Annotated in this window: 75 protein-coding genes; 58 read left to right on the top strand and 17 right to left on the bottom strand. The window is 67.7% G+C overall.

Going from position 1 to position 87,480, the window contains the following annotated elements; translation table 11 throughout:
- Positions 1-69 precede the first annotated feature (69 nt).
- Positions 70-909, bottom strand: a complete 840-nt coding sequence (locus QYS60_RS22970) for a crotonase/enoyl-CoA hydratase family protein (protein WP_289380712.1) — start codon at positions 907-909, stop codon at positions 70-72.
- 77 nt (positions 910-986) lie between these two features.
- Here QYS60_RS22970 and QYS60_RS22975 point away from each other — a divergent pair, with 77 nt between their 5' ends.
- Genes QYS60_RS22975 through QYS60_RS22985 form a run of 3 tightly spaced genes read left to right on the top strand, consistent with a single transcriptional unit; the run spans position 987 to position 4,970 of the window.
- Positions 987-2,642 (top strand): acyl-CoA synthetase, encoded by a 1,656-nt coding sequence (locus QYS60_RS22975; protein WP_371384348.1) that lies wholly within the window; start codon positions 987-989, stop codon positions 2,640-2,642.
- A gap of 11 nt (positions 2,643-2,653) precedes the next feature.
- On the top strand, positions 2,654-3,766 hold the full coding sequence (locus QYS60_RS22980; protein WP_289380714.1) for a nitronate monooxygenase family protein: 1,113 nt from the start codon (positions 2,654-2,656) through the stop codon (positions 3,764-3,766).
- Positions 3,767-3,776: 10 nt separating this feature from the next.
- Complete coding sequence (locus tag QYS60_RS22985; RefSeq protein ID WP_289380715.1) at positions 3,777-4,970, top strand: cytochrome P450; 1,194 nt, start codon at positions 3,777-3,779, stop codon at positions 4,968-4,970.
- Between the two features lie 11 nt (positions 4,971-4,981).
- On the opposite strand, the gene QYS60_RS22990 is transcribed toward QYS60_RS22985, so the two are convergent.
- From QYS60_RS22990 to QYS60_RS23000, 3 genes are read right to left on the bottom strand one after another with little or no spacing between them, the layout of a single operon-like run.
- Complete coding sequence (locus QYS60_RS22990; RefSeq protein WP_289380716.1) at positions 4,982-7,549, bottom strand: multicopper oxidase domain-containing protein; 2,568 nt, start codon at positions 7,547-7,549, stop codon at positions 4,982-4,984.
- Positions 7,546-8,637 carry a hypothetical protein gene (locus QYS60_RS22995; protein ID WP_289380717.1) on the bottom strand — a complete coding sequence of 364 codons (1,092 nt, stop codon included), beginning with the start codon at positions 8,635-8,637 and terminating at the stop codon, positions 7,546-7,548. The genes QYS60_RS22990 and QYS60_RS22995 overlap by 4 nt, the downstream gene beginning before the upstream one ends.
- The gene (locus QYS60_RS23000; RefSeq protein WP_371384349.1) at positions 8,634-9,350 is read right to left on the bottom strand and encodes a helix-turn-helix transcriptional regulator; all 717 of its coding nucleotides are present in this window, start codon (positions 9,348-9,350) and stop codon (positions 8,634-8,636) included. Before QYS60_RS23000 ends, QYS60_RS22995 begins: the two co-directional genes overlap by 4 nt.
- Before the next feature lie 78 nt (positions 9,351-9,428).
- Between QYS60_RS23000 and QYS60_RS23005 the strand changes: the two genes are divergently transcribed.
- The gene (locus QYS60_RS23005) at positions 9,429-9,980 is read left to right on the top strand and encodes a hemerythrin domain-containing protein (RefSeq protein ID WP_289380718.1); all 552 of its coding nucleotides are present in this window, start codon (positions 9,429-9,431) and stop codon (positions 9,978-9,980) included.
- Between the two features lie 30 nt (positions 9,981-10,010).
- On the opposite strand, the gene QYS60_RS23010 is transcribed toward QYS60_RS23005, so the two are convergent.
- From QYS60_RS23010 to QYS60_RS23020, 3 genes are read right to left on the bottom strand one after another with little or no spacing between them, the layout of a single operon-like run.
- A complete protein-coding gene (locus tag QYS60_RS23010) occupies positions 10,011-11,633 on the bottom strand; it encodes a long-chain-fatty-acid--CoA ligase (RefSeq protein ID WP_371384350.1) in 1,623 nt (540 codons plus the stop codon).
- Positions 11,634-11,692: 59 nt separating this feature from the next.
- Positions 11,693-12,808 carry an acyl-CoA dehydrogenase family protein gene (locus QYS60_RS23015; RefSeq protein WP_371384351.1) on the bottom strand — a complete coding sequence of 372 codons (1,116 nt, stop codon included), beginning with the start codon at positions 12,806-12,808 and terminating at the stop codon, positions 11,693-11,695.
- Between the two features lie 24 nt (positions 12,809-12,832).
- Complete coding sequence (locus QYS60_RS23020) at positions 12,833-14,011, bottom strand: acyl-CoA dehydrogenase family protein (protein ID WP_371384352.1); 1,179 nt, start codon at positions 14,009-14,011, stop codon at positions 12,833-12,835.
- Positions 14,012-14,190: 179 nt separating this feature from the next.
- Between QYS60_RS23020 and QYS60_RS23025 the strand changes: the two genes are divergently transcribed.
- The 12 genes from QYS60_RS23025 to QYS60_RS23080 all read left to right on the top strand — a co-directional run bounded on the left by QYS60_RS23025 (position 14,191) and on the right by QYS60_RS23080 (position 25,927).
- A complete protein-coding gene (locus tag QYS60_RS23025; RefSeq protein WP_054371605.1) occupies positions 14,191-14,376 on the top strand; it encodes a ferredoxin in 186 nt (61 codons plus the stop codon).
- A 118-nt stretch (positions 14,377-14,494) separates the two neighbouring features.
- Positions 14,495-15,439, top strand: coding sequence for a 3-oxoacyl-ACP reductase (locus QYS60_RS23030; RefSeq protein WP_371384353.1), 945 nt, complete (start codon positions 14,495-14,497; stop codon positions 15,437-15,439).
- A 465-nt stretch (positions 15,440-15,904) separates the two neighbouring features.
- Positions 15,905-16,669, top strand: coding sequence for an ABC transporter permease (locus QYS60_RS23035; RefSeq protein ID WP_003939591.1), 765 nt, complete (start codon positions 15,905-15,907; stop codon positions 16,667-16,669).
- 20 nt (positions 16,670-16,689) lie between these two features.
- On the top strand, positions 16,690-17,538 hold the full coding sequence (locus tag QYS60_RS23040) for an MlaE family ABC transporter permease (RefSeq protein WP_371384354.1): 849 nt from the start codon (positions 16,690-16,692) through the stop codon (positions 17,536-17,538).
- Positions 17,539-17,542: 4 nt separating this feature from the next.
- Entirely contained in the window at positions 17,543-18,721 is a 1,179-nt protein-coding gene (locus QYS60_RS23045) for an MCE family protein (RefSeq protein WP_371384355.1), read from the top strand.
- Positions 18,722-18,778: 57 nt separating this feature from the next.
- Positions 18,779-19,798 carry an MCE family protein gene (locus tag QYS60_RS23050; RefSeq protein WP_371384356.1) on the top strand — a complete coding sequence of 340 codons (1,020 nt, stop codon included), beginning with the start codon at positions 18,779-18,781 and terminating at the stop codon, positions 19,796-19,798.
- Positions 19,795-20,853: an MCE family protein gene (locus tag QYS60_RS23055; protein ID WP_289380726.1), complete on the top strand. Its 1,059-nt coding sequence runs from the start codon at positions 19,795-19,797 to the stop codon at positions 20,851-20,853. Before QYS60_RS23050 ends, QYS60_RS23055 begins: the two co-directional genes overlap by 4 nt.
- Entirely contained in the window at positions 20,850-22,178 is a 1,329-nt protein-coding gene (locus QYS60_RS23060) for an MCE family protein (protein ID WP_289380727.1), read from the top strand. The genes QYS60_RS23055 and QYS60_RS23060 overlap by 4 nt, the downstream gene beginning before the upstream one ends.
- On the top strand, positions 22,175-23,410 hold the full coding sequence (locus QYS60_RS23065; protein ID WP_371384357.1) for an MCE family protein: 1,236 nt from the start codon (positions 22,175-22,177) through the stop codon (positions 23,408-23,410). The genes QYS60_RS23060 and QYS60_RS23065 overlap by 4 nt, the downstream gene beginning before the upstream one ends.
- On the top strand, positions 23,407-24,822 hold the full coding sequence (locus tag QYS60_RS23070) for an MCE family protein (RefSeq protein WP_289378407.1): 1,416 nt from the start codon (positions 23,407-23,409) through the stop codon (positions 24,820-24,822). Before QYS60_RS23065 ends, QYS60_RS23070 begins: the two co-directional genes overlap by 4 nt.
- Entirely contained in the window at positions 24,822-25,352 is a 531-nt protein-coding gene (locus tag QYS60_RS23075) for a hypothetical protein (protein WP_371384358.1), read from the top strand. Before QYS60_RS23070 ends, QYS60_RS23075 begins: the two co-directional genes overlap by 1 nt.
- Positions 25,349-25,927, top strand: coding sequence for a twin-arginine translocation pathway signal (locus QYS60_RS23080; RefSeq protein ID WP_371384359.1), 579 nt, complete (start codon positions 25,349-25,351; stop codon positions 25,925-25,927). Before QYS60_RS23075 ends, QYS60_RS23080 begins: the two co-directional genes overlap by 4 nt.
- Positions 25,928-25,933: 6 nt before the next feature.
- On the opposite strand, the gene QYS60_RS23085 is transcribed toward QYS60_RS23080, so the two are convergent.
- The 3 genes from QYS60_RS23085 to QYS60_RS23095 are packed head-to-tail and all read right to left on the bottom strand — an operon-like array spanning position 25,934 to position 28,167.
- Positions 25,934-26,458 carry a response regulator gene (locus QYS60_RS23085; protein WP_289378411.1) on the bottom strand — a complete coding sequence of 175 codons (525 nt, stop codon included), beginning with the start codon at positions 26,456-26,458 and terminating at the stop codon, positions 25,934-25,936.
- Positions 26,455-27,945, bottom strand: a complete 1,491-nt coding sequence (locus tag QYS60_RS23090) for a trehalose-6-phosphate synthase (RefSeq protein ID WP_289378412.1) — start codon at positions 27,943-27,945, stop codon at positions 26,455-26,457. The genes QYS60_RS23085 and QYS60_RS23090 overlap by 4 nt, the downstream gene beginning before the upstream one ends.
- A 48-nt stretch (positions 27,946-27,993) precedes the next feature.
- Positions 27,994-28,167 (bottom strand): hypothetical protein, encoded by a 174-nt coding sequence (locus tag QYS60_RS23095; RefSeq protein ID WP_003939603.1) that lies wholly within the window; start codon positions 28,165-28,167, stop codon positions 27,994-27,996.
- A gap of 157 nt (positions 28,168-28,324) precedes the next feature.
- On the opposite strand from QYS60_RS23095, the gene QYS60_RS23100 reads away from it, so the two are divergent.
- The 3 genes from QYS60_RS23100 (at position 28,325) to QYS60_RS23110 (ending at position 32,725) form a co-directional block, all read left to right on the top strand.
- A complete protein-coding gene (locus QYS60_RS23100) occupies positions 28,325-30,052 on the top strand; it encodes an ABC transporter ATP-binding protein (protein WP_289378413.1) in 1,728 nt (575 codons plus the stop codon).
- Positions 30,049-31,815: an ABC transporter ATP-binding protein gene (locus tag QYS60_RS23105; protein ID WP_371384360.1), complete on the top strand. Its 1,767-nt coding sequence runs from the start codon at positions 30,049-30,051 to the stop codon at positions 31,813-31,815. Before QYS60_RS23100 ends, QYS60_RS23105 begins: the two co-directional genes overlap by 4 nt.
- Positions 31,816-31,924: 109 nt before the next feature.
- Positions 31,925-32,725 (top strand): alpha/beta fold hydrolase, encoded by an 801-nt coding sequence (locus QYS60_RS23110; RefSeq protein ID WP_040784653.1) that lies wholly within the window; start codon positions 31,925-31,927, stop codon positions 32,723-32,725.
- 183 nt (positions 32,726-32,908) lie between these two features.
- Here the strand turns inward: QYS60_RS23110 and QYS60_RS23115 are convergent, their stop codons facing one another.
- Positions 32,909-33,505, bottom strand: a complete 597-nt coding sequence (locus tag QYS60_RS23115; protein ID WP_003939607.1) for a TetR/AcrR family transcriptional regulator — start codon at positions 33,503-33,505, stop codon at positions 32,909-32,911.
- Positions 33,506-33,577: 72 nt separating this feature from the next.
- Here QYS60_RS23115 and QYS60_RS23120 point away from each other — a divergent pair, with 72 nt between their 5' ends.
- The 12 genes from QYS60_RS23120 to QYS60_RS23175 all read left to right on the top strand — a co-directional run bounded on the left by QYS60_RS23120 (position 33,578) and on the right by QYS60_RS23175 (position 50,384).
- On the top strand, positions 33,578-34,765 hold the full coding sequence (locus QYS60_RS23120) for an aromatic ring-hydroxylating dioxygenase subunit alpha (protein WP_371384361.1): 1,188 nt from the start codon (positions 33,578-33,580) through the stop codon (positions 34,763-34,765).
- On the top strand, positions 34,762-35,529 hold the full coding sequence (locus tag QYS60_RS23125; protein ID WP_371384362.1) for an enoyl-CoA hydratase/isomerase family protein: 768 nt from the start codon (positions 34,762-34,764) through the stop codon (positions 35,527-35,529). The genes QYS60_RS23120 and QYS60_RS23125 overlap by 4 nt, the downstream gene beginning before the upstream one ends.
- 9 nt (positions 35,530-35,538) lie before the next feature.
- A complete protein-coding gene (locus tag QYS60_RS23130) occupies positions 35,539-36,201 on the top strand; it encodes a PaaI family thioesterase (RefSeq protein WP_371384363.1) in 663 nt (220 codons plus the stop codon).
- Positions 36,198-37,427, top strand: a complete 1,230-nt coding sequence (locus tag QYS60_RS23135) for a CaiB/BaiF CoA transferase family protein (protein ID WP_371384364.1) — start codon at positions 36,198-36,200, stop codon at positions 37,425-37,427. The genes QYS60_RS23130 and QYS60_RS23135 overlap by 4 nt, the downstream gene beginning before the upstream one ends.
- A 276-nt stretch (positions 37,428-37,703) precedes the next feature.
- Positions 37,704-39,269, top strand: coding sequence for a class I adenylate-forming enzyme family protein (locus QYS60_RS23140; protein WP_371384365.1), 1,566 nt, complete (start codon positions 37,704-37,706; stop codon positions 39,267-39,269).
- A 31-nt stretch (positions 39,270-39,300) separates the two neighbouring features.
- Positions 39,301-40,680, top strand: coding sequence for an MFS transporter (locus tag QYS60_RS23145; protein WP_371384366.1), 1,380 nt, complete (start codon positions 39,301-39,303; stop codon positions 40,678-40,680).
- A 141-nt stretch (positions 40,681-40,821) separates the two neighbouring features.
- Positions 40,822-42,939 (top strand): molybdopterin-dependent oxidoreductase, encoded by a 2,118-nt coding sequence (locus QYS60_RS23150; protein ID WP_371384396.1) that lies wholly within the window; start codon positions 40,822-40,824, stop codon positions 42,937-42,939.
- On the top strand, positions 42,929-45,166 hold the full coding sequence (locus QYS60_RS23155; RefSeq protein ID WP_371384367.1) for a molybdopterin-dependent oxidoreductase: 2,238 nt from the start codon (positions 42,929-42,931) through the stop codon (positions 45,164-45,166). Before QYS60_RS23150 ends, QYS60_RS23155 begins: the two co-directional genes overlap by 11 nt.
- Positions 45,163-46,395, top strand: coding sequence for a 3-hydroxyacyl-CoA dehydrogenase family protein (locus tag QYS60_RS23160; RefSeq protein WP_371384368.1), 1,233 nt, complete (start codon positions 45,163-45,165; stop codon positions 46,393-46,395). Before QYS60_RS23155 ends, QYS60_RS23160 begins: the two co-directional genes overlap by 4 nt.
- Positions 46,392-48,026, top strand: coding sequence for a 4Fe-4S binding protein (locus QYS60_RS23165; protein WP_371384369.1), 1,635 nt, complete (start codon positions 46,392-46,394; stop codon positions 48,024-48,026). Before QYS60_RS23160 ends, QYS60_RS23165 begins: the two co-directional genes overlap by 4 nt.
- A gap of 86 nt (positions 48,027-48,112) precedes the next feature.
- Positions 48,113-49,636 carry a class I adenylate-forming enzyme family protein gene (locus QYS60_RS23170; protein WP_371384370.1) on the top strand — a complete coding sequence of 508 codons (1,524 nt, stop codon included), beginning with the start codon at positions 48,113-48,115 and terminating at the stop codon, positions 49,634-49,636.
- Positions 49,637-49,643: 7 nt separating this feature from the next.
- Positions 49,644-50,384, top strand: a complete 741-nt coding sequence (locus QYS60_RS23175) for an SDR family oxidoreductase (RefSeq protein ID WP_371384371.1) — start codon at positions 49,644-49,646, stop codon at positions 50,382-50,384.
- 119 nt (positions 50,385-50,503) lie between these two features.
- Here QYS60_RS23175 and QYS60_RS23180 read toward each other — a convergent pair whose 3' ends face one another.
- From QYS60_RS23180 to QYS60_RS23190, 3 genes are all read right to left on the bottom strand, one after another.
- Positions 50,504-51,865, bottom strand: a complete 1,362-nt coding sequence (locus QYS60_RS23180) for an MFS transporter (RefSeq protein ID WP_371384372.1) — start codon at positions 51,863-51,865, stop codon at positions 50,504-50,506.
- 86 nt (positions 51,866-51,951) lie between these two features.
- The gene (locus QYS60_RS23185; RefSeq protein ID WP_371384373.1) at positions 51,952-54,093 is read right to left on the bottom strand and encodes a molybdopterin-dependent oxidoreductase; all 2,142 of its coding nucleotides are present in this window, start codon (positions 54,091-54,093) and stop codon (positions 51,952-51,954) included.
- Between the two features lie 4 nt (positions 54,094-54,097).
- A complete protein-coding gene (locus QYS60_RS23190; RefSeq protein ID WP_289378429.1) occupies positions 54,098-54,940 on the bottom strand; it encodes a glucose 1-dehydrogenase in 843 nt (280 codons plus the stop codon).
- A gap of 96 nt (positions 54,941-55,036) precedes the next feature.
- On the opposite strand from QYS60_RS23190, the gene QYS60_RS23195 reads away from it, so the two are divergent.
- From QYS60_RS23195 to QYS60_RS23230, 8 genes are all read left to right on the top strand, one after another.
- Positions 55,037-55,852, top strand: coding sequence for an enoyl-CoA hydratase/isomerase family protein (locus QYS60_RS23195; protein ID WP_289378430.1), 816 nt, complete (start codon positions 55,037-55,039; stop codon positions 55,850-55,852).
- Between the two features lie 46 nt (positions 55,853-55,898).
- Positions 55,899-56,936, top strand: coding sequence for an LLM class F420-dependent oxidoreductase (locus QYS60_RS23200; RefSeq protein ID WP_371384374.1), 1,038 nt, complete (start codon positions 55,899-55,901; stop codon positions 56,934-56,936).
- Positions 56,933-58,420: an acetyl-CoA acetyltransferase gene (locus QYS60_RS23205; protein WP_371384375.1), complete on the top strand. Its 1,488-nt coding sequence runs from the start codon at positions 56,933-56,935 to the stop codon at positions 58,418-58,420. The genes QYS60_RS23200 and QYS60_RS23205 overlap by 4 nt, the downstream gene beginning before the upstream one ends.
- Before the next feature lie 77 nt (positions 58,421-58,497).
- Positions 58,498-58,815, top strand: a complete 318-nt coding sequence (locus QYS60_RS23210; RefSeq protein ID WP_289378434.1) for a hypothetical protein — start codon at positions 58,498-58,500, stop codon at positions 58,813-58,815.
- Positions 58,812-59,267, top strand: a complete 456-nt coding sequence (locus tag QYS60_RS23215; protein ID WP_371384376.1) for a Zn-ribbon domain-containing OB-fold protein — start codon at positions 58,812-58,814, stop codon at positions 59,265-59,267. The genes QYS60_RS23210 and QYS60_RS23215 overlap by 4 nt, the downstream gene beginning before the upstream one ends.
- Positions 59,264-60,457 (top strand): transporter, encoded by a 1,194-nt coding sequence (locus QYS60_RS23220; RefSeq protein WP_289378437.1) that lies wholly within the window; start codon positions 59,264-59,266, stop codon positions 60,455-60,457. The genes QYS60_RS23215 and QYS60_RS23220 overlap by 4 nt, the downstream gene beginning before the upstream one ends.
- Positions 60,458-60,480: 23 nt before the next feature.
- Positions 60,481-61,926 carry an aldehyde dehydrogenase gene (locus QYS60_RS23225; protein ID WP_371384377.1) on the top strand — a complete coding sequence of 482 codons (1,446 nt, stop codon included), beginning with the start codon at positions 60,481-60,483 and terminating at the stop codon, positions 61,924-61,926.
- A gap of 41 nt (positions 61,927-61,967) precedes the next feature.
- Complete coding sequence (locus QYS60_RS23230; RefSeq protein WP_371384378.1) at positions 61,968-64,394, top strand: CaiB/BaiF CoA transferase family protein; 2,427 nt, start codon at positions 61,968-61,970, stop codon at positions 64,392-64,394.
- A 76-nt stretch (positions 64,395-64,470) separates the two neighbouring features.
- On the opposite strand, the gene QYS60_RS23235 is transcribed toward QYS60_RS23230, so the two are convergent.
- A complete protein-coding gene (locus QYS60_RS23235) occupies positions 64,471-65,709 on the bottom strand; it encodes a cytochrome P450 (protein WP_371384379.1) in 1,239 nt (412 codons plus the stop codon).
- A 469-nt stretch (positions 65,710-66,178) separates the two neighbouring features.
- Here QYS60_RS23235 and QYS60_RS23240 point away from each other — a divergent pair, with 469 nt between their 5' ends.
- The 16 genes from QYS60_RS23240 (at position 66,179) to QYS60_RS23315 (ending at position 81,228) form a co-directional block, all read left to right on the top strand.
- Positions 66,179-66,610, top strand: a complete 432-nt coding sequence (locus QYS60_RS23240) for a cupin domain-containing protein (RefSeq protein WP_371384380.1) — start codon at positions 66,179-66,181, stop codon at positions 66,608-66,610.
- Between the two features lies 1 nt (position 66,611).
- Entirely contained in the window at positions 66,612-67,835 is a 1,224-nt protein-coding gene (locus QYS60_RS23245) for an LLM class flavin-dependent oxidoreductase (protein WP_371384381.1), read from the top strand.
- A 52-nt stretch (positions 67,836-67,887) separates the two neighbouring features.
- Positions 67,888-68,700, top strand: a complete 813-nt coding sequence (locus QYS60_RS23250) for a mycofactocin-coupled SDR family oxidoreductase (protein ID WP_371384382.1) — start codon at positions 67,888-67,890, stop codon at positions 68,698-68,700.
- Between the two features lie 75 nt (positions 68,701-68,775).
- Positions 68,776-69,258 carry a Zn-ribbon domain-containing OB-fold protein gene (locus QYS60_RS23255; protein WP_371384383.1) on the top strand — a complete coding sequence of 161 codons (483 nt, stop codon included), beginning with the start codon at positions 68,776-68,778 and terminating at the stop codon, positions 69,256-69,258.
- Positions 69,255-70,430: a transporter gene (locus tag QYS60_RS23260; RefSeq protein ID WP_371384384.1), complete on the top strand. Its 1,176-nt coding sequence runs from the start codon at positions 69,255-69,257 to the stop codon at positions 70,428-70,430. Before QYS60_RS23255 ends, QYS60_RS23260 begins: the two co-directional genes overlap by 4 nt.
- A gap of 18 nt (positions 70,431-70,448) precedes the next feature.
- Entirely contained in the window at positions 70,449-70,931 is a 483-nt protein-coding gene (locus QYS60_RS23265; RefSeq protein WP_371384385.1) for a lipocalin-like domain-containing protein, read from the top strand.
- 316 nt (positions 70,932-71,247) lie between these two features.
- Positions 71,248-71,784: a flavin reductase family protein gene (locus tag QYS60_RS23270; protein ID WP_371384386.1), complete on the top strand. Its 537-nt coding sequence runs from the start codon at positions 71,248-71,250 to the stop codon at positions 71,782-71,784.
- Positions 71,784-72,437, top strand: a complete 654-nt coding sequence (locus QYS60_RS23275) for a TetR/AcrR family transcriptional regulator (protein WP_371384387.1) — start codon at positions 71,784-71,786, stop codon at positions 72,435-72,437. Before QYS60_RS23270 ends, QYS60_RS23275 begins: the two co-directional genes overlap by 1 nt.
- A 94-nt stretch (positions 72,438-72,531) precedes the next feature.
- Positions 72,532-73,947 carry an aldehyde dehydrogenase family protein gene (locus tag QYS60_RS23280; protein ID WP_371384388.1) on the top strand — a complete coding sequence of 472 codons (1,416 nt, stop codon included), beginning with the start codon at positions 72,532-72,534 and terminating at the stop codon, positions 73,945-73,947.
- Positions 73,883-75,184, top strand: coding sequence for an SRPBCC family protein (locus tag QYS60_RS23285; RefSeq protein ID WP_371384389.1), 1,302 nt, complete (start codon positions 73,883-73,885; stop codon positions 75,182-75,184). Before QYS60_RS23280 ends, QYS60_RS23285 begins: the two co-directional genes overlap by 65 nt.
- Positions 75,185-75,416: 232 nt before the next feature.
- Positions 75,417-76,766 carry an MFS transporter gene (locus QYS60_RS23290; RefSeq protein ID WP_371384390.1) on the top strand — a complete coding sequence of 450 codons (1,350 nt, stop codon included), beginning with the start codon at positions 75,417-75,419 and terminating at the stop codon, positions 76,764-76,766.
- 310 nt (positions 76,767-77,076) lie between these two features.
- A complete protein-coding gene (locus tag QYS60_RS23295) occupies positions 77,077-77,229 on the top strand; it encodes a DUF1059 domain-containing protein (protein ID WP_081608820.1) in 153 nt (50 codons plus the stop codon).
- Positions 77,230-77,514: 285 nt separating this feature from the next.
- Positions 77,515-78,396: an SDR family NAD(P)-dependent oxidoreductase gene (locus QYS60_RS23300; protein WP_003939645.1), complete on the top strand. Its 882-nt coding sequence runs from the start codon at positions 77,515-77,517 to the stop codon at positions 78,394-78,396.
- A gap of 5 nt (positions 78,397-78,401) precedes the next feature.
- Positions 78,402-78,659 carry a ferredoxin gene (locus QYS60_RS23305; RefSeq protein ID WP_371384391.1) on the top strand — a complete coding sequence of 86 codons (258 nt, stop codon included), beginning with the start codon at positions 78,402-78,404 and terminating at the stop codon, positions 78,657-78,659.
- Positions 78,660-78,672: 13 nt separating this feature from the next.
- Positions 78,673-79,896 (top strand): cytochrome P450, encoded by a 1,224-nt coding sequence (locus QYS60_RS23310; protein WP_371384392.1) that lies wholly within the window; start codon positions 78,673-78,675, stop codon positions 79,894-79,896.
- 126 nt (positions 79,897-80,022) lie between these two features.
- Positions 80,023-81,228, top strand: coding sequence for a cytochrome P450 (locus tag QYS60_RS23315; protein ID WP_371384397.1), 1,206 nt, complete (start codon positions 80,023-80,025; stop codon positions 81,226-81,228).
- 52 nt (positions 81,229-81,280) lie between these two features.
- On the opposite strand, the gene QYS60_RS23320 is transcribed toward QYS60_RS23315, so the two are convergent.
- On the bottom strand, positions 81,281-82,432 hold the full coding sequence (locus tag QYS60_RS23320) for an acyl-CoA dehydrogenase family protein (RefSeq protein ID WP_003939649.1): 1,152 nt from the start codon (positions 82,430-82,432) through the stop codon (positions 81,281-81,283).
- A gap of 51 nt (positions 82,433-82,483) precedes the next feature.
- On the bottom strand, positions 82,484-83,653 hold the full coding sequence (locus tag QYS60_RS23325) for an aromatic ring-hydroxylating dioxygenase subunit alpha (RefSeq protein ID WP_371384393.1): 1,170 nt from the start codon (positions 83,651-83,653) through the stop codon (positions 82,484-82,486).
- 164 nt (positions 83,654-83,817) lie between these two features.
- Between QYS60_RS23325 and QYS60_RS23330 the strand changes: the two genes are divergently transcribed.
- The 3 genes from QYS60_RS23330 to QYS60_RS23340 all read left to right on the top strand — a co-directional run bounded on the left by QYS60_RS23330 (position 83,818) and on the right by QYS60_RS23340 (position 87,313).
- Positions 83,818-84,804 carry a GNAT family N-acetyltransferase gene (locus tag QYS60_RS23330; RefSeq protein ID WP_371384394.1) on the top strand — a complete coding sequence of 329 codons (987 nt, stop codon included), beginning with the start codon at positions 83,818-83,820 and terminating at the stop codon, positions 84,802-84,804.
- A 168-nt stretch (positions 84,805-84,972) separates the two neighbouring features.
- Complete coding sequence (locus tag QYS60_RS23335) at positions 84,973-85,797, top strand: mycofactocin-coupled SDR family oxidoreductase (RefSeq protein WP_371384395.1); 825 nt, start codon at positions 84,973-84,975, stop codon at positions 85,795-85,797.
- Positions 85,798-85,816: 19 nt separating this feature from the next.
- The gene (locus QYS60_RS23340; protein ID WP_003939653.1) at positions 85,817-87,313 is read left to right on the top strand and encodes an aldehyde dehydrogenase; all 1,497 of its coding nucleotides are present in this window, start codon (positions 85,817-85,819) and stop codon (positions 87,311-87,313) included.
- Positions 87,314-87,480 lie beyond the last annotated feature (167 nt).

Here is an 87,480-nt window from a genome sequence, read left to right on the forward strand (position 1 = left end):
TCCAGTATCAACCGGACCGTTTCATCCTCACAGTGACATTCGGTCGGCGGGGGTGCGTGGTGAGGGGTGTCAGGCGCCGGTGAACTTCGGGGCCCGCTTCTCGGTGAAGGCGCGCGGGCCCTCCTTGGCGTCGGCGCTCTTGAAGACCTCGGCGCCGAGTTTCGCGTCGATCCTGAACGCCTCTTCCTCGTGCATGCCCTCGGTGTCGCGGATGGTCTTCAGGATGGCCTGGACGGCGAGGGGGCCGTTGGCGGCGATGGTGCCGGCGATCTCGAGGGCCTTGTCGAGTGCCCGACCGTCCGGGACGACGTGGCCGATCAGGCCGATCTCCTTCGCCTCGGGGGCCGTGACGTGCCGGCCGGTAAGCAGGATATCGGCGGCGATCGTGTAGGGGATCTGACGGACGAGCCGCACCGCCGAGCCGCCGAGCGGGAACAAGCCCCATTTGGCTTCGGAGACACCGAATTTCGCGCTCTCTCCGGCGACCCTGATGTCGGTGCCCTGGAGGATCTCGGTGCCGCCGGCGATGGCCGGTCCCTCCACCGCGGCGATCAGCGGTTTGGTGAGGCGGCGGCCCTTGAGCAGGGCGGGCAGCCTGGACAGGTCCCATCCTCCGCCGCCCCGCTCATCCTGCTCGAACTTGTCGCCCGGGGCGGACCGGTTCATCGCCTTGAGGTCGGCGCCCGCGCAGAACGCGCCGCCGGCGCCGGTCAGGACGGCCACCCGGATCTCCGGATCGTTGTCGACGCGGTCCCACGCCTCGGCCATGATGGCCATCATCTCGCCGGAGAGCGCGTTGCGCGCTTTGGGGCGGTTCATAGTGACGATCAGGACCGGTCCGCGCTGTTCGACGAGGCAGTGCGGAGCGTCTGCCGAAATGCCGGAAACTTCCGATGCGGTGGTGGACACTGAGGACTCCTGCGGGGTTGTGAACTGGATCTCATTCGGGTCTTGTCAGAAACGGTAACACGTTCTACTTTTGTGTCGTGGCCCTTAACATCGCAGACCTCGTAGAGCACGCAATCGACCTCGTCCCCGACCGCGTCGCGCTCGCGTCGGACGGACGTGAGGTCACCTACGCGCAGCTGGAGGAGCGCGCCAACCGGCTCGCCCACTATCTGCAGGAACAGGGCGTGCAGCCCGGTGACAAGGTGGGTATCTACTCCCGCAACACCATCGAAGCCATCGAGGCGATGGTCGCGGTGTTCAAGATCCGTGCCGTGATGGTGAACGTCAACTACCGGTACGTCGAGAACGAGTTGCAGTACATCTTCGACAACTCGGACATGGTCGCGCTCGTCCACGAGCGTCGCTACTCGGACAAGGTCGCCGCAGTCCTGCCGCACTGTCCGCAGATCCGTACCGTCGTCGTGGTCGACGACGGCACCGATCTCGACTACTCGGGCTACGGTGGCGTCGACTACGAGTCCGCCCTGGCGCAGGGTTCACCCGAGCGTGACTTCGGCGAACGCAGCGCCGACGACCTCTACATCCTCTACACCGGCGGCACCACCGGCAGCCCCAAGGGCGTGATGTGGCGCCAGGAGGACGTGTGGCGCGTGCTCGGCGGCGGAATCAACTTCATGACGGGCGAATACGTCGCCGACGAATGGGAACTCGCCAAGACCGGTGCCGCGGGTGCGCCGCTGGTCCGCTTCCCGATTCCCCCGCTCATCCACGGCGGTGCCCAGTGGGCGGTGCTGCAGTCGCTGTTCAGCGGCGGCAAGGTGATCATGCATCCCGAATTCGACGGCCACGAGGTGTGGCGGGTCATCGAGGAACACAAGGTCAACGTCATCTTCATCACCGGTGACGCGATGGGCCGCCCGATGCTCGACGCCCTCGAGAGCGGCCGTCCGGGAACCGGTGAGAAGTACGACCTGTCGTCGCTTTTCGCGATGGCGTCCAGCGCCGCCCTGTTCTCCCCTGCGCTGAAGGAGCGCTTCCTGGACCTGATGCCCAATACTGTCGTCACCGACTCGATCGGTTCGTCCGAGACCGGCTTCGGCGGACTCGGCATCGTCGCCAAGGGCCAGGCCCACACGGGTGGCCCCACCGTCAAGATCGACGCCTCCACGGCCGTGATCGACGACGACGGGAATCCGGTCGAGCCGGGATCCGGTCGGGTGGGTGTGCTCGCCCGCAAGGGCCACATCCCGATCGGCTACTACAAGGACGAGGTCAAGACCAAGGCGACCTTCCGCGAGTACCACGGCATCCGCTACTCCATCCCGGGCGACCACGCGCGGGTCGAGGCCGACGGCACCGTCACCATGCTCGGCCGCGGCTCGGTCTGCATCAACACCGGCGGCGAGAAGGTGTTCCCCGAAGAGGTCGAGGGCGCTCTGAAGGCTCACCCCGATGTGTTCGACGTCCTCGTCGTCGGCGTGCCGGACGAGCGCTGGGGGCAGCGCGTGTCCGCCGTGATCGCTCCCCGGCCCGGCGCCCGGCCGGCGCTGGCCGACCTCGTCGAGGTGGCCCGGACCCAGATCGCCAGCTACAAGATCCCGCGCAGTGTCTGGTACGTCGATGCCATCAAGCGCTCCCCGGCCGGCAAGCCCGACTACCGGTGGGCCAAGGAACAGACCGAGCAGCGCACAGCGGACGACCACTACACCAACGGCTCCGCTGCGGCGAGCTAGAAGGGACCGGGATGCACACCGATCTCAGCAGGAAATTCGGAATCCAGTACCCGATCTTCGGGTTCACCCCGTCCGAGCACGTCGCCGCCGCCATCAGCCGGGCCGGTGGTCTCGGCGTCCTCGGCTGCGTCCGGTTCAACAACCCGGCCGAACTCGACGACGTCCTCACATGGATGGACGAGAACACCGACGGCAAGCCCTACGGGGTCGACATCGTGATGCCCGCGAAGGTCCCCACCGAGGGTTCCGCCGTCGACCTCGACAAGCTCATCCCCGCCGAGCACCGTGCCTTCGTCGAGCGCACCCTCGCCGAACTCGGCGTGCCGCCGCTCGACGAGTCCGCCGAACACGCAGCCGGTGTCCTCGGATGGCTGCATTCGGTTGCCCGCTCGCACGTCGACGTCGCGCTCGGGCACCGGCCGGCCCTCATCGCCAACGCGCTCGGCTCCCCGCCGAAGGACGTGATCGACCTCGCCCACGAGAAGGGGGTGCCCGTCGCGGCGCTCGCCGGGGCGGTCGAACATGCCCGGCGGCACGTCGAGAACGGCGTGGACATCGTCATCGCCCAGGGCTACGAGGCGGGCGGTCACACCGGCGAGGTGGCGTCGATGGTGCTCTGGCCCGAAATCGTCGACGCCCTAGGTGATTCCGCGGCGGTCCTTGCCGCCGGCGGAGTCGGGTCCGGCCGGCAGATCGCCGCCGCGCTCGCGCTCGGGGCATCCGGGGTGTGGATGGGCTCGTACTGGCTGACCACCTCCGAATACAAGCTCGGCGCCGCCGCGGCCGGCCCGTCGTCGGTCCAGCGAGCGCTGCTCGGCGCGTCGTCGTCCGACACGGTGCGCTCGCGGATCTACTCGGGCAAGCCCGCCCGCCTGCTCAAGACCAAGTGGACCGAGGCATGGTCGAAGCCCGACGCGCCGTCGCCACTGCCGATGCCGTTGCAGAACCTGCTCGTGAGCGAAGCCCACCAGCGGATCGCCGCCGCGGACGACCCCGAGGTCGTCGCGATGCCCGTGGGGCAGATCGTCGGCCGGATGAACGAGATCCGGCCGGTGGCGGAGATCATGGCCGAGCTCGTCGAGGGGTACGAGCAGGCCGTCGACCGGCTGAACGCGGCCCGGTGACGGACCGGTGGTGACCGCCTACGATCCCTTCGATCCGCAGTTCCTGGCCGACCCCTACCCGGCCTACCGGACGCTGCGGGACGAGGATCCGGTGCACCACCACGTCGGCGCCCGGAACGGCATCCCGCCGTTCTGGGCGCTGTCCCGTTTCGAGGACGTCTGGAACGCGGTGCGCGACACCGACACCTACTCGTCCGCGCAGGGATTGACCTTCGTGCCCGACGAGATCGGGAAGCTGGGTCTCGCCCCGACGATCGTCATGCTCGACCCGCCGCGGCACGGACAGCTGCGTGGACTCGTCGCGAAGGGCTTCACGCCCCGACGCGTCGCGGCGCTCGAGGACTCGGTGCGCGGATTCGTCCGGGCGCTGCTGGATTCGTTCGCGGACCGGCGCGAGGTGGATCTGCATCGTGAGTTCTCCTCGCCCGTACCGACGTTCGTGCTGGCCGAGTTGCTCGGGGTGCCGGCAGCCGACCGGACGCGATTCGATCCGTGGGTCGCCGCCCTCACGGCGCTGCAGGACTCCGGGTTCGACCTGAACGCCATGAGCGCCCCCGATGCCGTCGCCGAGATGTTCGAGTACTTCGCCGGGTTGATCACCGAGCGCCGTCGCGCACCCGGCGACGACCTGATCAGCGCGTTGACCGAAGTCGAGTCCGACGGCGAACTGCTCACCGACTGGGAGATCCTCGGCTTCTGCTTCGTCCTGGTCGCCGGAGGCAACGACACCACCGGCAATCTGATCTCGCACGCGGTGATGCTGCTCGACACCGACCACCGTCAGCGCGCCCTCGTCGTCGACGAGCCCGCCCGGATCCCGGGGGCAGTCGTCGAGACGCTTCGCCTCGAGGGATCGGTGCAGGGACTGGCGCGGACCACCACGCGCGACGTCGAACTGCACGGCGTCACGATTCCAGCAGGGGAGAAGGTGATGATGCTCTACGGCGCGGCGAATCGGGACGAACGCGAATTCGGGGACACCGCAGAGCAGTTCGACATCACCCGCTCGATTCCGCGGCACCTCGGTTTCTCCAGCGGCCCCCACTTCTGCATCGGCTCACACCTGGCGAAGTTGCAGTCCCGGGTCGCCCTCGAGGAGTTGCTGGCCCGTTGTCCGCACGTGTCGGTCGATCCGGCATCGGGGGTGCGCCTGCAGTCGTCGTTCACGCGCGGATGGGTGAGCCTGCCCGCGCTGCTCGGGTAGGACCCGGCTGTTCACGGGTGCACCTCGACGACCCCGCGCGCACCACGTTCGGCATCGACCATCGCGTGCGAGACGAACGGGTATCGGCCCGCCTCGGGGAACTCGAGTTCGACGAACCCGCCCTGAGCCGGCGCGAGTCCCAACGTCTGCGCCCCTCCGGCACCCGGACGCAGACGGTAATCGCCCTCGGTCCAGACGGTGTCGAACTGCCCGCCCACGACATGGAACGCCGTGCCTCGGTTGGGTCCGGCCGCCATCACCCAGATCCGTACCCGCTCGCCGACGCGGGCGGGCAGCGGCACGTGGTCGTACTGGTTCGCGTAGCCGTTGAACACCACCAGATCCGGTGCCTCGGCGCCGATCTTGGCCGCGTCCGCCTCACCCGCCCCCGGACCGAGATACATCTCCGACTGCACCAGTACGTATTCGCGGTCCACCGGCGGGAGGTCCGGGGGATCGATGACGACGGCGCCGAACATCCCGTTCGCGATGTGCACGGACATCGGCATCGTGGCGCAGTGGTACAGCCAGATGCCGGCCCGCGTCGCGGTGAACCGGTAGACCAGCGACTGACCGGGATCGATGGTGCGCATCGGCCCGTCGGGGGCGAGCGCCCCGGCGTGGAAGTCGATCGAGTGCCCGATCGACCCGTCGTTGACCAGCGTGATCTCGAAGACGTCGCCGACCTTGCCGTGCAGGGTCGGGCCCGGCGCGGTACCGCCGAACGTCCACAGTCGCTGGGTGATTCCGGGGGCGACGGGACGCTCCGATTCGGTCACCGCCAGGGTGATGCGGTGCTCCGGTGTCGGCGCGGGTAGCGCCGGGTCGTGCGGGACGAAGTCCGGTTCCGGTTCCGCACCGAGACTGCGAGTGACGTCGGCGGCGGCGAGCGACGTACCGGCCGTCGCCGCAGCATGATCGGCGTGCGCGTCCGGTGCGTGCGCGCCGGTCGCGCGGATCCGGAGCGTCATGCCCATCTGCCGGTGGCCGGCGACCGAGCACCACCCGTCGACGTCGCTGCCGATCACACCGGCGTCGAGGGTGGCGGAATCGCCGGGAGCGAGGCGCTCGGTTCGGCTTCCGTCAGCCAGAACGAGGTCGTGCCGATCCGAACCGGAATTGGTGAGGGTGACGACGAGGCGGTTTCCGGCGGGAACGTCGATCACATCCGGGACGAACCGCATCCCTTCGATGCGGACCTGCGCTTGCGTGGTGACGCCCGTGACCTCGACCGCCTCCGCACGCACGGTGGAGATGCCTGCCGCCGCCGGGTCCGCCGCGACGCCCGCGGCTGCGGCCACCACGACGACACCGAGGCCCGCGGCGGCCACACCGAGACGGCGCCGGGCGGGGATCGGCTCGGGCCTGCCGAGCCGCGACGGCGTGCCCTTGGCCCGGCGTCCGGCCACCACCGCGCGCCCCGCGAGCGGAAGAAACGCGGCAAGGGCGACGAGAACCAGCATCGACGCCAGGACGCGCACCAGGCTCGGCACCGGGAGCACACACAGCACCAGGCCCCCGTTGGCCACCGCGACGCGCCACGCCGCGCCGCGTTCGAGTTCCACCGTTGCGGCCTGCACAGCCGCCCGCCCCCCGATGACCACCGGGAGCAGGTACGTCAGCGCCCCGAGCAGCACCTGGACGAGGAAGCCGGCGAGCAGGGTTCCGGTGGCCGTGCCGATGCGCCCAGCGGCGGCCGTCCAGCCGGGTGCGGTGGCCAGCGCGACCGCCACGTAGGCGGCGCTCACCAGGAACCAGGTCACCCCGGCGAGGACGGACATCGTCGCGAAGTCGGTGGGTGTGCGGCGACGGATCTCGGCGAGGTGCGGTTCGAGCACGTACACCGCGGCGGCGAGGTAGGTGAGTGCGCCCGCCGCCGCGAGTACGGTGCTGCCCATGATCGTCCCGGCCACCCCGGCGGCGAGCCCGGCGGCGAGAACGGGCAGACCGTGCCGCGCCGCCGTCTCCACCCGCGGCGCCACCCGGGTGCGCAGCATCGTCGGCCACAGGGTGACGAGGGTGCCGAGCACGGTCAGTCCCATCCACCCGAACAGATTGATTCCGGCATGCGCGACGACGAACCGCTCGTGCAGCGTCCCCGGCAGTGCGTCGTTCGCCATCGCGGCGCCGAGACCTGCCCCCAGCGGCAGCAGGGCGGATGCCACGATGTAGAAGCGGACGGTCTCTCCGAAGCGTGACGGGAGCGCGGTCCGTAGGTGCCGGACCAGGATCACGGCGTGTATCACGGCGATCGCCGCCACCGTGACGCTGCCGGCGAGCACCAGCGGCCACCAGCGGCCGAGCATGCCCGCGACGACCGCAATCGCGCCGGCGTTGAACACGACCAGCCGCAGTGCTTCGGGGCGACGGCTCGTCGCCGGTGGGCGGCGCAGCAGGGCGTCCGCGAAGTGCCGGCTCCAGACGAGGACGGCGTTGCTCGCCGCACCGAGTCCGAGCAGATGTACCAGCAGCCACCCGGACATCGGCACGAACCGATGGCCGAGCGCGACGACGACGAGCGCGGCGAACCACGCGAACACGACCGTCCCCGCACGCAGATGCCAGCCGCCGCGGCTCATGCCGGCACCTCCGTCCGCACCGGTCGCAGTGCCGAGCACGCGGCCACCGCGAGGAAGGCGAGCACCGCGACGATGTTCAGCACTCCGCCGACGGTGACGGCCCATCCGACACCGCGGACGTCCCCGACCGCCACGCGGAGCAGCAGCGAGGCGTGCAGCAGCACCGCGGGACCGTACATGGCGGGCCGGTACGGCAGGGGCCGTCGCACCACGGCCGGGAGAACGATCGGGGCGTGGGCGAAGATCATCGACAGCACGAAGCCGAGCGTCACCGCATGCACGACCGCGTCGTACCCGCCGCCCGCCCGCACCGGGCCGACGAGCAACCACGTCAGTCCCGCCGCAGCCAGCCACCAGTACCCGGCGAGCAGGCACACCGCCGTGAACCGGATCTGTCCGGCCGCGCGGACCGTGCGGCGGGCCACGTCGAACCGGGCCAGCCAGGCGACGAGGGCCAGCAGCGCGGCGCCGAACAGGGGATACCCCACGGACGGCCACAACAGGGAGGTGAGCGTACCGGCTACGACAGCCCCTGCGCTCGCCACCAGGAGCTGCTCCGCGTGCGTGCCGATCATTGCGACCCGCGCGAGTTCGAGGCGTTCCCCCGCGATCGTGAGCACGAGGAAGCCGGCGAACCACGGCAGCAGGTCGGGGACGGACACGCCGCCGAGCCACAGCAGCGCGCCGCCCGTCGCGAGGACCGCGCCGGCGGCTTGTGCCACCACCGCGACGTCCTCGGTGCGTCGCCACAGCGGCACGTACACCGCGACGAGCAGGGCGCTGCCGGCCACGAGGAGGCCGTCGGCGAGCCCTCGGGGGGCCGGGGTGACGAGCAACAGACCGCCGGCGCCCAGGCAGGTCGGTGCGGAGTACCCCCAGCGGCGTCCCAGTGCGACAGCACGTTCGAGGGCGACCACCGTGCCGACGAAGCCGAGCACCAGCACGACGCCGTGGACCTCGGGGAGTCGGTCGCTGTCGAGGGGAGCGGGCACACCGAGCAGCAGCAGTGCGGCGTCGAGGCCGGCGAGAAGGGCCACTCCGCCCGGAAGGAGCAGCAGCGCGCGTTTCGGAACGGGACGTTCGTTCACGGCTGTCGCCCGGAGGATCGTGCCGGGGCGGCGGGCGCGGGCAGGAAGAGCCGGCACGCGCCGGGTTCGGCGAAGGGCAGCAGATCCAGCCCCGGCCCGGTGGGAGCGCCGAGTTCGGCGAGGACGCCCTCGACGATGCCGAGGTGGACCTGGCACACGACCCTGGGGAAACGGCGGGCGGCGGCGAGCAGCGGGCACCGGCGGAGCGCGACGCCTCGGAGCGGTCCGTCGTCGACCGGGTCGAAGCCGAGGTCGGTGAGCACGGTCAGCACCGTCCGGTCCGGGTCGTCGGAGCCGCGGTGTTCGCGCACGAGCTCGCGGCCCCAGTCGGTGCCGGCCGCGCGGGCGTCGGACTCGGGAGTGGCACTGGTGCGGGCGAGATGTCCGGCGAGGGCGGTGGCGAGCCCGGCGTAGTCGGACGCGGAGGGGTCGGCGGCGGGTGCGGGCCGGTACCACCGCGCCGGCCGGCCGCGTCCCCGCGCGGGCTGCGGGCCGACGCTGTCGTGGACGAGCAGACCGAGTTCTACGAGGGCTTCGAGATGCTCGCGCACCGTGTTGGTGTGCAGGGCGAGACGCCCGGCGACATCGCCGACGCGCACGGGTGCGTGGGCGCGTACGTCGCCGAGGACGGTCGCGCGCTGGGCCGACAGCGGCGTCGGCGGAGCCGTCGTTGCCGCAGGTGCGGGCCCGAGAACCGGAGCACTATTTTCCACGGAAATCACTGTAGTAAATTGGGGGAAGAACAGCCAGGTTCGCCGGCCGCTCCGCTGCCGGAGGAAGGACGAGACGTCATGTCGATCGAGGAAGTCGTGATGGTGACCACCGAAGCCGATTCCGCCGCCGTCGCCGCGATCCGCACCCATCACGCGCAACTCGCAGCACGCGTCGCAGAGCTGACGGATGCACTGGTCGCCGCCGTCGCCGAGAATTCCGACACTGCGGCGGCCCGCGCGGACGCGGCCCGATTCCTTCGGGACGAGCTGCTGCCGCACGCGAGGGCCGAGGAAGCCACGCTGTACCCCGCGGCGGCCCGGGACGACGCGGCCCGGCTCCTCGTCGAATCGATGCTGGCCGAGCATCACGTCATCGGTGACCTGGTCGACCGTATCGAGAACGATCCCTCGCCGTTCGCTGCGGCCGCGGCCGGGTACGCCCTGCGGGTGATGTTCGACGCGCATCTGGCCAACGAGAACGACCGGATTCTGCCGGTGGTTGCGGCGGACCCGACCGTCTCACTTGCCGCCGTCACCGAGGGCATGCACGAACTGCTCGGCGACCACGACCTTCGGTCCGCCCAGCCGGGCGGATGCAGCGGTCACCGATGCGCGTGCGGCGAGGCCTGACCGCCGCGGGCCGGTGTGCCCTTTGGGCGGTCAGGACCGCCCAAAGGACACACCGCTGACGAGGTCGGGTGTCAGCAGTGAGAATTCGCGCTCACCGCGCGACCGAACCCACACCGGGTCGGCGCAGTTCCACCGTTCGGCGCTGAGCGTGCGGGTGAGCACCTTGAAGGTGGCCGTGCGCGGGAAGTCGGAGCACACCCGGATCAGCGTGGGCAGCTGTTTGGGGCCGAGATCGGGCTGCGCGTCGAGGAAGTCCGCGAACGCGACCGGATCGAACTCGTCGGTCGCGGTGGGGATGACGGCGACCATCACCCGATCGCCCACGTCCGCATCCGGGACCGCGTAGACCGAGACCTGCGCGAAGCCCGGGTAGCGGAGCAGGGCCCGCTCGATCGGAGCGGCGGCGATGTTCTCACCGTCGACGCGCATCCATCCGGAACTGCGACCGGCGAAGTAGACGAAGCCCTCGGCGTCGACGTAACCGAGATCGCCGCTGTGGTACCGGCCGTCGCGCATTCGCTCGGCATCGGCTTCCGGGTTCTTGTAATAGCCTGCGAACAGCCCGGACCCGGTGACGTTGACGAGTTCGCCGGTCGCGACGTCGGCGTTGAGGACGCGGCCGGCGGCGTCGAACTCGGCCACCGGGCAGGGGGATCCGGTGTCTGGGTCGAGAATCTGTACGCCCTCGGGCAGTCGGCCCAGCGCTCCGGGCGGGGCGTCGGGCGCCGCGGAGATCGAGATGCCGCCCTCGGTGGAGCCGAACCCGTCGACGACCGTCGCGCCGAACCGTCGCCGGAACGCGGCGATCGCGGGGGCCGTGCCCTCGTTGCCGTACATGATGCGCAGCGGGTTGTCCGCCTCGTCGGGTTCCTCCGGAGTGGCGACGATGTAGGACAACGGCTTTCCCACGTAGTTGGCGTAGGTGACCCCGAAGCGGCGTACGTCCGGCAGGAAACCGGAGGCGGAGAACCTGCGCCGCAGGGCGATCCCGGACCCGGCCGCCAGCGCCACCGCCCAGCCGGCCATCATCGCGTTGGAGTGGAACATCGGCATCGACACGTACACGACGTCGTGGGCGCCGAGACCGAACCGCTCGGCGAGCATCACGCCCGGCCCGGTGATCTTCTCGTGGGTGCAGCACACGGCCTTCGGGTCGCCGCTGGTGCCGGAGGTGAAGATCAGCATGAACAGGTCGGTCGGATCGACCGGCGGCGGTTCGACGGTGGCACCGGTGTGCGGGGCGAGCAGCGCGGACCACTCGGCGGAGTCGACGTCGATGACCCGCACCCCGCCGAGGTCGAGTCCGTCGAGCAGTCGCGCGTTCGCAGTCTCGGTGAACACCACCTGGCAGTCCGCGAGCGCGATGTCGCGGGCCAGGGCCTGCCCGCGGCGGGTGGTGTTCAGCCCGACCACCACCGACCCGGACAGTGCCGCGGCGCCGAGCAGCAGCGAGAACTCCGGCACGTTGTCCATGAGGATCCCGAAGTGCCGGGGTCTGCGCGGGTCGAGCAGGTGGTGCAGCAGCGCGGCCCGGTCGCGGCCGGCCTGCACGTGCCGGCGCCACGTCAGCGACGTGTTCTCGAACTGCAGGCCCCGGTCGTCGACGGTGGCGAGCCGCTCGAGGAGGGCGGTCACCGTGAGTGCGTCGGTCATGGGGGCATCCTGGCGGCTCGGCGTGCCGGCCGAGGTGCCGGTTCCGCTGGTCGGGACTGTCACGCGGGTGTTTCCGCGAGGGACGCGCCCAGGGCCCGCAGCTGTGCGGTGGCCGAGCCGAGGTGGAATTCGTGGTGCTTGGCGGCCAGGAAGTAGCGGTGCACGGGATGGTCCTCGTCCAGGCCCACGCCGCCGTGGACGTGGACGAGCGTGTGTGCGACGCGGTGCCCGGCTTCGGCGGCCCAGAACGCGGCGGTACGCAGTTCCCCGGTGTCGGGCAGCCCGGCGTCGGCGCGGAAGGCTGCCTGCCACAGGGTGAGCCGGGCGCCCTTGACGTCGATGTAGGCGTCGGCGAGTCGCTGGGCCACCGCCTGGAAGCTGCCGATCGGCCGATCGAACTGCACCCGCTCGCGCGCGTACTCCGCGGTGAGCTCGAGCGCCCGGTCGAGCACCCCGTACTGGTATGCGGCCGAACCGAGAAGTCCGCGATCGCGCAGCCACGCCGTGATCGCGCGGCCGTCGGTGCCGAGCACGCGGTCGCCGGGGACGACGGCCGCGGCCAGGGTCAGCGTCCCGAGACAACCTCGGCCCGTGTCGTACTGACGGGTCACGCTCACCCCGGGATCGTCGGGGCGCACGAGGAGCACGGTGACGCCGTCCGAGGTCGCCACCGGGACGAGGAACAGGTCCGCGGCCGGGGCCGCATCGACGAGGATCTTGGTGCCGTCGACGGTCCAGCCCGCGTCGGTGCGACGTGCCGTCGTGGTCGGCGACGTGGGGTCGTCGTTCAGTTCCTCCTCGAGGGCTGCGGTGAGGATCTGCTCGCCCGTGGCGGCGGGTTCGCCCCAGTCGTGACGCTGTGCGTCGCTGCCGAACTCGGCGAGGGCGGCGGCGGACACGACGATCGAGGACAGGTAGGGGACGGCGGCGACACCGCGTCCGAGTTCGGCGAGGATGCTCGTCTGCTCGAGCGGACCGAAGCCGTCGCCGCCGACGGATTCGGGCAGTGCCGCGCCGAGGATGCCCGACGAGGCGAGCGCATCCCACAGGGTGTGGTCGATGCGGTCCTCGGCGGCGTCGAGCCGGCGCAGATGGTCGTTGGTGGCGATGTCGGTGACGATGCGGCGGGTGAGCCCGGCGAGGTCCTGCTGCGCCTCGGTGAGGGTGAAATCCACGGCCTTGGTCCTTCCGGGGGAGTGTCAGCGCTTGGCGGGCGGCAGGCCGAGGGCGGTCATCGCGATGATGTCGCGCTGGACCTCGTTGGTGCCGCCGCCGAAGGTGAGGATGAGGGAACTGCGATGCATCCGCTCGAGCCGGCCCCGCAACAGCACGCCCGGCGAGTTCTGCCGCAGCGTGGCCGACGGTCCGAGGATCTCCATCAGCAGCCGGTACGCCTCGGTTGCGAACTCGGTGCCGAACACCTTGTTCGCCGACGCCGGGGCGGGCCCGAGCGGCGCGGCGCCGGAGGCGATCTCCCAGTTCATCAGTTTCAGGTACTCGGCCTGGGCGTGGACGCGGGCCAGGTTGATCCGTACCCATTCCTGATCGAGGACGCGGCGGCCGTCGGGCAGGCGGGTGTGCTGCGCCCACTCGCGCACTTCCTGCAGCGCGGTGAGGATCGGGCCCGCGGACGTGAGTGCGACGCGTTCGTGGTTGAGCTGGTTGGTGATCAGCGCCCAACCGCCGTTCTCCTCGCCGACGAGTGCGGAGGCCGGGACGCGCACGTCCTGGTAGTAGGTGGCGCTGGTGTCGGGGCCGGCCATGGTGTGCACGGGGGTGTAGGAGAACCCCTCGGCAGTGGTGGGCACGATGAGGACGCTGATGCCCTTGTGCTTGCGCGCGGCCGGGTCGGTGCGGCACGCGAGCCACACGTAGTCGGCGTAGGCGATCAGGCTCGTCCACATCTTCTGGCCGTTGATCACCCACTCGTCGCCGTCGCGGACGGCGGTGGTGCGCAGCGACGCGAGATCCGTGCCCGCTTCGGGTTCGGAGTAGCCGATGGAGAGGTGCAGCTCGCCGGCGGAGATCTTCGGCAGGTAGAACTCCTTCTGCTCGGGTGTGCCGAAGTGCATGATCGTCGGCGCGACCGAGTTGATGGTGAGGAACGGGACGGGAGCGCCGGCGATGGCGGCCTCGTCGGTGAAGATGAGCTGGTCCATCGCCGAACGGTTCTGGCCGCCGTACTCCTCCGGCCAGCCGAGGGTGAGCCAGCCGTCCTTGCCCATCTGCTGGACGACCTCCCGGTACACGTTGCCGGCACCGTACTCGCCCGTCGTCGCGGCGAGCGCCTCCCGCCGTTCGGGTGTCATCAGGTCGGCGAAGTAGGCGCGCAACTGCGCGCGGAGTTCCTCTTGCTGCGGGGTGTACGCGATGTCCACGAACCGCTCCGTTCGTCGGGTAGGCAGCTGGTCGACGGCCGAGGACCGCGACCGGCTCGGCGATGTTCCCGAATCATTGCACAGAACTGAAACGCGTTCTAGCCTGGATTTCGAGCCGTCGCGTCAGCCCGCGCGACCGGCGCCGGATCGAGTGGGCGAGTGAGAAGCGAGGTCTGTTCATGGAGGTCAAGGTCGACTTCGATCGTTGCGAGGCGAACGGCGTGTGCGTAGGGATTGCGCCCGAGGTCTTCGACTTGAACGACGACGACGAACTGATCGTCACGCGTCCCATTGCGCCGGAGCAGGAGGAGAACGTGCGCACGGCGATCGCGCAGTGCCCCCGCGCGGCACTGAGCGAGGCCTGACGATCCCGCTTGTCAGAAACGAGAACACGTTCTACATTTCTGGTGGTCGCCGGAATCCGCGGCGGCCAGGAACGCGGCGGCCGGGCGGTCGCCCGATATCGCTAGGGAGAACGCGTCGATGAGTGCAACCGGCAACGGTCTCGGCCCCGCGGGAAACGGTGCGGCGGACAACGGCGGCGTGAGTCTCGAGGGCAGGGTTGCCGTCGTCACCGGAGCCGGCGCCGGACTCGGACGCGCGGAGGCCGTCGCGCTGGCCCGGGCCGGTGCTGCAGTGGTCGTCAACGATCTCGCGGCGACGGACGCCGTCGAGGACACCCTCGCCGAGATCCGCGACCTCGGCGCCGATGCGGCCTTCGTGGCCGGCAGCGTCGCCGAACGCGCCACGGCCGACGCCCTGCTCGCGACGGCCCGGGACCGCTTCGGCCGTCTCGACATCGTCGTCAACAATGCCGGCATCGTGCGGGACCGCATGCTGTTCAACATGTCCGACGAGGACTGGGACGCGGTGATCGCCGTCCATCTGCGCGGCCACTTCCTGCTGTGCCGCAACGCGGCGGCGTACTGGCGTGGCGAGTCCAAGAAGGCCGGCGGGCCCGTCTACGGCCGGATCGTCAACACGTCCTCCGAGGCCGGCCTGCTCGGTCCCGAGGGGCAGGCCAACTACGGCGCCGCCAAGGCCGGGATCACCGCGCTCACGCTCTCCGCCGCGCGGGGCCTGTCCCGGTACGGGGTGCGGGCCAATGCCATCTGCCCGCGGGCCCGGACCGCGATGACGGAGGGCGTCTTCGGTGCCGCGCCCGAGGGGGAGGTGGATCCGCTGGCGCCCGAGCACGTCTCGGCGCTGGTCGCCTACCTGGCCTCTCCCGCGGCGGACCGGGTCAACGGCCAGGTCTTCGTCGTCTACGGCCCGATGGTCGCGCTGATGGCCGCGCCCGTCGTCGAGGAGCGGTTCGACGCGGACGTCCGCTGGACCCCGGAGGCCCTCGCCGACCGCGTCGGAGGCTACTTCGACAACCGGGATCCCGCCCGCACCTTCTCGGCCGCGCAGGCGCTCGCCCTTTGAGATCCCGCTAGGTGATACCCGAAGTGACATGCAACGTCGTCCTTCGGTAATATCGCGCCGTCCGGGACCGATCCGGTTAGTGTCGGGCTCGACCCGGGGGGTGCCCCGCCCGGCGCCGTCGCCGGGCGTGCCGGCCGCGATCCGGGGCGCGTGAACAGCGATAGTACCTGTTCTAGTTTCCGGTCTTCGAAATCCTGCGTGAGGCGCCGCGACCCGCCGTGGCCGGATGCTGTGGACGGGTGTCGGGCGCGGGCGTCCCTGTCGGCATCTTCCCAGTTCCAGGCTGAATTTCGGGTTCGTCGTGAGTGCTGCGACGGGGTCGGTGCGGCACGGTTCCCGCCGCGTGGACGATGCCGTGTCGCGACGGTCTTTGACACATGAACACGTTCTAGTTAATATGACGCGGGTCACAAGCTGACCTCTCGTCGGCCGTGGCCGGCGACCGAACGAACGGAGGAGGAGACGGTGGTAGACCTCCTCGAGGTCCCGCTCCGCGCGGTAGGCGGATTCTTCGCGATGACCGGTGAGACCGCCCGGGCGGTGTTCTCCCGGCCCTTCCAGCGACGCGAGTTCGTCGATCAGGCCTGGTTCGTCGCACGGGTGTCCCTCGTCCCGACGGTCCTCGTCGCGGTGCCGTTCACCGTCCTGGTCAGCTTCACCCTCAACATCCTGCTGCGCGAGATCGGTGCCGCGGATCTCAGCGGCGCCGGCGCCGCGCTCGGTGCCGTCACCCAGGTGGGTCCGATGGTCACCGTGCTCATCGTCGCCGGTGCCGGGGCCACGGCCATCTGCGCGGACCTCGCCGCCCGCACCATCCGAGAGGAGATCGACGCGATGCGCGTGCTCGGCATCAACCCGATCCACCGCCTCGTCGTACCCCGGGTCCTCGCCTCCACCGTCGTCGCGCTGCTGCTCAACGGGCTGGTGTGCTCCATCGGCATCCTCGGCGGCTTCGCGTTCTCCGTCTTCCTCCAGGACGTGAACCCCGGTGCCTTCGTCAACGGCATCACCCTGCTCACCGGCTTCGGCGAGCTCATGATCTCCCAGGTCAAGGCCGGGCTGTTCGGCATGATCGCCGGTCTTGTCGCCGCCTATCTCGGCCTCAACGTCAAGGGCGGCGCCAAGAGTGTCGGCGACGCGGTCAACCAGACGGTCGTGTTCGCCTTCATGGCATTGTTCGTGGTCAACCTCCTCGTCACCGCCGTCGGCATCAAGCTGACGGGCGGGTGACCGGCACGGCGGTGATGTAGATGGCAGTGATCTCCTGGCGCTTCCCCCGCGCGCGGCGCCGCATCGCCCGGGCCTCCGACTCCGTGGACCGGCTCGGCGAACAGGCGCTCTTCTTCGGCAAGGCGCTCGGCTACACCCCGCGGGCGCTGCTGCACTACCCGAAGGAGACGGTCCGGCTGATCGCCGAGATCAGCATGGGCACCGGGGCGCTCGCCGTGATCGGCGGCACGGTCGTCATCGTCGGCTTCCTGACCCTGTTCACCGGCGGGATCATCGCCGTACAGGGCTTCAGCTCCCTCGGCAACATCGGCGTCGAAGCCCTCACGGGCTTCTTCGCCGCCTTCATCAACGTCCGCATCGCGGCACCCACCATCGCGGGCATCGGCCTGGCCGCCACCATCGGCGCCGGCTCGACCGCCCAGCTCGGCGCCATGCGGGTCTCGGAGGAGATCGACGCGCTCGAGGTGATGGCGATCCCGTCGATCCCGTATCTCGTGAGCACCCGCGTGCTGGCGGGCATGATCGCGATCGTCCCGCTGTACTCGCTGGCCGTGATCGCCTCGTTCGTCGCCAGCCGCTTCGCCACCGTCGTGCTCTACGGCCAGTCCGCGGGCGTGTACGACCACTACTTCGACACGTTCCTCATCCCCACCGACATCCTGTGGTCGTTCGTGCAGGCCATCGTCATGGCGATCGCGGTCATGCTGATCCACACCTACTACGGATTCAACGCCGGCGGCGGCTCGGTCGGCGTCGGCGTCGCCGTCGGCAACGCGGTGCGGGCCTCCCTGATCGCCGTGGTGACCGTGACCCTGCTCATCTCGCTCGCGGTGTACGGAGCGACCGGCAACTTCAACCTGTCGGGATAGGCGCATGGACACACCCTCCTGGAAGAAGAAACTTGCGGCCCTCGGTCTCGTCGGGGGCCTCACCGTCGCCGTCGTGCTGGCGCTGCTGATGTTCGCCGGTGCCTTCACCGCCACCACCCCGGTCACGGTCACCTCGGCACGGTCCGGCCTGGTGATGGAACCCGACGCGAAGGTCAAGCTGCGGGGAGTCGAGGTGGGCCGGGTCCGGTCCGTGGAGCACACCCCAGACGGTGCGCTGCTGCAGCTCGCGATGGATCCCGGCCAGCTGCACCTGGTGCCGTCCAATGTGCGCGTGGCCATCGAGTCCACCACCGTGTTCGGGGCGAAGTTCGTGAACCTGATCGTGCCGGAAGACCCGTCGCCGGTGCCGCTCCAGGAGGGCGCGATCATCGCGGCCGAGAACGTCACCGTCGAGTTCAACACCGTCTTCCAGCACCTGTCCGACGTGCTCGCGCAGATCCAGCCGGAGAAGCTCAACGCCACACTGGGGGCGATCTCCGAGGCCCTGGACGGTCGCGGCGACACCCTCGGCGCCACCCTCGTCGAGGCCGAGGACTATCTCGCGACGATGAATCCCTCGCTGCCGCAATTGCAGTACGACATCGCCGTGGCTGCCGACGTCACCAACCTGTACGCCGACGTCGCACCGGACGTGATGAACCTGCTCGGCAACGCCACCTCGATCGGCAACACCGTGGTCGACGAGCAGGCCAACCTGGACCTGATGCTGATGAACGTCACCGGCCTGGCGAACACCGGGCGCGACGTCCTCGGCGAGAACGAGACGCAACTGACCTCGGCGCTGGATCTGCTGACGGAGACCACGACGCTGCTCGCCGAGTACTCGCCCGGGCTGCCGTGCTTCATCGTCGGGCTCAACGACGCGCGAATCGCGTTCGAGCCCGTGGCCGGCACCGGCAAGTACCCGGCGCTGATGCTGAGCACGAACTTCCTGGGCGGCGCCACCATGTACGACCACGAGAAGGACCTGCCGGTGGTGGGAGCGTCGGGTGGGCCGAACTGCCACGGGATGCCCGACTTCGATCCCAAGCGTGACGGCCACGCCCCCTTCGTCGTCGCCGACACCCATCCCGTGCCGTTCCACCCCAACACCGAGACGTGGGTGCGGTACCCGACGATCTTCGGTTTCCTGTTCGGCGACATGATCCCGGGAGGGGAGTGAGATGCCGCAGGCGCAGATGCGGACGGACCGGGCGGCACACGAAGGCGGGGTGATCCGGTGAGGCCCACCACGGTCAAGTTCCTCGTCTTCACCGTCGTGATGGTGCTGATCTTCGCGGCGCTGGCGATCGTGTTCAGCCAGGTGCGATTCACCGGCACGCAGACCTATCACGCGACGTTCACCGACGTGTCCGGACTGCAGGCCGGTGACAAGGTCCGCATCGCCGGGGTGCCCGTCGGGTCGGTCGACAGCGTCGACGTCGGACGAGACAATCAGGCCGAGGTGTCGTTCGACGTCGACGCCGAACACACGCTGCTGGTGAGCACCAAGGCCACGGTGCGGTACGAAAACCTCGTGGGCGACCGCTATCTCGAACTGCTCGAGGGGCCGGGGACCGGTGAGACGCTGCCGGCCGGCGGCACGATCCCGGTGTCGCAGACGGAACCGGCGCTCGACCTCGACCTGCTGCTCGGCGGATTCAAGCCGCTGTTGCAGGGCCTCGACGCGCAGCAGGTCAACGACCTGTCCGGCGCGCTGCTCCAGGTCTTCCAGGGTCAGGGCGGCACCCTGGTGTCGTTGCTGGGCAACACGAACTCCTTCACGAACTCCCTCGCCGACCGGGACCGGCTGATCGGCGACGTCATCGACAATCTCAACGCGGTCCTCGCCACCATCGACGAGAACGACCAGCAGTTCACCGAGACCGTCGACCGGTTGCAGACTCTGGTGAGCGGGCTCGCGCAGGACCGCGATCCGATCGGCACCGCCATCCCGCGGATCGCGGCCGGCACCGGTGATCTCGCGTCGCTGCTGCAGAACACCCGGCCGGACCTGCAGTCGGTGATCGCCGAGACCAACCGCACCATGACGCAGCTCGACCTCGGGCGCGGCGACATCAACCGGACACTCGAACGGCTTCCGAACGACTACAAGAAGCTCATCCGGGTGGGGGCGTACGGCAACTTCTTCCAATTCTTCCTGTGTGCCAACACGTTCAAGTTCTCGGGACCGGACGGGACCACCATCCGTTTCACGTCGGCCGAGCAGACGACCGGAAGGTGCGCGAAGATCGAATGAGTCCGATCCGTGAACGCAATCCCGTGCAGGTCGGCCTCGTCGGCCTGTCCGTCGCCGCCGCGACGGTGCTCGCGGGCCTGCAGTACGACCAGTTGCAGTTCCTCTCCGGGGGCCTGACCTACTCGGCGTACTTCGCCGACGCCGGCGGTCTCGTGCCCGGCGACACCGTCACCCTCGCCGGCGTCGACGTCGGCGAGGTCACCGATGTCCGCCTCGACGACCGGCAGGTGCTCGTCGCCTTCACCGTTCGCGACGGCATCGCCCTCGGCGAGGACACCGGCGCCGACATCAAGACGAACACGGTGCTCGGCCGCAAGTCCCTCGCCGTGCAACCCTACGGTTCGGGGACGCTCGACCCGCGCGAACCGATCCCGTCGACACGCACCGACTCCCCGTACTCGCTCACCGACGCCCTCGGCGACCTCACGACCACGGTGTCCGATCTCGACACCGAACAGATCGACGCCTCGCTCGATGCGCTGTCGGATTCGCTGCAGGACACCCCGCCCGAGCTGCGGGGGGCGCTCGAGGGCATGACCAGGCTGTCCCAGTCCGTCAACGCACGCGACGAGTCGCTCGAGGACCTGCTGGCCCGCGCCGAATCGGTGACCGGGATCCTCGCCGAACGCAGCGACCGGATCAACGCGCTCGTGGTGGACGCCAACGCCCTCTTCGGGGAGCTGAGCCTGCGGCGCGACGCGATCACCGAGCTGATCGCGAACATCTCCGCGGTCTCGCGGCAGTTGTCCGCCCTGGTGCAGGAGAACCAGGCGCAGATGGCTCCCACCCTGGACAAGCTCAACGCGGTGACCGCCAACCTGCAGGCGAACAAGGAGAACATCGCCGGCGCCCTGGACGGGCTCGGCCCGTACATCAGCGCGCTCGGCGAGTCCGTCGCGAGCGGTCCGTTCTTCAACGCGTACGTCTCGAACGTCCTGCCCGCGCCGTGGTGGAAGGCTCTGGTGGACAGCATGGTCGCCCCCGAACTGCTGCAGCAGGACCTGCAGGACATCATCCCGAAGAACCCGCCGTCGATCACGAAGGATGGCGAATGAGCACCGATACCCTCGAAGCCCCGGAGGACCGGCCCGGGAAGCGCCGCCGCGTGCTGCTGCCGGTGATCGCCGGTGTCGCAGTGGTGGCGCTGGCCCTCGTGGCGTTCGCCGTGGTGCTGCCCGGCTGGGGCAAGCGCACCGTCAACGCCGAATTCGTCTCCACGAGCGGCCTGTACGAGGGCGACGACGTGCGGGTGCTGGGCGTGAGCGTCGGCAGGATCACCCGCATCGAGCCGGGCGACGACCTGGTACGCGTGCAGATGCAGGTCGACGACTCCGTCGACATCCCGGCCGACGCCAAGGCGGTGATCATCGCGCAGAGCCTCGTGTCCGCGCGTTTCGTGCAGCTGACCCCGGTGTACTCGGGGGGACCGCAGCTCGCCGACGACGCGACGATCCCGGTCGAGCGCACCGCCTCACCGGTCGAATGGGACCAGATCAAGACGGAACTGATGCGCCTGTCCGAGGCGCTCGGCCCCCAGGGGCTCGATCCCCAGGGCTCGCTCGGCCGTTTCATCGACACGGCCGCCGACAACCTCGACGGCAACGGCCTGACCGTCCGCGCCACGCTGCGCGAACTGTCCGACACGATGCACACCCTGTCGGAGGGGCGCACCGACCTGTTCGGCACCGTCCGGAACCTGCAGGCGTTCGTGTCGGTGCTCTCGACCAGCAACGACCAGATCGTGCAGCTCGGTGGCCGGCTCGCGTCGGTCTCGGACGTCCTCGCCGAGAGCTCGGACCAGCTCGGCACCTCGCTTGCGGACCTCGACCTCGCTGTCGGTGACGTGCAACGGTTCGTGCAGGACCACCGGGCTGCGCTGACCGAGTCGGTGCAGCGCCTCGCCGACGCCACCGAGGTCCTCGCCCGCAAACGACCCGAGATCGAACGGGTCCTGCACTCCGGACCGACGTCGCTGGCGAACTTCTACGACATCTACAAGCCCGCACAGGGCTCGCTCACCGGTGCGCTGGCGATCAGCAACCTCGCCAATCCCGTCGAGTTCATGTGCGGGTCCGTGGCCGCGGCGGCGAACGCCACCTCCGACCGCAGCGCGGAACTGTGCCGCCAGCAGCTCGGGCCGGTGCTCCAGTCGCTGGCGATGAACTACCTGCCGGTCATGACCAACCCCATCGCCGCGGTGGAGGCGTTCCCCGACCAGATCCAGTACACCGAACCGGGTCTCGAGGCGGAAGCCGCGGCTGCGGGGCGGGGCACCGCACCCGCGGACGCCGCGCCGCCGGCCGGGCCGCTGCCCGGCCTGCCCACCGTGACGGTTCCCCCCGACCTCGGTGCGCTGCTGCAGCCGGGAGGAGGACGATGAGCACCCGAATCCGGCACTCCCGCCCGGCGCGGCGCTGCGCCGTCGCTGCGACGGTGGTCGCGGCGGCCCTGACACTGACCGGATGCGAGTGGGAGGGCCTGAACTCCCTTCCCCTTCCCGGCACCGCCGGGCACGGCGAGGACGCCTACCAGGTGCGGATCCAGATGCCGAACGTGACCACCCTGACGCAGAATTCGCCGGTGCGGGTGGACGACGTCCAGGTCGGCAGCGTCACCAGGATCGAGGTCGAGGACTGGCACGCCCTCGTGACGGTGGCCCTCGACGGCGACGTCGCACTCCCGGCGAACGCGACGGCGAAAATCGGGCAGACCAGCCTCCTCGGCTCCCAGCACCTGGAACTGGCGGCGCCGGCGGACGAGCCGCCGCAGGGCCGCCTCGAGGACGGCGACCTGATTCCGCTCGAGCGGGCCGGGGTGTACCCGACCACCGAGCAGACGCTGTCGTCGCTGTCGGTGGTCCTCAACGGCGGTGGACTCGCACAGATCGACGACATCACCACCGAGCTGAACGCGGCGCTGAACGGGCGGGAGGATTCGATCCGGAACCTGCTGCCGCGGCTCGACGAACTCGTCGGCACCCTCGACCGGCAGCGCGGCGACATCATCGCCGCGATGGAGGGCATCGATCGCCTGGCATGGACGGTCGACGCGCAGAACGCCACCCTCGTCCGCGCCCTCGACGAGATGCCGGCCGCGCTGAACGTGCTCGTCGACCAGCGCCAGGACCTGACCACCGCGCTCACCTCGCTCGGTGAGATGAGCACCGTGGCCAGCCGGCTCGTCGAGAACAGCGGCGAGGACCTGCAGACCAACCTGCAGGCGCTGGCTCCGACACTGCGGGCGCTCGCCGACTCCGGTAACGCACTGACCGAGGTGCTCGGCGTGCTGTTGACCTATCCGTTCCCGCAGGCCGGCCTCGACCAGATCATCCGGGGCGACTACACGAACCTCGCCATGACCATCGACCTCACCCTCGAACGGCTGGACCTGAACTTCCTCACCGGCACGCCGCTCGCCGGGCGCCTCGCCGGACCGGAAGGCATCCTCGGCCAGGACGCCGGGCTGGCGGCCCAGTCCGCGGACCCGTTCCAGGCCCCGCTCGAGCAGCCGGCCGCCCAACCCGCACCCGGCCCGGCCGGGACCCTGTCGGTCCCCGGCCTGGGTGAGATCACCATTCCGGGGCTGCCCCCGCTGGGGGTGCCGGCGCCGTGATGCTCTCGAAGTTCGTCCGGATCCAGCTCGCGATCTTCGCGGTGCTCACGGTGGTCGGGCTGCTGGTGATGTCGCTGCAGTACGTCAAGCTCCCGCAGCTGTTCGGCGTCGGCCGGTACACGGTGATCGTGGAGCTGACGTCCACCGGCGGCCTCTACCCGCACGCGAACGTCACCTACCGCGGCAACACCGTCGGGGTGGTCGACAAGGTGCAGCTCTCGCCCACCGGGGTGGAGGCGATCCTGTCGATCGACAGTGACCGCGCGATCCCCGCCGATGTCGACGCGGCGGTGCGCAGCGTGTCCGCCGTCGGCGAGCAGTACGTGGACTTCGTTCCGCCGCAGAACGGTTCGAGTGGGGAGTACCTGTCGGACGGCGACGTGATCCCCGCCGACCGCACGTCGGTGCCGCAGGAGGTGGGTGAGCTGCTCGACCAGGCCGACGTCCTGCTCGCCAGCATCAGCGACACCCGGCTGCGCACCGTCGTCGACGAGTCGTTCGACGCGTTCAACGGTTCGGGACCGGACCTGCAGCGCCTGATCGACTCGACCCGCCTGTTCGTGCAGGAGGCGAATGCGGGCAGCGAGGAGACGAAGGTACTGCTCGATCAACTCGGTCCACTCCTCGACACCCAGGTCGTCACCAGCGACGCGATCCGGTCCTGGACCCGGGACATGCTGACGTTCACCGACGGGCTACGGGCCGCCGACACCGACCTGCGGTCGGTACTCGCGAAGGGACCGGGCGCCGCGGCCGAGGCCGAACAGCTGCTGCAGGACCTGCGGCCGACGCTGCCGCTGCTGCTGGCCAACCTGGTCAGCGTCGGGGAGGTCGGGGTGATCTACAACGCCGGTATCGAACAGGTCCTGGTGCTGTACCCGCCGATGACCACGGCCCTGATCACCGCGGCCGGCAGCGGACCGGCAGAGGACGGCGCGGTGGTCGACTTCCACCTGCAGCTGCACGATCCGCCGCCGTGCCTGTCCGGCTTCCTGCCGCCCGAGCAGTGGCGCAGCCCTGCGGACACCACGATGGTGGACACCCCCGGTGATGTGTACTGCAAGCTCCCGCAGTCGGATCCGAATGCCGTGCGGGGCGCGCGCAACCTGCCGTGCATGGAGTTCCCGGGCCGGCGCGGACCCACGCCGGAGGCGTGCCGCAACGGGTACCAGCCCGAGTACCTCGACAATCCGTGGCGGGGCGCGCCGACGCCCGTGCAGTCGGAGGGCGACGTGCCGGTCCCGGCCTCCCATGCGACCGGCACGAGCCCGGCCGCGCCCGCCGGGGTCACGGCGCGGGGCATCGACCCGGCGACGGGGACGTACATCGGTCCCGACGGTACGGTGTACCGCAACGTCGACACCGGCCCCGAGACCAGTTTGGAGACGTACATGAAGGCGCAGCAAGGCTGATGGCAGACGAACAGACCACCCCGACGTCGACGCCGCAGACCGCACCCGCCCGGCCGGGCCGGGTGCTGCCCGCGATCGCGGCCGTGATCGTCCTCGCCCTGGCGGGCGCCGGGGTATGGCTGTGGCTCGACGCGAGAGCCGACCACGACCACGACGCCCGGCGGGCGGCGTACCTGCAGGCCGCGCGGCAGACCGTGCTGAACCTGACCACCATCCACCCGCTGAGCGCGGCAGCGGACGTGCAGCGCCTGCTCGACGGGGCGACCGGTGACTTCAAGGCCGAATTCGAAGGCCGCGAGGGGCCTTTCGTCGACGTGGTGACCAAGGCGAACGTCGACACCACCGGGGAGGTCATCGAGGCCGGCATCCAGACCGAGGACGGCGCCTGCATGTCCTCGCTCGTCGCCGCGCGGTCGATGGTCAGCAACGCGGAACAGACCGAACCCGAACCGCGCGACTTCCGGCTGCGGGTGACGATCTGCGACGAGAACGGCCGGTTGCTCGCCTCGAAGGTGGACTTCGTACCGTGACCGAGAATTCGAAGGAAGACGCCGTGACCCGGACCGACGACACCACGCGTGTGGACGCCGCGGAGAACGCGACGGCCCCGCCCCGCTCCGCAAACGGTCGGCGACGGCTGCTGCTCGCGACCCTCACCGCCGCGGCGATCGTGCTCGCCGGCCTCGTCGGATTCGGCGTGTACGACAAGGTCGAGCGCGACGGCGCCGAGGCCGCCCGGACCGACGCCCTGCAGGCCGCCGAGGAGCAGGCCGTCGCGATGCTCGCGTACGACCACGGCACGGTCGACGAGCAGGTGGCCGCGGCCGCCGACGGGCTCACCGGCGACTTCCGGGACGAGTACACCAACCTGATGAAGAACGTCATCGCCCCCGGCGCGAAGGAGAAGTCGATCACCGTTCAGGTGAGCGTGCAGGCGTCGTCGGTCGTGTCGGCCGAGGCCGACCGGGCGGTAACCTTGTTGTTCCTCAACCAGATCACCACCAGTTCCGTCAATCCCGAAGCGGTCAGCAGCGGCAGTCGTGTGCGTGTCGAACTCGAAAAACACGACGGCCGGTGGCTGGTGAGCCGCCTGACGCCGGTGTGAGCCGGATCAGCGACCGGGCAGGCGCACCATGTGCACGAAGAACCGGTCGATCTGCCGCACGGTGGTAACGAACCTGTCGAAGTCCACCGACTTGGAGACGTAGGCATTGGCCCGCAGCCGGTAACTGCGCACGACGTCCTCCTCGGCGGTGGACGTCGTCAGCACGACGACCGGGATGGACGCCAGGTCGGGGTCGGCCTTGACCGCCTCGAGCACCTGCCACCCGTCGTACTTCGGCAGGTTCAGATCGAGCAGTACCAGCGCCGGCCGCACGGCGTCGGCGTGGTCCCCCCGCCGGTGCAGGAAGTCGAGGGCCTCCGCGCCGTCCCGCACCACGTGCAGGGTGCTGCCGATCTCGTTGGCCTCGAACGACTCCCGAATGATCAGCTCGTCCCCGGCGTCGTCCTCGACGAGCAGCACGTCGAGGGAACCGGTGGGCGTGCGTTGCGCCGGGACGTCGGCCGGCGCCGCCTCGATGCGCTCCGGCGACGGTGGGGAACCGTAGTCCTCGCGGTCCGGTGTGCTCGTCACTCGGGCTCGCCGACCTCCGCCGGCGCGATCAGCGCCGGACCGGCCGCGCCCTGATGGGCGAGCGCGTCGAGGAAGGACCGGGCCCACCGGTCCACGTCGTGGGCGAGGACCTGCCGGCGCAGTGCCCGCATGTGCCGCCGGCCGTCCTCGCGCGGCTGGTTCAGGGCCGCCTCCATCTTGTCCTTGACGTCCTCGAGGTCGTGCGGATTGCACAGGAAGGCCTGGCGCAGTTCGGCTGCGGCCCCGGTGAATTCGCTCAGGACGAGGGCGCCGCCGAGGTCGCTGCGACACGCTACGTACTCCTTGGCGACGAGGTTCATGCCGTCGCGCAGCGGCGTCACCAGCATGACGTCGGCCGCGACGAAGAACGCGATCAGTTCGTCCCGCGGAATGGGCCGGTGGATGTAGTGCACCACGGGCCGGCCCACCTCGGCGTACTCGCCGTTGATCCGGCTGACCGTCTTCTCGATGGCGCCGCGCATCTGCACGTACGACTCGACGCGTTCCCGGCTGGGGGTGGCGAGCTGCACCATCACCGTCTCGGCCGGATCCACGCGCCCCTCGGCGATCAGCTCGAGCAGCGCGTCGAGGCGGACGTCGATGCCCTTGGTGTAGTCGAGCCGGTCGACGCCGAGCATGATGTGCTTCGGATTGCCGAGCTCCTTGCGGATCTGCTTGGCGCGGTCGCGGATCGGTTTGCGGCGGGCCTGCTCGTCGAGCTGCCCGGAGTCGATGGAGATGGGGAACGCCCCGACGCGCACCGCCCGGAACCCCACCTGCACCACCCCGAGTTTCGAGCGCACGCCCACGGTGCCGCGGGAGGTCTGGTGACCGGCCAGCCGGCGCGCCAGGTACAGGAAGTTCTGGGCGCCGCCGGGCAGGTGGAAGCCGATCAGGTCGGCGCCGAGCAGACCCTCGACGATCTCGGTCCGCCACGGCATCTGCATGAACAGTTCCACCGGCGGGAACGGAATGTGCAGGAAGAAGCCGATGGTCAGGTCCGGACGCAGCATCCGCAGCATCTTCGGCACCAGCTGCAGCTGGTAGTCCTGCACCCACACCGTCGCACCCTCGGCGGCGGCCTTCGCGGTCTCCTCCGCGAACCGGCGGTTGACCTCGACGTAGGTGTTCCACCACTCGCGCCGGTACTCCGGCCGGACGATCACGTCGTGGTACAGCGGCCACAGCGTCGCGTTGGAGAAGCCCTCGTAGTAGTCGGCGATCTCCTGCGCGCTCAGCGGGACCGGATACAGCTCGAGGCCGTCCTCGACGATGGGGTCGAGTTCGGCGTCGGCGACACCGGCCCAGCCGACCCACGCTCCGCGGTTGCTGCGCAGGATCGGCTCGAGCGCGGTGACGAGGCCACCCGGGCTGCGCTTCCACCGGGTCGAGCCGTCCGCAAGACGCTCGAGGTCGACGGGCAGGCGGTTCGCGACGACGACGAAGTCCGAACCACCCGCGCGCGTCGGCTCCTCAGCTGCAACCACGTGGTGCCCCCTGTCCTTGTCCGACTGTCCCTGTCCGGCGGTGTCCGATCAGTCCATCTTCGGGTTCGGGCCGATGCCGAGCATGGACAGCAGCATGCGGCACTCGTCCGCATCCTCCGCGTAGGCGGCGACGACACGCTGCGCCTGGCGGGCTGTCTCGTCCGCGACGGGTTCGAGTTCCTCGTCCGGAATGTCGTTCTCGGTGGTGGCGTCCGCGGCCATGGTTGTTCCTCCCGGGCTTGCTGCTCCGTTCGAGCAGGTCATTCGTAGTGCGACTCTATGAGAACCGGCGCTTCCGACGCCACCCGCGCTGCAAGTTAGGGTTGACTCACTTCTCGGGGTGGTGACGTGGAACGGAGAGTTTCGTGTGGTGGAACGCATGAGCGGTGACGGCGACCGCCGGGCCGGCGACGGGAAGAAGCCAGGTCGGGGGCTGTTGCGGCGCACGATCGCGAACCAGCGGATCGCGCTTGCAGTCGGCACCCCGCTGGTCTCGCTGCACCAGGTGATGGAGACCCTCGTGCCCGTCGCGATCGGGGTGATCATCGACGGGCCGGTCACCGACGGCGACGTGTCGATGCTGGTCGTCGCCCTCGCGGGACTCGCCGCGTTGTTCGTCGTGCTCACCTACTCGTGGCGTTTCGGTGCGCGCCGACTCGTCGCGGCGATCGAGGCGGAGTCGCACCGGCTGCGGGTCGCGGTGGCCCGCCGGATCCTCGATCCGCGCGGGGTGCGCACCTCCCTGCGCACCGGGGAACTCTTGGCGGTGGCGACGACCGACGCCGGGCGGGCCGCGCAGATCCTGCACGTGGTGCCCGCCACCGCGGCGGCCGTCACCGCGGTGGTCGGGGCCGCCGTCGCGCTGCTGCTCGTCGACGTCCCGCTCGGGCTGCTGGTGCTGCTGGGCACACCCGCGATCCTCGTCGCGCTCGACCGCGCCACCCCGCTGCTGACCCGGCGCATCACCGCACAGCAGGAGGCGGTGGCGCGGACGTCGGGTCTGGCGACGGACCTCGTCACGGGACTGCGGCCGCTGCGCGGCATCGGTGCGGAACCGGCCGCCGCCCAGCGTTACCGGGACGCCAGCGCGGACGCGCTCGCCTCGACACTGCGCGCGACCCGAGCCCTCGGCGTCTACACCGGCACCTCGTCGGCGGTGAGCGCGCTGCTGTCCGTCGCGGTCGCGGGCGTCGCGGGCTGGGCCGCGCTGGCGGGCCGGATCTCGGTCGGCGAACTCATCACCGTCGTGGGCCTGGCCCAGTTCGTCGTCGAACCGCTCGGGACACTCGCCGCCCTGCCGTCGACGTGGGCCGCGTCCCGCGCCTCCGCCGATCGGCTGTCGCTTGTGCTGCACGCGCCGTCGCTGCTGCCCGCCGGAACCGGGACACCGTCGGACGGCAGCCTCGAGCTGCGCGGACTCGGCTACCGGTCGCTGCGCAGGATCGACCTGACCGTCGCGCCGGGGGAACTGCTCGGTGTCCTCGCCCACCGGTCGCAGGACGCGGAGGCGCTCGCCGACGTGCTGTCCGGCCAGGTGCCGCCGGAGGACGTCCGCGGCGAGCTGACCGTCGGGGGAGTGCCGCTCGGTGCGCTCGACCCCGTCGCCGGACGCCGGACCGTTCTCGCGGAACCCCACCACAGCGACCTGTTCGCCGGAACGCTCGCCGACAACATCACCGCCGGCATGAGCCGGCCGTCCGACGGCATCCCCCCGGAGGTGCTCGGCGCCTCCGCCGCCGGGCAGGTCGCCGACACCCATCCGGACGGCCTCGACCAGCGGATCGTCGACCGCGGCAGCAGCCTGTCCGGAGGGCAGCGGCAGCGCGTGGCGCTGGCCCGGGCGCTCGCGCGGCGCGCTCCGGTGCTGGTGCTGCACGAGCCGACAACCGCGGTCGATGCCGTCACCGAGCAGGCCGTCGCGGAGGGGATCGCGCGCCTGCGGCACGACAGTGACGAGCACACGACCGTCGTCATCACCTCGAGCCCGGCGCTGCTCGCCGCCGCCGACCGCGTGGTCGTGATCGACGACGGTGAGATCGTCGCGTCCGGCACCCACGCCGAACTGGCCGCCACCCACCCCACCTACCGAGCGGCGGTGCTGCGATGACGAGCAACGAGTCCGAGCTGCTGCCGATCGCCTCCGCCGGACGGTCGTGGCGCTGGCTGGGAGCGCAGCTGCGCGACGTGCCGGGGCGGGTCGCGCTGACCGTGGCGGTGTCCGTCGGGGCGGCGATCGCCGCGGTGGTGCCGGTGCGCGTCCTCGGTGTCCTCGTCGACCGGGTGCGCGAGCAGGCCCCGATGTCCACGCTCGGGTGGGTCGTCGCGCTGATCGCAGCGGCGGCGGTCGTCGGCGGCGTGCTCGAGGGGGCCGGCCTGCACCTCGTGGCGCGCCTCGGCGAGACGGTGCTGGCGCGGCTGCGCGAGACGGTGCTGGCGCGGGTGCTGACCCTGCCCCCCGAGACCGTCGAACGCGCCGGGCACGGCGACGTCCTCTCCCGCGTCGGCGACGACGTCGCGGTGCTGGCGAAGGCACTCGGCTCGGTGGTACCGCAGCTGGTGGCCGCGCTGATGCTGGTGGTGGTCAGCGTCGCGGCGATGGTCGGAATCGACTGGCGGCTCGGTCTCGCCGGCCTCGTCGCGCTGCCGATGTACGCGCTCGCCCTGCGCTGGTACCTGCCCCGCTCGGCACCGCTGTACGCCGCGGAGCGGGTCGCGATGGGCGAACGGTCGCAGGCACTCGTCAGCAGCATGCACGGGGTGCGCACGGTCCGGGCCTACGGCCTCGACACGGCCCACCTGTCCGGCATCGATGCCGCCTCGGCCCGGGCGCGCGACCTCACCGTCGGCGTGTTCGGCCTGTTCACCCGGTTCGCGGGCCGTGCCAACCGCGCCGAATTCGTCGGTCTCGCAGCGCTTCTCGTCGCCGGGTTCGTCCTGGTCCGGGCGGATGCGGTGACCGTCGGCGAGGCCACGGCGGCGGCACTGCTGTTCCACCGCCTGTTCTCGCCCCTCGGGCTGCTGCTGTTCACCTTCGACGACGTCCAGTCCGCGGGCGCGAGCCTGGCCCGGCTCGTGGGCGTCGCCGACCTCCCGGCGGCGCAGACCCCGGAAGACGAGCCGCCCGACGAACCGCGCAGCGGCCCGCCGGCGCTGGAACTGACCGGGGTGCGGCACCGGTACGCGCACGGCCCAGAGGTCCTGCACGGCGTGGACCTGAAGGTCGCGCCGGGGGAGACCGTGGCCCTGGTCGGCTCGACCGGCGCCGGGAAGTCGACGGTCGCCGCCGCCGCGGCCGGGGTCGTCACGCCCACGTCGGGTGAGGTCCGTATCGGTGGCCGGGCGCTCGGCGAACTCGGGGCGCGGCTGCGCCGCTGCGTCGTCGTCGTCAGCCAGGAGGTGCACGTGTTCGGCGGCCCCCTGCTCGACGACGTGCGCCTGGCGCGGCCCGACGCCACCGTGGACGAGGTCGCGGCGGCACTCGACGCCGTCGGGGCGGGCGAGTGGGTCCGCGCCCTCGACGACGGCGTGCACACGGTCGTCGGTGAGGGCGGCCGTCCCGTGACCGCGGCCCAGGCCCAGCAGCTCGCGCTGGCTCGGGTGCTGATCGCCGATCCGCAGGTGGTGGTGCTCGACGAGGCGACGGCGGAGGCCGGCAGCGCGGGCGCGCGGGCCCTCGAAGCCGCGGCGGCGGTCGTGACGCGAGGACGCACCGCGCTGGTCGTGGCGCATCGGCTGACGCAGGCCGCGGCGGCGGACCGGGTCGTCGTGCTCGAGGCGGGCCGGGTCGTCGAGGAGGGCCCGCATGCGGCGCTCGTCGCCGCCGGTGGCCGCTACGCGCGGCTGTGGCGCGCCTGGCAGGGCGGCGACTGAGGATGTGCTGGCAGGGGCGCGACCTGCGGTGCAGGGTAGTGTGGATCGGTCCGTTGTGCCCGTGCTGCCGTGCGGCCGCACCCGTGCCACCCATCTCAGGAAGGTTCTCATGCCCATCGCGACAATCAACGGGATCCCGCTGAACTACCAGGTCAAGGGGACCGGCGACCTCGTCGTGCTGATCATGGGGACGGGCAGCCCCGGCCGGGTGTGGGACCTGCACCAGGTTCCCGCGCTGGTCCAGGCCGGCTACCGCGTCGCCACCTTCGACAACCGCGGCATCGCACCGTCGGGGGAGAGCCTCGGCGGCATGACCATCGACGACCTGGTGGCCGACACCGCCGGCCTGATCGAGCTGCTCGGCGGTCCCGCGTACGTCGTGGGCACCTCCATGGGTGCGCGCGTCGCGCAGGAGCTGTCGCTGGCCCGCCCCGACCTGGTGCGCAAGGCGGTGTTCCTGGCCGGGCACGCCCGCATGGACCAGTTCCAGGTCACCCTCACCGAGGGTGAGCGTCAGCTGTACGACAGCGGCGTCGAACTGCCTGCGAAGTACCGGGCGGCGGTCACGGCCGTGATGAACCTGTCGCCGGCGTCGCTGGCGGACCCGCACACCGCGCGGGACTGGCTCGACGTGTTCGAGTTCACCGGCGGCAAGACGTCGCCGGGCGTGCGGGCCCAGCTGGGAATGGACCGTGAGTTCGACCGTCGCGCCGCCTACCGGGCGGTGCGGGTGCCGTGCCTGGCCGTCGGTTTCGCCGACGACCGGATGATTCCGGCGTACCTGTCGCGGGAGGTCGCCGACGCCATTCCCGGCGCGAGCTACCAGGAGATCCCGGACGCCGGGCACTACGGCTACCTCGAGCAGCCGGAGGCCGTGAACAAGGTGCTGCTGGAGTTCCTGGCCGCTTGACGGGTCCTGGCAGACACGATCGTTGCCGCCCCCCTGTCACGGCCGGGGGTCGGGACTGCTGTGACGCCGCGATCGGCTCAGCGGCGTCGGCGCAGACGTGATGGCCTGCCCGTTCGTCGTCGAATCCTGTGAGGACCCGAGTCCGGTCAGGATCCGGTCCCGGTGGCCTTTGCGCACGGGGTGTCACGGCTGGGCGAGGAGCGAGGGCACGAAGAAGGCGTACAGTTTCGCGCGCAGCCGGTCGAGCGAGCCTGCATTGGCGCCCAGGGCACTGATGTAGTTCATCTCGATCTCGGACAGCCATTCGTACAACAGGTCCATGTCGATGTCGGAGCGAAGCGCGCCGGATTCCTGAGCTTCGAGCAGGATCGGCTCCCACAATTCGCGAGTGAGTTCGACGGCGCGGCCTGAGGTTGCGAGCAGGGATGTAGCGAGTGTCGCCTCGGCAGGTGACACGAGCAGGTGGATCATCGGGTCGCGAAGGCCGCGGCGGATGTTGGTGCACAGACCTTCGACGATTCGTTCCCCGAGCGTCGGGTACTCCCGGACGCGTGCGCGCCACGACTCCATGTTCATACGTGCGCGACGGACTATCGATGCCACAATGAGCGATTCCCGGTCCGAGAAATATCGGTACACGGTCGCGCGAGACATGTTCGCGGCCCGGGCGACGTCCGCCATCGTCGTCTTCGCGATGCCGAACTGTTCGAAGCAGGATTCGGCGGCGACGAGGATCGCAGCGCCGACGTCCGCGGTTTCGGTGTCTGTCTTGTGTGCCACCCAGGCACCATACCGCCGGGTAACTCGGATAAGACACTAGACATGCAATGTCTCATGTGCCACTCTCGATCCATGCAGCGTGACGACAAGATCGACCTCACCCGGCGCCTCATCGCACATGTGGACAACGACACCACCGACTACGCGGACGACATGCTCCGCGTGCCATTCTCGGTGTTCAACGATCCGGAACTGGCGGATCGCGAGCGGGAAGTCGTTCGCCGATTCCCGCACATCGTGGCGCACCTGGACGAGTTGAAGAACACCGGCGACTTCGTCACCACCGAACTCATCGGCACCCCGCTGCTGGTGGTCAGGCAATCCGACGGCAGCGTCAGGGCCTTCTCCAACGTGTGCCGGCACCGGGGCGCGAAGGTCGAATTCGCCGAGTCCGGATGCAAGCGCATCTTCAGCTGCCCCTACCACAACTGGGCCTACGGCCGGGACGGTGCGCTGCGGGGTATGCCGCACGCCGAAGGGTTCGACGGGCTGGATCGATCGCAGTACGGCCTGGTCGAGTTCCCGTGCGAGGTCCGTCACGGACTGGTGTGGGTGGTGCCGACGGTCGGCGCCGAGCTCGACATCGCAAGGACGCTCGGGGAGAAGCACGACGCCGAAGTGACCGATACCGGCATCGGCAACTCCTTCCAGGTGCGCAAGGAGACCTGGAAGCTCGACATGAACTGGAAGATCGCCGTCGACGGTGTGCAGGATTCGTACCATCTGTGCCAGCTGCACACCAAGACGGTGTGCAACTTCTTGGAGGGCAACATCACCGCCCTGGACGTCGTCGATCGATCGTGGCGAATCGTGGTGGCCCGCAAGTCGATCACCGAGGTCCGCGACGCCGACCCGGACTCGTTCGACGTGCGCGACTACTCGCTTGCGAACTACACGATCTATCCCGGCACGATGCTGGTCACCGAACCGAACCACTTCGAGATCTGGACGATCGTTCCGGACGTCGAGGATCCCAACGTGTCGTACTGCACGATCCGGCTGCTGGCTCCGAGCGAACCCACGACCGCGCGCGGGCAGCGGGTGCTCGACAAGAACTGGGAACTGCTCATGGAGACGCTCCACGCCGAGGACTGGTTCGTCACGAAGACGATCACCGACAACGTTGCACACGGACAGGTCGACGAACTCGTGTACGGACGAAACGAGCTGCCCGGACAGGTGTTCCACAAGATGATCACGCGCGACGCTGCCGCGATCGCCGCCGAGCGGCGCACGGCCGCAGCCGGATCGGCGCCGTGACCACACAGCAGCTGCGCGAATCATTCCCCGCGCCGGGCGTTCTGCAGCTGACACTCGATCGTCCCGAGGTCCACAATGCGATCTCGATGTCGCTGCAACGGGCACTCGACGAGCGGCTCACCCGCGCTGCCACCGAGGACGACGTACGGGTCGTGCTGGTCGCCGGCGCCGGTGACGCAGCGTTCTCCGCCGGATACGACCTTCACGAACTCGCGGAGCTGTCACCGGACGAAAATGCGACGCTGGTGCGCGAGCGGGAAGCCCTGCTGTGGCGGTACCTCGAGTTTCCCAAGCCGACGATCGCGGCCGTGCACGGCCTGTCCTACGGTGCCGGAACCCTCTACGCGGCATGCTCCGATCTCCGGGTGGGTGGCCCGGCGTCCCGTATTTCCGTGACCGCCGCGACATACGGCGGGGCGAATCTGACCTGGATCCTCGACACCTTGATCGGTGCGGGGCAGACGCGCGATCTGCTCATGACCTCGCGCGTCGTCGGCGGAGCGGAGGCATTCCGCATGGGCTTGCTCACCCGATACGACGAAGACGGGGACGTGTCGGGGGCGGCGACGGCGGCGGCAATGCAGATCGCGACGCAACCACCCGAGGCCGTCCGCGAGATCAAGTCCCTCCTGCTGACCGGCCCGGGCAGTGATCTGCGCAGTCGCTACGACCGCGAGAACGCTGCCGCGCGCAGCACCTTACGGCCACGCCCGATCGCCGAGATGTTCACGGAGTTCTTCCGTGCCCGCGCAGGAACCGAGTGAGAGGCCCCCATGGACGTCACCCAACAGTCGACAATGCCGGGGGATATCTGGAATCCGGATTGGAACGATCCGTTCGTACCCACCGTCGAACCGAACGACGCCTTCGCCGAACTGGTATCGGCGGTGCACGAGGTGCAGGAGGCGTTCACTCGTGCCCGCCCGACCCCCACCGCCTGCGCGGCACTGGCGTCGGACCTGCGCGCCGTCGCAGCGAAGCTGAAGATGTTCGAGGTGGGAGAGGACGATCAGCTGGCTGGACACCGGTGGGATCTGGCCGGTCGAGGTCAGGCCATGGCTCCCCCGCTGCACATCGAGGAGGTCACCGCGACGACGGCGAAGGGCCGGATCACGGTGGGTCGCTTCCATTCCGGACGCTACGCCATGAACGGCGGAGTCACGCCGCTGATCTTCGACGAGATCATGGCGCGGCTCGCCAACAGTGCCGGCCGGCCGTGGGCCCGTACCGCCTCCCTCGACGTGGACTTCCGAGCGCCCGCACCCCTCGATGTCGAACTCAGAGTGCAGGCGCAGTTTCTCCGACAGGACGGGCGCAAGCGATACATGCGCGGCACGATGCACCACGGAGACGTACTCGTCGCCGAAGCCGACGGCCTGTGGGTGGAACTGAAACCCGAACAGACACGCAACATCTCCGAAAGAGACACACCATGAGCGGATACTCCTTGCTCGAGGGCCTACGGATCCTCGAGGTCGCGCAACTGGCGCCTTCCTCGGTCGGTGGGCACCTCGCCGACCTGGGCGCAGAAGTCATCAAGATCGAATCAGGTCCGCTGGGGGATCCGGTGCGGGTCGGCGGCAGCCGCGCGATCGGCGACGAGGACGGGCCGTCCTTCATGCATCTGCGGTGGAACCGAGGGAAGAAGAGCGTCGCGCTCGATCTGCGAACACCGGAGGGAAGGCAGGCATTCCTGGACCTCGCCCGCACCTGCGACGCGGTGGTCGAGGGCATGCGCGGCGGCTACCTCGACTGGCTCGGCGTCGGCTACGAGCAACTGCGCAAGGTCAATCCGAGACTCGTGTTCTGCTCGGTGTCGGGCATGGGCTCGGACGGTCCGTACCGGAATCTCGGGACCGGAGGTCCCGTCTTCGATGCGTTCGCAGGGCTGCGGGAGGTCCACACCCCCGAGGAACCTCCGACCGAGGGAATCGCCGGGTCCACGACTCCACCGATCGCCATGTATGCGCTGGGTGCGTACGGCGCGATGGGCCTGCTCGCAGCGGTGCACCGTGCCGGTCGCACAGGTTCGGGCTGCAAGCTCGAGGTGGCCGGAATCGACGTGGCCGCGGCGTGGATGCCCGACCTGGTCGATGCCGAACTCAACAAGGATCGATCGATTCATCGCCCGTCGTGGCTCCCCGACGGCCGGTTGCCCGACTGGCCCCGACTCGAGGCGTACCGCACCAAGGACGGCGAAGCCGTCCTGTTCGGCTCGCACGTCGATAAGTTCTGGCGAAACTTCTGCACGGCCGTCGACCGGCCCGACCTGCTCGAGATCGATCTGGCCGGCACCGACCCGGAGGCGCCGGCGCGCGCCGACCATGTGTACCGCGAGCTTCGGAACATCTTCGGGCAGCGCACCCGCGAGGAGTGGGTCGCGCTGTTCCTCGCGCACGACATCGCGGGTGGACCGGTGAACAGCGTCCGTGACCTGGTCACCGATCCGCACTTCACCGGTCGCGCGAACACCTACCGGGTCGAGTACGAGGGCGTCGGTGAACTCGAGTTCGTGGCGAGCCCGATCCGGGTGCAGGGCGAGAAGTTCACGCCGTCGCTACCACCGGAACTCGGAGCCGACACGGAAGACGTCCTTCGAAAAGTGTTTGCACGCAGTGTGTCCGATGTTTCCAGCGCCGGGGTACCGATCTCGCCCGAGTAGGGGCGACGAGTCGGCATCGCCGCGACCGTAGGTGCGAATTCGATGCCGCATTCTGTTGTGACAGACATCTACAAATGTTAGATTACTGGCGACTTCGGTGACGGCGATCACACACCTTTCCGGTGTGTGATCCGGCCCGACGGTCACACAGCTACTCCAGACGCGCCGCCCGACACAGGCGCGTCCGAATCGGGTGGACGGGCCCGGCGCGGGCCGCACCCCCACCGCCGTGAGCGAGAGCGGGCACGCCGCCGCGGCGAGCACGAGGAGACGACAATGAATCTGACCGATCTGGTTCGGTACTGGGGCAAGACTCGTCCCACCCAGCAGGCAATCGTGTTCGGCAACACCTCCCAGACCTGGTCCGAACTGGATGCGGTCACCGACGCGCTGGCTCGTGGCCTGGCCGCCCGGGGAGTTCGTAAGGGTGACCGTGTCGGGGTGATGATGCTCAATCGCCCGGAACTGGCGCACGTCATCCTTGCGACTCTCAAGCTCGGCGCGATCAGCGTCCCGCTCAACTTCCGGTTGATCGGCAAGGAACTGGCGCCGATGCTGGTGGATTCGGCGCCGCGGGTGGTGATCGTGGAGAACGAGCTGGCTTCGTTGTTGGAGGAGGCGGCGGCGCAAACCGAGTTCGAGATCTTCGCGATCGGTGGAAGCGACCACCGCGCATACGAGACGCTGCTCGACCCCGGACGGGGCCCGGACGTTCACATCGAGGCGTCCGATCCGGCATTCATCTGCTACACCTCGGGCACCACCGGTGTTCAGAAGGGTGCGCTTGTCACGCATCGCAGCGCCGTCGCGCCCGGCATCGCGCAGGTGCTCAGCCACGGCATTTCCCGCCGCGACCGCGTGATGTGCTCGGCGCCGCTCGTCTACACGGGCTCGGTGCTGTCGATCTTCATGCAGCTGGTGGTGTTGCCGGGGTCGACGATGGTGCTGCTGCGCGAGTTCGATCCGGCGATCGCTCTGGACACGTTCGAGCGGGAGCAGGTCACCGCGACCACCACGGTCCCGGTGATCTGGGAGCGTATGGCCCAACTCCCGGACTTCGGAACGCGCAAGCTCGCGAAGTTCACGTTCGCCGGCGCCGGTGGCGCACCCGTGAGCCTGGACCTGCTCGATTTCTACAACAGCCGTGGCGTGCCGCTCACTCAGGCGTACGGACTGACCGAGGCGTCGGGGATGGTGTCGACGTTGTACTACGAGGACGCTCGTACCCGGCCGGGATTCGCCGGCCTGGCCTTGACCGGCACGCAGGTACGCATCGGCAGCATCGACGGCGGCTTCGCCGCACCGAACGAGGTCGGCGAGATCCTGGTGCGCGGCGAGCACGTCATGCGTGAGTACTGGAACAAGCCCGAGGCGACCGCGGAGACGCTCGTCGACGGCTGGCTGCGCACCGGTGATTTGGGACTGCAGGACGAAGGCGGCTTTCTCAAGGTCGTCGACCGCCGGAAGGACATGCTCATCTCCGGGGGCCTCAACGTCTACCCGGCGGAGATCGAAAAGGCGCTGCACGGCATCGACGGCTTGGTCGACCTCGCGGTGATCGGCGTCGAGGACGACCGATGGGGTGAGGTCCCGATGGTGGTGTTCCACAGTGAACGACCGGCGGACGAGGTCGTCACCGACATTGCGTCCGTCGCGAGGGGGAACCTGGCCAAGTTCAAGCGCCCCGCGGTGGCGGTCGCGCTCGGCGAACCGTTGCCGCGCACCTTCTCGGGAAAGCTCGCGAAAGCTGCTCTGCGCGAGCGGTTCCAGTCACCTCCGGTCGACGCGATCCCGGTGCCGCGCGAGGTTCCGGCGGTCGATGCCGCGACGTTCCAGTCCTGAGTTCGTTCACTTCTCCGAGAGGATACGCACCGTGAGTAGTACTCGCGATGTAGACATCACCAAGATCATCGACGACGCGCCGCTGTCATCCCTGCAGAAGCGCGTTCTCGTCCTGTGCCTGGGTCTCGCGATCCTGGATGGCATCGACGCCCAGCTGATCGGGTTCGTCATTCCCGCCATGTCCGCGGACTGGGGGCTGTCGCCCGCGTCCTTCGGGTACACGCTTGCGTTGAGCACGGGCGCAATGGTCGTGGGCAGCTTGCTGTTCGGGCCGCTGGCCGACCGATACGGTCGCCGCAGGATCATTATCGTGTGCACCGTGGTATTCGCGGTGTTCACGCTCGCCACCGCGCTGGTGACCTCCATGACGGCTCTGATCGTGCTGCGCGTGATCGCCGGTCTCGGCCTCGGCGGTGTGACGCCGAACCTCATCGCAATGGTGAGTGAGTACAGCCCCGCCCGCATCAGGGCGACGATGGTGACCGTCACGGTTGCGGGTATGTCGCTGGGCGGCTTTCTCGGCGGCTTTGCGGCCGCGTTCCTCATTCCCGAGTTCGGGTGGCAGGCGTTGTTCGTCGTCGGTGGCGTGCTGCCGTTGATCTTGACGGCTGTCGTGATGCGGTGGCTGCCGGAATCTGTGAAGTTCCTCGTTGCCAGGGGCCGTGCCGAGGAAGCCGCGCGCATCGTCGACAAGATCGCGGCCCGGGCACGCGTGACCGCCACGTCCAGGTTCGTGCAGGACACATCGGCTGCGACGAAGTCACCGGTCGGCGCGCTGTTCCAGGGCGGCCGCGCGGTCGACACCGTCCTGCTGTGGGGGGTGTTCGTCATCAACTTCCTGGTCATCTATTTCCTGCTCAGCTGGATGCCGACCTTGTTCGGCGAGGGCGGTCGGAGCGCGTCGACCGCGTTGCTCGCCGCGTCGCTGTTCAACCTCGGCGGGATGACGGGTGCACTCACATTCGGCCGGATCACCGACCGGATCGGCAACGGCTTCGTCGTGGTGATGGCGGGCTACACACTCGGTGCCGTGTGCACGGCGCTGGTCGCGATGCTTCTCGGCAGCGGGTGGATGCTGCTGGTGGCGGTCTTCTTCGTCGGTTTCGGTATGTCCGGTAGTTCGGCCGGCATCATAGCGATCGCGGCCGCGGTGTATCCGGTGGCTGTCCGTGCCACGGGCGTGGGTTGGGCGATGGGCATCGGTCGAATCGGCTCGATCGCGGGTCCGGCGGTCGGTGCGCTTCTCATCGCGGCGGGGTTGGGGGCACAGAGCATCTTCCTGCTCACGATCGTGCCGACGTTGCTCGCTGTCGTGATTCTCGGGGTCATGTCGCTCCGGGCCCGCCGGGTACAGGGTGCCCGCGGTTTCCGGACCACTGGGACACCGCACACCATGGCTGCGGCCGAATAGCACTTCGCGTGGCGGACGTAGCGGAACCGGGTTGTGCCGTTTATCTACAGATGTTAGATTCTCGACACGTCGGTGACGGCAATCACATCCCGCAGAGCCCATTGCCTCTGCCGATCAGTGGACGGAGAGCAGACAGTGCCGGTGAAGTTGTCCTATTGCCGCCTGTGCCCCGCCTCGTGTGGGGTGCGAGTAGAAATCGACGGCGATCGGATCCTCAGCATCGTCGGCGACGGCCTGCACCCGTTGTCAGGCGGCTACTCGTGCCCGAAAGGGCGTCGCGGTGGTGACCTCCACCAAGGGCCGGATCGGCTCACCACCTCGATGCGCCGCACCCCCGGCGGCACCTTCGAGCCCGTCCCGGTGGAGGTCGCGATCGCGGAGATCGCCGAGCGTCTCGAAGCGGTCACGGGGGAGCACGGTCCGGACGCACTGGCACTGTTCATGGGAACCCAGCAGAATTTCGCAGCGCTGACCGGTCCGATGGCGCGGGCGTGGTTCCGCACCACCGGATCGCGGAAACTGTTCTCGACCATGACGATCGATCAGTCCGCCAAGTGGATCGTGCAGGCGCGGATGGGGGAGTATCTCGGCGGGCGCCAGCGCTTCGACACCGCGGACGTGTGGCTGCTGGCCGGCACGAACCCGATGGTGTCGCTCAACGGCGGGGACGGGGACGGCGCGATCACCCAGAACCCGTCCGTCACGATCCGCAGGGCGCGCGAGCGCGGACTGAAGCTCATCGTCGTCGATCCTCGGCGCACCGAAACAGCGATTCGTGCGGACCTGCACCTGCAGCTGCGCCCCGGCACCGATGCCGTACTGTTCGCAGGGCTGCTGCACGTGATCCTGTCCGAGGCTCGTCACGACCGCATTTTCTGCGACCGTTTCGTCGAGGGCCTCGACGAACTCCGCGCGGCGGTCGCGCCGGCGACACCCGCGCACACCGAAGCGGTGACGGGCGTGCCGGCGGCCGACGTGATCCGCGCGGCCCGGATGTTCGCGGAGGGGCGGCGGGGCATGGCGACCACGGGCACCGGGGTGTGCATGGGCCCGCACTCCAACGTCGCCGAGCATCTCGTCGCATGCCTGAACGTCGTCTGCGGCCGGTACCTGCGCGAAGGGGAGATGACACCCGACCGCAACGTTCTCGCGCGGACGATCCCGTTGAAGGCGGAGGTTCGTCCGCCCCACCGGACCTGGGAATCCGGCTTCCGCAGTCGCATCGGCGGGATCGGCACGATGAACGGCGAGCTGCCGTCGGGCATTCTTGCCGACGAGATCCTCGAGCCCGGAGCCGACCGGGTGCGGGCCCTGGTGGTCTCGGGCGGAAACCCGGCGCGGGCCCTGCCGGATCGGGAGAAGGCCGAACGTGCACTGAGTGAGCTGGAGCTGTTGGTGTGCGTCGACACGCGCATGTCCGAGACCGCCCGGCTTGCCGACTATGTGATCGCGCCGACGATGGTGTACGAGCGACCCGACCACACCTTGCTGATGGAGTTCTTCTTCGCCCAGCCCTTCGCGCAGTACACCCCACGAGTCGTGGCGCCGCCCGCAGGAGTGATCGAAGACTGGGAGTTCTTCTTCCGCCTTGCGTCCGCGTCCGGGCACAAGGTGAAGTTCGCCGGACGGGTGCTCGACCCGGACGCGCCGCCCACCTCGGAGGAACTGCTCGCGATGTTCGCCGAACGAGGGCGCGTCCCGATAGGCGCAGTGATGTCGGCGCGACGCGGTGTGCTCGCACCTCCGGAGGAAAAGGTGGTCGGTCCGCCCGCGCAAGGCGCATCCGAACATCGCCTCGCATTGTGCCCGGACGACGTGAACGCAGAAATCGCTGCTGCACTGAGCGAGTCGCCGCGACAATCCGGGCCTACGATGCAACTGACGGTGCGGCGCATGCGGGAGTTGATGAATTCGTTGGGCCGCGATGTCAGTGGACTCGCGCGCTTCGGCTACAACCCCGCACACGTGCATCCGCACGACCTACAGCAACTCGGCATCGACCACGGCGACATCGTGCGCATCCGTTCGGCTCACGGCCGTATCCGGGCTGTCGCACACACCGATCCCACCGTCCGGCAGGGCACGATCTCGATGACCCACTGCTGGGGGGCGTCCGACACCGACGCGGACCCCCGCCGGGTCGGTAGCAACGTCAACGACCTGACCGGCTACGACCGGGTCCAGGACATCAACGCGATGCCGGTGATGACTGCGGTGCCGGTCAGCATCGAAGTGGAGGTCCCCGCCGGTGCTCACTGACACTTCCGCCAAAACGACAGGCGCACGCATCTGCCCGCTGTGCGAAGCGACGTGCGGCCTGCTCTTCGAACTCGACGGCCGCACCGTGACGTCGGTGCGGCCGAACCCCGACGACGTGTTCACCGCGGGGCACAGTTGCGCGAAGGGACTGGGCCTCGGGCAGCTGGAGAACGACCCCGACGTCCTGCGCACCCCGTTGATCCGCGACGGGGACGATTTCCGTGAGGCAACGTGGGACGAGGCATTTGCCGAGATCGGCCGGCGCCTGCCTCCGATCATCGCGGCGGACCCCGACAGCTGCGCTGTCTACTCGGGTAATCCCGCCGCGCACCACCTGGACCCGTCGTTCTACACGCTGCCACTGATCTCGGTGATCGGGACCCGCAACGTCTACTCGCCCGCGAGCATCGACACACTTCCGAAGAACTACGCGAACGCCCTGCTCTACGGAACCGGGCTCGGAATGGCGGTCCCTGATATCGACCGCACGTCGTACCTGCTGATCCTGGGGTCGAATCCGCTGGTGTCGAACGGCAGTACCGTCACCGCGCCGGGAATCGGCAAGCGTCTGGAAGCGCTGCGAGAGCGCGGTGGCACCCTGGTGGTAGTCGACCCGGCGCGCACCCGCACGGCGGAGGTCGCCGACCTCCACCTCGCCATCCGGCCCGGCACCGACGCATTTCTCCTGCTCGCACTCGTCTCGGTGATCGCGACCGAGAGGCTCACTGCGCCCGGTCGCCTGACCGAGTACGTCGACGGTCTGGACGAGGTCCTTCGGCTCACGGAACAGTTCACCCCGGATGCGGTCGCGCCGATCTGCGGTATCGATGCCGACGTGATCCGCCGGGTGGCAAGGGAATTCGCCGCTTCCGACGCGGCCGTTGCACATTCCCGGATGGGTTCGTGTACCCAGGAATTCGGTTCGGTCGCCAACTGGATGGTCGAAGTCCTCAACATCGTGACCGGAAACCTCGATCGGCCGGGCGGCGCGATGTTCCCGGTGCCACCCGCCGGCGGACCGACCACCTGGCCCGCCAACCCGAAGGCCCCGCTCGTGTTCGATCGGTGGCGGTCGCGGGTCCGGAACATGCCCGAGGCGATGGGAGAGCTCCCCGCGGTCTGTTTCGCCGAGGAAGTCCTCACCCCGGGTCCCGGACAGGTGCGCGCTCTGGTCACCATCTCCGGGAACCTGGCCCGGTCGTTTCCGAACAGCAACGCTGTCGAGGCAGCTCTGGCCGACCTCGAATTCATGGTCTGCATCGACGGGTATCTGAACGAAACGACCCGCTACGCCGATGTCATCCTGCCCCCTCCGCCGCTCACGACACGGGGACACCACGACCTCGCGCTCACGCACTTCCAGGTGCGCAATGTGGCCCGGTACACCGCCCCCCTGCTCGAGCCGGCCCCCGGGGAGATGCCCGAGTGGCAGATCCTGCTGCGCCTGACGGGGATCGTCCGCGGCGAACCGGAGCGGCCGATCACCGAACTCGACGACGAGGTGGCGACCACCGCGATCCGTCGCGCAGCCAAACTCGCCGGCTGCGAAGTCGACGACGTCGTCCGGGCAACCGAGGGCCGCACCGGTCCGCAGCGGCTGCTGGACCTGCGGTTGCGCAGCGGCCCGTACGGCGATCGGTTCGGCGCTGTGCCGGGGGGACTGACCCTCGAACTACTCGAGCGCACTCCCGACGGCATCGATTACGGGCCGTTGCAGCCGCGGGTCCCCGAGGTGCTGCGCACCCCGAACGGCAGAATCAACCTTTTGCCCGCTGCGTTGGCTGCCGACCTGCCGCGCCTGCGTGATGCGCTGGCACAGCCCGTGCCGGAGTTGGTCCTCGTCAACCGGCGCCAGCGTCGCGGCATGAACTCCTGGCTGCACAACGCGCTGCCCCAACCCGACGCAGGCCAGTGCGCGCTGTACATGAATCCGTTCGACGCTGCCGAACGCAACCTCGTCGACGGCGACACGGTGCGTATCGCCTCGAAGACCAGTGCTGTCGTCGCCGAACTACACATCACCGACGCGATGCGCCAGGGGGTGGTGAGCCTGCCGCACGGGTGGGGTCACCACGGCCCTGGTCTGCGCACCGGACGCTCGGCCGCCGCCCCCGGTGCGAACGTCAACGCCCTCGTCGACGACACCGTGGTCGAGCCGCTGACCGGCGCCCCGATCTTCAACGGGTTCCCCGTCGACGTCACCCGCGTAGAGAACCCACCGTCATGAGCGCGGAGTCGGGCGATTCGGCCGGGATCACGATCGGCGTCGTCGGGGCCGGGATGATGGGCTCGGCCCTCGCGTACACGTGCGCGCGGGCCGGAGCCGACGTCGTGCTCCTTGCCCGGAGCCTCGAGGGTGCGCACCGAGGAAAGACCTACGCCGCCCGGCGCGAAATGCGCGCGCTGCAGGCCGGAAGGGCCGATGCGGCCGCCTCGTCGGCGTTGCTCGATCGCATCGCGCCTACCGAACGGGTGTCGGACCTGGCGCCGGCGTCGTTGGTGGTCGAGGCCGTGGCGGAGAACGTCGCCATCAAGCAACAGGTCCTGCAGTCGATCGAGGCCGTCACCGAGCCGAGTACCCTCCTCGCGTCGACGACCTCGACCCTGCCGGTCACAACCCTCGCCGCCACGCTGGCCCGCCCGGAGAACTTCGTCGGGATGCACTTCTTCTCACCCGTGGACCGGATGTCGTTGGTGGAGACGGTCGTCGGTGCGCGCACCTCGGAGGCGACGCTCGCAGCATCGTTGACGTACTCACGGATGCTGGGGAAGACGCCCATCGTGGTGCGCGACAGCCGGGGGTTCTTCACCAGCCGGGTGATGCAGCCGTATCTCGACGAGGCGATGGTCGCGGTCGGGGAAGGAATCGATCCGGTGCTCGTCGAGCGTGCGGCGCTCGAAGCCGGATACCCGGTGCCGCCGCTGCAGTTGCTCGACGAGATCACGCTGACCCTCAACCGCACGGTGCAGCGAGAGAACCGTGTCGCTGTCGAGGCTGTCGGGGATGTGTGGCGGGCGAATGGCGCGGACCGTGTCCGCGACCGGATGATCGACGAGCACGGTCGGGGTGGTCGGTCGGTGGGTCGTGGGTTCTACGAGTACGACGCGGCCGGCACGCGACTCGGGCTGTGGCCCGGTCTTCGCGACGTGTTCGGGATTCCCCGGACCATCCCGCTCCAGGACATGCGCGACCGGTTGCTCTTCGTCGAGGTGCTCGAAGCGATGCGTTGTCTCGACGAGGGCGTGATCGGCTCCGAGGCCGACGCCGATACCGGATCCGTCCTCGGGATCGGGTTCCCCGCGCACACGGGGGGAGTCGTCTCGTTCAGACGGTCCTATTCCGCTGGTGTGGAGGGGTTCACGGCCCGCGCCCGTGAACTTGCAGAACGCTACGGCTACCGCTTCCTCACACCGGAACCGAGTTCGGAAGCACACGATCAACCGGAGTACCTATGACGTACGTAGTCACGCAAGCATGCTGTAACGACGCGACGTGTGTCGCGGTGTGTCCGGTGAACTGCATTCACCCGACGCCCGACGAAGCGCAGTACGCGCGCACCGAGATGCTCTACATCGATCCGGACACCTGCATCGATTGCGGGGCGTGCGCCGACGTGTGTCCGGTGGAGGCGATCGTGCCCGACAGCGATCTCACACCCGAGACCGAGATCTACAAGGATCTCAATGCCGCATACTTCCTGGGTAACCCGACCGTGTCCGGCCCGACGGAGGTGCCGAGGGCGCCCGTCGTGGTCGCCGAGCGGCCCGGTCCGCTGCGAGTGGCGATCGTGGGTTCCGGTCCGTCCGCCTTCTACGCTGCCGAGGAACTGCTGAAACGGCGCGACGTCGACGTCGAGGTCTCCATGTTCGAGCGGCTCCCCGTCGTCGGCGGCCTCGTCCGCTTCGGTGTGGCCCCGGATCATCAGACGACGAAGGCCGTCGAACGGGGATTTTCCCGTACCGCCGGCCGCAGCGGCTTCCGCGCATTCCTCGGTGTGGAGGTCGGACGTGACCTCGGCGTCGACGAACTGCTCGACCACCACCATGCGGTGATCCATGCGGGCGGTGCTTCCGACGACCGGAAGGTCGGTATCCCGGGCGAAGACCTGCCGGGTAGCAGTGCCGCAAGGGAATTCGTCGGCTGGTACAACGGGCATCCGGACTACGCGGACCGAACCTTCGATCTGTCGGGGCGCCGCGCTGTGGTGATCGGCAACGGCAATGTCGCGTTGGACGTGGCGCGGATCCTGGCACGCGATCCCGAACGGCTCGTGCCCGGCGACATCGCGGAGCATGCCCTGGATGTACTGCGCCGCAGCGCGATCGAGGAAGTGGTGGTGCTCGGGCGCCGCGGACCCGAGCACGGCGCCTTCACGACGCCGGAGTTGCTCGCGCTGGGATTGTTACCGGAAGTCGACGTGACTGTCCAGGACGGATACGACGCGCCGGAGGGTGCCTCGATCAAGCTGCGGACGATCGCCGAGTATGCGCAGCGGCGTCCGCAACCGGGCAGGCGGACGGTCACCCTACGTTTCCACGCCGCGCCGATCGAGGTCCTCGGCGGCACTCGCGTCGAGGGATTGCGGATCGCGCCGTACGGTGTGGCGGGGCCCGGCGAGGATCTCGAAGCCTCGCTGGTGCTGCGGTCGGTGGGATACCGCGGCCGTCCGGTGCCGGGTCTGCCGTTCGACGCGGCGCGCGGCACGATACCCAACATCGCAGGTCGTGTCGTCGATCCGGCCGACAACCGTCCGATACCCGGTCTCTACGTCGCAGGCTGGATCAAGCGGGGGCCGACCGGGGTGATCGGAACCAACAGATACTGCGCCGCGGAGACCGTCGAGGCGATCGTCGCCGACCACGAACGTGCGCTGCTGCCGCGACCGAGCCGCACCGGCGACGATCTGGCGTCGATCGTCGAGGCGCGCTGCCCGGGTGCGTTCGGCTTCGACGGCTGGCGGCGCATCGACCGGTACGAACGTACCGAAGGGCGTCGTCGAGGCCGGGCTCGGCAGAAACTGGTCGAGGTCGAGGCGATGCTCGCGGTCGCCCACGGTGCGGACGCCCGTTCGTACTTGCCCGGATAAACAACAACCTTTAGATTTGAAGAGCGGGTGTGATCTGCCTCACTGAGGTGGGCCCGCGTCGACGACACACATTCATGGAGGGCTACATGAGCGGCACCGTTGTAGACGCTTTGACCTACTGGTCCCGGTCGAAGCCGGATCTGCCCGCGATCGACTTCGACGGCGATGTCGTCACCTACGCAGAGCTGTCGAGCTGGGCGGACGGCGTCGCGAACGACCTCGCCTCCCGCGGCGTCACGCCGGGTGATCGAGTGGGCTTTCTGGGCGCCAACAGCCTCGAATGGGCCGTGGCCGCGCTCGGCGCCATGAAGGTCGGCGCCATCGCAGTGGGGTTCAACCAGCGCATGCTCTCCGGCGAGCTCACCACCCTCGTCGACGACTGCGAACCCGCCGTGGTCTACTGCGAAGAGGCGCTGCTGCCGCGACTGGAAGAGGTCCAGCAGGCGCGCAACACCTTCTCGGTCGCCGTGTTCGAGAAGGATGTGCGCCCGCTACGCGGCCGCGAACACGCGAAGTACCGCTCGCCGATCGTCGATCTCGACACTCCCACTGCCATCGTCTTCACCAGCGGCACCACCGGGAAGCCGAAGGGCGTGATCTTCACGCACGCCACGATTGCCGGTGAGATGCACGAGTGGTCGCTGATGGAACCGATTCAGCCGAACGGTCTGCGCCCGGTACTGGTCCTGCCGCTGTTCACCGCCGCCGGCATCGTCTGGGGCATATCGCGTGTCGTGATTCACGGCGGAACCCTTTTCCTGCAGCCAGGATTCGATCCGTCGGCAGCGCTGCGCATCCTCTCCGAGGACAAGGCCAACACCCTGACCGGACCCCCGATTCTCTTCGAGCAGATCGCGAAGGTGCCCGGGTTCGCCGACACGGATCTGAGCCACATGATCACCGCACACGTCGGCGGAGCGCGCGTGCCCGTCGACCTGCTGCGCAAGTGGCAGGCTCGAGGGGTGTCCCTGCGGCAGATCTATGGTCAGACGGAGATCGGCGGATCGGCCACCGCAATGCCGCGGGACGAGGCCGCGGAGCACCCCGACAAGTGCGGGTGGGGCGGCATCTTCACGAAGATCCGGGTGGTCGACCCCGAGGGCAATGACCTACCCCCCGACGAGGTGGGCCAGATACTGCTGCGGGGACCGGGAATGATGCCCGGGTACTGGCGCAACGAGGAGGCCACGCGCGCGGCCCTGATCGACGGCTGGTTGCAGACCGGAGACCTCGGCAAGCTCGACGAGAACGGCTACCTGACGTACGTCGACCGTCTCAAGGACATGATCATCTCCGGTGGTCTGAACATTTCCCCCGCCGAGATCGAAACCGTCATCAACCAGATCCCGGAGGTCGAAGAGGTCGCTGTGATCAGCGTCCCCGACGCCAAGTTCGGGGAGACCCCGGCAGCGCTGGTCAGAACGACCACGGAGATGAAGGAATCCGAGATCGTCGGCTTCTGCAACGAGCGCCTCGCCGACTACAAGGTACCGCGCTATGTCGTCTTCCTGGACGAACCGCTGCCCCGAATGCCCAGCGGGAAGATCGCCAAGCGCCAACTGCGCGACACCTTCGCGCATGTGCCCGACAACTACGAAAAGGTTCGGTGAATCAGAAGTGAGCTCGCAGAAGGTTGCCGTCGTCACCGGAGGGGGGCGCGGCATCGGCGCGGCCGTCTCCCAGCGGCTCGCCGCCGACGGCTTCGCCGTCGCAGTCAACTATTCCCGTAGTGCGCGCGACGCCGAGGACGTGGTGGCGAAGATCGTCGCGGACGGTGGACAGGCCGTGGCAATCCAGGCTGATGTGTCGAGGGCTACCGACGCGGAACGTCTCATTGCCGACACGACCGCCCGACTGGGTGCCCCCACCGTGCTGATCAACAATGCGGGCATGAACAAGGCCGGTGCGGCCCGCAAGCAGGGCCCCGAAGAGTTCGACGAAGTCATTGCGGTCAATCTCAACGGGGCGTTCTACTGCACGCACTTTTCCTTGCCTGCCATGTACGAAGAAGGTTGGGGCCGTGTGGTTTTCGTCAACAGCCCGTCGGGGGGACGCCGCCCGTCACCCGGCATGAGCGCCTATTCCGCGGCGAAGGCCGGCTTGGTTGCGATGACCAAGACGATGGCCGTGGAAGTCGCCCGTCGCGGCATCACGGTCAACTCTGTGATGCCCGGGTTCGTCGCCACCGACATCGTGGCGTCGGGAGGCGAAGCCGGCGTCGAGGCGCTGACCAGACACTGGCCGTCGATTCCACCCGAATCGATCGCCTCGACGGTGTCGTTTCTGGTGAGCGACGCCGCCGCCGACGTCTCGGGTGAGGAGATCGGTGTCTGGCGAGGCGGTCCGGTAGGCGTCTGAGGTCCACGACAATGCGACCCATGCCGATTCGATCGGCATGGGTCGCATTGTCGTTGCGTGACCCCGCACCCGTGCGCGTTTCTGATAGCGCTCACTGCCAGAAACGCGCACGGCGGGTGTTACACGGCCACCGGCGCCGTGTTGTCGTTCTGCTCGCTCGGGGACGTCGATCGGGTACGGGACAGGACGGTCGCCGCAAACCCGAGTAGGGAGACGACACAGATCAGGAGGCTGAGGTACACCGTGGTGTCGTCGAAGGCCAAGGCAACCGCGATGACCGGGACGAATGCCGCGCCGAGTGCATTGCCGGCCTCACGGCCGAGGCCGAGGCCACTGTAGGCGTGCTGCGTATGGAACAGCTCGATGACGTATGCGCCCATCGGGCCGAAGATGGCCGCGACGCCGATACCGTTTCCGGCCGCCATGACCACCCAGTACAGCAACGGGGGTGTTCCGACGCCGGACAGGAGCGAGATGCCGACCCATGCGAATACCGCGCTGTAGAGGAAGCCGAACATGATCACAGGTGCGCGCCCGACCCGGTCCGACAGGGACCCGAACATCGGAATCAGAAGGGCATTCGTGAGCTGTGCGGCGATCAGGCCGACGAGCACTTCCGTTCCGCCGAAACCGAGCTGGTTGGTGCCGAAGGTGCCCATGAACACGATGTAGAAGTAACCGATACCGGTCTGGCCGATGGTCATTACGAGCACGGTCAGCAGGGCGCGCGGTTGCTGGCGGATCACGTCGAAGAGCGGACGCTTCGAGACGGCATTGCTCTCCTCGATCTCCCGGAATGCAGGTGTTTCGGGCAGGCTGCGGCGTAGCCACAGGCCGTAGGCGAGGATTACGACGCTGCACAGGAACGGGATGCGCCAGCCCCACGCGAGGAAGCTCTCCTGGGACATCAGGGACGACACCGTCAGCAGAGACAGCGTTCCGAGCACGCCGCCGAGTGCCGCCCCCATGCCGGGCAGCGATCCCATCAAGCCCTTCTTCTTCTCGGGTGAGAATTCGACGGCGACCAGGGCCGCGCCTCCGTACTCACCGCTGGCGCCGATGCCCTGCAGGATTCGGAGGAAGACCAGAAGAGCCGGTGCGGCCCAGCCGATCTGGTCGTACCCCGGCAGCAAGCCGACGAGCAGGGTGGCGATACCCATCAGGACGAGGGTGAAGACGAGTATGCGCTTTCGGCCGATGCGGTCGCCGAGGCTGCCCAGGATCACCCCGCCCACCGGACGGACCAGGAAGCCGACCGCGAATGTGCCGACGGCCTGTAGCGTTCCCAGAAGTGGGCTCGAGCCGGAGAAGAACACACTCGCGAATACCACCGACGCCGCCGAGGCATAGAGGCTGAAGTCGTAGTACTCGAGAAGGGTTCCGACAAAGGCGGCGCGGCTTGCGCGTCGTGAGTCCGCGCGAGAGCGCCCGGAGTTCGCATCTGCAGGAGAGCCTGCAACGGCGGTTGTACGTTCGGTCATGCGAAACCTCGCGTTGTGAGGGGTGGGCGATCGGCCCGGATGGTGTAGTGACGGGAGACACACTAGCCTATAGGCATTAGATTGGTCTATCGGGGACTCCGTGGTTCACGCCGTGTGATTTCGACATTGATGCCGGTGAGGTGCGACTGATTGCTGAGGATGTCGTATCCTTCTTTTCCGCTGGGGGACAGCATGTTCACGTTCACGCCGGGGTAACGACGCGCCACGTCGAGGCCGCGCGCCGAGCTCTGGCCCCATCCGTGTGTCATCGCGACCACCCCCGGCCTGAGCGTTGCGTCGTATGCCAATGTCGCGTCGATCGCCCCGTGGCGGTTGTGGACGATGACATCGTCACCGGCGACCAGTCCGCGTCGATCCGCGTCGTCAGGGTTCATCCACAGTGGATTGTCCTGGTGATCGCCTTGTTTCAGTATCGGTAGGTTGTGCAGCCAACTGTTCACCATGTACAGGGTGCGACGGGTGATGAGTTTGAGCTGCTCCGGGCTCTCGTTCGACAACTCCTCCAGAATGTCCTCGACGGCGCGGTATGCGCGCCGGAAAATCGCCGGACAGCAGTCGATCAGGCCGTCGTCGTGTTGCACCGCGATGGTGAACATGTGCGACGGGTCCGCTTCGGGCAATACTGCGGTCTGGCAGGGCATTTCTTTGAGTCGCTCGAGGCTCAGGCCGGCGTCGCGCATGGCGGCATCTGCGTTGGCGAGAGGGTTCGGATCGGGGCTGTCGAGCAGCGTCTTCACGCCCATCTCCTGCTGGATTCGGGACAGGATCCACCAGTCGTCGCGCCGGTCGTTCCTCGGCGGTACCACCGCGGGGGTGTACTGCACGTAGGGTTCCATGGCGACGCCCATCGTGTTCAGGAAGTTGACGTCCTCGTGTTCGAGCCAGTCCGTGGCGGGAAGAACGTAATCCGCCATCTCGCCGGTGACCGTCCGGTACAGGTCGATCGTGACGATCAATTCGAGGTCTTCCAGCGCGCGACGCATGCCCTCTGCTCCACCTACCGACAACAGCGGATTGCCGGAGATGACGATCAACGCCCTGATCGGATCGTCCCTGTTCGCGATGTATTCCGGCAGACGTGCTGCGGGTAGATCCCCACCGACCGTGCGGACCTCACCCAAGCTGTCCCGGAAGAACGGATCTTCGCGTTTGCGCTTCGAATTGTGCACGACGTCGGTCATGCCGCGGGAGTAGATGTTGCCGCCTCGGCGGCCGAGATTGCCAGAGAAGAGGCTGATCATGTTGAGCATCCAGTACGCCAGTGCGCCCTGGCGTCCCTGGTTCACCCCGGTCGCCATGTAGATGCTGGCGGTGGGGGCGGCACAGAAGTCGTCGGCGACCTGCCGGATGACGTCGGCTTCGATGCCGGTCGCTGCGGTCACTCGCTCGACGGAATACCCTCGCACGAAATCGAGCAGCCCGTCGATGTTGCGGGCATGCTTCTCCACAGCGGGGCGGTCGTATCCGATCCGGAAGACGATCTCGTGCAGGATTGCTGCGAGGAAGTAGAAGTCGGAGTCGGGTTTGATCAGCAGCACATCACCGGTGTCCGGTCCCGACGACTCGATCCGTCGCGGATTGACGAACAGCACGGTACCTCCGCGCTTCTTGACCGCCCGGAGCTTGGCCATCGGGTCGGAGATGTGCAGCAATGTCATGCGTGAGACGAGAGGGTTGCTGCCGAGACACAGGAAGTAGTCGGTGTGTAGCAGATCTGGGATCGGATGCGCCATCGATGCCCCATAGATCGCCTCGCTTGCAGCATATTTTGCCGATGTGTCCTGGGTTCCGGCGCTGAAACGCATCCTGGTGTCGAATCCACGGGCGAGGGACGCCGCGTTGGCATAGTAGGTGCCGTTGAACGCGGACGGGTTGCCTTGATAGACGGCGAGCGCGTTGCGTCCGTACCGCCGGCGAATGTCCATGATTTTTTCGGCGATCTCGCGGACCGCATCGTCCCAGTCGATCGGTGTGAAGTTGCCGACCCCCTCGTGCCGGGGATTCGTGCGTTTGAGTGGACGGTCGAGGCGGTTCGGGTCGTTGTGGACGTGGAGGAAGTGCACACCCTTGTGGCAGGCGAACCCCTTGTGAATCGGATGATCCTTGTCCGGTTGCAGTGTGATCTCCTGCTCGTTCCGGATGTGGGCGACGAGGCCGCAGCCCGGCTCGCAGATGCGGCAGAACGTGTGGACCCGGCGCGTCGTCACGGGGTCAACCGCCTACGGTGACTGTGCGACTCGATGCCGACTGAGCCTCGTCCCGATAGTTGGACGGCCACTTCTTGCCCAGGGTCAGGCCCCCGTCCACTCCCAGGGCCTGGCCCGTGACGAACTCCGCGTCGTCGGAGGCGAGGAACGCCGCGGCGTGCGCCAGGTCCTCGGGTTCGCCGGCTCGCGGGATGGGCTGGAACGTCGTCAGGCTACGCCGTACGGCGTCGACGCTGCGGTCGAGTGCTTCGTCTTCGAGTCCCGCACCGTGGCCGACGATGCGGGTGGCGACTCCGCCGGGGACGAGTGCATTGACACGGATCCGGAACTCGGCCAGCTCCACGGCCGCGGTCCGGGTCAGTTGCAGCACTGCGGCTTTCGCGGCGCTGTAGGGGTGGGGTCCGAATCCGGTGCGTATGCCCGCGACGCTCGAGACGTTGACGATGCTGCCCGAGCCCTGGTCGCGCATCACGCGCGCGGCGTGTTTGGTCCCGAGGAACACGCTGCGTGCGAGCACGGCGAACCCGTCGTCCCATTCCTCGACAGAGGTGTCCTCGAGGAATGTCCAGGCACCTACGCGGCCGGCGTTGTTGACCATGCAGTCGAGTCGTCCGAACCGGTCGATCGCCAGTGCGACGGTGGCCTCGACCTCGGATTCGACGCGCACATCGGTGTGCAGGTACACGCCGCGTGGTCCGAGGGCGGCGGCGACGGCCTGCCCGCGAACGTCGTCGACATCCGCCACGATCACGCGGGCCCCACGCTCGGCGAATACCTGTGCAGTGGCCGCGCCGATTCCACTGGCGGCTCCCGTCACCACCGCCACTTTGCGGTCGAGGTTCGTCATCGTGAGCTCCTTCGGTTGTGTACGCCGGTTCCTCGAGCTTTAATCTAAAGGCATTAGTCTGTCTCTGTCGAGTCCTTCGCCCCTGGGGAGAGCCGTATGTCCGATGCAAAACCGATCCTGACCGAGCGGCCGCGGCCGGGTGTTCTCCTGATTCGGCTCAATCGTCCGGACGAGCTCAACGCCATGAACGTGGACCTCATCGACTCGCTGCACCAGGTGCTCGCCGAGGTGCGAGACGATTCGACCACTCGTGCGATCGTGCTCACCGGTGCGGGACGTGCCTTCTGCGCAGGTTTGGATCTGCGCGGATACGGAACTCCGCTGGGCGCGACCGAGGGGGAAGGTCGCGCGCAACTCGGACTGCGGGTGCAGAAGCACATCGCGGGTCTCGTCGATGCATTCCGCAGTGCGCGGCCACCGATCATCGCGGCGGTCAACGGTGCCGCAGCGGGCGGCGGAATGTCCCTCGCGCTCATGGCCGACATACGCATCTTGTCGGAATCCGCCGTGTTCCATGCCGCGTTCATCCGCCGCGGCCTGTCCAACTGCGACATCGGCATGAGCTGGCTGCTGCCGCGCATGATCGGGTTCTCCCGCGCTGCACAGATCATGCTCACCGGCAGGTCCGTCGACGCTGCCGAAGCCGAGCGGATCGGACTGACCTCGTCCGTCGAGCCCGCCGATGAGCTGCTCGACGTCGCGCTGGACACTGCCGAGGCCATCGCACGCAACAGCCCGTTCGGTGTCTGGATGACGAAGGAAGTGATGTGGTCGAACCTGGAAGTGCCGAGTATGCGCGCCGCGATCGACCTCGAGAACCGGACGCAGATCCTCAGCTCCCTGACCCGCGATCACAAGGAAGCCGTGGTCTCGTTCCTCGAGAAGCGTCCGCCGCAGTTCCGGAATCACTGACCGGCACCCGATTGATTCGACGACACCGAAGAGGCAGTGAAGCAGCATGAGAGTTGGTATCGCCGCAGGGTATTGGGGCTCGGGTCCGCCGCGCAACGTCGAACGGATGCTCGCCGAAGCCGAAGCGCTCGGAGTCGACGGTTTCTGGACGGCCGAGACCTACGGGTCCGATGCGCTGACGCCCCTGGCGTGGTGGGGAGCCCAGACTTCGAGGATCAAGCTGGGGACGTCGGTATGCCAGATGTCGGCACGCACACCGACCGCGCTGGCGATGGCCGCGCAGACCCTCGATCACCTCAGCGGCGGTCGCGTGATCATCGGCATCGGCGCGTCCGGACCGCAGGTCGTCGAGGGTTGGTACGGGCAGCCCTACCCGCGCCCGCTCGAACGCACCCGTGAGTACATCGAGATCATGCGGCAGGTGTGGGCGCGTGAGAAGCCGGTGACCTACTCGGGACGGCACTACCAGCTGCCGCTCGAGGGTGGCTCCGGACTGGGGAAGCCGCTCAAGTCGATCGTTCATCCCCTCCGCAACGACATCCCCGTCTACATGGGCGCCGAGGGCCCGAAGAACGTGGCGCTCGCCGCCGAGATCGCCGACGGCTGGACGCCGCTGTGGTTCTCGCCCAAGAGCGACGAGTTCTACCGCAAGGCACTCGCCGAGGGCTTCGCGCGCGAAGGAGCGCGCCGCACCGCCGACGACTTCGAGGTCGCGAACGTGTGCTGGCTCATCGAGAACGACGACGTGGAGAAGGCCGCCTCCCGACTCAAGCCCACCGTCGCGCTCTACGCCGGCGGAATGGGGGCCAAGGGTGTCAACTTCCACAACGACGTGTTTGCCCGCATGGGGTGGGGTCAGGTGTGCGCCGAGATCCAGGACCTGTACCTGAGCGGACGGCCCGAGCTCGCTGCGCAGGCCGTACCCACCGAGATGGTCGAGGACGTCGCCCTCGTGGGTCCCGCGGACAAGATCATCGAAGAGATCGAAACCAAGTGGAAGTCCACGTGCGTGACCACCCTCATCCTCGGTGGCTGGCCGAAGCCGGAGAACCGCGAGCGCATTCTGGAGGCGGTGCAGTCGTGACCCTCGATCCGAGAACCCCGATCCTGGTCGGCACCGGCCAGGCCGACGAACGCGGCGGCGGCGTCGAACCCGTCGATCTGATGGTGCGCGCGGCGCGCGAGGCCGCTGCCGACGCCGGGTCCGCGCGCCTGCTCGCACTGGTCGACTCCGTCCGCGTCGTCGGGCTCTTGTCGTGGCGTTATCGCGACCCCGGCGCACTCGTCGGGGAGCGTATCGGCGCGACCGTACGGCACACCGGTTACTCCGGAAACGGTGGCAGCACCCCGCAGGTGCTGGTCAACGGCGCCGCCGAGGACATCGCCGCCGGCCGCGCCGACGTCGTGCTCATCGGTGGCGCCGAATCGTGGCGCACCCGCACGAAGCTGCGGGCGCAGAAGCAGCGCCCGGAGTGGACCGTGCAGGACGAGTCGGTGCCCGCTGCCGAGATCATGGTCACCGATGTGCCGATGGCCGACGAGAGCGAACGCCGGATCGGTCTGGACCGGCCCTCGTACGTCTATCCGCTGTTCGAGCAGGCGCTGCGGATCTCGGCAGGACGCTCCCCCGAGGAGCACCGCGAATTCATCGGGGGCCTGTGGTCGCGGTTCAGCAAGATCGCGGCGACGAACCCGAACGCGTGGGTGCAGCGGGAGTACACCGCGGCGGAGATCGCGACACCGTCGCCCGAGAACCGGATGATCTCCACGCCCTACACCAAGCTGCTGAACTCGAACAACATGGTCGATCAGGGTGCGGTGCTGCTGATGTGCTCGGTCGAGACCGCGACCCGACTCGGTATTGCGCGGGAGAACTGGGTCTTTCCGCAGTCCGGTACCGAATCGCACGATACGTACGCCATCGCCGAGCGAGGCGCCCTCGACGGGTCGCCGGCGATTCGCATCGCGGGCGCGCGGGCTCTCGAGCTCGCAGGTATCGGGCTGGACGACGTCGCCCACGTCGACATCTACTCGTGTTTTCCGTCGGCGGTACAGGTTGCGGCGAACGAGCTGGGACTTGCGCTCGACGATCCGGGTCGGCCCCTCACCGTGACCGGTGGTCTGACCTTCGGGGGCGGCCCGTGGAACAACTACGTGAGCCATTCGATCGCGACCATGGCGCGACGGGTGCGGGAGTCCCCAGGTTCGTACGGTCTGGTGACCGCCAACAGCGGTTATCTCACCAAGCATGCCGTGGGCGTGTACCGGACGGAACCTCCTGTCGGAGGGTTCCGGCGGCTGGACGTGCAGGCCGAGGTGGTGGGGCAGCCCACGACCGCCGCGCTCGTGTCCTACGCGGGCACGGCGTCGGTGGAGTCGTGGACCGTGGTGTACGGCCGCGACGGTTCACCGGAGCGCGGTTTCCTCGCGGCACGCACGGCGGCAGGGGAGCGGGCCCTCGCGGCGACCACGGATGCCGAGGACCTCGCGCGCCTCACGGAGGTCGATGTTGCAGGTCAGCACGTCTCGATCGCGGAGAACGGGCAGTTCCACTTCGCGCGACGTTGACGGCGTTTATCTAACGACATAAGGTTATTGCACTGACGGACACGACCGGCTCGTGTCACGAATCGAGGAGTTCACAGATGTCTGTCGAAGACTTTCGTGCACTGTACGAACAGCATGTCGGCTACGTTGTCGCCGGAAACATGAAGGCCGCTCTCGCCGACATGGTGCGAGAGAACATTCCGCAGGTTTTCGACGGAATCGACGCCCCCCGCGAGGCCACGAAAGGATTCGAGATCAAGGACGTGCGCGCCGAGGGTGACCGGATGGTGGGCGAGACCGTCTACGACATGGGCGACCGTTCGATCGGGCTGCGCTCGATCTGGGAGCTGCGCGACGGACGCTGGCTCGCGGCGAAGCTCGAGAACTTCCCCGCCGGAACCGAGGCGAACGCATGACCGCAACAGAACTCGCGACCGAACCGTGGGGACCCGCGCCGGACGGACTCGATCAGCCGTACTGGGACGGTCTCCTCGCCGGTGAGCTGCGCCTTCAGCGCTGCAGCGATTGCCGCACGTGGATCTGGGGGCCGCAGGCCATCTGCGGCAACTGCCACAGCTTCGATCTCGACTGGGAGGCCGTCGAACCGGTCGGCACCGTCTACAGCTGGAATCGCAGCTGGTACCCGTACATGGACGAATATGCCGATCGGTTGCCGTACGTCACGGTGCTCGTCGAACTGCCGCACGCCGACGGCCGCCGGGTCCTCGGCATCCTCACCGACGACATCGATGCGAACCCCGAGATCGGCGACCGAGTCGTGGGAGCGTTCGAGCGGACCGAGGGTGCCGCCTGGCCGTTGTTGCGCTGGCGCCGGGCCGACTCGATCGTAGAGGGAGAAAAGCGATGAGCGACAACGCCCTACGCGGTGCCGCCGCAGTCGTCGGCATCGCCGAACAGCATTACAAGCGCGGCGAGGCGCCGCACAGCGAAAAGCGCATGACGCTCGAGGTCATCCTCGAAGCATGTGCCGACGCAGGCATCAACCCCCGCGAGATCGACGGCTTCGTCTCCTACGCGGGGGGCGCCAACGACGGGGCCATCATCGGCGGCGCACTGCTGATCGACGAGCTGCGTTGGTCGAACATGATGTGGGGCGGTGGCGGCGGCAGCGTCGCAGCTGCCATCACGAACGCGGCAACTGCGATCGCCACCGGTCAGGCCGAGTGCGTGGTGGTCTACCGCGCCATGACGCAGGCGGATACGGGTCGGCTCGGATACGCGAAGTACCACTACGGCAGTCACTTCCTCGCGCACGGCATCGGTTCCCCCGCGCAGATCTGTGCGATGCGCACTCAGCGGATGCTCGAGCACGGCGGGGTGCCGCGCTCGGCGATGCGCTCGCTCGTCCTCGCCTCGTACCAGCACGCGCAGAACAACCCGACCGCGCAGGGCTACGGCCGGCCCCTCGACGAGGACTCCTACGAGAACTCGCGGTTGATCGCCGAGCCGTTCCACCTGTTCGATTGCTCCCGGGAAAGCGACGGCGCGGTCGCGTTGGTGCTCGTCTCGGCCGAGCGGGCCAAGACTTTGCGCCCCGACCCGGCGTACCTGCTGTCCGGCGCACAGGGCGCACCGGGCGGATACTCGGAACTGATCGACAACGACCTGGGCGAGCAGTACATGAGCGCCGGATTCGGCCCGGCGAACAACGGAAAACCCGGTGTCGCCGAGCGACTCTGGGCCGGGGCAGGCCTCGGTCCGGACGATGTCGACGTCGTGCAGGTCTACGAGAATTTCAGTGGTCCCGCCGTTGCGGCACTGATCGATCACGGCTTGTGCCCGCCTGGAGAGGCGGCCGGCACCTTCATGACCGTCGACAATCTCACCGCCCCGAACGGCAAGCTGCCCGTCAACACCAGCGGCGGCAACCTCGCCGATTCGTTCATCAACGGTCTCAACCTCGCGGTCGAAGCAGTCCGGCAGATCCGCGGTACCTCGACCAACCCGGTGGCGGGCGCGAAGACCTCCCTGTTCATCGGCGGCCCGATGGCGCCGTTGGTGAGCTCGGTGCTGCTCGGCCACGAAGACACCCTCTGACCGCCACCTCCGAAAGGCACGACATGAACGATCAGGACAGGAACGAACTGTTCATCGGCGGCCGATGGGTGGCGCCGAAGGCCGGTGGCACCGTCGACGTCGTCGAGGCGGCCACCGAGAAGGTGCTCGGTATTTCCGCTCTGGCGTCCGAGGTCGACATCGACGACGCCGTTGCGGCCGCGCGCACAGCACTCGCCGGCCCGTGGAGCAGGCTGACCGACGTCGAGCGTGCGGACCTGCTCGACAGGTTCGCGGCCGCCCTCAAATCCCGCGGTCGCGACACGTCCCGACTGGTGAGCCGCGAGAACGGCATGCCGATCGCGCTGTCGGGCGGTGTCAACGGTTTCGGCCCCGCCGCGATGCTCTCGTACTACGCCGGGCTGATCCGCAACGCGTCCAACGAGGACGTGCGGCCGAGCGCATTCGGCGGTCGCACCGTCGTGCGACGCGAGCCGGTGGGTGTGGTCGCGGCCATCACGCCGTGGAACTACCCCCAGCCGCTCGCCGCGATGAAGCTGGCTCCCGCGCTCGCGGCGGGATGCACGGTGGTGCTCAAGCCCGCGCCCGAGACGGCACTCGACGCGTTCGCTTTCGCCGACGCCGCGCTCGAGGCCGGTCTGCCCGGCGGTGTGGTCAACGTCGTCCCGGCCGGCCGCGACGCCGGTGCCTACCTGGTCTCGCACCCGGGCGTCGACAAGGTGGCCTTCACCGGGTCCACGGCGGCAGGCCGTGCGATCGGTGAGGTCTGCGGGCGGCTGCTGCGTCCGGTCACGCTCGAGCTCGGCGGCAAGTCCGCGGCGATCGTCACCGAACAGGCCGACCTCGACGTGTTCGCGAGGAACCTGCTCGAGGTGTCGTTGGTCAACAACGGCCAGACCTGCCACGCGAGCACTCGGATCCTCGCCCCGCGTTCCCGGTACGACGAGGTCGTCGACGCGGTCACCGAGACCGTACGGGCACTGACCGTGGGCGATCCGCTCGACAAGGCCACCGACGTGGGGCCGCTGGTCTCGGCGGCCCAGCGTGACCGCGTTCTCGGTTACATCGAGTCGGGCCGCGCCGACGGATACCGCATCACCACCGGCGGCGGCATCCCCGGCGATCAGCCGCAGGGGTGGTTCGTCGAGCCGACCGTGTTCGCCGGCGTCGACAATTCCGCGCGCATCGCGCAGGAGGAGATCTTCGGGCCGGTGCTGACCGTCACCGCCTACGACGGTGAGGACGAGGCAGTCGCGATCGCCAACGACTCGGAATACGGACTCGGCGGCACGGTCTGGACCACCGACGAACAGCACGGCCTCGATCTGGCGGCACGGATCCACAGCGGCACGGTCGGGGTGAACTACTACGCCCTCGACCTGGACGCGCCGTTCGGCGGCGTCAAGTCGTCGGGCCTCGGTCGCGAGCTCGGCCCGGAGGGGCTGGCACCGTACTACACGTCGAAGTCGGTGTACTTCGGAACTCGCTGACCAGAAACACCTCTCGCGTCGAGCCACATTTGGAGCACAAGATGGCACTACCCCTGCACGGTGTCCGGGTACTGGAACTGACAGACGGATTCGGCGACACCGCGGGCCGGTTTCTCGCCGACCTCGGGGCCGAGGTCGTCCACGTCGAACTTCCCGGAGGCTCGGCTTCGCGCTCGGCGCAACCGGTCCGCAGCGGTGTGAGCGTTCCGTTCGCGCTGCGCAATGCGAACAAGCTCGGAGTCACCCTCGATCTGGACGGAGACGAGGGACAGGAACGGCTGCGTGACCTCGCGCGACGCTCGGACATTCTTCTCGAGTCCTTCCCGCCGGGGTTCCTCGCTGCTCGGGAAATCGGTGCCGAACACCTGTGCCGGATCAATCCGCAGCTCGTGGCCGTGTCGATCACCGGCTTCGGCCAGGACGGGCCGTATCGTGACTGGACTGCGACCGAGCAGGTGCTCTACGCACTGAGCGGTGTGCTGTCGCGTTCCGGCGAACCGGGGGAGCAGCCGCTGCTGCCGCCTCACGGGCTGATCGACGAGTCGGTGGGCGTGCACACGGCGTGGTCGGCGCTGCTCGCCTACTTCGATCGGTTGCACACCGGACGGGGACAAACCGTCGACATCTCGGCGTTCGAGGTCATCGTGCACGGCTTCGACCCCGGATTCGGTGTGCAGGGCTCCGCTGCCGCAGGTCGCTCCGAGGACTTCCCCCGTGGCCGGCCCGACGCCGCCAACTTCTACCCGGTGTACCGCTGTGCCGACGGGCAGGTGCGCATCTGCCTGCTCGCCAGGCGTCAGTGGCGGGCGATGTTCGAATGGCTCGGTGAGCCGGAGGAGTTCGCCGATCCGAAGTACGACACGATCCCCGCACGTTTCGCCGCTTCCGATCGGCTGAATCCGCTGATCGAGAAGCTGTTCAGCACCTACACCCGCGACGAACTCGTCGCGGAAGGCGCCGCTCGCGGGATTCCCATCGGCGGGCTCAACACCGTGTCGGAGGTCCTGAGGACCGAGCACTTCGATGTATCCGGCACATTCGTCGACGCCGAGATCGCGTCCGGGCTCGCCGCTCGGGTGCCCTCGGGCTACGCGAAGATCAACGGTGAGCGGGCCGGATTCCGGACTTGCGCACCGAAATTGGGTGAGCATAATCGAGTGCTGTTCGGTTCGGTCGACGACGACGCTCCCGTTCGGATCTCCGCGCCGCTCCGCGAACCGGGTGCCCGTCCGTTCGAGGGACTGCGCGTCCTCGATATGGGCGTGGTGGTGTTCGGCGCGGAACTCGGGCGACAGTTCGCGGACTACGGAGCCAATGTCATCAAGATCGAAAATTCCAATTTTCCGGACGGTCTGCGACAGTCGAAACGTGGCGCAGCCCTCGCGGCGTCCGTGGCGTGGGGGCACCGCAACCGTCGCAGCTTCGGCCTGAATCTGCGCAGTCCCGAAGGCATCCGCATCTTCAAGCGCCTGGCGGCCGACGCGGACATCGTGCTCGCCAACTTCAAGCCCGGCACGCTGGCGTCGATGAGGCTCTCGTACGACGAGCTCGCCGCCGTCAACCCGCGCATCATCGTGTCCGAGAGCAGCGCTTTCGGCAGTGTCGGCCCGTGGAACAAGCGGCTCGGCTACGGACCGCTGGTGCGGGCAGCCTGTGGCGTGTCGGCACTGTGGCGGTACTCGGACACGGCCGACGGATTGTGCGACGGCTCGACCGTCTACCCGGATCACATCGCCGGGCAGGTCACCGCCACCACCATCCTTGCCGCGCTGATCGACCGACTGCGGACCGGGCGCGGTGCCGCGATCGAAGTGGCCCAGGCCGACGCCGCGATCGTGCAACTGGGCAACCAGCTCGTCGCCGAGCACCTCGAACCAGGATCGATCGGTGCGCCCGGCAACGCCGATCCCTACTCGGCGCCGTCCGGCGTGTACGCGTGCGCAGGGGACGACGAATGGTGTGTCGTCACCGTCCGCGACGACACGGACTGGGCGAGGCTGTGCGGTGTGCTCGGCCGGTCCGATCTCGTCGACGACTCTCGCTTCGCCACCGCCGAGCTCAGGATCGGCCACCGCGCCGAGGTCGACGAGGTGCTGGCGGAGTGGCTGCTCCGGCACACGCCGACCGAGGCGATGGAGACCCTGCAGGCGGCCGGGATACCGGCCGGCGCCATGGTCCGGCTGCCGGAGCTGCTCACCAACCATCAGCTGGTCGCGCGTGGCGCCTACACCGAGCTGGAGCATCCCATGCTGCCCGCCCCGCTGCCGACGGCAAAGCAGGTCGCGCACTTCGCGGCGCTGCCGGACTGGCCGTTGCGGCCCGCACCGCTGGCGGGTGAGCAGACACGTGAGATCGCCGAGGAAACCCTCGCGCTGAGCACCGCGGAGATCGACTCACTGGTTCGCGACGGCGTGCTGCAGCCACCCGCGGACGATCGGGCGCTGTCGCCGGTTTCCTCCACGGCGTGACACAGCAGAGAAGGTCCCCGGAGGTAACTCGGGGGACCTTCTGCTGTTCCGACCGACGTCCCGCAACCGAGCGGGATCAGCGCGACGACGGCGTGAACGTGATCGGCAGCTTCTCACATCCACGGACCTGGGACGAGTGGAAGACCGGGGGATTGTCCGGAACGAGGGCGTAGTCGGGGATCCGCTTGTGAATCTCCTCCAGGGCGAGCCTCAGCTCGAGCCGCGCGAGATGGGAGCCGAGGCACCGGTGCGGGCCGGCGCCGAACCCGATGTGGCGGTTGGGGTGCCGTTCGATCTGTAGCTCGTCAGGGTTGTCGAACTCGTCGTCGTCACGGTTGGCGGAGGTCATCACCACCAAGAGTTGGTCGCCGGCCTTGACCGAGACACCACCGATCTCGGTGTCCCGGGTCGCGCGACGGCCGCCGCTCGTGGCGGTCTCGATCCGCAGGATCTCTTCCACTGCCGACGGGATCAGCGTCGGGTCGTCGACGATCGCTTCGCGCTGCTCGGGGTTCCGCGACAGGTGGATGAGTCCCCAGGCGAGAGCGCCTTGGACGGTGTGGAGTCCCGCGACGAGAAGCAGGAAGAACATTCGGCACAGTTCCTCGTCGGTGAGCTGCCTGGGTGTTCCTTCGACATCGAGTGGGGTGTCGATGATCTGCGCCGTGAGGCTCTCGGAGTCGTCTTCGCCGGATCGGACCCGGGCGACCACTCGCCCGAAGTACTCGTAGATCTCGCCGGCGGCCTTCGCACGGGCCTCGGCCGATTCCTCCTCGCTCGCCCCGGGGATGCCCTGGAGCGTGATGTCGGTCCACTCCGTGAATCGCGGTGCGTCGCTCAGCGGCCAACCCATGAGCGCAAGGAAGATCCGCGTCGGCAGTTCGTGTGCGAACTCGGAGATGAACTCGCACTCGCCCTTTTCTGCGAAGTCGTCGATCAGCGCGGTGATGATGCCCCGGATCTCGGGCTCGAGTGCCTTCATCTGCTTGGGGCTGAAGAGCGGCTGCAGTGCCTGCCGGTAGTAGCTGTGTTCGGGCGGGTCGAGCTCGAGGGGGAGGAACTTGCCCTGCGCCGCGTTCAGGAGATTGTTCGGGTAGCTCGAGAACGTCTCCGGATCCTGAAGGATCTGCAGGGCTTCCTTGTACCGCGTGACGACCCAATGCCCGCCGTGGTGGGGAGAATAGAGGATCGGCCCCTGCTTGCGCAGGGCGGCGGCACGCTCCTGGAAGACGTCGCTCGGCACAGCCAGGGACGGGTCGTACACATCGAAGTCGGTGATCAGATGTGCGGGAATATCGATCGGTGTCGTGATCATGGGGTCCTTCGCGAGGGTGTGGTCCGGGAGATCGCCCCGGCGGTCGGGTGGTCCTCCGGCGAGTCGGGTGAGATGGCGCTGTGACGAGCGCAGACTGACGTGGGGGAGGGGCGATTGCCTTGGGCCGAAGGTGGATCAGCGGTTTCCTACCGGCAACAGCGTATGTGCTCTCGTCCGCATTTCGCAGGGAAATTGTTGTCGCGCAGTGCCACTTGACCGATTAACCGATAGGCTTTAGATTGGCTGGTGTGATGCGCAGCACTCGCGGACCGCGGGTGGGTCGCGTGCCACACGCAGCATGCCGTGGTGTCTTGCGCGCTTAGCTCAGTTTGAAATCCGTTGTGAGAAAATCGCTTTCGTCTCTACTCTCGTCTCTCTTCTCGTCACCGGTCGTCGTCGTAGAGCTATCTCCCGAAGGGCAAATATGAGCTTTCGCCGCGTCGTCACAGTCGAACAAAATGGTGTAGCCGTGCTCGTTGCAGACGAGAAGATCGAGAGGTTCGACGCCGCCGGCATCGATCCGATCTGGCGAACCGACTACGTTCCCGCGGTCCCCAATTCCGGGGTGGTACCCGACACCGGGGGATTTCCGGATCCGGGCGGAGTGTGGGTGATCGGCTGGGTGCTCGAGCCTGGTCGCATCGGCGACAGCGACAACGGAATCGTCGTCATGGACGACGAGGATCCGGGGTTCCACCGGACGGATTCCGTGGACGTGCATGTCCTTCTCGAGGGTTCGCTGGTGCTCGAACTCGACGACGGCGTGGAGATCGAGCTGAATCCGGGCGACACGGTGGTGGTCAACGGGAACAGGCACCGATGGCACAACCGCGGAGAAGGGACCGCTCGGGCAATCGTCACCATCTGCGGCGCGTCACGCAACGACCGACAGGAGAACTGAAATGGAATCGGCAACCGAGAACACCGGGTCCAACGTGAACTGTGCGCCGGCTGCGAGGAAGGCTCCGCTCCGGTGCGGAGTGTTCCTTCCGCCGTACCACAACCCCCGGCGTAATCCCACGATGGCGATCGAACAGGATCTCCGCCATGTCGAGGATCTCGATCGGCTCGGTTTCCACCAGGTATGGTTCGGCGAGCATCACAGCGGTGGATACGAGGTCGGTCCGTCGCCGGAACTGATGATCGCGGCAGCCGCGCAGCGGACCGAGCGCATCGAGCTGTGCAGCGGTGTCATCTCTCTCCCGTACCACCATCCGCTGATGGTGGCCGACCGAATCACGTTCTTGGATCATATGACTCGAGGACGCATCAGGATCGGAGTCGGGCCGGGCGCGCTCGTGGCCGACTCGCAGATGATGGGCATGGACTACAACCTGCTGCGGCCGCGGATGGAGGAATCCCTCGACGCCATCCTGGAACTGCTCGAGACACCGGGACCGGTCGACCGGAAGACCGAGTGGTTCTCCCTCGAGGATGCCCGAGTGCAGCTGGGCCCCTATTCGTACCCCGGCGTGCCGATCACTGTCGCGGCCGCGATGTCCCCGTCCGGGCCCAAGCTTGCCGGCAAGTACGGACTCGGTCTGCTGTCCATCGGAGGCACCAGTGACAAGTCGTTCGAACTGCTCGAGCGGACGTGGGGCATCACGACCCACGAGGCCAACGAACACGGTCGGTCGGTCGACCGCGCCGACTGGGCGATCGTCGGCAACATCCACATCGCCGACACCTTCGAGCAGGCCGTCGAGGACACCCGGTACGGGCTGCGCGACTTCATGGACTACCGCCACGTCGTCACCCCGATGAAAATGATCGAACCCGGCGAGGAAATCGCGCACGAGGAACTGGTCCGGCGCGTCAACGAGTCCGGATACGGCTGCATCGGCGATGCGAACGACGCCATCGACTACATCCAGAAGATCATCGACCGCACCGGGGGCTTCGGCACCTTCCTCGCGACGGCCCACGACTGGGCCGACACCGAGGCCACCTCTCGCATGTACCGCATCCTCATGCGCGACGTCATGCCGCGCTTCACGGGTACCTGCGAACCGCTGCTGAACTCCTATCACTGGACCCAAACGCGCAAGGACGGCTTCAGTGAGCGCTTCGCGACCGGCATCAGCCAGGCGACGCAGGACTACGAGCGTGTGAAGAGTGCACGGTAGTCCGTCCGGCAATTGCCCGCTCGACACCGTTATTTCGAATCCAGGAGAATCGATGACCTCACTCGACGGAAAAGTAGCAGTCATCACCGGCGGAGCTCGCGGTCAGGGTCGCTCGCACGCGCTCACCCTTGCCGCTGCCGGCGCCAGGATCGTGGTCTGCGACGTCGCCGCACCGATCAGGGATGTGCAGTACGCACTCGCGACACCGGAGGATCTCGAGGAGACGATCCAGCTGGTCAAGGACGCCGGGGGTGAGATCGCCGGCATGCAGGCGGATGTGCGGAGCAGTGCGGACATGAAGGCTGTCGCAGATCTGGCGGTATCGCAATTCGGAAGGATCGACATCCTGCTGGCGAACGCCGGTATCCACGATCACTGCGAGTCGACGATCGAGATCGAGGACGACGCGTGGCAGACGATGCTCGACGTCAACCTCACCGGAGCGTGGAAGGCGTGCAAGGCGGTCGTACCGGTGATGATCGAAGGTGGTCGAGGCGGATCGATCGTGATCACCTCGTCGGTCGACGGACTCGGCGCTTCTCCCTCGTGGGGGCACTACGGCGCAGCCAAGCACGGACTTCGAGGATTGAAGGACACGCTCGCATTCGAGCTCGCCGATCACAACATCCGCGTCAACACGGTCAACCCTACAGGCGTGAATTCGCCTATGGCAGATGGGCTGTCGAAGGTCCTGCCGCACGTCGTACGCAAGTGGAAGCACAACGACCGGACGAATCTGCTGGACGTGATGATGCTCGAACCGCAGGACATCTCCGACGCCGTGCTGTGGCTCGTATCCGACGGCGCGAAGTACGTGACCGGGATCGACCTGCCGATCGACGCGGGCTACCTGACCAAGCACTGACCGACCAGGTCTCCCGCGAGACCCGCCCGCAGGGCGAAGGAGCGACATGCCGATTCACGACAGTGGAGTGATCCGATGACACCGGGTACCGGAGGGGTCCGCGAGTTCCCGGCCACCGCCCTGGCCGGACCGTACGCCGACGGCCTGGATCTGCCCTACTGGGAAGGCCTGCGAGCCGGTGAGCTGCGCCTGCAGAGATGCGACCAGTGTGGACTGTGGATCTGGGGGCCACGCTGGATGTGCGGGCAGTGCCGGACGTTCGATCCGGCATGGGTCGCCGTGGAACCGGTCGGACGGGTGTACTCGTGGTCGCGGACCTGGCACCCCTTCGTCTCCGAACTAGCCGGCGACCTGCCGTTCGTCACGGTTCTCGTCGAACTTCCGCACGCCGGGGGACGACGGGTGCTCGGTCTGCTGGCCGAGAACAGCGAAGCCGACATCGCCATCGGTGACGCGGTTGCGGGAATCATCCAGCAACCTGCCGACGCGCCCTGGCCGGTGCTCCGCTGGCACCGTGCAAGCACGTCGAATGCGACCGGACAGGGAGACAGGCGATGACCGGTACCTTCCTCCGCGGTGCCGCGGCCGTCGTAGGTGTCACCGAGTTCCACTACAAGCGTGGCGAATCGCCCGACAGCGAACTTCGGATGACGTTGCGGGCCATCGTCGAGGCGGCTGCCGACGCCGGGGTGTCGCCCCGCGAGATCGACGGCTTCGTCTCGTACGGCGGCGGTGACAACGACGGGACCGTCGTGGGGGCGTCACTCATGTCCCACCGGATCGGCTGGTCCACCATGATCTGGGGCGGTGGCGGTGGTGGGGCCGCCGCGGCGATCACCAACGCGGCGGTCGCCATCGCAGCGGGGCAAGCACGGTGCGTCGTAGTGTACCGCGCGATGGCACAGCGCGATTCCGGCCGACTCGGATATGCCAAGCACCATTTCGACGGTCACATGCTGCCGCACGGAGTCGGATCCCCCGCCCAGGCCTGTGCACTGCGCACCCGACGGATGCTCGAGCACGACGGCGTTCCGGAATCCGCGATGAGGTCCCTGGTTCTCGCCGACTACTTCCACGCGCAGCGGAATCCGGATGCCGCGGCATTCGGCCGCCCACTCGACGAGCAGACCTACGAAGCCTCCCGGATGATTGTCGAGCCGTATCGGCTGTACGACTGTTCCCGCGAGAACGACGGAGCCGTTGCCCTGATCCTGGTCGCTGCCGATCGCGCCGAGCAACTCCATCCCAGTCCGGCCTACGTGCTGGCCGGCAGCCAGGGTGCGGTAGGGGGCTACGCCGTCGACACGGAGAACGATCTCGACTACACCTCGGCGGGATTCTCCGGGGCGGCGGGGGTCGCGGAGAATCTGTGGGCAGGTGCCGACCTCGGTCCCGACCAGGTCGATGTCGTCCAGGTCTACGAGAACTTCAGTGGTTCCGGGGTGGCTGCGCTGATCGACCACGGGCTGTGCCCACCCGGTGCCGAAGCCGGCAAGGTCATGACCCTCGAGAATCTGACGGCTCCGCACGGACTGCTCCCGGTGAATACCAGCGGGGGCAATCTCGCCGACTCGTTCGTCAACGGGATGGGGCTGGCAGTCGAGGCTGTGCGGCAGGTGCGGGGAACCTCGACCAACCAGGTTCCCGATGCAAAGGTCTCGCTCTTCATCGGCGGCCCCATGGCCGCGCTGTCGAGTTCGGTCCTTCTCTGCACGCGCGACGTGCTGTGAGCTGAAAGGAAGCATGACGTGAACATCGACGCCGACGGTCTCTCCATCGCCGACCGCATCGTCGGGGCCTGGGAACTCGTCGAGTATTCCACCACCTCCGACAGCGGGAAGGTCGACTACCCACTCGGCCCCGAGGCCCGCGGGCTGATCGTCTACTCGGCGGACGGGTACATGTCGGCGCAGATCATGCGTCCCGACCGAACCCGGTACCGCTCGCGAAACGTGCACAGCGGCGAAACGAACGAACGAGCCGAGGCTGCCGGGGGATACCTCGCCTATTCGGGGCCCTACGACGTCGACGAGGACGACTCCGCCGTATGGCACGAGATGGCGGTCTCGCTGTACCCGAACTGGCTCGATGAGAAACAGAAGCGAACCGTGCGCTTCGACGGTGACCGGATGACCCTGTCCTCGGATCCGCTCGTGTTCCGCACCACCACCCTGTCCCCGGCCCTGGTCTGGCGTCGGACCGCGCCCCGTGCGGAACGGGCCGCACCGTGAACGCGAAGGGCGTCACCGTCGCCACAGGCCTGTCGACACCAGCCGCGCCGGTTCGACAGCACGCCGGCTGAGACCCCACCCAACCATCGAGGGCGGAGGGATCCGTGCGCATCGTTCTCCACCGAAGGTCCGGCGACCCGCAGATCCGGCTCGAGGACACAGGGGAGTTCGGCTCCCTCCGCATCGAACCTGCCGACCCCGAGCACAGCATCTCGACGAATGCACATGCCTGCTTCGGCAGACCACCCCTCGAATGGATCAGTGCTGCAGTCGATATCAGGGTGCACATCGCACCGAGCGGATGAGAGGACGAGACATGTCGACCCGTTCGGACGGCAGCACCGGCCAGGTTACGGACACTCGGGCGCTCCGCGACGCCCTGGGACATTTCTGTTCCGGTGTGACGGTGGTGACGGCAATGGTGGGCGACGAACCGGCCGGATTCACCTGTCAGTCGTTTTCGGCGCTGTCGCTGGATCCGCCTCGGATCCTGCTGTGCCCGAGCCGGCGTTCGACGAGCTGGCCGGCGATCCGCACGGCCGAGACATTCTGTGTCAACGTGCTCTCCTCGGGCCAACACACGCTCAGCGACGGCTTTGCGAGATCGGGTGGATCGAAATTCGAGGGAGTCCGGTGGCGACCGGCCGTGCGCGGTGCGCCGATTCTCGACGGTGCGGCAGCGTGGTTCGAGGCGGCGCTGGTTGCGGAACACGACGGTGGCGATCACCTCGTCGCGGTTGCCGACCTCCTCGACTTCGAATCCGATTCGATCACGCAGCCACTGGTTTTCCATCGGAGCCGATACGGCGAGGTCGTAGAACTGAGGCCTGGGACGATCGAAGGTAGGAAGTGATGGGAAGACCGGCAAGGCCTCTGATCAGCCGGAGCGCGACGATCGCGGCAAGCATCGAGCTCATCGACACCGAGGGTTTCGATGCGTTCAGCCTGCCGCGGGTGGCCAGACAACTGAAGGTGAAAACCTCATCGCTGTACCACCATTTCGCCGATCGCCGTGAGCTCATGACCGAGGTGGCGAAGGAGCTGATGACCGAGGCCACGGTGCCCGAGTATTCACCGGGTACGGACTGGGTGGAATGGTTCGTCGAACTAAGTCTCAATTACCGCGACGCGATTCTTCGCCACCCCGACGCGGCCATCGTACTGGTGCAGTTTCTTCCGCGGGACGTCCTGACGAGAACGTACGAAATGTGTGCGCGAATCCTCGAGGACGGAGGGGTTCCGGCACGTCTGCACATCGTGATTCTGGACGGACTGGAGAAACTGGCACTCGCGACCACGCTGAGCGAACTCACACGCGAACCGGTCGGAAGCACAGAAGTTTTCCCGAACGTCGACGAGCGTAGACACCCGACGCTCGCCCGCGCGCTCGAAGCCAACCGATGGTCGTCGCGTGAGCTGTTCGTGGTCACCATCCGCGGATTCCTTGCCGGAGTGCTGGATTCGGCCCGCACGTCGGTCAGTGACGACAGCCTGCTCGGATCGTGATCGCCGAGTCGTTGCGTCCGACTTTTTCCCGGTACTCGAACGATTCGAAGCACCGGCAGATCCACCAACTCGATGATACGGAGAGAGAGCCCTCGTGACCCTGGACTTGTATGTGGACGGCAGGTGGACTGCGTCCGCGAGCACCGAGCGTATCGACGTCGTCGACCCGACTTCCGAGGAGTGCATCGGGAGCGTCCCCGCCGGAGCCGTCGATGATGTCGATACGGCCGTGGCTGCTGCCCGGCGGGCCTTCGGGCAGTGGTCGCAGACCGCGCCGAGCACACGGGCCGAGTTCGTGTCGCGGCTGGCCGACGAACTGGAGCGGCGACAGGATGAGATCACCGACATCGTCGTCGCGGAGGTCGGCACTCCGCGCAGGGTCGCTCGCTGGGCTCAGGTCGGACTGGGCATCGTCGATCTGCGGGAGGCAGTGGCCGCGGCGAAGGACTTCCCGTGGGAGGAACCGCTCCGCAATTCTCTGATCGTGCGGGAGCCGGTCGGTGTGATCGGGTGTATCACACCCTGGAACTACCCGTTGCACCAGATCACCGCCAAGATCGGCGCTGCGCTCGTGACCGGCTGCACGGTGGTCGTCAAGGCCAGCGAGGTTGCCCCGTTCACCGCCCGCGCTCTGGCAGAAGCGGTCGACGCGGTCGGAATCCCCGCCGGCGTATTCAACCTGGTGCACGGGTACGGCCCGATAGTCGGCGAGGCCGTCGCCGTTCATCCGGACATCGACATGGTCAGCTTCACGGGCTCGAACTCGGTCGGTAAGCGAGTGCTCGAACTGGCCGCCGGGACCGTGAAGCGGGTGTCGGTCGAATTGGGCGGAAAGAGCGCTGCTGTGCTGCTCGACGACCTCAGCGACGAGGAGTTCGCGAAGGCCGTGCCGCACACCGTGCGCGCCTGCTACATGAACGGCGGACAGTCCTGCAATGCGCAGACTCGTCTGATCGTACCGCGCTCCCGCTTGGCCGAGGCGGAGGAGCTTGCCGCGAAGGCGGTCGTGGCATACGCGCCCGGCGATCCCACCGACGGCGACACGAAGCTCGGACCCATGGTGACCGCAGCCCAGCGTGAGCGGGTCCTCGACTACATCCGTGCCGGCGTCGAGGAGGGCGCGAAGCTCGTCGCCGGCTCGGTCGACGCACCGGCCCGTACCGGATTCTTCGTCGAACCGACCGTGTTCTCGGAGGTCGACCCGGACAGCACGATCGCACAGGAGGAGATCTTCGGCCCGGTGCTGTCGATCATCGCGTACGACACGCCCGAGCAGGCGGTCGAGATCGCGAACGGCACGATCTTCGGTATCGCCGGCGCTGTGTGGTCCGGCGACGCCGAGCGCGCGAAGTCGGTTGCGCGCAGACTGCGTGCCACGCAGATCGAGGTCAACGGCGGAAAGTTCAACGGCGCAGCACCCTTCGGCGGATTCAAGCAATCCGGCCATGGACGTGAAGGCGGGGCATTCGGTCTCGAGGAATTCGTCGAAATCAAGAGCTTGCAGCTTTAGCGACGTCTTACCGGGGCCCCTGTGGTCCCGCAAAGGAGTGAGCACGATGGTCTACACCGATCTGCCGTACGACGAGGCGACGAAGGCGGGCTTTGCCCGTGCGATGTTCGAGCACCTCGACAACGGCACCACCGATATGGCGCCCGAAATCCTCGAAGTCGACCCGCGCGTCTACACCGACCCGGAACTCGCGGCCCGCGAGCGCAGAGAACTGTTCGGACATGTGCCGATCATCGCCGCGCACAGCACCGAATTGCCCGGCAACCACGACTTTGCGACCGTCCAACTGCCGAACAACGAGATTGTTCTCGTTCGGCAGACAGATGGTGGGGTTCGCGGTTTCGTGAATACCTGCCGGCATCGAGGCGCCCGGCTCGTTCCCGAGGAGAAGGGCTCGAAGCGCTTCTTCTCGTGCCGCTACCACGGGTGGGCGTACGGCAACGACGGCAGCCTGCGGTCCGTCGCGGACGAGCCGACGTTCGGGAGCGTCGATCGTCGCTGCATGAGCTTGCTGGAGGTTCCGGTCGAGGAGCGGCACGGCTTCGTCTGGGTCGTCGACTCCGCCGCAGGGGATCGCACGATCGACATCGCGGAGTGGCTCGGCCGCGAGTTCGACGAGTCCCTCGCCGCCATGGAGATGGACAAGTACCACTGCCATATCGCCCGGAACTTCGATGTGGACATCAACTGGAAGGTGTTGATGGACGCCTTCCTCGACGGCTACCACATCACCTCGACCCACGCCGGGACCGTGGCGCCGTACTTCTACAACAATGCACAGGCATGGGAGCCGATGGGCAGGCACGGACGAATGGTCACCGCCCGCAAGAGCATCGACACGGTACGCGCTGTGGCGCCCGAGGACGCCCCGATCGATCGGCATATCACCGTGGCACATTTTCTGATGCCCAACATGTCGGTTCTGCGACAACCGGACCATCTGGAAGTGCTCAACTTCGTTCCTGCTCCGGGCACGCCCGTCGGGACTCGGATGCAGATGCGTCTTCTCACCCGGCAGCCCGCCGTGACCGACGAGCAGAAGGCGCGGTGGGACAAGAACTGGAACATTCTGATGGCCGTGCTTCGCGACGAGGACCTCGTCGTCAACGCGGGTCTGCAGAAGGCCGTCACGAACACGGACATCGGACCGCTCCATTTCGGGCGAAACGAGATTGCCAACCAGCACTTTCACCAGTGGATGGCGCGTGCGTTCGAGGATCCGAGGAAGTGGGGCTGAGTCTCGAATTGCCCGCTCCGGACTTGTCGCCATTATCGACAAGGATTAGATTAATGCCCGTGTGATGTACGACGTACCGCGGTGGCATGGGGTATCCCGCAACCCGGCCCCTCGACAGTCGCGACGAGGGTGCAATCGAACGATTCTGTCCGGTGTCGACGCACGTCGACAACCATCACCCGCGCGTTCACCGGCATCGAACCCAGTCCTCCCACAATCCGAAGGAACCAACATGTCCCAGATCTCCCGTCCCGGGAAGGAGAGGACCGTTTCGGGCGCCCGATCCGTGGTCCTCACCTGCTTGGCCATTACCATCCTCGACGGTGTCGACCTCATCATGTTCGGCGCGGTGCTTCCGACGTTGCTGGAAATCGAGCAGTGGGGGATCACCACCGCCTCGGCAGGGTTGATCGGCAGTTTGTCGCTGTTCGGCATGATGGCCGGCGCAATGCTGGCCGGCTACCTCACGGATCTCGTCGGCCGACGACCGATCGTGCTCGCCTGCATTGTGAGCTTCAGCTTGTTCACGGGGTTGTGTGCCGTAGCGCCGACTCTGGAGATCTTCGGCCTCTTCAGGCTGCTTGCCGGCCTCGGCTTCGGCGGAGCCCTCCCCACCCTGATTGCGCTCACCCAGGAATACGTGAAGGTAGAGCGTCGGCAGTTCTACAACGGTGTCATCCAAACCGGCTTTCCTATCGGGGGGTGCGTGGTTGCCGTGGCCGCCATTTTCATGATTCCGACCTTCGGCTGGGAATCGATGTTCGCAGTGGGCGGTCTGCTCGGAGTCGTGTTGTTTGTCATCGCCTACCGAAGCCTGCCCGAATCGATCGCCTTCCTCGTGAGCAAGGGCCGGCACGACGAGGCCCGGGCGTTGACGCAGCGGTACTCGGTCGACGACAGTGCCGAATCCGGCTTGGCCTTGGAGGAGCCGACGACCGCGAATGCCGGTTCCGAATCGGGACTGAAGCTTCTGTTCGCACCTGGCTACAGAATCGCGACGATCATGTTCCCGCTCATCACGTTCTTCGGCCTTCTCGTCTCGTACGGCATGAACACCTGGATTCCTCAGATGCTGAGGGCTTCCGGCTATGATCTCGGGTCTGCGTTGTCGTTCCTGCTCGCCTTCAACATCGGTAGCGGGTTCGGCATGGTGGTCATCACCGGTCTCGCGGATCGGTTGGGATCGCGTCCGGTGATTTCCCTGAGCTTTATCGGTGGAGCCCTCGCAGTGTCCGCCCTCACCCTGCAGCCTGCACAGGCCCTCGTGTTCGGGTTGGTTCTGCTGATCGGCTTCTGTGCGTCCTCCACGACGGGAGTCTACGGATTTGTCGGGATCTTCTACCCGCCCGCCGCGCGTGGCACAGCGCTCGGCCTGGCGGTGGGGCTGGGCCGGTTGGGCGGTGTCTGCGGACCGATTCTCACCGGCATTGTCATGAGCTCGTCACTCGGAGCGGACTGGGCCTACTACGCCTTCGCGTTCGCCGGCGTGGCTGCCGCAGTGCTGGTGTCGCTGGTTCCCCGACGAACCGAGGCAGTGCACCGGACGGATGCGACTGTCGAGAAGACCGCGGAGCCTGCCTGAGCAACTCCCGATATACGAGGGGGCCGAGAGCCGGTGGCGCAGTACATCCGGAAACCGTGGCTGCGCGGCGACCGTCATTGCCGGAGCCCTGACGAGACGGACGACGAGGACGCGAGCATTCGGTCCGGATCGGCCCTGTCGACAGCGGACGACCGGTACCAGGGCTCCGGCGGCTTGCGTAACCTATGTACGTTAGATATCGTGCTGTGACGTCGACCACACCAGACCCGGCGCGCCCCCGGCCTCTCGGTCGCCGAGGGCGGACATCGATGTCACCGATCGCGCGGATGGCGCAGAAGGGCCGACCCCTATGAGAGCGAAGACGAGATTGACCTGCCCGTGCGGGACGGTGGTCACGGGTGTGGACGAGGACGACCTGGTTGTGAAGGCCCGGTCGCACCTCGGCGAATCGCATCCCGGAATGGAGTACTCGCGCGACGAGATTCTCTTCATCGCGTACTAGGAGTCGCCTACCGGCGGTGTCGCGTACCGGCAGTGTCGCGTGCCGGCGGTCCGTCGCGAATCGTCGAGCGAGTGCTCGTCGGCGACATCGCGGCGGTGAGGTGCCGGTTCCCGCGCACGGGTCCTGTCGACACCTCGATCCGGCTCGGTCATTTAACAAAATACGATTGACGTATCACTTCTCATGACTGTAAGATGGATCACACGGAGGCGTGACCCTCGCGGAAAGTCGCCTTCCTCCAGAATCTTCCATCCCTCTGTCACATGTTCGAACTGAGGAGCTTTGATGAAACTCGAAGGTAAGGTCGCGCTGATCACCGGTGCCGGGTCCGGGTTGGGGCGTGAGGCGTCGCAGTTGTTCGCGTCCGAGGGCGCAAAGATCGCGGTGGTCGATATCGATCCGGAGCGTGCGAAGGGCACGGTCGAGTTGGTCGAGCAGCAGGGTGGTTCGGCCATCGCTGTCACCGCGGATGTGCGGGTCGAGCAGCAGGTGGTCGATGCGGTGGCGGCGACGGTGGCGGCGTTCGGCAAGCTCGACATCGCGTGGGCCAATGCCGGGATCGTCTCGCGTGGTGGTGTGCCGTCCGTTGCGGGTGGTGAGCAGGTCGAGTTCCAGGATCTGACGGACGCGGACTGGCAGGACGTCATCGGGGTGAACCTGTCGGGTGTGTTCTACACGGCGAAGGCGGCGGTGCCGGCGTTGCGGGCCAATGGCGGCGGTGTCATCCTGGCGACCTCGTCGGCGGCGTCGTTCGTGGCGTACCACAGCATCGCAGCGTATTCGGCGACGAAGGCCGGCGTGAACGGGATGGTTCGCGGTCTGAGCCTGGATTTGGGCAAGTACGGGATCCGCGTGAATGCGATCGCCCCGACGCACGGAATGTCGCCGAACTTTCTGGCGCCGGCCGGTGCTCCGGTGGTGGGGCAGTCGTACGAGGAGGTCGCCGGCCCGTGGGATCCGAGCGTCTCGCCGATCCCGCTGAAGCTCGATCGTCCGCCGTCACTGACGGACAATGCGCGGGCCGCGTTGTTCCTGGTGTCGGACGAGTCGGCGTACATCTCCGGCGTCACCCTGCCGACGACCGACGGCGGCACCCTGTCTCGTGTGGCGATGATGTTCCCGGAGGACGGGAACAACCCTCCGCCGATGGTCACCGGTGAAGAGTAACGATCATGGCTGCCCACGACACGGGAACCAAGCACGGTACGCGCCGCCTCGTCGTGGATCGGTCGGTGTGTGCGGGACACGGTCTGTGCTACGGCCGTTCTCCCGAGGTCGTCGACTGTGACGATTCCGGTTATCCGGTGATCCTCCAGGACGCACTCGAACTCGCCGGGCACGTCGCGGCGGCCGAGGAGGCCGTCGCGATGTGTCCCGAGCGAGCATTGACTCTCGAAATTTCCGAATCCTCTCGGAACCCATCTGCTTGACGAGGCGGACAGCATGACTGTTACCGACGACCGGTCGACACCTGTGGTCGACTTCGACATCTACGATCCGACACTTGCCTACCCAGTGGACACCGTTCAGGAGAAGGTCGCCGAACTGGCGGCCTGCGGTCCTGTCGTCTATTCGACCGCGCACGGCGGTCACTGGATCGTCACCCGCTACAAGGAAGTCCACGAGGTGCTCCGTAACCCGGAGACCTTCTCGAGCTATCCGAACAATCTCGTCAATGCGGGCGACGGCAAGTTCCTGCCGCTCGAACTCGATCCGCCGGAGCACACCGCCTACCGAGTGGCCTTGCAACCGCTGTTCTCGCCCAATCGGATGAAGGCGCTCACCGGGCAGATCCGCGCAGTGGTCAACGAGCTCATCGACGACTTCGCAGGTGACGGTGAGGCGGAATTCATTTCGGCATTCGCGCACGAGCTGCCCACGCGCGTGTTCCTGGCCCTGATGGACTGGCCGCTCGAGGACGCGCCCATGTTCACCGAGGCCACCGACATCGCACTGATGGGTAAGCCCGGTGCGAGTGAGGAAGAGTCCGCGCAGGCACGCGCCGAAGCCGCGCAACAGATGTTCGGGTACTTCCAGAAGATTGTCGACGAACGCCGCGCCGATCCGGGCGACGACGTCACGTCGACTCTCATCCACACCGAGATCGAACTCGCCGACGGCAAGCGTCTGCTCACGGACGAAGAACTCACCCGCATGTTCTTCCTCCTGCTCATCGCGGGATTGCACACCGTGCAGGGATCGTTGGCGTGGGCGATCATCCATCTGGTCAACCGCCCCGACCAGCGCGCGGCGCTGATCGCCGACGACGGGCTGATTCCCACTGCGGTGGAGGAGATCCTGCGGATCGAAGCCGCGGTCGTCATGGGTCGGCGCGCGACACGCGACGTCGAACTCGGGGGAGCTCGGATCAAGGAGGGCGACCAGCTCATCGTCATGCTGTGTTCGGCCAACCGCGACGCCGACGAGTTCGACGATCCGGACACGCTGGATCTCGAGCGGACCCCCAATCGTCACCTGTCGTTCGGTGCGGGGCCGCACCGATGCCTGGGCTCGCACCTTGCGCGCCTCGAGCTGTCGATTGCTCTCGAAGAACTGCACCGGCGAATCCCCGACTACGAACTGGTCGAATCCGATCCGCCGGTCCTGCATGCCACCCAGGTGCGCGGGTGCCTGCGGCTCCCGATCAAGTTCACTCCGACGTCCTGATCCGCCGAGATCACCGTCCCTTCCGAACGGCGCGTCGATCGCTCACGACCACGTGGATGATCTACGCGCCGTTCGGCTTTCGAAGGGTGTTCAACTTTGACTACTCGTGAAATCGCAGCCGATCTGATGGTGGACTTCGACGTCTACGACCCCACTCTTGCCGCCCCGGTCGACGTCTTCCAAGAGAAGGTCGCCGAACTCCGTGCCCGCGGACCGATCGTCTACTCCCCGCACTACGGAGGGCACTGGATAGTCACACGCTACGCGGACATCTTCCGCATCCTGCGCGATGCCGAGACGTTCTCCAGCTATCCGAACAACCTGGTCGATGCCGGCCAGGGCAAGTTCATCCCGGTCGAGATCGACCCGCCCGAGCACACGCAGTATCGTCAGGCGCTCCAGCCCCTGTTCGGTCCGGCGCGGATGACAGAGCTCGAGCCGAGGATCCGCCAGATCGTCAACCAACTGATCGACGGGTTCGCGGCCTCCGGCCGGTGCGAATTCGTTGCCGAGTTCGCCCACGCGCTGCCGACTCGTGTCTTCCTCAGTCTCATGGGGTGGCCTCTCGACGATGCCGAACAGTTCACGGAGTGGACGGATATCGCCCTCCAGGGGATACCGGGAGCCGGTGAGGAGGAGTCCGCCCGTGCCCGGGCAGAAGCGGCAACGAACGTGTTCGAGTACTTCGGTGCCTTCGTGGATCGGGTGCGTTCCGGGCACGAAGATGCGGAGAGCGTCACCGCGCAGATCATCGATACGCCGATCCGGATGGAGGGAGTCGAGCGGCATCTCACCGACGAGGAACTGCGCCGCATGTTCTTCCTGCTGCTCATCGCAGGACTGCACACGGTACAGGGTTCACTCGCGTGGGCAATGGTGCACCTTGCGAACAACCCGGTGCAACGGCAGGCGCTCATCGACGACAGCAGCCTGGTGCCGGACGCAGTGGAGGAGATCCTCCGCATCGAAGCGGCAGTCAGCATGGGCCGACGGGCCACCCGTGATGTCGAGATCGCCGGCGTCGACATCGAGGCCGGCGATCAACTGTTGCTCCTGCTGTGCTCGGCCAATCGCGACGATGCCGAGTTCGACGATCCGGAGGCGTTCGTGATCGATCGTGGCCCGAACCGGCATCTGTCGTTCGGCGCAGGGCCGCATCGGTGCCTCGGGTCTCATCTTGCCCGTCTCGAGCTCACCGTGGCGATGGAGGAGATACATCGGCGAATCCCCGACTACGCGCTGGTCGACAGTGATCCGCCGCTGATGCACGGCACGTCGGTGCGTGGTTGCGTGCGGCTACCGCTCACGTTCACACCGGAATCGCGAAGCTGAGACGAGGAAGGGGACCCGATCGAATCGGGTCCCCTTCCTCGTGTGCCGGGACTCAGGCCTTCATCAGATCACGATGGATGATCTCCTTCATGATCTCGTTGGTCCCGCCGTAGATCCGCTGGATCCGGGCGTCGATGAACGCCTTCGCAACCGGGTACTCCATCATGTAGCCGTAGCCGCCGTGGAACTGGAGGCCGGCATCGATCACCCGGCCCTGCAACTCGGTGGCCCACAGCTTCGCCTTGGACGCGTCGACCGCGGAGAGCGTGCCCTTGTTGTACTCGCGGACACAGCGGTCGATGTACGCGCGCGAGACCTCGACGGCCGTCTGCAGTTCGGCGAGCGTGAAACCCATACCCTGGAACTCGCCGATGCGCTTGCCGAACGCGGTGCGTTCCTTGACGTAGTCGAGTGTCCAGCTCATGACAGCCTCGGCGGACACCTGCGCGGCGATGCCGATACCGAGCCGCTCGAGTGGAAGGCTCTGCATGAGGTAGCCGAAGCCCTGCCCCAGCTCGCCGAGGATGTTCTCGGCGGGGACGCGGACATCCTCGAAGAACAATTCGGCCGTGTCCTGGGCGTGCAGACCGACCTTGTCGAGCTTGCGGCCGCGAGAGAACCCGGGCGTTCCGTCTTCGACGACGAAGAGGCTAAACCCGCGCGAACCGGCTGCAGGATCGGTCTTGGCGAAGACGATGACGAGGTCGGCCAGGATGCCGCTCGTGATGAACGTCTTGGACCCGTTGAGGACCCAATGGTCGCCTTCGCGCACCGCGGTAGTCGTGATGCCGCGCAGGTCGCTGCCGGCGGCCGGTTCGCTCATCGCGATCGCGCCGATCGTCTCGCCCGTGACGAATCCGGGCAGCCACCGCTGCTTCTGCTCGTCGGTGGCATGGCGGAGCAGGTAGTTGAGGACGATGTCGTCGTTGGTCGAGAAGCCGGACTGCAGCGCAGACGCGCCCACCCGTGCGATCTCGGACTGGATCACGACGCGGAAGCGGTAATCGAGCTCGCCGGGTCCGCCGTACTGCTCAGGGACGCTCAGGCCCAGCAGCCCTTGCCTACCCGCAGCGAGCCAGGTTTCCCGGTCGATGAGCCGATCAGCGTCCCACTTCTCGAGGTTCGGGACGACGTGTTTGTCGACGAAGCTCCGCACGGAGTCGCGAAACAGTTCGTGGTCGTGTTCGAAGAGATCGCTCTCCATGTAATCCTCCTGGTGCGGGGTGCCCGCAGGCGCCCGCTGTGGTGTTCGGTGTCAGTTCTCGCCGACGAGCTTCTGGATCTCGCGGCGGAAGACCTGGTTGGCAACCTCGTTGCGGCCCAGGAGCATGTTGCCGGCGTTCGCGCTGTCCATGGCGACCTGCGAACCACGCAGGATCGGGAAGTCCTCGTTGTGGAGAACCGCGATCAGGATCTCGACGTTCTTGTCCCAGATCCGGTTCCAGCGCTCCTCCGTCATGCCGCTGTCTTCCAGCGTCGGGGCGATGAGACGGATCTCCATGTGGCAGCGCTGCGGATCACTCCGGTGCGGGCGGAAGGTGAGCAGCTGGAAATGGTCGGGTTGCCTGAGCAGGGTGCTGTTGGGACCCACCAGATGGCTCTCCGTCACATGTTCGGCGAGGCTGCGATCGCCGGGATCCTCTTCGATCCACCGGTCGATGGTCTTCCGGAGATTGAGGAACCGGCAGTGATGTCCGAAGTCCTCGAAGGCCATGACGTTGGTATGGATGTGCTTGGCGGCGGTGTTCGGGTGGGCGTACTGGATGTGGTAGCCGTCGAGGAACGCGTCTTGCATCAGCTTCCAGTTGATGGGCTCGTCGAAGCGTTGAACTCTGGTGGTCACCATCTTGTCCATGCCGTACGACCCCATGATCGAGTCCATCTCGGGGCCGAGCCAGTCCGCGACGTCGATGGTGGCGTCGGCGTCGTCGACAACCCAGACGAATCCGTGACGTTCCTCGGTCGGGAGTTGCACGAGGTTCCGTTCGGAACGGTCGGCGTCACCGAACGTGTTGTCGCGGGTGATGGTGCGCAACGTGCCGTCGGTGTCGTAGGACCAGCGATGGTACGGGCAGGAGAACAGGCGGCAACGGCCCTTCTCCTCCTTCTCGACCATCGCGCCGCGGTGACGACACTGGTTCACCAGGGTCTTGACGCTGCCGTCGCGCTGACGGACGACGATGACATTGTTCCGCGGCAACTGGAGCGTGACGAAATCGCCCGCGCGCGGGATCTCGGAGCCGTGGACGATGATCGACGGAACCCGGCCGAAGACACGCTCGCGTTCGAGCTTGGCGATCTCCGGGTCGGTGAACTCGACGGGCTCGAACCACGTGACGTGCTCGAATTCGTCGGTGGTGTCGTTGCGCAGATGGTCGAGTGCGCGGTGAATGCGTTCCTCGCGGGGAATTCCGACCTCTGTCATGGCTGCCCTCCAGGCGGTGGTTCGGATCGATGACGCTAAATCTAACTAAAGTAGGTTTAAGTGTAAACCCCGGAGCGGTTGCGGGTGCCGCTTCGGCCGTTGCGGCCCTATACCGACTGGCATTAGGTTTATGGCGACCGGCCCGCAGATGAGGAGCGAACAGGATGATCTCGTACCAGTGGTGTTCGGAACTGGATTCCAGCGATCGGGACGAGGTGGCGGCTCTTGTCGCGGCGGCCGCCGGGTATGACGAGGACGCCGGGTTCTCGCGGATCCACCCCGGTGATGTGACTTCGACGAGTCGCGACGGTGTCCGTGTCTTCCACCTGCCGATCAAGGCGCGCAAGGATCTGAGCGCGCGCGACGACGCGCCGCTGGTGATCGTGGCGTACCTGCACCTGCAGGTGGACGGCGCAGGGCTGGGCACCGTGCAATTCGTCGTCCATCCGGACTATCGGTCACGCGGGGTGGCCACGATGCTGGTCGAGGAGATCGGCCTCGGCACGACAGCGGACGGCGGCTGGGAGCGCACCGGTGCGGTGGCGCTGCGCTGCTGGGCATACGGCACGCACCCCGCGTCCGAACGTCTCGCACGACGGTTCGGCATCCCGGCGGTCAGCAGGCTGTGGACGTTGTTCCGTCATCTGTCCGGCCCGTTCGCGATCTCCCTCGACCCCGTCGCGGCGCCCGAGGGCATCACGGTGGGCGACCCGCGTCCGCTCGATGATCCGGCGGTGTCGCGGGCGATCGACGAGGTGCTGGACGCGGCGGCGCTCGTACCGGCGCAACGCGAGCGCCTCACCGACGAGATCCGCCGGGATTCCGGCAGTGTGCTGTTCGCAACCGATTCCCGGGGGGCGAAGGCGGGGTTCGTGTGGTTCGATCCGGCGCTGTCCGCCCACCTCGAGTTGGATGCGGCGTCGGTCCGGGCGCTCGTGCTCACGAAGGCCGCCCGCGGGGAGCGCCTCGGGATGGCACTGCTCACGGCGGCACTCGGGGCCCTGCGCGATGCGGGGGCGCAGATCGCCCTGATTCGTATCGATCCGGACGATGCAGGGGCGGTGCGCATGTGCCGGTTGACGGCATTCGAGCAGGAGGACGAACATTCCTGCTTCCAGGTCGGCGAGTGGGCCGAGGCGCCCAGCTTCTGAGTCCGCCCCGGTGAGACGAGTGACGAATCTTGTCCGACGTTGACCTAAAGGGTTTAGGCGACTACCTTCTGTGGTGCGCCTCACACATAGAGGTCCCAACTTCACTACGTTCCCACGCGCGGGCGCTCGCCCGCCGGAGTCGGGGCGTGCAATCCGAGGAGAACACTCATGGGTCGACTCGAAGGCAAGGTCGCTTTCATCACCGGTGCGGCGCGAGGCCAGGGACGCTCGCACGCCGTCCGGCTCGCCGAAGAGGGGGCCTCCGTCGTCGCGATGGACATCTGCGGCCAGATCCCCACGGTCTTCTATCCGATGGCGACCAGCGACGACCTCGCCGAGACCGAGCGGCAGGTCAAGGAGGCCGGAGGCTCGATCGTCACGTCCATCGGCGACGTCCGCAACATCGAGGATGTCCAGCGGGCCTACGACGCGGGCATCGCACAGTTCGGGAAGGTCGACATCGTGCTGCCGAACGCCGGCATCATGCCGGTGATCGGCCCCGGTGAACAGCGCCAGGCATGGCACGACGCGATCGACACCATGCTCACCGGTGTATGGCACGTGCTCGAGGTGACGGTGCCGCACCTCGTCGAACGAGGGGAGGGCGGGTCGATCATCATCACGAGTTCTGCGGCCGGCCTGACGAGCATCGGGCTGAACACCTTCCCCGGCCAGGTCGGGTACAGCGCCGCGAAGCACGGTGTCGTCGGCCTCATGCGGATCTACGCGAAACAGCTTGCCCCGCAAAGCATTCGGGTGAATACGGTGCATCCGACCGGCGTGAACACGCCGATGGTGGCGAACGCGGAGTACGGCGAGTTCGTCAACTCCCATCCCGAGGTTGCCGCCGACGAGTCGTACAAGAACCCGATGCCGGTCGAACTGATCGAGGCCGTCGACATCAGCAACGCGATCGTCTACCTCGCCTCCGACGAGGCTCGATACGTCACCGGTGTCACGTTCCCGGTCGACGCCGGCTACAACATCCGCTGAAGCGAAGGAGCTTGCACATATGACCACCACCGAAGCCTCGACAGGTACCGCCCCGTCGATTGCCGACCGCGAACAGGTTTTCATCGGCGGCCGCTGGGTCGATTCGACCGGCGGCGAATGGGTCGACGTCGTCGACTCGTTCACCGAGGAGAAGGTCGCGCGGGTGCGCACCGCCACGGCCGAGGACGTCGCCAAAGCGGTTGCTGCAGCGCGTGAATCGTTCGACAAGGGTGAGTGGGCGTCGCGCACCATGGCAGAGCGCGCCGATGTCGTCGACGCCATCGCCGACCGCCTCGAACGGCGGGTGGACGAGCTCACCCCGATCGGGGTCGTCGAGGTCGGCGTGCCTGTGAGCGTCAGCCGGCCGACCCAGGAGATGGTCGGCGGGTTGTTCCGTGCGGTCGCCGCGGTGGCCCGCACGTTCGAGACCACCGAGGAGCGTCCGCGCGCAGCGGGCGGTGTCTCGCGCATCGTGAAGGAACCGACGGGAGTCGTTGCCGCGATCATCCCCTGGAACGGCCCGGTGGGGACGATCGCGTTCAAGCTCGCCCCGGCGCTGGCCGCGGGTTGCTCGGTCGTGCTCAAGACCGCGCCGGAGGCACCGCTCTCGCCTTCGGTGTTCGCGGACATCATCGCCGAGTTGGTCGCGGAGGGCCGCATTCCCGAGGGTGTCGTCAGCGTGCTGTGCGCCGACCGCGAGGTGTCGGAGACGCTCGTGACCAACCCCGACGTCGACCACATCACCTTCACCGGCAGCACCGCGGCGGGCCGGCGCATCATGTCGCTGGCCGGTGAGCGCATCGCACGGGTCTCGCTCGAACTCGGCGGCAAGTCCGCGGCGATCATCCTCGACGACGCCGACATCGACCACGTGGTGCAGACGCTCCCCATGGGGGGCTGCATGCAATCCGGTCAGGCGTGCATCGCCCTCTCGCGCGTGCTCGTCTCCCGCAAGCGTCACGACGAGGTGCTCGAAGTCCTGAAGGCCGCGTACGGCGCGCTGCCGATCGGCAACCCGTGGGAGCCGACCAATTTCCTCGGCCCGCTCGCGTCGAAGCGTCAACAGGACCGCGTCCTGGGATACATCGACGTCGCGAAGGAGGACGGCGCGAAGATCGTGCTCGGCGGTGGTCGTCCGGAAGGATTCGACAAGGGCTTCTTCGTCGCCCCGACACTGCTCGACAACGTCGACCCCGACTCCCGGATCGCCCAGGAGGAGGTTTTCGGGCCGGTCATCTCGGTGATCACCTACGAAGACGAAGAGGACGCCATCGCGATCGCCAACAATTCGATGTACGGGCTGTCGGGGGCGGTGTACACCCAGGACATCGACCACGGCTTCGAGGTTGCGCGCCGCATCCGTACCGGCACCATCAGCGTGAATACCGCGACGATGGACTTCACCCTGCCGTTCGGCGGTTACAAGCAGTCCGGGATGGGGCGTGAAGGCGGCATCGAAGGCCTCGAGGAGTTCTTCGAGATCAAGACCGTCCACTTGCCGGCTCCGGCACAGTAGGAGCGACGACGGCGCCCCCGCGGATTCGATCCGCGGGGGCGCCGTCGTCGTGGGGTGGTCGTTCGACCGCCGTGCAGGGTCAGTGCGCCGACACGCTCAGTTCGCTCTTGTCTGCGACCTCTACCTCGGCGTTACGCACCACGCCGTAGAGGAAGCTGCGGATCATC

Source organism: Rhodococcus sp. GXMU-t2271, assembly GCF_041414735.1.
GTDB lineage: Bacteria > Actinomycetota > Actinomycetes > Mycobacteriales > Mycobacteriaceae > Rhodococcus > Rhodococcus indonesiensis.

Excerpts from the sequence above, each read along its gene's own strand:
- QYS60_RS23330 (WP_371384394.1), top strand. The coding sequence starts at position 83,818 with ATGATCTCGTACCAGTGGTGTTCGGAACTGGATTCCAGCGATCGGGAC.
- QYS60_RS23285 (WP_371384389.1), top strand. The coding sequence starts at position 73,883 with ATGGACGTGAAGGCGGGGCATTCGGTCTCGAGGAATTCGTCGAAATCA.
- QYS60_RS23195 (WP_289378430.1), top strand. The coding sequence starts at position 55,037 with ATGTCCGATGCAAAACCGATCCTGACCGAGCGGCCGCGGCCGGGTGTT.
- QYS60_RS23135 (WP_371384364.1), top strand. The coding sequence starts at position 36,198 with ATGAGCGGATACTCCTTGCTCGAGGGCCTACGGATCCTCGAGGTCGCG.
- QYS60_RS23250 (WP_371384382.1), top strand. The coding sequence starts at position 67,888 with ATGACCTCACTCGACGGAAAAGTAGCAGTCATCACCGGCGGAGCTCGC.
- QYS60_RS23245 (WP_371384381.1), top strand. The coding sequence starts at position 66,612 with ATGGAATCGGCAACCGAGAACACCGGGTCCAACGTGAACTGTGCGCCG.
- QYS60_RS23275 (WP_371384387.1), top strand. The coding sequence starts at position 71,784 with ATGGGAAGACCGGCAAGGCCTCTGATCAGCCGGAGCGCGACGATCGCG.
- QYS60_RS23130 (WP_371384363.1), top strand. The coding sequence starts at position 35,539 with ATGGACGTCACCCAACAGTCGACAATGCCGGGGGATATCTGGAATCCG.
- QYS60_RS23215 (WP_371384376.1), top strand. The coding sequence starts at position 58,812 with ATGACCGCAACAGAACTCGCGACCGAACCGTGGGGACCCGCGCCGGAC.
- QYS60_RS23005 (WP_289380718.1), top strand. The coding sequence starts at position 9,429 with ATGTCGATCGAGGAAGTCGTGATGGTGACCACCGAAGCCGATTCCGCC.
- QYS60_RS23075 (WP_371384358.1), top strand. The coding sequence starts at position 24,822 with ATGGCAGACGAACAGACCACCCCGACGTCGACGCCGCAGACCGCACCC.
- QYS60_RS23120 (WP_371384361.1), top strand. The coding sequence starts at position 33,578 with ATGCAGCGTGACGACAAGATCGACCTCACCCGGCGCCTCATCGCACAT.
- QYS60_RS23140 (WP_371384365.1), top strand. The coding sequence starts at position 37,704 with ATGAATCTGACCGATCTGGTTCGGTACTGGGGCAAGACTCGTCCCACC.
- QYS60_RS23230 (WP_371384378.1), top strand. The coding sequence starts at position 61,968 with ATGGCACTACCCCTGCACGGTGTCCGGGTACTGGAACTGACAGACGGA.
- QYS60_RS23270 (WP_371384386.1), top strand. The coding sequence starts at position 71,248 with ATGTCGACCCGTTCGGACGGCAGCACCGGCCAGGTTACGGACACTCGG.
- QYS60_RS23100 (WP_289378413.1), top strand. The coding sequence starts at position 28,325 with ATGAGCGGTGACGGCGACCGCCGGGCCGGCGACGGGAAGAAGCCAGGT.
- QYS60_RS23305 (WP_371384391.1), top strand. The coding sequence starts at position 78,402 with ATGGCTGCCCACGACACGGGAACCAAGCACGGTACGCGCCGCCTCGTC.
- QYS60_RS23235 (WP_371384379.1), bottom strand. The coding sequence starts at position 65,709 with ATGATCACGACACCGATCGATATTCCCGCACATCTGATCACCGACTTC.
- QYS60_RS23110 (WP_040784653.1), top strand. The coding sequence starts at position 31,925 with ATGCCCATCGCGACAATCAACGGGATCCCGCTGAACTACCAGGTCAAG.
- QYS60_RS23315 (WP_371384397.1), top strand. The coding sequence starts at position 80,023 with ATGGTGGACTTCGACGTCTACGACCCCACTCTTGCCGCCCCGGTCGAC.
- QYS60_RS23040 (WP_371384354.1), top strand. The coding sequence starts at position 16,690 with ATGGCAGTGATCTCCTGGCGCTTCCCCCGCGCGCGGCGCCGCATCGCC.
- QYS60_RS23255 (WP_371384383.1), top strand. The coding sequence starts at position 68,776 with ATGACACCGGGTACCGGAGGGGTCCGCGAGTTCCCGGCCACCGCCCTG.
- QYS60_RS23025 (WP_054371605.1), top strand. The coding sequence starts at position 14,191 with ATGGAGGTCAAGGTCGACTTCGATCGTTGCGAGGCGAACGGCGTGTGC.
- QYS60_RS23340 (WP_003939653.1), top strand. The coding sequence starts at position 85,817 with ATGACCACCACCGAAGCCTCGACAGGTACCGCCCCGTCGATTGCCGAC.
- QYS60_RS23160 (WP_371384368.1), top strand. The coding sequence starts at position 45,163 with ATGAGCGCGGAGTCGGGCGATTCGGCCGGGATCACGATCGGCGTCGTC.
- QYS60_RS23030 (WP_371384353.1), top strand. The coding sequence starts at position 14,495 with ATGAGTGCAACCGGCAACGGTCTCGGCCCCGCGGGAAACGGTGCGGCG.
- QYS60_RS23060 (WP_289380727.1), top strand. The coding sequence starts at position 20,850 with ATGAGCACCGATACCCTCGAAGCCCCGGAGGACCGGCCCGGGAAGCGC.
- QYS60_RS23045 (WP_371384355.1), top strand. The coding sequence starts at position 17,543 with ATGGACACACCCTCCTGGAAGAAGAAACTTGCGGCCCTCGGTCTCGTC.
- QYS60_RS23170 (WP_371384370.1), top strand. The coding sequence starts at position 48,113 with ATGAGCGGCACCGTTGTAGACGCTTTGACCTACTGGTCCCGGTCGAAG.
- QYS60_RS23010 (WP_371384350.1), bottom strand. The coding sequence starts at position 11,633 with ATGACCGACGCACTCACGGTGACCGCCCTCCTCGAGCGGCTCGCCACC.
- QYS60_RS23325 (WP_371384393.1), bottom strand. The coding sequence starts at position 83,653 with ATGACAGAGGTCGGAATTCCCCGCGAGGAACGCATTCACCGCGCACTC.
- QYS60_RS23335 (WP_371384395.1), top strand. The coding sequence starts at position 84,973 with ATGGGTCGACTCGAAGGCAAGGTCGCTTTCATCACCGGTGCGGCGCGA.
- QYS60_RS22990 (WP_289380716.1), bottom strand. The coding sequence starts at position 7,549 with ATGAGCCGCGGCGGCTGGCATCTGCGTGCGGGGACGGTCGTGTTCGCG.
- QYS60_RS23200 (WP_371384374.1), top strand. The coding sequence starts at position 55,899 with ATGAGAGTTGGTATCGCCGCAGGGTATTGGGGCTCGGGTCCGCCGCGC.
- QYS60_RS23190 (WP_289378429.1), bottom strand. The coding sequence starts at position 54,940 with ATGACGAACCTCGACCGCAAAGTGGCGGTGGTGACGGGAGCCGCCAGT.
- QYS60_RS23065 (WP_371384357.1), top strand. The coding sequence starts at position 22,175 with ATGAGCACCCGAATCCGGCACTCCCGCCCGGCGCGGCGCTGCGCCGTC.
- QYS60_RS23180 (WP_371384372.1), bottom strand. The coding sequence starts at position 51,865 with ATGACCGAACGTACAACCGCCGTTGCAGGCTCTCCTGCAGATGCGAAC.
- QYS60_RS23300 (WP_003939645.1), top strand. The coding sequence starts at position 77,515 with ATGAAACTCGAAGGTAAGGTCGCGCTGATCACCGGTGCCGGGTCCGGG.
- QYS60_RS23210 (WP_289378434.1), top strand. The coding sequence starts at position 58,498 with ATGTCTGTCGAAGACTTTCGTGCACTGTACGAACAGCATGTCGGCTAC.
- QYS60_RS23310 (WP_371384392.1), top strand. The coding sequence starts at position 78,673 with ATGACTGTTACCGACGACCGGTCGACACCTGTGGTCGACTTCGACATC.
- QYS60_RS23295 (WP_081608820.1), top strand. The coding sequence starts at position 77,077 with ATGAGAGCGAAGACGAGATTGACCTGCCCGTGCGGGACGGTGGTCACG.
- QYS60_RS23290 (WP_371384390.1), top strand. The coding sequence starts at position 75,417 with ATGTCCCAGATCTCCCGTCCCGGGAAGGAGAGGACCGTTTCGGGCGCC.
- QYS60_RS23105 (WP_371384360.1), top strand. The coding sequence starts at position 30,049 with ATGACGAGCAACGAGTCCGAGCTGCTGCCGATCGCCTCCGCCGGACGG.
- QYS60_RS23220 (WP_289378437.1), top strand. The coding sequence starts at position 59,264 with ATGAGCGACAACGCCCTACGCGGTGCCGCCGCAGTCGTCGGCATCGCC.
- QYS60_RS23055 (WP_289380726.1), top strand. The coding sequence starts at position 19,795 with ATGAGTCCGATCCGTGAACGCAATCCCGTGCAGGTCGGCCTCGTCGGC.
- QYS60_RS22980 (WP_289380714.1), top strand. The coding sequence starts at position 2,654 with ATGCACACCGATCTCAGCAGGAAATTCGGAATCCAGTACCCGATCTTC.
- QYS60_RS23165 (WP_371384369.1), top strand. The coding sequence starts at position 46,392 with ATGACGTACGTAGTCACGCAAGCATGCTGTAACGACGCGACGTGTGTC.
- QYS60_RS23320 (WP_003939649.1), bottom strand. The coding sequence starts at position 82,432 with ATGGAGAGCGATCTCTTCGAACACGACCACGAACTGTTTCGCGACTCC.
- QYS60_RS23225 (WP_371384377.1), top strand. The coding sequence starts at position 60,481 with ATGAACGATCAGGACAGGAACGAACTGTTCATCGGCGGCCGATGGGTG.
- QYS60_RS23095 (WP_003939603.1), bottom strand. The coding sequence starts at position 28,167 with ATGGCCGCGGACGCCACCACCGAGAACGACATTCCGGACGAGGAACTC.
- QYS60_RS23260 (WP_371384384.1), top strand. The coding sequence starts at position 69,255 with ATGACCGGTACCTTCCTCCGCGGTGCCGCGGCCGTCGTAGGTGTCACC.